This window comes from Caballeronia sp. INML3B (assembly GCF_023631305.1).
Taxonomy (GTDB): Bacteria; Pseudomonadota; Gammaproteobacteria; order Burkholderiales; family Burkholderiaceae; genus Caballeronia; species Caballeronia turbans.
The window spans coordinates 228512-343854 of the sequence record NZ_JALQDI010000001.1 but is presented as its reverse complement, the minus strand read 5'-3'; the positions used below and the strand labels follow the sequence as shown (position 1 = coordinate 343854).

General features: G+C 63.2%; 104 protein-coding genes, 2 tRNA genes, 5 pseudogenes, 1 CRISPR repeat array and 1 riboswitch (2 of these 113 running past the window's edge). Of the genes and pseudogenes, 62 read left to right on the top strand and 49 right to left on the bottom strand.

Annotated features, from left to right (window positions below; genetic code table 11):
* The 6 genes from fliD to NCS58_RS01545 form a co-directional block, all read left to right on the top strand.
* Positions 1-178, top strand: partial view of a flagellar filament capping protein FliD gene (fliD, locus tag NCS58_RS01570; RefSeq protein WP_250537713.1) — the end only. Its footprint begins 1385 nt before the window's first position; the window shows 178 of its 1563 coding nt (coding positions 1386-1563); the start codon falls outside the window, past its left edge; it ends in the stop codon at positions 176-178.
* Positions 179-196: 18 nt separating this feature from the next.
* Complete coding sequence (locus tag NCS58_RS01565) at positions 197-496, top strand: flagellar protein FliT (RefSeq protein ID WP_061116788.1); 300 nt, start codon at positions 197-199, stop codon at positions 494-496.
* Between the two features lie 262 nt (positions 497-758).
* Positions 759-3113, top strand: coding sequence for a tetratricopeptide repeat protein (locus tag NCS58_RS01560; protein WP_061116937.1), 2355 nt, complete (start codon positions 759-761; stop codon positions 3111-3113).
* A gap of 2 nt (positions 3114-3115) precedes the next feature.
* Positions 3116-4264, top strand: a complete 1149-nt coding sequence (gene vioA, locus NCS58_RS01555) for a dTDP-4-amino-4,6-dideoxy-D-glucose aminotransferase VioA (RefSeq protein WP_061116787.1) — start codon at positions 3116-3118, stop codon at positions 4262-4264.
* Between the two features lie 33 nt (positions 4265-4297).
* The gene (locus tag NCS58_RS01550; protein WP_250476172.1) at positions 4298-5419 is read left to right on the top strand and encodes a hypothetical protein; all 1122 of its coding nucleotides are present in this window, start codon (positions 4298-4300) and stop codon (positions 5417-5419) included.
* A complete protein-coding gene (locus NCS58_RS01545; RefSeq protein ID WP_250476171.1) occupies positions 5416-6267 on the top strand; it encodes a hypothetical protein in 852 nt (283 codons plus the stop codon). The genes NCS58_RS01550 and NCS58_RS01545 overlap by 4 nt, the downstream gene beginning before the upstream one ends.
* Before the next feature lie 310 nt (positions 6268-6577).
* A CRISPR array of direct repeats spans positions 6578-7460; the repeat unit is 29 nt; unit sequence GGGTCTATCTCCGCACACGCGGAGGAACC.
* A gap of 79 nt (positions 7461-7539) precedes the next feature.
* Here NCS58_RS01545 and NCS58_RS01540 read toward each other — a convergent pair.
* Entirely contained in the window at positions 7540-8550 is a 1011-nt protein-coding gene (locus NCS58_RS01540; protein WP_061116783.1) for a sodium:calcium antiporter, read from the bottom strand.
* Positions 8551-8638: 88 nt separating this feature from the next.
* Positions 8639-8814: riboswitch (yybP-ykoY riboswitch) on the bottom strand.
* A gap of 210 nt (positions 8815-9024) precedes the next feature.
* On the opposite strand from NCS58_RS01540, the gene NCS58_RS01535 reads away from it, so the two are divergent.
* Positions 9025-10620, top strand: a complete 1596-nt coding sequence (locus tag NCS58_RS01535) for an ABC transporter substrate-binding protein (protein WP_250537712.1) — start codon at positions 9025-9027, stop codon at positions 10618-10620.
* An 11-nt stretch (positions 10621-10631) separates the two neighbouring features.
* On the opposite strand, the gene NCS58_RS01530 is transcribed toward NCS58_RS01535, so the two are convergent.
* Positions 10632-11705 (bottom strand): MBL fold metallo-hydrolase, encoded by a 1074-nt coding sequence (locus tag NCS58_RS01530; protein WP_061116782.1) that lies wholly within the window; start codon positions 11703-11705, stop codon positions 10632-10634.
* Between the two features lie 105 nt (positions 11706-11810).
* Here NCS58_RS01530 and NCS58_RS01525 point away from each other — a divergent pair, with 105 nt between their 5' ends.
* The 4 genes from NCS58_RS01525 to NCS58_RS01510 are packed head-to-tail and all read left to right on the top strand — an operon-like array spanning position 11811 to position 16066.
* Positions 11811-12233, top strand: a complete 423-nt coding sequence (locus NCS58_RS01525; RefSeq protein ID WP_061116781.1) for a MerR family DNA-binding transcriptional regulator — start codon at positions 11811-11813, stop codon at positions 12231-12233.
* Positions 12234-12265: 32 nt separating this feature from the next.
* A complete protein-coding gene (aceK, locus tag NCS58_RS01520) occupies positions 12266-14068 on the top strand; it encodes a bifunctional isocitrate dehydrogenase kinase/phosphatase (RefSeq protein WP_250476169.1) in 1803 nt (600 codons plus the stop codon).
* Positions 14069-14097: 29 nt separating this feature from the next.
* Entirely contained in the window at positions 14098-14880 is a 783-nt protein-coding gene (can, locus tag NCS58_RS01515) for a carbonate dehydratase (RefSeq protein WP_061116779.1), read from the top strand.
* The gene (locus tag NCS58_RS01510) at positions 14873-16066 is read left to right on the top strand and encodes an acetyl-CoA C-acetyltransferase (protein ID WP_250537711.1); all 1194 of its coding nucleotides are present in this window, start codon (positions 14873-14875) and stop codon (positions 16064-16066) included. The genes can and NCS58_RS01510 overlap by 8 nt, the downstream gene beginning before the upstream one ends.
* Before the next feature lie 66 nt (positions 16067-16132).
* Here the strand turns inward: NCS58_RS01510 and NCS58_RS01505 are convergent, their stop codons facing one another.
* Both NCS58_RS01505 and ubiM read right to left on the bottom strand, forming a co-directional pair.
* The gene (locus NCS58_RS01505; protein WP_250537710.1) at positions 16133-16291 is read right to left on the bottom strand and encodes a hypothetical protein; all 159 of its coding nucleotides are present in this window, start codon (positions 16289-16291) and stop codon (positions 16133-16135) included.
* Between the two features lie 187 nt (positions 16292-16478).
* Entirely contained in the window at positions 16479-17681 is a 1203-nt protein-coding gene (gene ubiM / locus NCS58_RS01500; protein WP_250537709.1) for a 5-demethoxyubiquinol-8 5-hydroxylase UbiM, read from the bottom strand.
* 117 nt (positions 17682-17798) lie between these two features.
* Between ubiM and NCS58_RS01495 the strand changes: the two genes are divergently transcribed.
* From NCS58_RS01495 to NCS58_RS01435, 13 genes are all read left to right on the top strand, one after another.
* On the top strand, positions 17799-18476 hold the full coding sequence (locus tag NCS58_RS01495; RefSeq protein WP_250537708.1) for an SDR family oxidoreductase: 678 nt from the start codon (positions 17799-17801) through the stop codon (positions 18474-18476).
* Positions 18477-18489: 13 nt separating this feature from the next.
* Entirely contained in the window at positions 18490-19098 is a 609-nt protein-coding gene (locus tag NCS58_RS34320; protein WP_250476166.1) for a glutathione S-transferase family protein, read from the top strand.
* Entirely contained in the window at positions 19095-19514 is a 420-nt protein-coding gene (locus tag NCS58_RS01485) for a YchJ family protein (protein WP_250476165.1), read from the top strand. Before NCS58_RS34320 ends, NCS58_RS01485 begins: the two co-directional genes overlap by 4 nt.
* 325 nt (positions 19515-19839) lie before the next feature.
* Positions 19840-21096 (top strand): dienelactone hydrolase family protein, encoded by a 1257-nt coding sequence (locus NCS58_RS01480; RefSeq protein WP_250537707.1) that lies wholly within the window; start codon positions 19840-19842, stop codon positions 21094-21096.
* Positions 21097-21395: 299 nt separating this feature from the next.
* The gene (locus tag NCS58_RS01475; protein WP_061116771.1) at positions 21396-22703 is read left to right on the top strand and encodes an adenosylmethionine--8-amino-7-oxononanoate transaminase; all 1308 of its coding nucleotides are present in this window, start codon (positions 21396-21398) and stop codon (positions 22701-22703) included.
* Entirely contained in the window at positions 22700-23890 is a 1191-nt protein-coding gene (gene bioF / locus NCS58_RS01470; RefSeq protein WP_250537706.1) for an 8-amino-7-oxononanoate synthase, read from the top strand. Before NCS58_RS01475 ends, bioF begins: the two co-directional genes overlap by 4 nt.
* Entirely contained in the window at positions 23887-24588 is a 702-nt protein-coding gene (gene bioD, locus NCS58_RS01465) for a dethiobiotin synthase (RefSeq protein WP_250537705.1), read from the top strand. Before bioF ends, bioD begins: the two co-directional genes overlap by 4 nt.
* A gap of 4 nt (positions 24589-24592) precedes the next feature.
* Positions 24593-25633 (top strand): biotin synthase BioB, encoded by a 1041-nt coding sequence (bioB, locus tag NCS58_RS01460; protein WP_250476160.1) that lies wholly within the window; start codon positions 24593-24595, stop codon positions 25631-25633.
* Positions 25630-26571: a glyoxylate/hydroxypyruvate reductase A gene (locus tag NCS58_RS01455; RefSeq protein WP_250537704.1), complete on the top strand. Its 942-nt coding sequence runs from the start codon at positions 25630-25632 to the stop codon at positions 26569-26571. Before bioB ends, NCS58_RS01455 begins: the two co-directional genes overlap by 4 nt.
* A gap of 27 nt (positions 26572-26598) precedes the next feature.
* Positions 26599-27522 carry a hydroxymethylglutaryl-CoA lyase gene (locus tag NCS58_RS01450; protein WP_250537703.1) on the top strand — a complete coding sequence of 308 codons (924 nt, stop codon included), beginning with the start codon at positions 26599-26601 and terminating at the stop codon, positions 27520-27522.
* A 16-nt stretch (positions 27523-27538) separates the two neighbouring features.
* Complete coding sequence (locus NCS58_RS01445; protein WP_086960813.1) at positions 27539-28036, top strand: YbaK/EbsC family protein; 498 nt, start codon at positions 27539-27541, stop codon at positions 28034-28036.
* The gene (locus NCS58_RS01440) at positions 28033-28629 is read left to right on the top strand and encodes a DUF1289 domain-containing protein (protein ID WP_086960787.1); all 597 of its coding nucleotides are present in this window, start codon (positions 28033-28035) and stop codon (positions 28627-28629) included. The genes NCS58_RS01445 and NCS58_RS01440 overlap by 4 nt, the downstream gene beginning before the upstream one ends.
* The gene (locus NCS58_RS01435) at positions 28626-29537 is read left to right on the top strand and encodes an MBL fold metallo-hydrolase (RefSeq protein ID WP_250537702.1); all 912 of its coding nucleotides are present in this window, start codon (positions 28626-28628) and stop codon (positions 29535-29537) included. The genes NCS58_RS01440 and NCS58_RS01435 overlap by 4 nt, the downstream gene beginning before the upstream one ends.
* Positions 29538-29714: 177 nt before the next feature.
* On the opposite strand, the gene NCS58_RS01430 is transcribed toward NCS58_RS01435, so the two are convergent.
* Positions 29715-30605 (bottom strand): alpha/beta fold hydrolase, encoded by an 891-nt coding sequence (locus NCS58_RS01430; RefSeq protein WP_250537701.1) that lies wholly within the window; start codon positions 30603-30605, stop codon positions 29715-29717.
* A 245-nt stretch (positions 30606-30850) separates the two neighbouring features.
* Here NCS58_RS01430 and NCS58_RS01425 point away from each other — a divergent pair, with 245 nt between their 5' ends.
* Complete coding sequence (locus tag NCS58_RS01425) at positions 30851-31813, top strand: nitronate monooxygenase family protein (RefSeq protein ID WP_061116763.1); 963 nt, start codon at positions 30851-30853, stop codon at positions 31811-31813.
* 70 nt (positions 31814-31883) lie between these two features.
* Here the strand turns inward: NCS58_RS01425 and NCS58_RS01420 are convergent, their stop codons facing one another.
* The 3 genes from NCS58_RS01420 to NCS58_RS01410 form a co-directional block, all read right to left on the bottom strand.
* Positions 31884-32996 carry a porin gene (locus tag NCS58_RS01420; RefSeq protein ID WP_061116762.1) on the bottom strand — a complete coding sequence of 371 codons (1113 nt, stop codon included), beginning with the start codon at positions 32994-32996 and terminating at the stop codon, positions 31884-31886.
* Between the two features lie 505 nt (positions 32997-33501).
* Positions 33502-33870 (bottom strand): hypothetical protein, encoded by a 369-nt coding sequence (locus NCS58_RS01415; protein WP_061116761.1) that lies wholly within the window; start codon positions 33868-33870, stop codon positions 33502-33504.
* A 220-nt stretch (positions 33871-34090) separates the two neighbouring features.
* Positions 34091-34315: a hypothetical protein gene (locus NCS58_RS01410; protein WP_250537700.1), complete on the bottom strand. Its 225-nt coding sequence runs from the start codon at positions 34313-34315 to the stop codon at positions 34091-34093.
* A gap of 69 nt (positions 34316-34384) precedes the next feature.
* Here NCS58_RS01410 and NCS58_RS01405 point away from each other — a divergent pair, with 69 nt between their 5' ends.
* The 9 genes from NCS58_RS01405 (at position 34385) to NCS58_RS01365 (ending at position 42148) form a co-directional block, all read left to right on the top strand.
* Positions 34385-35404: a bile acid:sodium symporter family protein gene (locus tag NCS58_RS01405; RefSeq protein WP_250537699.1), complete on the top strand. Its 1020-nt coding sequence runs from the start codon at positions 34385-34387 to the stop codon at positions 35402-35404.
* A gap of 323 nt (positions 35405-35727) precedes the next feature.
* Positions 35728-36762, top strand: a complete 1035-nt coding sequence (locus NCS58_RS01400; protein ID WP_250537697.1) for an acyl-CoA dehydrogenase — start codon at positions 35728-35730, stop codon at positions 36760-36762.
* Positions 36750-37541 (top strand): PIG-L deacetylase family protein, encoded by a 792-nt coding sequence (locus NCS58_RS01395; protein WP_250537695.1) that lies wholly within the window; start codon positions 36750-36752, stop codon positions 37539-37541. Before NCS58_RS01400 ends, NCS58_RS01395 begins: the two co-directional genes overlap by 13 nt.
* Entirely contained in the window at positions 37538-38149 is a 612-nt protein-coding gene (locus NCS58_RS01390) for an SAM-dependent methyltransferase (RefSeq protein ID WP_250476153.1), read from the top strand. Before NCS58_RS01395 ends, NCS58_RS01390 begins: the two co-directional genes overlap by 4 nt.
* 204 nt (positions 38150-38353) lie before the next feature.
* On the top strand, positions 38354-39373 hold the full coding sequence (locus tag NCS58_RS01385; RefSeq protein ID WP_061116756.1) for a LacI family DNA-binding transcriptional regulator: 1020 nt from the start codon (positions 38354-38356) through the stop codon (positions 39371-39373).
* The gene (locus tag NCS58_RS01380; protein WP_250537693.1) at positions 39370-40623 is read left to right on the top strand and encodes an AGE family epimerase/isomerase; all 1254 of its coding nucleotides are present in this window, start codon (positions 39370-39372) and stop codon (positions 40621-40623) included. Before NCS58_RS01385 ends, NCS58_RS01380 begins: the two co-directional genes overlap by 4 nt.
* Before the next feature lie 5 nt (positions 40624-40628).
* Positions 40629-41540 (top strand): carbohydrate kinase, encoded by a 912-nt coding sequence (locus tag NCS58_RS01375; RefSeq protein WP_061116754.1) that lies wholly within the window; start codon positions 40629-40631, stop codon positions 41538-41540.
* 74 nt (positions 41541-41614) lie between these two features.
* The gene (locus tag NCS58_RS01370) at positions 41615-41836 is read left to right on the top strand and encodes a hypothetical protein (protein WP_061116753.1); all 222 of its coding nucleotides are present in this window, start codon (positions 41615-41617) and stop codon (positions 41834-41836) included.
* A 66-nt stretch (positions 41837-41902) separates the two neighbouring features.
* Complete coding sequence (locus tag NCS58_RS01365) at positions 41903-42148, top strand: hypothetical protein (RefSeq protein WP_250537692.1); 246 nt, start codon at positions 41903-41905, stop codon at positions 42146-42148.
* Here NCS58_RS01365 and NCS58_RS01360 read toward each other — a convergent pair.
* Complete coding sequence (locus tag NCS58_RS01360) at positions 42145-42795, bottom strand: glutathione S-transferase family protein (protein WP_061116752.1); 651 nt, start codon at positions 42793-42795, stop codon at positions 42145-42147. The two genes, NCS58_RS01365 and NCS58_RS01360, sit on opposite strands and share 4 nt — an antisense overlap.
* Before the next feature lie 247 nt (positions 42796-43042).
* Here NCS58_RS01360 and NCS58_RS01355 point away from each other — a divergent pair, with 247 nt between their 5' ends.
* Positions 43043-46609, top strand: coding sequence for an indolepyruvate ferredoxin oxidoreductase family protein (locus NCS58_RS01355; protein WP_250537690.1), 3567 nt, complete (start codon positions 43043-43045; stop codon positions 46607-46609).
* A gap of 9 nt (positions 46610-46618) precedes the next feature.
* On the opposite strand, the gene NCS58_RS01350 is transcribed toward NCS58_RS01355, so the two are convergent.
* Positions 46619-47938: an EAL domain-containing protein gene (locus NCS58_RS01350; RefSeq protein ID WP_061116932.1), complete on the bottom strand. Its 1320-nt coding sequence runs from the start codon at positions 47936-47938 to the stop codon at positions 46619-46621.
* Between the two features lie 386 nt (positions 47939-48324).
* Between NCS58_RS01350 and NCS58_RS01345 the strand changes: the two genes are divergently transcribed.
* On the top strand, positions 48325-49974 hold the full coding sequence (locus NCS58_RS01345; RefSeq protein WP_250537688.1) for a Na+/H+ antiporter: 1650 nt from the start codon (positions 48325-48327) through the stop codon (positions 49972-49974).
* 73 nt (positions 49975-50047) lie between these two features.
* Here NCS58_RS01345 and NCS58_RS01340 read toward each other — a convergent pair whose 3' ends face one another.
* The 5 genes from NCS58_RS01340 to NCS58_RS01320 all read right to left on the bottom strand — a co-directional run bounded on the left by NCS58_RS01340 (position 50048) and on the right by NCS58_RS01320 (position 55772).
* Complete coding sequence (locus NCS58_RS01340) at positions 50048-51349, bottom strand: solute carrier family 23 protein (protein ID WP_250476150.1); 1302 nt, start codon at positions 51347-51349, stop codon at positions 50048-50050.
* Between the two features lie 161 nt (positions 51350-51510).
* Complete coding sequence (locus tag NCS58_RS01335; RefSeq protein WP_250537686.1) at positions 51511-53070, bottom strand: methyl-accepting chemotaxis protein; 1560 nt, start codon at positions 53068-53070, stop codon at positions 51511-51513.
* Positions 53071-53534: 464 nt separating this feature from the next.
* Positions 53535-54077: a response regulator transcription factor gene (locus NCS58_RS01330; protein ID WP_061116749.1), complete on the bottom strand. Its 543-nt coding sequence runs from the start codon at positions 54075-54077 to the stop codon at positions 53535-53537.
* A 42-nt stretch (positions 54078-54119) separates the two neighbouring features.
* A complete protein-coding gene (locus tag NCS58_RS01325) occupies positions 54120-55424 on the bottom strand; it encodes an ATP-binding protein (protein WP_250537684.1) in 1305 nt (434 codons plus the stop codon).
* A 126-nt stretch (positions 55425-55550) separates the two neighbouring features.
* Entirely contained in the window at positions 55551-55772 is a 222-nt protein-coding gene (locus tag NCS58_RS01320; RefSeq protein ID WP_250537683.1) for a cysteine-rich CWC family protein, read from the bottom strand.
* 144 nt (positions 55773-55916) lie between these two features.
* On the opposite strand from NCS58_RS01320, the gene argB reads away from it, so the two are divergent.
* Complete coding sequence (gene argB / locus NCS58_RS01315) at positions 55917-56816, top strand: acetylglutamate kinase (protein WP_061116746.1); 900 nt, start codon at positions 55917-55919, stop codon at positions 56814-56816.
* Between the two features lie 63 nt (positions 56817-56879).
* The gene (locus NCS58_RS01310) at positions 56880-57626 is read left to right on the top strand and encodes a pyrimidine 5'-nucleotidase (protein WP_061116930.1); all 747 of its coding nucleotides are present in this window, start codon (positions 56880-56882) and stop codon (positions 57624-57626) included.
* A gap of 20 nt (positions 57627-57646) precedes the next feature.
* Here NCS58_RS01310 and NCS58_RS01305 read toward each other — a convergent pair whose 3' ends face one another.
* Positions 57647-57967: a type II toxin-antitoxin system RelE/ParE family toxin gene (locus NCS58_RS01305; protein ID WP_250537682.1), complete on the bottom strand. Its 321-nt coding sequence runs from the start codon at positions 57965-57967 to the stop codon at positions 57647-57649.
* Positions 57964-58113, bottom strand: coding sequence for a hypothetical protein (locus NCS58_RS34315; RefSeq protein ID WP_311766291.1), 150 nt, complete (start codon positions 58111-58113; stop codon positions 57964-57966). Before NCS58_RS34315 ends, NCS58_RS01305 begins: the two co-directional genes overlap by 4 nt.
* 406 nt (positions 58114-58519) lie before the next feature.
* Here NCS58_RS34315 and NCS58_RS01295 point away from each other — a divergent pair, with 406 nt between their 5' ends.
* Genes NCS58_RS01295 through NCS58_RS01280 form a run of 4 tightly spaced genes read left to right on the top strand, consistent with a single transcriptional unit; the run spans position 58520 to position 62513 of the window.
* Positions 58520-59665 (top strand): homoserine O-acetyltransferase, encoded by a 1146-nt coding sequence (locus NCS58_RS01295; RefSeq protein ID WP_061116743.1) that lies wholly within the window; start codon positions 58520-58522, stop codon positions 59663-59665.
* On the top strand, positions 59662-60270 hold the full coding sequence (gene metW, locus NCS58_RS01290) for a methionine biosynthesis protein MetW (protein ID WP_061116742.1): 609 nt from the start codon (positions 59662-59664) through the stop codon (positions 60268-60270). The genes NCS58_RS01295 and metW overlap by 4 nt, the downstream gene beginning before the upstream one ends.
* Positions 60271-60315: 45 nt before the next feature.
* Positions 60316-61602, top strand: coding sequence for an AmpG family muropeptide MFS transporter (locus NCS58_RS01285; RefSeq protein WP_061116741.1), 1287 nt, complete (start codon positions 60316-60318; stop codon positions 61600-61602).
* Positions 61599-62513 (top strand): M48 family metallopeptidase, encoded by a 915-nt coding sequence (locus tag NCS58_RS01280; RefSeq protein ID WP_250537681.1) that lies wholly within the window; start codon positions 61599-61601, stop codon positions 62511-62513. The genes NCS58_RS01285 and NCS58_RS01280 overlap by 4 nt, the downstream gene beginning before the upstream one ends.
* Here the strand turns inward: NCS58_RS01280 and NCS58_RS01275 are convergent, their stop codons facing one another.
* The 5 genes from NCS58_RS01275 to gatC form a co-directional block, all read right to left on the bottom strand.
* Entirely contained in the window at positions 62514-63299 is a 786-nt protein-coding gene (locus tag NCS58_RS01275; protein WP_250476143.1) for an exodeoxyribonuclease III, read from the bottom strand.
* A gap of 23 nt (positions 63300-63322) precedes the next feature.
* A complete protein-coding gene (locus NCS58_RS01270; RefSeq protein ID WP_250537679.1) occupies positions 63323-64162 on the bottom strand; it encodes a polyphosphate kinase 2 family protein in 840 nt (279 codons plus the stop codon).
* A gap of 90 nt (positions 64163-64252) precedes the next feature.
* Positions 64253-65722: an Asp-tRNA(Asn)/Glu-tRNA(Gln) amidotransferase subunit GatB gene (gatB, locus tag NCS58_RS01265; RefSeq protein WP_061116737.1), complete on the bottom strand. Its 1470-nt coding sequence runs from the start codon at positions 65720-65722 to the stop codon at positions 64253-64255.
* 2 nt (positions 65723-65724) lie between these two features.
* Positions 65725-67218, bottom strand: a complete 1494-nt coding sequence (gene gatA / locus NCS58_RS01260; protein WP_250537678.1) for an Asp-tRNA(Asn)/Glu-tRNA(Gln) amidotransferase subunit GatA — start codon at positions 67216-67218, stop codon at positions 65725-65727.
* A 68-nt stretch (positions 67219-67286) separates the two neighbouring features.
* Entirely contained in the window at positions 67287-67586 is a 300-nt protein-coding gene (gene gatC, locus NCS58_RS01255) for an Asp-tRNA(Asn)/Glu-tRNA(Gln) amidotransferase subunit GatC (RefSeq protein ID WP_061116735.1), read from the bottom strand.
* Between the two features lie 375 nt (positions 67587-67961).
* Here gatC and NCS58_RS01250 point away from each other — a divergent pair, with 375 nt between their 5' ends.
* The 5 genes from NCS58_RS01250 (at position 67962) to rodA (ending at position 74385) form a co-directional block, all read left to right on the top strand.
* Positions 67962-69005, top strand: a complete 1044-nt coding sequence (locus NCS58_RS01250; RefSeq protein ID WP_004189550.1) for a rod shape-determining protein — start codon at positions 67962-67964, stop codon at positions 69003-69005.
* Between the two features lie 200 nt (positions 69006-69205).
* Positions 69206-70339 (top strand): rod shape-determining protein MreC, encoded by a 1134-nt coding sequence (gene mreC, locus NCS58_RS01245; RefSeq protein ID WP_061116734.1) that lies wholly within the window; start codon positions 69206-69208, stop codon positions 70337-70339.
* Complete coding sequence (gene mreD, locus NCS58_RS01240) at positions 70336-70848, top strand: rod shape-determining protein MreD (protein WP_061116733.1); 513 nt, start codon at positions 70336-70338, stop codon at positions 70846-70848. Before mreC ends, mreD begins: the two co-directional genes overlap by 4 nt.
* 82 nt (positions 70849-70930) lie before the next feature.
* Complete coding sequence (mrdA, locus tag NCS58_RS01235; protein ID WP_061116732.1) at positions 70931-73213, top strand: penicillin-binding protein 2; 2283 nt, start codon at positions 70931-70933, stop codon at positions 73211-73213.
* Between the two features lie 23 nt (positions 73214-73236).
* Entirely contained in the window at positions 73237-74385 is a 1149-nt protein-coding gene (gene rodA / locus NCS58_RS01230; protein ID WP_061116929.1) for a rod shape-determining protein RodA, read from the top strand.
* Between the two features lie 15 nt (positions 74386-74400).
* Here the strand turns inward: rodA and NCS58_RS01225 are convergent, their stop codons facing one another.
* The 5 genes from NCS58_RS01225 to queC form a co-directional block, all read right to left on the bottom strand.
* On the bottom strand, positions 74401-75081 hold the full coding sequence (locus tag NCS58_RS01225) for a tetratricopeptide repeat protein (protein WP_250476139.1): 681 nt from the start codon (positions 75079-75081) through the stop codon (positions 74401-74403).
* The gene (locus NCS58_RS01220) at positions 75078-75860 is read right to left on the bottom strand and encodes an HpcH/HpaI aldolase/citrate lyase family protein (RefSeq protein ID WP_061116730.1); all 783 of its coding nucleotides are present in this window, start codon (positions 75858-75860) and stop codon (positions 75078-75080) included. Before NCS58_RS01220 ends, NCS58_RS01225 begins: the two co-directional genes overlap by 4 nt.
* 186 nt (positions 75861-76046) lie before the next feature.
* On the bottom strand, positions 76047-76493 hold the full coding sequence (gene queD, locus NCS58_RS01215) for a 6-carboxytetrahydropterin synthase QueD (protein ID WP_250476138.1): 447 nt from the start codon (positions 76491-76493) through the stop codon (positions 76047-76049).
* Positions 76494-76510: 17 nt separating this feature from the next.
* Positions 76511-77143 carry a 7-carboxy-7-deazaguanine synthase gene (gene queE / locus NCS58_RS01210; protein WP_061116728.1) on the bottom strand — a complete coding sequence of 211 codons (633 nt, stop codon included), beginning with the start codon at positions 77141-77143 and terminating at the stop codon, positions 76511-76513.
* A 37-nt stretch (positions 77144-77180) separates the two neighbouring features.
* On the bottom strand, positions 77181-77915 hold the full coding sequence (gene queC / locus NCS58_RS01205; protein WP_250537676.1) for a 7-cyano-7-deazaguanine synthase QueC: 735 nt from the start codon (positions 77913-77915) through the stop codon (positions 77181-77183).
* Between the two features lie 1175 nt (positions 77916-79090).
* Between queC and NCS58_RS01200 the strand changes: the two genes are divergently transcribed.
* A complete protein-coding gene (locus tag NCS58_RS01200; RefSeq protein WP_250537757.1) occupies positions 79091-80041 on the top strand; it encodes a lipopolysaccharide biosynthesis protein in 951 nt (316 codons plus the stop codon).
* A 112-nt stretch (positions 80042-80153) separates the two neighbouring features.
* On the opposite strand, the gene NCS58_RS01195 is transcribed toward NCS58_RS01200, so the two are convergent.
* The 9 genes from NCS58_RS01195 to def all read right to left on the bottom strand — a co-directional run bounded on the left by NCS58_RS01195 (position 80154) and on the right by def (position 88843).
* Positions 80154-80229: transfer RNA gene (locus NCS58_RS01195), tRNA-Phe, on the bottom strand.
* Between the two features lie 86 nt (positions 80230-80315).
* Positions 80316-81029 (bottom strand): response regulator transcription factor EsaR, encoded by a 714-nt coding sequence (gene esaR / locus NCS58_RS01190; protein WP_061116726.1) that lies wholly within the window; start codon positions 81027-81029, stop codon positions 80316-80318.
* Positions 81030-83459: a PAS domain-containing sensor histidine kinase gene (locus NCS58_RS01185; RefSeq protein WP_061116725.1), complete on the bottom strand. Its 2430-nt coding sequence runs from the start codon at positions 83457-83459 to the stop codon at positions 81030-81032. It lies immediately after the preceding gene.
* A 22-nt stretch (positions 83460-83481) separates the two neighbouring features.
* Complete coding sequence (locus NCS58_RS01180) at positions 83482-84078, bottom strand: DUF4390 domain-containing protein (protein WP_061116724.1); 597 nt, start codon at positions 84076-84078, stop codon at positions 83482-83484.
* Positions 84075-85493, bottom strand: coding sequence for a 16S rRNA (cytosine(967)-C(5))-methyltransferase RsmB (gene rsmB / locus NCS58_RS01175; RefSeq protein ID WP_250537674.1), 1419 nt, complete (start codon positions 85491-85493; stop codon positions 84075-84077). The genes NCS58_RS01180 and rsmB overlap by 4 nt, the downstream gene beginning before the upstream one ends.
* A gap of 154 nt (positions 85494-85647) precedes the next feature.
* Entirely contained in the window at positions 85648-86502 is an 855-nt protein-coding gene (htpX, locus tag NCS58_RS01170) for a zinc metalloprotease HtpX (protein WP_250537673.1), read from the bottom strand.
* Positions 86503-86634: 132 nt separating this feature from the next.
* A complete protein-coding gene (locus NCS58_RS01165) occupies positions 86635-87282 on the bottom strand; it encodes a LysE family translocator (protein ID WP_250476133.1) in 648 nt (215 codons plus the stop codon).
* Positions 87283-87346: 64 nt separating this feature from the next.
* Positions 87347-88336 (bottom strand): methionyl-tRNA formyltransferase, encoded by a 990-nt coding sequence (gene fmt, locus NCS58_RS01160; RefSeq protein ID WP_250476132.1) that lies wholly within the window; start codon positions 88334-88336, stop codon positions 87347-87349.
* Positions 88337-88339: 3 nt separating this feature from the next.
* Positions 88340-88843: a peptide deformylase gene (gene def / locus NCS58_RS01155; protein ID WP_061116719.1), complete on the bottom strand. Its 504-nt coding sequence runs from the start codon at positions 88841-88843 to the stop codon at positions 88340-88342.
* A 200-nt stretch (positions 88844-89043) separates the two neighbouring features.
* Here def and dprA point away from each other — a divergent pair.
* From dprA to NCS58_RS01140, 3 genes and pseudogenes are all read left to right on the top strand, one after another.
* Positions 89044-90261: pseudogene (gene dprA, locus NCS58_RS01150) on the top strand (DNA-processing protein DprA).
* Positions 90262-90337: 76 nt separating this feature from the next.
* The gene (locus NCS58_RS01145) at positions 90338-90715 is read left to right on the top strand and encodes a thioredoxin family protein (RefSeq protein WP_061116717.1); all 378 of its coding nucleotides are present in this window, start codon (positions 90338-90340) and stop codon (positions 90713-90715) included.
* A 170-nt stretch (positions 90716-90885) separates the two neighbouring features.
* Positions 90886-93531: a DNA topoisomerase III gene (locus NCS58_RS01140; protein WP_250537672.1), complete on the top strand. Its 2646-nt coding sequence runs from the start codon at positions 90886-90888 to the stop codon at positions 93529-93531.
* Between the two features lie 81 nt (positions 93532-93612).
* Here NCS58_RS01140 and NCS58_RS01135 read toward each other — a convergent pair whose 3' ends face one another.
* Together NCS58_RS01135 and NCS58_RS01130 are read right to left on the bottom strand one after the other, a co-directional pair.
* Positions 93613-94692, bottom strand: coding sequence for a LysR family transcriptional regulator (locus tag NCS58_RS01135; protein ID WP_061116715.1), 1080 nt, complete (start codon positions 94690-94692; stop codon positions 93613-93615).
* Positions 94693-95031: 339 nt separating this feature from the next.
* The gene (locus NCS58_RS01130) at positions 95032-96903 is read right to left on the bottom strand and encodes a phosphoenolpyruvate carboxykinase (GTP) (RefSeq protein WP_250537670.1); all 1872 of its coding nucleotides are present in this window, start codon (positions 96901-96903) and stop codon (positions 95032-95034) included.
* 489 nt (positions 96904-97392) lie between these two features.
* On the opposite strand from NCS58_RS01130, the gene NCS58_RS01125 reads away from it, so the two are divergent.
* Complete coding sequence (locus NCS58_RS01125) at positions 97393-98409, top strand: D-2-hydroxyacid dehydrogenase family protein (protein ID WP_061116714.1); 1017 nt, start codon at positions 97393-97395, stop codon at positions 98407-98409.
* 9 nt (positions 98410-98418) lie between these two features.
* On the opposite strand, the gene NCS58_RS01120 is transcribed toward NCS58_RS01125, so the two are convergent.
* The 3 genes from NCS58_RS01120 to NCS58_RS01110 are packed head-to-tail and all read right to left on the bottom strand — an operon-like array spanning position 98419 to position 100183.
* Positions 98419-98895, bottom strand: a complete 477-nt coding sequence (locus NCS58_RS01120; RefSeq protein ID WP_250537668.1) for an OsmC family protein — start codon at positions 98893-98895, stop codon at positions 98419-98421.
* A gap of 10 nt (positions 98896-98905) precedes the next feature.
* Positions 98906-99775 carry a patatin-like phospholipase family protein gene (locus NCS58_RS01115; RefSeq protein ID WP_250537666.1) on the bottom strand — a complete coding sequence of 290 codons (870 nt, stop codon included), beginning with the start codon at positions 99773-99775 and terminating at the stop codon, positions 98906-98908.
* Positions 99776-100183, bottom strand: a complete 408-nt coding sequence (locus tag NCS58_RS01110) for a PaaI family thioesterase (protein ID WP_061116711.1) — start codon at positions 100181-100183, stop codon at positions 99776-99778.
* A gap of 169 nt (positions 100184-100352) precedes the next feature.
* Between NCS58_RS01110 and NCS58_RS01105 the strand changes: the two genes are divergently transcribed.
* Positions 100353-100428 (top strand) — tRNA-Lys (locus tag NCS58_RS01105).
* A gap of 47 nt (positions 100429-100475) precedes the next feature.
* Here the strand turns inward: NCS58_RS01105 and NCS58_RS01100 are convergent.
* Positions 100476-100862, bottom strand: coding sequence for a DUF488 domain-containing protein (locus NCS58_RS01100; RefSeq protein WP_250476125.1), 387 nt, complete (start codon positions 100860-100862; stop codon positions 100476-100478).
* Positions 100863-101055: 193 nt separating this feature from the next.
* Here NCS58_RS01100 and NCS58_RS01095 point away from each other — a divergent pair, with 193 nt between their 5' ends.
* On the top strand, positions 101056-102429 hold the full coding sequence (locus tag NCS58_RS01095; protein WP_061116709.1) for an MFS transporter: 1374 nt from the start codon (positions 101056-101058) through the stop codon (positions 102427-102429).
* 6 nt (positions 102430-102435) lie between these two features.
* Here NCS58_RS01095 and dbpA read toward each other — a convergent pair whose 3' ends face one another.
* Together dbpA and NCS58_RS01085 are read right to left on the bottom strand one after the other, a co-directional pair.
* Positions 102436-103818 carry an ATP-dependent RNA helicase DbpA gene (dbpA, locus tag NCS58_RS01090; protein WP_250476124.1) on the bottom strand — a complete coding sequence of 461 codons (1383 nt, stop codon included), beginning with the start codon at positions 103816-103818 and terminating at the stop codon, positions 102436-102438.
* 4 nt (positions 103819-103822) lie between these two features.
* The gene (locus NCS58_RS01085) at positions 103823-104017 is read right to left on the bottom strand and encodes a hypothetical protein (RefSeq protein WP_250537664.1); all 195 of its coding nucleotides are present in this window, start codon (positions 104015-104017) and stop codon (positions 103823-103825) included.
* A 153-nt stretch (positions 104018-104170) separates the two neighbouring features.
* On the opposite strand from NCS58_RS01085, the gene NCS58_RS01080 reads away from it, so the two are divergent.
* On the top strand, positions 104171-105028 hold the full coding sequence (locus tag NCS58_RS01080) for a GyrI-like domain-containing protein (protein WP_250537662.1): 858 nt from the start codon (positions 104171-104173) through the stop codon (positions 105026-105028).
* Here the strand turns inward: NCS58_RS01080 and NCS58_RS01075 are convergent.
* On the bottom strand, positions 105025-105924 hold the full coding sequence (locus NCS58_RS01075) for a phosphorothioated DNA-binding restriction endonuclease (protein WP_250537661.1): 900 nt from the start codon (positions 105922-105924) through the stop codon (positions 105025-105027). The two genes, NCS58_RS01080 and NCS58_RS01075, sit on opposite strands and share 4 nt — an antisense overlap.
* Before the next feature lie 651 nt (positions 105925-106575).
* A complete protein-coding gene (locus NCS58_RS01070; protein WP_250537660.1) occupies positions 106576-106971 on the bottom strand; it encodes a helix-turn-helix domain-containing protein in 396 nt (131 codons plus the stop codon).
* 101 nt (positions 106972-107072) lie between these two features.
* Here NCS58_RS01070 and NCS58_RS01065 point away from each other — a divergent pair, with 101 nt between their 5' ends.
* The 4 genes and pseudogenes from NCS58_RS01065 to NCS58_RS34435 all read left to right on the top strand — a co-directional run.
* Entirely contained in the window at positions 107073-107318 is a 246-nt protein-coding gene (locus NCS58_RS01065) for a hypothetical protein (protein WP_250537658.1), read from the top strand.
* Between the two features lie 155 nt (positions 107319-107473).
* Complete coding sequence (locus tag NCS58_RS01060) at positions 107474-109039, top strand: recombinase family protein (RefSeq protein ID WP_250537656.1); 1566 nt, start codon at positions 107474-107476, stop codon at positions 109037-109039.
* Positions 109036-109725: pseudogene (locus NCS58_RS01055) on the top strand (ParB/RepB/Spo0J family partition protein); the annotation flags it as partial. The gene NCS58_RS01060 and the pseudogene NCS58_RS01055, both read left to right, overlap by 4 nt.
* Before the next feature lie 16 nt (positions 109726-109741).
* Positions 109742-109843: pseudogene (locus tag NCS58_RS34435) on the top strand (DUF4007 domain-containing protein); the annotation flags it as partial.
* A gap of 18 nt (positions 109844-109861) precedes the next feature.
* On the opposite strand, the pseudogene NCS58_RS01050 reads toward NCS58_RS34435, so the two are convergent.
* From NCS58_RS01050 to NCS58_RS01040, 3 genes and pseudogenes are all read right to left on the bottom strand, one after another.
* Positions 109862-110580: pseudogene (locus tag NCS58_RS01050) on the bottom strand (plasmid partitioning protein RepB C-terminal domain-containing protein); the annotation flags it as partial.
* Positions 110577-110789: pseudogene (locus tag NCS58_RS01045) on the bottom strand (chromosome partitioning protein ParB); the annotation flags it as partial. The pseudogenes NCS58_RS01050 and NCS58_RS01045, both read right to left, overlap by 4 nt.
* A complete protein-coding gene (locus tag NCS58_RS01040; protein WP_250537655.1) occupies positions 110759-110923 on the bottom strand; it encodes a DUF4007 family protein in 165 nt (54 codons plus the stop codon). The gene NCS58_RS01040 and the pseudogene NCS58_RS01045, both read right to left, overlap by 31 nt.
* 1798 nt (positions 110924-112721) lie before the next feature.
* Here NCS58_RS01040 and NCS58_RS01030 point away from each other — a divergent pair.
* The 3 genes in view from NCS58_RS01030 to NCS58_RS01020 are tightly spaced (at most 26 nt apart) and all read left to right on the top strand, a layout consistent with a single transcriptional unit that may run on beyond the window.
* Positions 112722-114287, top strand: coding sequence for a recombinase family protein (locus NCS58_RS01030; protein WP_152762797.1), 1566 nt, complete (start codon positions 112722-112724; stop codon positions 114285-114287).
* Between the two features lie 26 nt (positions 114288-114313).
* Positions 114314-115183: a ParB N-terminal domain-containing protein gene (locus tag NCS58_RS01025; RefSeq protein WP_250537756.1), complete on the top strand. Its 870-nt coding sequence runs from the start codon at positions 114314-114316 to the stop codon at positions 115181-115183.
* Positions 115180-115343 carry the beginning of a plasmid partitioning protein RepB C-terminal domain-containing protein gene (locus NCS58_RS01020; RefSeq protein WP_250537653.1) on the top strand. The gene runs 811 nt beyond the window's last position, so only the first 164 of its 975 coding nucleotides appear in the window; it begins with the start codon at positions 115180-115182; its stop codon lies beyond the right edge, outside the window. Before NCS58_RS01025 ends, NCS58_RS01020 begins: the two co-directional genes overlap by 4 nt.

Here is a 115343-nt window from a genome sequence, read left to right as displayed (position 1 = left end):
CATCTCGACGCAGCAGACGACGTTGACCAACTATGCGGCGCAACTCACGTCGGACTACAACGCGCAGTTCACGGCGCTCAATACGCTGATGGCGAACATGAACCAGAACACGCAGTACCTGACGGCGCTTTTCGGCGGCACGAACAGCGCGGGCGCCATGGCGACCAACAAGTCCTAAGACCCGGGAACCGACACGATGAACCAGGATGCACTCGTCGAACAACTGTTCGCACTGACGAAGGACATGGAGGCGGCGGCCACGCTCGCGGACTGGCCGCGCGCAGCGGAACTCGATGCCGCGCGCACGCCGCTCTTGCGTGCGCTGACGCGCGAGCAGGGCCCGCAGGCGCTCGCGAAGATCAGGGAGATTCAAGGCATCGACGCCGCCGTGCTCGCGCACGCGAGTGCAATCCGCACCGGACTCGCCACCGAATATCACGCGGCGATGACGCGCGTGAATGCGGCAAACCGTTATCAGCAAGGCGCACGGTTCTAGACGTCACCGCGCATCGTTTTGTTTCCGCCGTGCCCGCTTCATGCGGGCATTTTTACGCCCCGACGATGCACGCGGCTGCGGCCGTGACGGCGATTGCGCCGCCTCCTTCGGGACGACCTGCCCGTGCCCGCGCCGCGGCAGCGCCGTCAACGCCCCCGCCGACGATCCGCTGAATTACGGCGGCTTTCGGGTTCATCTCCGCGCTTCGGTTTGGCGACCTCGCTTGGATAATCAGTTCAATCGCAAGGAGCACGCCCAGACCATGAGCATTTCCACACAGCTTCCGGACGCCACGACGCTGACGCCGGAGCAACAGTTCGAGCAGGACATCGCGACCGTGCTGCAGTCGGCGCTGGAGCAGCATCACGCCGGCAATCATGCCGACGCCGAAGCGCTCTATCGCGCGATTCTCGACCACAAGCCGGATCACGCGGACGTGCTGTATAACCTCGCGGTCCTGCTCGTCCAGACGCAGCGCCCGGGCGACGCCGTGCCGCTGTTCGAGACGGTGCTCGGCCTGCGCCCGGACAACGGCCAATACTGGGTCTCGTATATCGACGCGCTCGCGCGCACTAATCAGAGTCAGGCTGCCTGGTTCGCCGTGGAAATGGCGCAGCAGCGCGGCGTGCGCGGTCCGGCGATGGACGGCCTGATCGAGCGCCTGTCGCATCCCTTGGGCTACGCGGCGGCCGTGCTCGCCGAGGCCGCGCATCTCGCGCGCCTCGCGCCCAAGACCGTCGATGACGCCGTAGGCGACGCAGCGCAAACGCCCGCCGGCAAGCGCGGCAATCCGACGCCGCAGGACATGAACCAGTTTGCGTCGCTTTACAACAAGGGCCGCCACGAAGAAGCGATCAAGCTGGCGCGCGGACTCGTCGAGCGTTATCCGCATCACGTCGCCGCGCAGCGCTCGCTCGCTCTGGCGCTCTACGCCAACGGCCGCTACGTCGAAGCCATCGAGCCGCTCACCCGCACCGTCGAACTGGAGGTGACGGACCAGCATTCGCGCATGCTGCTCGCGAGCGCGCTGCAGGTTCGCGGCGACAATGTCGGCGCCGAACGCGAGTGCCGCCTGGTGATCGCGCGCGACCCGAACCACGCCGAAGCGCATCGCGTGCTCGGCGTGTCCCTGTCGGCGATGCGCCGCCACGGCGAAGCCATCGAAGTGTGCGAGCGGGCGATCTCACTGGCCCCGAAGAACGCCGACATGCACAGCGCCCTCGGCGTCGTGCTGCTCGACGACGGTCAGATCGCACGTGCCGAAGACGGCTTCCGCAAGGCGCTCGAGTACAACCCGAACGACTTCATTTCGCACAGCAACCTGCTGTTCTGCCTCACGCACCGAACCGATCTGACGCCCGTCGAGCTCTTCGACGAACATCGCGAATTCGACCGCCGTCATGGCGATCCCGCGCGCCGCCTGTGGCGTCCGCATACGAACGCGAAGGATCCGCACAAGACGCTGCGCGTCGGCCTCGTGTCCGGCGACTTGTTCCGCCATGCCGTCGCCTCGTTCCTCGAACCGGTGCTGGCACTGCTCGCGAAAGACCCGAGCCTCGAGATTCACGTGTACAGCACTCATGCGCGCGAGGATTCGACGACCCAGCGTCTGCGTGGACATGCGCCGCGCTGGAACGTGATCTCGGGCGTCTCGGACGACGCGTTCGTGGAAAAAGTGCGCGCCGACGGCATCGATATCCTGATCGACCTGTCGGGGCATACCGGCCGTAACCGCCTGCGCGCCTTCGCGCGCAAGCCCGCACCGGTCCAGGCATCGTGGATCGGCTATCCGCAGACGACGGGCGTCGGCGCCATCGACTACTACTTCGCGAACCGCACGCCGCACTTCGCGCCGATCGACGACCAGTTCGTCGAGAAACTCGCCTTTCTGCCGGCGGCCGCGCCGTTTCTGCCCGACCCGAATTCGCCGCCCGTCAATCTGCTGCCCGCGCTCCACAAGGGCTTCGTCACCTTCGGCAGCTTCAACCGCGTGTCGAAGTTGCGCCGCGAGGTGATCGCGCTGTGGGCGCGCGTGCTGCATGCCGTGCCGGACTCGAAGATGCTGATGGGCGCAATGCCCGACGACAGCGCCGTCGCCGAACTGAGCAAGTGGTTTGCGGAGGAAGGCATCGGCGCGAACCGGCTGTCGCTGCACAAGCGCTCGAATGTGTCGGTGTATCTGCAGCAGCACCATCAGGTCGATCTGTGTCTCGACACGTTCCCGTACGCGGGCGGCACGACGACGCTGCATGCGCTGTGGATGGGCGTGCCGACCCTGACGCTGCTCGGCGACACGATGCCGGGCCGCGCGGGCGGCACCCTGATGAGCCAGGTCGGACTGGACGCGTTCATCGCACGCGACAAGGACGAATTCGTCGCGAAGAGCGTCGCATACGCGAGCGATGTCGATGCGCTCGCCGCCCTGCGCACCGGCATGCGCGAGCGCTGCTCGCAATCCGCGCGCTTTTGTCCGGACGTGATCGCGACGAGCATGAGCCATGCGCTTCGTCACATGTGGCAGCGCTGGTGCGCCGGCCTGCCCGCCGCATCCTTCGATACCGAACTTCTCGCCGCCGCGCCCGCTGCAGCGACTTCAGCAGCCACCACGCAAGGTTGATCATGAGCGCCATTCCTCTCTTTCGCGAGCAGCCCGCCGTCGATGAACGCATCTTCGTCACGCAGCCACACCTGCCGCCGCTCGAAGAATTCGTTCCGTACCTCGAGAAGATCTGGGAAAACAAGACGCTGACCAATGGCGGCCCGTTTCATCAGCAACTCGAAAAGGCGCTGTGCGAATACCTCGGCGTCCAGCACCTCGCGCTGTTTTCGAACGGCACGATGGGTCTCGTCACCGCGTTGCAGGCGCTGCGCATCACGGGCGAAGTGATCACGACGCCGTATTCTTTCGTCGCGACCGCGCATTCGCTGCTGTGGAACGGCATCAAGCCGGTGTTCGTCGACGTGGACCCGCTCACGCTGAATCTCGATCCGCGCCAGATCGAAGCCGCCATCACGCCGCAGACCACCGCGATCATGCCGGTGCACTGCTACGGCCAGCCGTGCGACGTCGAAGCGATCCAGGCCATCGCCGACAACTACAACCTGAAGGTGATCTACGACGCCGCGCACGCGTTCGGCGTGCGCAACGAGGCGGGCAGTATCCTGACGCACGGCGACCTGTCGGTGCTGAGCTTCCACGCGACAAAAGTCTTCAATACGTTCGAGGGCGGCGCGATCGTCTGTCCGGATGCGAAGGTCAAGCAGCGGATCGATCATCTGAAGAACTTCGGCTTCGTCAACGAGACGACCGTGGTCGCGGCCGGCATCAACGGCAAGATGAGCGAGATCAATGCCGCGTTCGGCCTGCTCCAGCTCCAGCACATCGACCGCGCGCTGGCGCGCCGTCAGGAGATCGACGCGCTGTATCGCACGTTGCTCGCCGATGTCGACGGTATCGTGCCGCTGCCCGGCCTGGCGGCCGGCACGACGAATCACTCGTATTTCCCCGTGCTTGTGGAAGGCGACTACAAGTTGACGCGCGATGCGTTGTACCAGCGCCTGCGCGATCACGACATCTTCGGTCGCCGCTACTTCTATCCGCTTATTTCGGATTTCCCGATGTATCGCGGCCTGCCCTCGGCTCAACCGAGCCGTCTGCCGCACGCACAGGAAGCATCGCGCAAGGTGTTGTGCCTGCCGATCTATCCGGCGCTCGCGGACCGTGATGTGGAGCGGGTCGTGGACGTGATCCGCAAGGGCAACGCGTAAGGCGCAATGGTTCGACGCATGCGGGATCGACCTATGCACGTCTTTCTTCTCTTCAGCGGCACCAACGAACGCGCCGTGCTCGCGCTGCTGCGCGCGATCGGCAAGCTCGGGCAACGGGCGGCGGTGGTCGCGCGTTCTGCCGCCGATCCCGTTCTTTCGAGCGCGTATCGCGAACTCGTGGTCGCCGTGCGTGAAAGCGATGCGCTCTCGGTGCCGCTTCTGAGCGGTTATATCGAGCAGGCGAAGGCCAGGCATCGCGCCGACCGGGTGACGCTCGTGCCGATCTCCGAATTTTTCAACACCTTCCTTCTGAATCACAAGGAAGCGCTGGAATCGATCGATGGCGTGCGCGTGCCGCTCGTCGATTCGTCGCTCTACGCGAAACTCACCAACAAGGCGAGCGCGACCGAATTCTTCGCGCGCGCCGGTGTCGCGTCACCGCCCGAGTATGCGGGCATCGACGATGCCGTGGTGCCGTTCGTCGCCAAGCCGAAATGCAATGTCGAGGGCCGGCGGGTGCTTTATCCGGTGCTCGTGAAGAGCGACGCGGACCTCGCCGCCTTCAAAGCGGCGGAGGATCCGTCGCACTACTTCTTCCAGCACTTCGTGACGGGACGCAGCTTCTATCTGCTCGCCTACTTCGCGCGCACGGGCGAGGTCTTCTGCTCATCGCAGGAGAACCTCGCGCAACAGCCGGGCGGCAAGTCGATCGTGCTCGCCCGTACCGCCGATTTTCACGAGAGCGCCGCCGGCGTCAGGCTTCGGCAAACGCTTTCGCAATGCGGCTATTTCGGCTTCGCGATGATCGAATGCATCGTCGGCGAGGACGGCGCGTACTTCATCGAAATGAATCCCCGTCCCTGGGGCCCGCTCGACCTGTGCCTGAACCACGACTGCGGCATCGTCGAAGCCTTCGTGGGCGACTGGGCGACAGAAGATGCAAGCGCTTATCAAAGCCGGCGCCTCTCGCGGGCACGCAACGCCACCTACCTCTGGACGGGCGGCATCGTGAACACGTGGCGCCGGCGCCGGACGATCGTACATCGCTATGGCAGCGAGATGCGCCTCGCGGGCGCTGCGCTGCGCGCTCTGGCGGGCGACGTCTATCTCGCGAGCGATAGCTGGCGAATCTTTTACAAGGAACTATGGAAATGACCTCTGGCACGATCGCAGTCAAGGAGCGGCTTGCTCGACTTTACGGCGAAGTCTCCAAGCACTCGGGGTATCAGACGATCCCCGACTTCGTCGCGAGCACGCTCGGCTATCAGGAGACCATCCAGAGCCAGTGGCGCGGCGACCGTAACCGTCTGGACTGGATCCTCGCGCATCGCGCGCCTCGGGCCGGCGAACGCTGGGCCGACTTCGGCGCGAACACCGGCTTCTTCACGTACACGATCGCGCATGCATATCCGGATGCGCGTGTGACGGCGATCGAAGCGAATGCCGAACATGCGAAGTTCCTGGGCGAACTCGGCGATGCCTTTTCGATCGGCAATGTCGATGTGCATCACGAGGCGCTTCCGTTCGACGGTCTCGACAAGCTGTCGGACATCGACGTGCTTCTGCACTTGAACGTGCTGCATCACGCGGGCGCGGACTTCGACCGGGAGCATGTGACTGGCGCGCATGACTTTCCTGCGTATGCGGTTGCTTATCTGAAGAAGCTTCGCAGCGCGGCGCGCTCGCTCGTGTTTCAGCTCGGTTGCAACTTGTGGGGTGACAAGTCGCATCCGCTGCAGCCGGGCGCGACGGATGCCGAGCGTCTCGCCTATGTATCGAAGCTGCTGACCGATGCCGGCTGGCGCATTCGCGATGTGGCTTATGCGAGAAAGACACCGGACGCGCCGATCGCTTATGCCGATCTCGGCAAGGACGTCATCGAGGCGCTCAACGGGGAGCATGGAGAACGCGAACTGCGACTCTTCGCCGACGCGCTCGCGCCGTACGCGCTGGATCAGCACATCGGCGAGTTTTATCGGCGCGCGATCTACATCGTCGACTGACGGACGGCAAGGTTTCGCTAAAGTTAGCGCCTCGCGTGCCGATAATCTGAACAAGAACAACAAGAAAGACGCGCTGATGTTTTGGCGCGCTGCTTCGCTCTTGGATGCCCGCTTCGGCGGGCATTTTGTTTTTTGGGGTCCGCAGGGGCCGGGGATGGTCCTTGACGGTGGTCCTGGCGAGTTCCTCGCCGGGTCTGTCTCCGCGTTCGCGGAGGAGCCTGCGGCAGATGCAGTCGCCGCGGCCGCGATTGGGTGTATCTCTGTGTATGCGGAGGAAGCCGTTCGAGATTTGCGGCAAATGAGCGTGATTAGGTCTATCTCCACGCACGCGGAGGAACTGCCATCGCGTCACTGTTTGCCGCCGGCGCGTAGGGTCTATCTCCGCACGCGCGGAGGAACGTCCTCGGTGCTGCGCTTCGTCGGGGCAAACCAGGGTCTATCTCCGCACACGCGGAGGAACCGGCCGGAGAGCAATCGTCGGCGCGCGGCCGCCGGGTCTATCTCCGCACACGCGGAGGAACCACATGGCGCACGATCTGCGGGCGATGCGTGATGGGTCTATCTCCGCACACGCGGAGGAACCGCGCGACGTCGAGCGCTTGCAGGATGCGCATCGGGTCCATCTCCGCACACGCGGAGGAACCCCTATTCGGGATCCGCTGGTCGTAGGCGCCGGCGGTCTATCTCCGCACACGCGGAGGAACCCGCGTCGGCTCGTTGCTCAGCAGCGCGCATGAGGGTCTATCTCCGCACACGCGGAGGAACCTCGAGCGCGATGATGAAATCCTCGTCGCTCAGGGGTCTATCTCCGCACACGCGGAGGAACCGCCACCGGCTTCGCCCCCGCTGTGTCGGCGATGGGTCTATCTCCGCACACGCGGAGGAACCGATGCGCGGAGGGTGCGGCAATGACGGCCGCTGGGTCTATCTCCGCACACGCGGAGGAACCGTGCCGGAGCGAGCGCTCCGCTATCAGCACACGGGTCTATCTCCGCACACGCGGAGGAACCGCATTGCTGCGGTCTGGTCATTCGCCGTCAAGGGGTCTATCTCCGCACACGCGGAGGAACCGCATAGATCAGGCTTTCCGGGCGCTTCTGGCGGGGTCTATCTCCACACACGCGGAGGAACCGTTACCAATATCGTGTCCGACAAGGACCCCAAGGGTCTATCTCCGCACACGCGGAGGAACCCCTCGATCATAACCGCATGACCCGAAAGGAAAAACCCGAAAACTCCCATCCGCGCGCGCATCGCCGAAAGACACGAACATCAGCGCCCAAGCGTCAGCACGAGATACGCCGCATACAGCACCCCATTGCCGAGCAACGCCCACAACACCACCCCATTCTCCTTCGCATTGAACCGCAGCCACGCCGCCGCCGCGAGCGTGATCAGCACGCCAGTCAGCACTTCGACCCGCGGCTCCCACGGCGTCAGCATGATGCCGATTCCCGGCAGCAACGTCCCTTGAAACACCATCGCCCCGGTGATGTTGCCGAACGCGAGCGTATCTTTCCCTCTGCGCGCCCAGAGAATGCTGTTCACCTTCTCGGGCAATTCCGTGGCAATCGGAATGATGATGAGCGACAGCAACAGCGGTGAAATCCCCAACGCATGCGACACGCCTTCAACGCCGTGAATGAACCCTTTCGCGCCGCCGACGAGCAACACGATACCGACGAGAAACTGCAGCATGATCGTGCCGAATGTCGTCTTCAGCCCGGCACGCGACACGAACAGCGCCTCAGGCGCTTCCGTCCCATGCCCGCCCTCGACGAGCTTCGCCGAAGCCCTGAACGTCGAAATCACATAAACGACGTATACCCCGACCAGACCCGCCGCAAACACCGCACGCACCTGCCACGCGTGATGCGGCACGAACATCGCGGCGCACGCAATCAGGAAGGCGAACAAAAAGAAGTTGAGATCGCGCGTGAACCCGCTGCGCTCCGGCGTGATCCGCCCGCGCAAGCCGCGCGACTTGAGAATCGCGACCGTCATCAGGCAAGTGGAAAGCGTCGCGAGCATGAGCGGTGCGCCGAGAATCGCGCCGACGCCGATCTCTTCATTGATCGCACGGCTCGGTGTGCCGCCGAGCAGCGCGATGATAGGCACCGTCGTTTCCGGCAACGCCGTGCCGACCGCCGCGAACAGCGACCCGGTCACGCCTTCGGATATACCGAGCCGTTCGCCCAGATGTTCGAGCGCGTTCGTGAATAGCTCTGACGCGATCAGAATGATCGCAAGCATCAACGCGAGTTCGAGGAAGAGCATCGTCATGCGGCACCTCGCATCGAACTATGCGAAAAGCGCGCAAGCGTGCGCGAAAGACAGGGATGTTGTAGTTGTAGGGACACGATAATTCCACGGCCGGACGTCGAGCGAACCACGATGCGCCACGCGCCGTCCGACCAAGAACGACATAGCGCATCGATGGTCTCGCCAAACCGTTCCGGTCGAACGCGCCACGGCAGCAGGGCCGAGGATGTTGACGCGTTCTCCTTCGCTCGCGAAGGAAGGCTACTCCCCAAAGACGGCGCAAGTTTAGCCCGATGCGCCCGATTTCGGCAAGCCGCGCATGCACGGGACAGAACCGTCATGAATATGCGTATGCCGATCGAATCGTTGTCGGCGCCGAGTGCATTCGGTAATCTGGCCGCGCCGGGCGCGACGCTTGCTGCGCGCGCCCAAGCGATCCTACAAGACTGCAACAAGAACCAAACGTTGTGTGACCGCAAGGTCACGGGAGATCTCATGCGCCTGAAACTTCTCGCCGCGGCAGCGGCCGTATCCATCCTCGCCGCGCCGACAATCGCGATGAGCAAGCCGCTCACCGTCTGCACCGAATCGAGCCCGGACGGCTTCGATGTCGTGCAATTCAATTCGCTCGTGACGACCAATGCGTCGGCGGATGTCGTCTTCAATACGCTCGTCTCTTACGACGAAGCCGCGAAGAAGGTCGCCCCTTCGCTCGCGGAAAAGTGGGACGTGAGCAGCGATGGCCTGACTTACACGTTCCATCTCCGTCCGAACGTGCAGTTCCAGACGACCGATTACTTCAAACCGACGCGCCCGCTCGGCGCCGACGATGTCGTCTTCACGTTCGAGCGCATGCTGTCGGACAGCAATCCGTGGCACAAAGTGGCGGGCGCGAGCGGCTTTCCGCACGCGCAGTCGATGGGCCTCGTAAAGCTCATCAAGGCCGTAACGAAAGTCGATGACCATACCGTGAAATTCGAGCTCAACGAGCCGAACGCGACCTTCGTGCCGATTCTCACGATGGGCTTCGCATCGATCTATTCATCCGAATACGCGGACAAGCTGCTGAAGGCGAACCAGCAAAACGATCTGAACAGCAAGCCCATCGGCACGGGCCCGTTCGTGCTGAAGAGCTACACGAAGGATTCGGTGATCCGCTACGACGTCAATCCGGCGTACTGGGGTCCGAAGCCGAAGGTCGATCGCCTGATCTACGCGATCACGCCGGATGCGTCCGTGCGCGCGCAGAAGATCAAGGCGGGCGAATGCCAGATCGCGCTGTCGCCGAAGCCGCAGGACGTGCTCGACGCGAAAAAGGACAAGTCGCTGAAAGTCAGCGAAGCGCCCGCGTTCATGACGGCGTTCGTCGCGCTCAATACGCAGAAGAAGCCGCTCGATAACCCGAAGGTGCGTCAGGCGATCAACATGGCTTTCGATCGCACGACGTACATGAAGACCGTGTTCGACAATACGGCCACGCCCGCCGTGAATCCGTATCCGCCCAACACGTGGAGCTACGACAAGACCATCGCGGCGTACAAGTATTCATCCGCCGATGCGAAGAAACTGCTCGCCGACGCAGGCTTCCCGAACGGTTTCGACACGACCATCTGGGTGCGCCCGAACGGCAGCGTGCTGAATCCGAATCCGAAAGCCGGCGCCGAATTGCTGCAGGCCGACCTCGCGAAGATCGGCGTGAAGGCGCAAGTCAAGGTGATCGAGTGGGGCGAACTGATCAAGGAGGCGAAGCAAGGTCAGCATGACATGCTGTTCATGGGCTGGGCCGGCGATAACGGCGACCCCGACAACTACATGTCGCCGCTCTTCAGTTGCAATGCGGTGAAGTCGGGCATCAACTTCGCGCGCTACTGCGACAGCCGGCTAGACAAGCTCATCGCCGACGGCAAGTCGACGCCCGATGTCGCGCAGCGCACCAAGGCCTATGTCGATGCGCAGAAGATCATCCACGACCAGGCGCTGTGGATTCCGCTCGTCTACCCGACGGCTGCGGCGCTCACGCGTGCGAACGTCAGCGGCTATAACGTGAGTCCGTTCGGGCGCGTGAACTTCGGCGGCGTTTCCGTGCAGTAACTACCGCAATGTCAAACCGGCGAAAAGCGGATCACGCCGTCATCGCCGGTTTCGCGCCTCAACGTGCCATCGAGCCAGAGCAGATTCAGATGCGCGAGTGCTTCGCCGAGCGCGAATGTCATCTGATGAATGTCGAGCTTTCGCTTGAACATGATCGGCACGATATCCGCGGCGCTGCACGGTTTCAGTGCGCACGCCTCGCGCACCTCTGCGAGCCGCGCGCGATGATGCTCGCGTAATTGCCCGATGCGCGTCTGCACGCCGCGAAACGGCTTGCCGTGCGATGGCAGCGCGAGCGTATCGGCGGGCATCGTCTCATAGCGGCCGAGCGATTCCAGATACAACGCGAGCGGATTGCCTTCCGGCTCGACCGCGAACACGGACACGTTCGTCGAGATGCGCGGCAGAACCATGTCGCCGGAAATGAGCAGCGTGTCGGCCGCGCAGAAGAGCGCGCTATGCTCCGGCGAATGCCCGTAGCCCGACACCACTTCCCAATTGCGCGTGCCGATACGGATGACATCGCCGTTGCGGATGCGCCGGTATTCGGCGGGCATCGACGGCACGAGCGTCGGGTAGTAGCTGTCGCGCTTGCGCAAGGCATCGAGCGAGGCTTCGTCGGTCAAGCCGTGCGCGGCAAAATGCGCCGCCGCGCGCTCGCCGCCGGCGTTGGAGCCGTCGCCGGCGGCCATCACGCGGCCCATTGCGTATTCGCCCAGCGAAATCCACAGGCGCACGTTCCAGCGCTTTTTGTCGCCGCCGTTGCAGATCCAGTCGGCAAGGCCCAGATGGTCCGGATGGCAATGCGTGACGATCACGCGCAGCACGGGCAGGCCATCGAGCACGGTGTCGAACACACGCTCCCAGTTCGCTCGGATCGTGTCGTTCGAAATGCCGCAGTCGATCACGGTCCAGCCCTTCACGCCGTCGATCTCGTCGCGCAGCAGCCAGAGATTGATGTGATCGAGCGCGAACGGCAACGGCATGCGCAGCCAGAAAACGCCCGGCGCCACTTCCTTGACACCGCCCGATTCGGGCAGCGCGTCGGCGAAAACATAATCGAGCTGGTGTTCGAGTGCGTTCATTCGGTCCGTGTCTCCGGGTTTGCGCCGCGTTGCAATTTAGCGAAGTTGACGATAACGTAAACATCCATTCTAACGTTGCGCGCGCATTTGCGCTGCCGGCCCGCGATGACTCAGCCGACGCATTACACGATCACCGAACTGTCGCGCGAATTCGACATCACACCGCGTGCGATTCGCTTCTACGAAGATCAGGGCCTGCTCGCGCCGAAGCGCGAAGGCTCGAACGGCCTGCGGCGCGTGTATTCGCCGCGCGACCGTACGCGCCTCAAGCTCACGCTGCGCGGCAAGCGGCTCGGCTTCACGCTGTCGGAAATCCGCACGCTGCTCGATCTCTATGACTCGCCGACCGGCTCGACCACGCAATTGCAAGCGTTCGTCGATACGATCGCGGCGCATCGCGAGGTGCTCGAACGTCAGCTCGAAGACCTGAACACGACGCTCACCGAGCTCGCCGCGTATGAGGAACAAGGCCGCGCGCTGATCGCAGCAGGAACGGAAAAGCGCGCGCGCAAACCCAAAGCGGCATGACGTGACTGCCCCACCCGAAGCGCAGGGTCGACATGAATCATTTCCCCAAGCTGCTCTCGTCGCAAATCGGCTTCGATGTCGCGCAGACGATACTCGAAGGCTTCGAGCATCACTACCGCGTGTTCCGGGACGCCGCGATCAAGGCGAAGGGCCTGTTCGAGCGCGGCGAATGGCTCGCGGTGCAGCAACTGGCGCGCGAGCGCATTGCATCGTATGACGATCGCGTCGCCGAATGCGTGACGCTGCTCGAAGACGAATACGACGCCGAGAACATCGACGACGACGTGTGGCAGCAGATCAAGCTGCACTACATCGGCTTGCTGACGACGCACCGCCAGCCCGAATGCGCGGAGACGTTCTTCAATTCCGTGTGCTGCAAGATCCTGCATCGCTCGTACTTCAACAACGATTTCATCTTCGTGCGGCCGGCAATCTCGACCGAATACATCGAAAACGATGAACCCGCCGCGAAGCCCACCTATCGCGCGTATTACCCGCAGAAGGACGGCCTCGCCGCGACGCTCGAGCGCATCGTCACGAATTTTCAGCTCGATCCGCCGTTCGAAGACTTGCAGCGCGACGTGCAATGCGTGATACAGGCGATGCGCGATGCTTTCGGCGATATCACGCCCGCGCCGAATTTTCAGATTCATGTGCTGTCGTCGCTGTTCTTCCGGAACAAGGCGGCGTATATCGTCGGGCGCGTCATCAACGGCGATGCGCTGCTGCCCTTCGCCATCGCCATCCGGCACACGTCGCCCGGGCTGCTCGCGCTCGACACCGTGCTGCTGTCGCGCGAGCAGGTGCTCATTATCTTCAGCTTCTCGCACTCGTATTTTCTGGTCGATATGGAAGTGCCATCGGCGTATGTGCAGTTCCTGAGCACGATCATGCCGCGCAAACCGAAGGCCGAAATCTATACGTCGCTCGGCTTGCAGAAGCAGGGCAAGAACGATTTCTATCGCGACTTGCTGCATCATCTGTCGCATTCGAGCGATAAGTTCATCGTCGCGCCCGGCATCAAAGGGCTCGTGATGATCGTCTTCACGCTGCCGTCGTTTCCTTATGTGTTCAAGCTCATCAAGGACGCGTTTCCGCCGCCGAAGGAAACCACGCGGCAGAAGATCCAGGACAAGTATCAGCTCGTGAAGCGTCACGATCGCCTGGGCCGCATGGCCGACACGCTCGAATATTCGAGCGTCGCGCTGCCCGTCGCGCGCCTCGACGACGCGCTCATCCGCGAACTGGAGAAGGAAGCGCCGTCGATGATCGAGTACGAAGGCGACAATCTCGTCATCCGGCACGTGTATATCGAGCGCCGCATGGTGCCGCTGAATCTCTTTCTGAAAGACGGAAGCGATGACGAAGTCGATCACGGCATCAAGGAATACGGCGATGCGATCAAGCAGCTGATCCAGGCCAACATCTTCCCCGGCGACATGCTGTACAAGAACTTCGGCGTGACGCGGCACGGTCGCGTGGTGTTCTACGACTACGACGAAATCGAGTATCTGACCGACTGCAACGTGCGCCGCGTGCCGCCGCCGCGCAATGAGGAAGACGAGCTGTCGGGCGAACCGTGGTATACCGTCGGGCCGCACGATATCTTTCCCGAAACGTACGGCACATTTCTGCTCGGCGATCCGCGCGTGCGCGAGGCGTTCATGCGCCATCACGCGGATTTTTTCGATCCCGCGCTCTGGCAGCGCTACAAGGAACAACTGCAGCGCGGCGAACTCGCCGATTTCTTTCCCTATGACCGGGACGTCCGATTCTGCATCCGTTATCCGGAGCGCTTCGACGAGTCCGGCCGACACGACGCGCGCGCCGCCTGACGCGCGCCGTCCCGCTTTGACTTTCGAACATGAACCCTACTTCCGACAACAACGAAACCTCGACTCCGCTTGCTCACCTGTTCGCCAACAATCAGGAATGGGTTCAGCGCAAGCTCGCCGAGGACGCCGACTTCTTCCAGCGTCTCGCGCATCAGCAGACGCCGGAATATCTGTGGATCGGTTGCGCAGACTCGCGCGTGCCCGCCAACGAAATCATCGGCCTGCCGCCGGGCGAAGTGTTCGTGCACAGAAACATCGCGAACGTGGTCGTGCACTCGGACCTCAACTGTCTTTCGGTCATCCAGTTCGCCGTCGATCTGCTGAAGGTGAAGCACATCATGGTCGTCGGCCATTACGGTTGCTCAGGCGTGGGCGCGGCGCTCGTCGGGCGGCGCGTCGGTCTCGCGGACAACTGGCTGCGCCATGTCGAAGACGTGCGCGAGAAGCACGCCGGGCTGCTCGACGAATGGCCGATGGGCGACGCGCGGCATCGCCGTCTCGTGGAGCTGAACACGATCGAGCAGACCATCAATGTATGCCGCACGACCGTCGTCAACGATGCATGGGCGCGCGGTCAGGAACTCACCGTGCACGGCTGGACCTACGGCGTGCACGATGGCCGCCTGCGCAACATGGGCATGATGATCGGCGCATCGGATGAGATCGATCCGGTGTATCAGTCGTGCATTGCCGCGATGAGCCGAAGCGGCGCGCATTCCGCGGAGAACGATGTACTCGCGTCCGATGCGGCGCGTCTGGGCGATATTCCCGCCGTTATTCAAGGCGTCATCAAGGAGTTGAAACATGAGTGAGACACAAACCGATCCCGTCGTCATCGTATCGGCGGCGCGCACGCCAATGGCGGCGTTTCAGGGCGATTTCGGGTCGCTGACCGCGGCAGGGCTCGGCGCTGCGGCGGTCAAGGCCGCAGTCGAGCGCGCGGGTGTGAAACCCGAGCAGATCGACGAGGCGATCATGGGTTGCGTGCTGCCCGCCGGCCAGGGCCAGGCGCCCGCGCGTCAGGCTGCACTCGGCGCGGGGCTGCCGCTGTCGACCGGCTGCACGACGATCAACAAGATGTGCGGCTCCGGCATGCGCGCCGCGATGTTCGCGCATGACATGCTGCTCGCCGGATCGGTCGATGCGATCGTCGCGGGCGGCATGGAAAGCATGACGAACGCGCCGTATCTTTTGCCGAAGGCACGCGGCGGCATGCGCATGGGCCACGGTCAGGTGCTGGATCACATGTTCCTCGACGGCCTCGAAGACGCGTACGAGAAGGGCCGCCTGATGGGAACGTTCGCGGAGCAATGCGCATCGTCGTATGCGTTCTCACGCGAGTCGCAGGATGCGTTCGCAGTCGAATCGCTGCGGCGCGCGCAACGGGCGAACGAAGACGGCTCGTTCAAGTGGGAGATCGCGGCGGTCACCGTGCCGGGCAAAAAAGGCGATACGGTCGTCGATCGCGACGAGCAGCCGTTCAAGGCCAACATCGACAAGATTCCGTCGCTCAAGCCCGCGTTTGCCAAGGACGGGACGGTGACGGCGGCCAATTCGTCGTCCATTTCGGATGGCGCGGCGGCGCTCGTGATGATGCGCGAGTCGACGGCGAAACGTCTCGGTGTGTATCCGATTGCGCGCGTCGTCGGGCACAGCACGTTTGCGCAGCAGCCCGCGTTGTTCACGACGGCGCCCGTCGGTGCGATCAACAGGCTCTTCGAGAAGAACGGCTGGCGCGCGAGCGATGTCGATCTGTATGAAATCAACGAAGCGTTCGCCGTCGTGACGATGGCCGCGATGCGCGAGCACGATCTGCCTCACGACAAGGTCAACGTGAATGGCGGCGCGTGTGCGCTCGGGCATCCTATCGGGGCTTCGGGGGCGCGGATTCTGGTGACGTTGCTCGGCGCGTTGAAGTCGCGCGGGCTGAAGCGTGGCGTCGCGAGTTTGTGTATTGGCGGCGGCGAAGCGACCGCGATGGGCGTGGAACTGGTTTGAGTGCCGCGAGCCGGTCCGGGTGCCGGGTGCCGGGGCCGGCGCGGTTGCTAGTTGATGACGTTCGTATCAGCCAGAAACATCGGAATCTCCGGTGCTGGCGTGACGATCGAAAATGGAATCGTCGCAGTCGATTTTCGGAAAACTCATGAGGGCTCTGATGAAGCCTGCGTTATCGTCATCGTCCGGCTCCCCCATCTGCCTTCGCACTTGCGCCTCGATCTTCATGCGTCGGGCGGTATACCGCCTGAAGCTCCCGAAGCTCGCTCTCGTCGATATTCGACGGTAAGGTTCCTTGAATGATTTTGAACATGGTCTGCTCCTCGTCTGAGCGTTGCGAGTAGCGAGACTGTACTCCGATTCAATAAGCATCCCTAGTCATCCAAACGATACAGGAATTTACTGCAACGACCCTTCATCGCCCCGCCAAAGACATCGCCACGGCGCGCTTGAACGGCGTCAATCTTTCGCCGATGCGCAACATCGTGTCACGCGCGACCCGCGCGGGCAACGAATCGCGCGTATAGATCTCCGTGATGAACCGCGTGATCAGATAAAGCGGCCGCGTCTCCTGCCGATGCTTCTGCTCATATCGCGCGAGCAGCGCATCGCCGGCGATATCGAGCCCCGCCGCGCGCGCATCGCCAATGCCGCGTGAAAGCATCTCGATGCCCGCCAGCCCGAAATTGAACCCATGTGCCGTGACCGGATGCATGCCGACCGCCGCATCGCCGACCGTCGCGAAACGCTTCGCCACGAAACGCTTCGGATAAACCGACACCAGCGGATAGACATGCCGCGTCGTGCGCAACGCCATCGTCCCGAGCCTTCGCTCGAAGCGTCGCTCGATTTCGCGATTGAACGCATCGGCATCGAGCGCGTTCAGTCGCTCTGTGTCACGCGCGTCGAGTGTCACCACGACCGACGACCGATGCGCGCCTGTTTCGGGATCAGGATTCATCGGCAGCAGCGCGAGCGTCTGCCGATGGCCGAAACATTCCCACGCGGCGTGATCGTGCGGCGCGTCGTGCGTCATGCAGCAAACCAGCATGGACTTGCCGAAATCGTGCATGTCGGCGGCGATGCCCAGCATGCGGCGCGTGGCGGAGAAACGGCTGTCCGCCGCGACGACGAGCTGCGCCTCGATCGTCTCGCCGCTTTCGAGCCGCACGCGCGCGCCGGAAGCATCGGTATCGATATCGATCACGCGCTCGGACGCGATGATGCGGATGTCCGCGCCCGACGCGCGACGATGCCCTACCGCATCGAACGCCGCGCGCCGGATCAGATGATTCGACACGAGCCAGCCGAGCTCGGCATGCCCCGAAAGCGCGTGACCGATCTTCAGCGCGAACGGCGACGACCCGTTGAAGATGCGCGCGTCCGCAAGCTGCGATTTCGCGTGCGCGTCGATACGTGCCCACACGCCGAGCGTCTTCAGAAACGTGACGGATTTCTGCGTCAACGCGATCTCGCGTCCGTCGAACGCGGGCTCGCGCAGCGCGTCGTCGCTCTGCTGCTCGACGAGCACGATCGACAAACCCGCGCCGCTCAACGCATTCGCCAGACACAAACCCGCCGGCCCCGCGCCGACGATCACGATATCGGTATGCCTCATCTTTCCGTCTTGCTTTTCTGAAAGCGCACAACGATAGCCGAAAGGCCGGCGAACGATCCGCGACGCCGAGTCGCGCGCTATAGTCGCAAGGTCGTCCAAACAAGGAACGTATCGGTCATGAAAACGGTATTGATCGTCGGCGCGTCGCGCGGCCTCGGCCACGAATTCGCGCGCGAATATTGTCGCGATGGCTGGCGCGTGCTCGCCACGGCCCGCGACAAGGCCTCGCTCTCCGCGCTCGACGCGATGGGCGCGCAAACCTTCCCGCTCGACGTCACGCAGCCCGAGCAGATCGCCGCGCTCGCGTGGCAACTGGACGAGGAAAAGCTGGACGTGGCGATCGTGGTTGCGGGCGTGTACGGTCCGCGCACCGAAGGCGTCGAAACCATCGGCGCCGACGATTTCGATCAGGTCATGCACACGAACGTCCGCGGCCCGATGCAACTGCTTCCCGTGCTTCTGCCGCTCACCGATGCCGCGAACGGCGTGCTCGCGGTCGTGTCGAGCAAGATGGGCAGCATCGGCGGGGCGAGCGGCACGACCGGCTGGCTGTATCGGGCGAGCAAGGCAGCGCTCAATTCGGCGCTGAAAGTGGCGTCGCTGGAATCGCGTCATTCGGCGTGCGTCGCGCTGCATCCGGGCTGGGTGCGCACGGAAATGGGCGGACCGTCGGCGGCGATCGACGTCGCGCACAGCGTGTCGGGCATGCGCGCGGTGATCGCCGAAGCGGGCGCGATGCGCGACGCGTTCAACGGGACCTTCGTGCAATACGACGGCACGAAGCTCGAATGGTGAAACTGGAGGGAATGTGACCTATCAAGTACACGGCGTTTCCGCATCGGGCAACTGCTACAAGGTTCGCCTCATCCTCGAACAGCTCGGCCTGCCTTACGCGTGGCATGAAGTCGACATGATGCACGGGGCGACCCGCACCGACGAATTCAAACGGCTCAATCCGAACGGCAAGGTGCCGGTGCTCGTCATCGACGAACACACGACGCTATCCGAATCCGACGCGATCCTCTGCTATCTCGCCGACGGCACTCCCCTCATGCCGACCGATCGCCTCGAGCGCGCGCAAGCGCTGCAATGGATGTTCTTCGAGCAGTACAGTCATGAGCCGTATGTGGCCGTGGCGCGCTTCATCTTACAGTTTCAGAAGAATCCCGGCGATGCCCGCCTGCCCGAGAAGATCGCCGGTTCCTATCGCGCGCTCGACGTGATGGAGCAGCATCTCGCCACCCGCACGTATTTCGTCGGCGAGCGGTACAGCGTCGCCGATATCGCGCTCTATGCGTACACGCACGTCGCCGGTGAAGCGAATATCGACCTGTCGCGCTACCCGGCGATCCGCGCGTGGCTCGAACGCGTGCGCAGCCAGCCGCGGCATGTCGAGATGCCGGGCGTCGATCAATGAAGCCGGTGGACTGTCCCTGCGGCGGCGCCGCGCCCGATCAGCGCCCCAATGCACGCGCGCCGCGTTACGAAGCGTGCTGCGGGCGGTTCATCGAGGGCAGCGAAAAGCCCGCCAGCGCGATGGAACTGATGCGTTCGCGCTACACCGCCTACGTGCTCGGCGACACGGCCTATCTTCGTGCGACATGGGCCGAATCCACGTGCCCGCCCGACCTCGACGCAGCCGACGCCGGCACGCGCTGGCTCGGCCTGCAGATCATGCGCCACACACGAATCGATGCCGATCACGAGGAAGTGGAGTTCGTTGCGCGCTACAAGACAGGCGGGCGCGCGCATCGGTTGCACGAGGCGAGCCGCTTCACGCGCAACATCGATGGAAACTGGATTTACGTCGATGGACAGATAAAAGAAAAGTAAATATGTCTTTAAGAAATATGCAGTGGCGTACGGTATTAATTTCCTAAGAATTTCCTTTCAGATTAAACAGTTACGGGGTACCACTTATTGTGCAGTGCAATTTTGAACGGTTAATCTGTGTTCGTCAGGGCGCAGTCATCTCCGTGCCCGGACGCTCGCAGCGAAGCCCCGTTTTGAAGCCAATTGTCATGCCTTTTTCGGGCATGACTCCCGGAACCCGCAGCCGATACTGCTCTTCACGAGCAGCGCGATAGGTTTGTGACTTCAAAAAGCGTTGGGCCGCGCCGGATCAACGCCTTATTGGAAGCGCAGTCGGAGTTCACGGATGGCGATCAGAACCTGGTTGGTCGGATGCAGCATGGTGTGCGCGCTCGCGACGTCACTCGTCACGTCCGCCGTGCGCGCCGAACCGATCGGCGGCGTGCGTCAATCCGAAGGTCTCCAGGCGCCCGCATTCGGCCAGCCGCTTTCCCGCATTCCCGATTCGCTCGATGCCGGCCTGCCCGCCGTCTCGAATGGGCTGAACGAAGCCGTCATCGAAATTCCCGAAGCGGACATCGCGCTCGAAACCACGGTATTCAAGCCGGACGGCGCCGGCCCGTTCCCGATGATCGTCTTCAACCACGGCAAGCTTCCCGGCGACTCGCACGCGCAGCCGCGCAATCGGCCGGTCGCGCTCGCGCGTGAATTCGTGCGCCACGGCTATGTCGTGGTCGTGCCGAATCGCCGTGGTTTCGCGGGCTCGGGCGGCGATTATGCCGGCCACGGCTGCGACGTCGAGGCGAACGGCTTCGCCCAGGCACAGGATGTCGCGGCGACCGTCGCGTACATGAGCGAGCAGGCGTATGTCGACAAGACACATATCGTCGTCGCGGGCACGTCGCACGGCGGCCTGACGACGATCGCCTACGGCGCGCGCGATGCCGTCGCGGCGCCCGGCGTGCGAGGCCTCATCAACTTCTCGGGCGGCCTGCGTCAGGACGAATGCACGGGCTGGCAGAAAAACCTCGTCAGCGCGTTCGGCGATTACGGCCAGAACGTGCGCCTGCCGTCGTTGTGGCTCTACGGCGACAACGACTCGGTCTGGCAGGGCGATCTTTCCACGCAGATGTTCACCGCCTTCACGTCGCACGGTGCGCGCGCGAACATGGTCGATTTCGGCACCTACAAGAACGATGCGCATCGGCTCGTCGGCGATCGCGACGGCGTGCAGATCTGGTGGCCGCGCGTGAAGTCCTTCCTCGCGCAGATCGGCATGCCGACCGCCGTGCAGTACCAGGTTTCCGAGCCGAACATGCCGAACGCGACCCACTTCGCGGATCTCGATTCGGTGCAGGCCGTTCCGTACGTCGATGAAAACGGCCGCGCCGGCTATCGCAACTTCCTCTCGCAGTATTCGAGCCGCGCGTTCGCCGTGTCGGATTCCGGCGCGTGGTCGTGGGCCGAAGGCGGCGACGATCCGATGGCCGTCGCCATTGCGAGCTGCCAGAAGCAGAGCGCCGATCCTTGCAGGCTCTACGCGGTGAACAATCGCGTCGTCTGGAACGATCAGGCGGCCGAGACGCAGACCGCATCGCGCTGACCGCGCCCTTTCCCGATTCCTCCGAACGCCGGTCTTCGCACCGGCGTTCGCCTTTATCGAACACGCATCTTCCGCGCCAATCCGCCGACAACGCTTCGAATTGAACGAAGTTGCGTGCGATAGCGCGTTTTCGCATTTCCGTTGGGCACGCGCGCATGCCCAAAAAAACCTTCCGAATACGGAAGCCTGCGCATCTTTTAGGGATAATTGACTCGCGCAGTTTTCCCCGCAACGCAGGCGTCCAGGCGCCTGCCCGACGTATCCGGCCCGCACCGCGCGCGCGGGCCTGGGAGCCGTTTTTGAACACAGAAGCCAATCAGGACTGGGTTGCCCGCTCGCTCGCGGCCGTGTGGCATCCGTGCACCCAGATGAAACATCACGAGCGCGTGCCGCTCGTGCCGATCGCGCGCGGCAAGGGCGCGTGGCTCTACGATCCGCAAGGCAACCGCTATCTCGATGCGATCAGCTCGTGGTGGGTGAATCTCTTCGGCCACGCGAACGACGACATCAACCGCGCGCTGAAAGATCAGCTCGACACGCTCGAACACGCGATGCTCGCCGGCTGCACGCACGCACCGGCGGTCGAACTGGCCGAGCGTCTTTGTGCGCTGACCGGCCGCACGCTCGGACATGCCTTTTTTGCGTCGGACGGCGCCTCGGCGGTCGAGATCGCGCTGAAGATGAGCTTTCACTTCTGGCGCAATCGCGGACGGGGCGGGAAGCGCGAGTTCGCGTGCCTCGCGAACAGCTATCACGGCGAAACGATCGGCGCGCTCGGCGTCACCGATGTCGCCATTTTCAAGGACGCTTACGATCCGCTGATTCGTCATGCGCATGTGGTCGCGTCGCCGGCCGCGGTGGGCGTCGATGAAGCCATCGGCGCAATGCGCGCGCTGTTCGAGCAACGCGCGTCGGCACTCGCGGCGGTCATCGTCGAGCCGCTCGTGCAATGCGCGGCTGGCATGGCCATGTACGACGCGTCGTATCTCACGCAGTTGCGCGCACTTTGCGACGAATTCGGCGTGCATCTGATCGCCGATGAAATCGCGGTCGGCTGCGGGCGCACCGGTACGTTTTTCGCGTGCGAGCAGGCCGGAATCTGGCCGGATTTCATTTGCCTGTCGAAGGGCATCAGCGGCGGCTACCTGCCGCTTTCGATTGTCCTCACGCGTGACGATATCTACGCCGCCTTTTACGACGACGACATCACCCGCGCCTTTCTGCATTCGCATTCGTACACGGGCAACCCGCTCGCGTGCCGCGCCGCGCTGGCGACGCTCGATCTCTTCGAGCGCGCGAACGTGCTCGCGGAGAACCGGCGCAAGTCCGCGTTGCTGCACGAAGCGTTGCAGCCGCTGCTCGAACATGAGCGCGTGCGCAATCTGCGCCAGCGCGGCACGATCTTCGCGTTCGATGTCGATATCGACGACAAGACTTTCTCGCGCCGCTTTTTCGCCAACGCGTTGCAGCGCGAACTGCTGATGCGTCCGATCGGCACGACGGTCTATCTGATGCCGCCGTACATCCTCTCCGACGACGAACTCCTGCTCCTCGCGCAACGCACGCGCGACACGCTCGACGCGACGCTTGGCGGAGACGCAGCATGACGAACAGTTCGCAAGCGCTGTATGAAACGCTGAAGCAAGGCCTCGCCGATATCGACGCGCGCGGCCTGCGACGCCGCCGCAAGACGATCGACAGCGCGTGCTCCGCGCACATGACGGTCGATGGCCGCGAGATGGTCGGCTTCGCGAGCAACGATTATCTCGGCCTCGCCGCGCACGAAGCGATCCGCGCGGCGCTCGGGCAGGGCGCGTCGCTGTTCGGCGCCGGCAGCGGCGGCTCGCATCTGCTCGGCGGCCATTCGCGCGCCCACGCGCAACTCGAAGACGATCTCGCCGCGTTCTCGGGCGGTTTCGTCGACAACCCGCGCGCGCTCTTCTTCAGCACCGGCTACATGGCGAACCTCGCCGTGGTGACCGCGCTCGCCGGGCGCGGCACGCTCGTGTTCTCCGATGCACTGAACCACGCGTCGCTCATCGACGGCGTGCGCCTGTCGCGCGCGGAAACGCAGATCTACCCGCACGCCGACATGGACGCCCTCGACGCGATGCTCGACGCCTCAGGTGACTGCGCCGCGACGAAGCTCATCGTCACCGATACGGTGTTCAGCATGGACGGCGACATCGCGCCGCTCCCGCGTCTCGTCGAACTCGCGGAGAAATACGGCGCGTGGCTCGTCGTCGACGATGCGCACGGTTTCGGCGTGCTCGGCCCGCAAGGACGCGGCGCGTTGGCGCATTACGCGCTGCGCTCGCCGCATCTCGTCTATGTGGGCACGCTCGGCAAGGCGGCGGGCGTCGCGGGCGCGTTCGTCGCGGCGGATGAAACCGTCGCCGAATGGCTCGTGCAGCGGGCGCGTCCGTATATCTTCACGACGGCGTCGCCGCCCGCTGTCGCGCATGCGGTGTCGGCGAGCGTGAGGATCATCGGCAGCGACGAGGGCGATCAGCGGCGCGCGCATCTCGCATCGCTCATCGAGACGACCCGCGCGATGCTGAAACGCACGCGCTGGATGCCCGTCGATTCGCATACCGCCGTGCAGCCGCTCGTGATCGGCGGCAACGACGAAACGCTGGAAATCGCCGCCGCGCTCGACAAGCACGGCCTCTGGGTGCCCGCGATTCGCCCGCCGACGGTTCCCGCCGGCACCTCGCGGCTGCGCATTTCGCTTTCCGCCGCGCACAGCGAGGACGATCTCGCGCGCCTCGATCACGCTTTGAACACGCTATGACCGCCTTATCGCTATTCGTCGCCGGAACCGATACGGAAATCGGCAAGACCTTCGTCTCCGCGGCGCTGCTGCACGGCTTCGCGCGCGCCGGCCTGCGCGCCGCCGCGATGAAGCCGATCGCGTCGGGCGCCAGCGAGCGCGACGGCGTGCTGCACAACGAAGACGCCGATCAGCTCGACGCCGCCGCGAGCGTCGCACTGCCCAACGACATCCGCACGCCGTTCATGATGCGCGAGCCGATCGCGCCGCACATCGCCGCCGCGCGTGAAGGCATCGCGCTCGATATCGGGCGCATCGTCGACGCGCATCGCCATGCCGCGACGAAAGCGGATATCGTCGTGGTGGAAGGCGTCGGCGGGTTTCGCGTGCCGCTCGACGATACCCACGACACCGCCGATCTCGCCGTCGCGCTGAATCTGCCGGTGGTGCTCGTGGTCGGCATGCGGCTCGGCTGCATCAGCCACGCGCTCTTGACCGCGGAAGCCATCGCCTCGCGCGGACTGACGCTCGCGGGCTGGGTCGCGAATCGCGTCGACCCGAACATGCTGTATCCGGACGAAAATATCGCAACGCTCAAGCAACGCATCGAAGCGCCGCTCATCGGCGTGATCCCGCATCTCGCGCCGAACGACGCACGGCGCGCCGCCGATTCGCTCGACATCGGCCTTCTGACAGACCAGCTTCATCGAAAGGATTGACCCCATGACACAGCAAACCGCCGCAGAGACCACTTCCACGACCACGCCGCAGCCGATGCAGCGCTGGCGCGTCGCCGATGTCGTCGCGCTGTACGACTTGCCGTTCAACGATCTGCTCTATCGCGCGCAGACCGTGCATCGCGAAAATTTCGATCCGAACGCGGTGCAGCTTTCCACGCTGCTCTCGATCAAGACGGGCGGCTGCGAGGAAGACTGCGCGTACTGTCCGCAATCGGTGCATCACGACACCGGCCTCAAGGCCGACAAGCTGATGGACGTCGACGAAGTGCTGAAGGCGGCCGAAGTCGCGAAGTCCAACGGCGCGACGCGCTTTTGCATGGGCGCGGCGTGGCGCAATCCGAAGGATCGTCATCTGGAGCCGATCAAGGACATGATCCGCGGCGTCAAGGCGATGGGCCTCGAAACCTGCGTGACGCTCGGCATGCTCGAAGCGCATCAGGCGCAGGGGCTGCGCGAAGCCGGTCTCGATTACTACAACCACAATCTCGATACGTCGCCGGAGTTTTACGGTCAGATCATCTCGACGCGCACGTATCAGGATCGTCTCGACACGCTGGAGCACGTGCGCGACGCGGGCATCAATGTCTGCTGCGGCGGGATCGTCGGCATGGGCGAATCGCGGCGCGAGCGCGCGGGGCTGATCTCGCAGCTCGCAAACATGGAGCCGTATCCCGAATCGGTGCCGATCAACAATCTCGTGCAGGTCCCGGGCACGCCGCTCACGGGCGTCGACGCACTCGATCCGTTCGAGTTCGTGCGCACGATCGCGGTCGCGCGCATCACGATGCCGAAGGCGATGGTGCGTCTCTCCGCCGGTCGCGAGCAGATGGACGAAGCGCTGCAGGCGCTGTGCTTCGCCGCCGGCGCGAATTCGATTTTCTACGGCGACCAGCTTCTGACGACGAGCAACCCGCAAGCCGAAGCGGACCGCAAGCTGATCGAGCGTCTCGGCATGCGCGCGGAGTCTGCGCAGAACGTCGGCGTCGAAAGCACCGGGCGCTCGTGCGGACACGGCCACGCATGAAAATCATCTTCTACGAAAAGGGCGCCGATCTCGACGCGTGGCTCGGCGGCCTGAGACGCGAGTTGCCGGATGCGGACCTGCGCGTGTGGGAACCGGGGGACACCGCGCCCGCCGATTACGCGATCGTCTGGCGGGCGCCGCGCGAGCTCTTCGCGAATCGTCCGGATCTGAAGGCCGTGTTCAATCTCGGCGCGGGCGTCGACGCCATTCTCGATGTCGAGCGCAAGGAACCCGGCACGTTGCCGCCGAACGCGAAGCTCGTGCGTCTCGAAGATACCGGCATGGCCCGGCAGATGGTCGAATACGCGACCTGCTGCGTGCTGCGCTATCTGCGCCGTTTCGACGAATACGACGCGCTGCAACGCGAACGCCGCTGGGAAAAGCTGCCGCAGCACGCGCGCGAGTCGTTCACCGTCGGCGTGCTCGGGCTCGGCGTGCTGGGCGCTGAAGTCGCAAAGGGACTGCTGAAGCTCGGCGTGCCGGTGCGGGGCTACAGCCGGTCGCCGAAGATGATCGAAGGCGTGCAGGTTCACGCAGGCCCCGATCAGTTCGATGCTTTTCTCGACGGCGTGAAGGTGCTCATCAACCTGTTGCCGCATACGCCCGACACCGAAGGCATTCTGAACGCGCGCGCGTTCGGCAGGCTCGCGCGCGGCGCGTATCTCGTGAACGTCGCGCGCGGCCCGCATCTCGTCGACGCCGATCTGCTCGCCGCGCTCGACAGCGGCCAGATCGCCGCCGCCACGCTCGATGTCTTCCACACGGAACCGCTGCCGCAGGATCATCCGTTCTGGACGCACCCGCGCGTGTCGGTCACGCCGCACATTTCGGCGGAAACGCTGCGCGAAGAAAGCATCGTGCAGATCGCCGGCAAGATCAAAGCGCTCGCGCGCGGCGAACGGATCAGCGGCATCGTCGATTTCAAGCGCGGGTACTGAACGCATCGCATATAAAAGGAGACAGCCATGATTCCGGCCAAGGTGAAAATCGTCGAAGTCGGGCCGCGCGACGGCCTGCAGAACGAAAAGGAGTTCGTGCCCACGCAAACCAAGATCGAGCTCGTGAACCGGCTCGCGCGCGCGGGCATCGTCAATGTGGAATCGACGTCGTTCGTGTCGCCCAAATGGGTGCCGCAGATGGCCGACGCCGCCGCCCTGATGGCTGGCATCGAGCGCCGTCCGGGCACGATCTACTCCGTGCTGACGCCGAACATGCGCGGCTTCGAAGGCGCGCTCGAATCGAAGGCCGATGAGATCGTGATCTTCGGCGCGGCGAGCGAGGCGTTCTCGCAGAAGAACATCAACTGCAGCATCGCGGAGAGCATCGCGCGTTTCGAACCGGTCGCGAAAGCCGCGAAGGACGCGGGCATGCGCCTGCGCGGCAGCATCTCGTGCGCGCTCGGCTGCCCGTATCAGGGCGAAGTGAGCATCGAGTCGGTCGTGGATGTCGTCGAGCGCATGAAGGCGCTCGGCTGCGATGAAATCGACATCGCCGATACGATCGGCGTCGGCACGCCCAAGCGCACCCGCGAAGTGCTCGCGGCGGCGCAGAAGGTGTTTCCGCGCGAGGGGCTCTCCGGGCACTTTCACGACACGTACGGACAGGCCATTGGCAACATCTATGCGGCGCTGCTCGAAGGCATCGAGATTTTCCACGCATCGGTCGCGGGGCTCGGCGGCTGTCCGTATGCCAAGGGCGCGACCGGGAATGTCGCGACGGAAGACGTCGTCTATCTGATGAACGGGCTCGGCATCGAGACGGGCGTCGATCTGGATCAGCTCGTCGATATCGGCGATTTCATTTCGCGCGCTATCGCCAAGCCCAGTTCGTCGCGCGCCGGCCGTGCGCTCTTCACGAAAAAGCGCGATGGCGTCGCAGCCTGCGCCTGAACGACAAAGGACCACGATGATCGATCAATTACCCGATTCCGCGCGCCGCGTCGCGCTCTTGCTGAAGGAACGCGGCCATCCGCACGACGTCGTGATGCTGCCGGAAACCGGAAAGACTTCCGCCGAGGCCGCCGCCGGCCTGGGCTGCGCGGTCGCGCAGATCGCCAAGTCGATTCTCTTTCGGCGCCGCGAGGACGATGCGCCCGTGCTCGTGATCGCGAGCGGCGCGAATCGCGTGGACGAGGCGAAGGTCGCGGCGCGCGTCGGCGCACTGGCGCGCGCGGATGCGAAGTTCGTGCGCGAGAAGACCGGCTATGCGATCGGCGGTGTGTGCCCCATCGGCCACGCGGTCGAGCCGGTCACGCTGATCGACGAAGACCTGCTCGCGCTCGACAGTCTCTGGGCCGCGGCGGGGCATCCGCATGCGGTGTTCAATCTGTCGCCGCAAGAGTTGATCGAGTTGACGGGCGCGCCGGTCGTCGATGTCGCCTTGCGCGAGACGGCCGAGTCATGACCGGCCTGGCGTCGCCGTGCGTCGACGTCTGCCGCATGAACCCGGAGACCGGCTTCTGCGACGGCTGCCTTCGCACCATCGGCGAAATCGCGGCCTGGGCATCCAGCGACGATCATGAAAAGCGCGCGGTGCTCGCGCGCGTCGAGAGCCGCCGCCATGGCGCGCGCGTCGTGACGATCGGCGAATCGTTCGAAGCGACGCTCGCGCTGCCGCCCGATTCGATCAAACATTTCGCGACGCTCGTCAACGATCTCAACCCGCTGCATCACGACGACGCCTACGCGCGCGCGAGCCGCTTCGGTTCGCTGATCGCCTCCGGCACGCAGCCGACCGCGCATCTGATGGCGATGCTCGCCGCGCATTTCTCGCGCGACGCGCAGCCGCTCGGCCTCGAGTTCGGGATCAAGCTGACGCGCGCCGCGAAGGCAAACGACGTGCTCACGATGTTCTGGCGCGTCACCGAAGCGAAGTGGAAAGCGAGCCTCGGCGGCGACCTCGTGAAGCTCGAAGGCGGCGCGCGCAATCAGCACGGCGAGACGGTGATGAAGGGGACGGCCACCATCCTCGTGATGCCGAAGGAGCCGCGCGCGTGAAGGCGCTTCCGGAATCCATGACGGTGTTCGAGCGCGGCTGGCTGTCCTCGAACAATGTGCTGTTCGCGAGCGATGAAGGCACCGCGATCGTCGATACCGGCTATGCGTCCCACGCGCCGCAGACGCTCGCGCTCGTGAAGCAGAAGCTCGGCGCGCGCACGCTCGATCTGATCGTCAACACGCATCTGCATTCGGATCATTGCGGCGGCAACGCGCTGCTTCAGGAAAACCATGCGTGCCGCACGCTGATTCCCGCGAGCGAGGCGCACGCCGTGCGCACGTGGGATGAAGAAGCGCTCACGTTTCGCGCAACCGGCCAGCGCTGCGAACGCTTCGACTTCACGGGAACGATCGAACACGGCACGACGCTCGCGCTCGGCGGCTTCGAATGGAACGTGCTCGGCGCGCCGGGCCACGATCCGCATTCCTTGATGCTGCATTGTCCGCAGATGCGCGTACTGATCAGCGCCGACGCGTTATGGGAAAACGGCTTCGGCGTGATCTTTCCCGAGTTGGAAGGCGACAGCGGTTTCGCGGAAGAGCGCGCGGTGCTCGAACTGATCTCGACGCTCGACCTCGATCTCGTGATTCCCGGGCACGGCGCGCCATTCACCGATGTCGCGCGCGCGCTCGATGTGGCTGCATCGCGGCTCGACTATCTGCAAGCCGATCCCACACGCAACGCGAAGAACGCGCTCAAGGTGCTGATCGTGTTCAAGCTGATGGAAGTGCGCGCGATGTCCTTCGACGCCTTGCTCGCAATGACCGGGCAAGCCCGCGCGATGCGCGCCGCCGCCGATGCGCTCGCGCGGCCGGGCGAGCGTCGGAGGCTCATCGAGACGATCGTCGGGGAATTGGCGCGCGGCGGCTCGGTGAACGTGAGCGGCGCGATGGTGTCGGCGGCCTGATCAAACCGGACGCCCAAAAGAAAGCCGCTTGTCAGCTACGGCAAGCGGCAGAATCATAGGGACGTGATCAACGTCCAGCGTATCGTAGCGCGACGCTGTTTCACGTGCATCGGTGCTTTCCCTACAAAACTTTAACGATCACCTGAATCGGCGTAAGACCCAATGCCGGCGCGGGTTTCAGGGCGCATCGGCCTCGAAGAAGGCGAGCATTTCCGCGAGCAGCATGTCGGGCTGTTCCTCGGGAATGTAGTGCCCGCACGGCAGCGCGCGGCCGCTCACGTCGCGTGCGACGCGCCGCCATTCATCGAGCGCATCGAAGCATCGCTCGATCACGCCTTCTTCTCCCCATAGCACGCGCAGCGGACACGCGACCTTCAGGCCGCGTTCGAGATCGGCGCGATCGTGGTCCAGATCGATGCTCGCCGATGCGCGGTAGTCCTCGCACATCGCGAAGATCGCGCCGGGCGATGCGAGCGCGTCGCGATACGCCTGCAACGCGTGCGGCGCGAACGGCGCGAGTCCCGCGTGCCGATTGCCCATCACGCGATCGATATAGGCGTTCGGATTGCCGCCGATCAGCAACTCGGGCAACGGCGACGGTTGAATCAGCAGGAACCAGTGGAAGTATGCGGTCGCGAAGGCGCGGTCGGTCGCCTCGTACATCGCGAGCGTCGGCGCGATATCGAGCAGCATCAGACGATCGACGGCATCCGGAAAGTCCATCGCCATGCGATGCGCGACACGCGCGCCGCGATCATGCGCGCAGACGAGAAAGCGTTCGAAGCCGAAGTGACGCATCACCGCGACCTGATCGGCGGCCATCGCGCGCTTCGAATACGGCGTGTGACGCGCGTCGCTTTTCGGCTTCCCCGACGCGCCGTAGCCGCGCAGATCCGTGGCGATCACGGTGAAGTGCTTGGCAAGCTCGCCGGCGCACTTGTGCCAGATTTCGTGCGTTTGCGGATGACCGTGCATGAGGAGCAGCGGCGGCCCGTCACCGCCTTTCATCCCGACGATTTCGACGTCCCCCGCATCGACGCGAAACGGCTCGTAGTCTCCGAAAGACATGGTGTTTTCTTGTTCGTGGCATTGCGGGTCATTGTAGGCGCGGGTGCGCCATTGCTCACGCGCCGGAGGGCGTGCGAACGCGGAAACCGAAGACTTCCTCGGGAAATGGCGGATGTTTCGCCGACGATGCCGTGCTTATAATCGAACGATCGTTCGCTATCCGGGCGCGCACGCTTTCCCGAAAACGAGCGCCAGTTCGTAGAATGGTTTCAATGCTGCCCGGACACATTCAGGAGATTCGTGCCATGGCCCTGCCCGCCATCTTGCAGCACCTCACATTGCCCGTCGTCGGCTCGCCGATGTTCATCGTCAGTTATCCGGAACTCGTGCTTGCGCAATGCAAGGCGGGGATCGTCGGCTCGTTTCCGGCGCTGAACGCTCGCCCCGCCGAATTGCTCGACGAATGGCTCACCCAGATTCAGGCCGCGCTCGCGGAGCACAGGGCGGCGAATCCTGAAGCGGTCATCGGACCGATCGCGGTGAACCAGATCGTTCATCAGTCGAATGCGCGGCTCGAGCAGGATGTGCGCGTGTGCGTCGAGCACAAGGTGCCGATCTTCATCACGAGCCTGCGTGCGCCGGTCAGGGAAATGATCGACGCCGTTCACTCGTATGGCGGCATCGTGCTGCACGATGTCATCAATCTGAGACACGCGCAGAAAGCGCTCGAAGCGGGCGTCGATGGCCTCATTCTCGTCGCGGCGGGCGCGGGCGGCCATGCGGGCACGACGTCACCGTTCGCGCTCGTCGGCGAAGTGCGGCGCATCTTCGACGGTCCGATCGTGCTGTCGGGCGCAATCGCCAACGGCGGCTCGATTCTCGCCGCGCAGGCGATGGGCGCGGACCTCGCCTACATGGGCACGCGCTTCATCGCGACGAAAGAAGCGCACGCGCTGGAGGCCTACAAGCGCGCAATCGTCGATGCGAAAGCCGCCGACATCATCTACACGAACCTCTTCACCGGCGTGCACGGCAACTACATCCGCGAGAGCATCGTCAAAGCGGGGCTCGATCCAGACGCTTTGCCGGAGTCCAACAAGGAAGCGATGAACTTCGCCGAAGGCACGAGCAAGGCGAAGGCATGGAAGGAGATCTGGGGCGCGGGGCAAGGCGTCGGGCTGATGGAGGACGTGCCGAGCGTGGCCGAGTTGGTCCAGCGCCTGAAGCGCGAGTACGACGACGCGAAGACGCGCCTCGCGATCGGCTGATCCTTTTCCGATAGCCGCAAAAAAACACCGCGCATGAAGCGCGGTGTTTTCGTTTGGGCGTGTGCGCTGCTTAGAACTTCGCGCGGATGCCGACGCCGAACGTATCGCCCGACGACATGCTCGTGTACTTGTCGTTCAGGTACGCCGCGTAGACGTCGGTGCGCTTCGACAGCGGGTAGTCGTAGCCGACCGCCCAGCTCTTGTGCGTCTGGTCGAGGCCGCCATTGCTGCGCGAGTACGCGTACGACGCCATCACCGTGCCCGGACCGACCGGCACGGTCACGCCGCCCTGTCCGGTGTTGACGTGGAACGTGCCGGGGCCGTCGAAGTCGTTCTTCGTGTACATGTACTGCGCGAAGAATTTCACGTACTTCATGTCGAACGACGCACCCAGTTGCCCGACGCTCTGGCTCTTGTAGCCGGGCGTCGCGAAGCCGTCGATCGTCGTCAGGTCGCCGGGTACGTTGTTGAAGTTCACGTACTGATAGACGCCCGTGGCCGCGAACGGGCCGTGGAAGTACAGGAACTGCGCGCTGTACTTCTTCGAGCGGCCGTCGCCGGCGGTGTTGCCGAAGCTGTACATCACGCTGCCGGACAGACCGTTGAAGTCAGGCGACGTGTACTGCACCGAGTTGTTCCAGCCCGAATCGCCGACCACGCCCTGATCCGTCCGATACGTCGGGAACGTGCCTGCGCCGAGGAACACGTGATAGACCATCGGCGAGAAGACGTACGAATCGACGAACGGGTTGAAGAGAATCGTCGAGACGAAGAGTTGCGTCGTCAGGCGGCCTGCGGTGAACGTGCCGATCGGACCTTGTATGCCGACGTACGAGTTGCGCGCGAAGAAGGTGTCGCCTTGGAAGCGCCCGTACTGGCCATTCTGTGCGCGGAAGAAGCTTTCCAGCGTGAAGATGGCCTTGTAGCCGCCGCCCAGATCCTCGGCGCCCTTCAAGCCCCAGTACGACGTCGACATGCCGCCGCCGCTGACGTTCCACGCGCGATCGCCGCCCGGGAATTTTGTAGCGCCGACCCATTCGTCGACCTGCCCGTACAGCGAAACGCTCGATTGCGCGTGTGCCGCGCCCGCGGCAAAGAGGCCGAGCATCGCTGCGGCGACCGCGGTGGCCTTGACCGTTGCTTTCACCGTAGTCTTCGGCGCACGGTTGACGGTTGACTTCATGAACTCTCCTGTCTTTTGTCGAAAATTAAAAGCTTGGCGGGCGAGGAGCGTTGCCTCGCCTTGTTTGACCGGTTGACGGTTCATGTGGGCGAGAGTGGCATCGCGTGTGGAGCGGCACCATCTTTACGGACCATTTTTCCGGTCAAAAATGTTTTTGGTTATTGCGGGTATAGCGGTTCGGATAATGCCGATCGACTGCGCATCCCGCGAAGCGAATCGAGTCGAACGCGCGCGCAGGATTCCATGTGGCTCAATGCTTTGCGAAGCGAGCAGCGGCGCGCCTGTCGAAGCGCCGAAAGCCATTCGAAATATTGGAAATACGACATTTCTCCGCGCAGGGCGCATTGTCCGTGCGCGGAAAAAAGAGCGGAACGTCTTAAAGAAAATCGCTGCGTAACTGTGGCGAGATTACGTCATCGCGGCAGCGGAACTAGACGTGCCAATAGTTTTTCGTTCTGCACGGTAAACGCACGGAACGACAGCTATTGCCGACGGGAAGGGAGAATCAGTTGCGGTAATTCGCGTTGGCCGGCGCGCGGCCATCGTCCGCCGGACGCCCGGGTGGGCGCGGCAGGCTGCGCTCTTCGTTGTAGCGCGTGATGTCGGCGCGAATGGAACCCGCGCCGCGGATGGGCACCGCCTGATCGGCGCGCGGACCGGGGCGCACTTCGGCGCTCACGGGCGTCAAACCGTCTTTGGCGGCGACCGGCGTGAAGTGCAGCGATTGCCTGCTCGGGGCGGAATCGCTGAACACCGCCGAGGACAGCCACTCGACGCGCGGCCCCGCGAGCGCGAGCGAACCCGCCACCGCCAGCGCGCCGAGCGCAGCGGATGCGAAAAGCCGGGTAGTCTTGCGAAAGCCAGTGAGCGTCATGTCGAAACTGCCTTGCGTCCGACCGATATTCCCGTCCGTGGGTCGAAAACGCGAGCTTTCGATCAGGCGGACAACCGGCTGTAGTCGGAGGTTTCAGGCGCCTGCATCGAGACGATGCAAAAACCCGCCAACCGGTGTATCCAACAATTTATTTGGACCGGTCGCGGCAGTCGAGCCAAAAAGTGTTAGGCCTGCTCGATGGTTGTAACACCATGTTACGTCAGAGTTTTTTCGCGTTGGCCGACCGTTTCGGATGCCCAAAGATGTGACGAAAATCATGCTGACCAGACGATTGAAAAGCCGTGAAATTGACCCACTCGCGGCCCGAATGTTGCTGTAGAGCACTTTCGGCCCGCGCACAATTTTTACCGTTTTCATGCGCATTGGTAATCAATCGATCCAGTAAATGAATTTGCCAATTTAATCGCGCGCGAGCGAAAATCATGGTTTTTCCTGACTTGACGATGGCTACGCGCGGCAGCGCGCCCGGCGTTCCCAGGTACGAGAATCTCTGATGGCACGGCCCAAACTTCTTCCGGACAATTTCACGCTGGCGCTCGTCGGCACTGTCATCATCGCCAGCTTCCTGCCTTGTCGGGGCAGCGCTGCGGTCGCGTTCAACTGGATCACCGATGTCGCCATCGGCTTGTTGTTCTTCCTGCACGGCGCAAAGCTTTCTCGCGAGGCGATCATTGCGGGCGCGACGCACTGGCGGCTGCATCTCGTCGTGCTGCTCAGCACCTTCGCGCTCTTTCCGCTGCTCGGCCTCGTGCTCAAGCCGGTGCTCACACCGCTCGTCACGCCCGCGCTCTACACGGGCATCCTCTTTCTTTGTACGCTGCCGTCCACGGTGCAATCGTCGATTGCCTTCACTTCGATGGCGAAGGGCAACGTGCCGGCGGCTGTGTGCAGTGCATCCGCGTCGAGCCTGCTCGGCATTTTCATCACGCCGGCGCTCGTCGGACTCGTCGTGAGCAATCACGGCGCGACGACCGGGTCACCGTGGCATACCGTCGGCAACATCACGCTGCAGCTGCTCGTGCCGTTCGTCGCCGGGCAATTGCTGCGGCCGGCCATCGGCAAATGGATCGACAGGCACCGCGCGATGCTCAAGTTCGTGGACCAAGGCTCGATCCTGCTCGTCGTCTACGTGGCGTTCAGCGAGGCCGTGAACGAAGGCATCTGGCATTCGATCTCGCTGTCGACGCTCGCGGGCCTGCTCGCCGTCAACATCCTGCTGCTGGCGGCCGCGCTCCTCATCACGGCGTTCACGGCGAAGCGCCTCGGCTTTTCCCGCGCCGATCAGATCACGATCATCTTCTGCGGCTCGAAGAAAAGCCTCGCCTCCGGCATTCCGATGGCGAAGGTGATTTTCGCGTCGCACGCGGTTGGCGCGGTGGTGCTGCCGCTCATGCTCTTCCATCAGATCCAGCTCATGGTGTGCGCGGTGCTCGCGCAGCGCTGGGGAGCGCGCAAGACGGCGCCCGAGCCGGTGCGCGAGAACAAGGCCGTCGCCGCGCCAGCGCGTCGCTGATTCACGCCCGACCACAGGCGGCGTCGTTCCCCTCACCATCGTTCCTCCTTCTTTCACATAGGCCGCCTCGTGCGGCCTTTGCGTCATTTGAGCCCGCCCGCGCGCCGAAGTCGATTCGGCCGGATGGCATAGGCCGAAAAGACTGACCTTCCGCATCGAGTTGCGAATCTGCGTTGCCCGGTGTCCGACGATTCGGCCTATGCCTTTCGGCTGAATGGCGCCCGGGCATGTGCCTTGCCACACTCTTGCTTAACACCGTGCAGAAACGGATACGAGACAAGCATGTGCACACCACGCATCATGCATCCACCGCGGAAGGAACGATGAACCACGTCGAACATCACACGGCGTCCGCCTTGCGCGCCTTTCTCGACGAAATGCCATTTCAGCGCGGCAGCGCGGAAGACGCAGGCCGTGCACTGCGTGCGTTGATCGGGGCCGGTCTGGATCGCCTGCCTTTGCCGGGCCACGGCAATACGCTCGAACGCTGGCGCGCGCTCGGCGCGGTCGCCGCGTTCGACCTGTCGCTGGTCAAGCTGTACGAAGGCCATACCGACGCGCTCGCGATCCTCGCTGAACTGGGGGCGGCGCAACCGGACGCGGGCAGCGCGTGGGCGGTATGGGCGGCCGAGCCGCCGAGCGCGCGGCTATCGGCGCTGGGCGACCCGGATGCGCAGACGGTGCTCCTGCAGGGCACGAAGTCCTGGTGTTCCGGGGCGGCGGCGGTCACCCATGCGCTCGTGACGGCCTGGAATGAAAGAGACGAACCCGTGCTCGCCACGGTCGACCTGCGACACGACGGCGTGCGGATCACCGGAGCCGGCTGGCAAGCGGTAGGCATGCAGGCGAGCGCGAGTGTTGACGTGTGCTTCGAGCGGGTGCCCGCGCTTCGCGTCGGCTCCCCGCGTGCGTATGTCGAGCGTCCCGGCTTCTGGCACGGCGGCGCAGGAATCGCCGCGTGCTGGTTCGGCGCGGCGGCCGGCATCGCCTCATTCGTGGCGCGCGACGCGCAGCATCGCGCGGGGCCACACAAGCTCGCGCATCTCGGCGTCATCGATACGACGCTGTGCGCCACCGCCGCGCTGCTGCGCGAGACGGCCGCCCTCATCGACCGCGCCCCGCACGCCGACGCGATGGCGCCTGCGATGCGCGCACGCATCGCCGCTGAATCCGCGGCGGCGCGCGTCGCGGCACGCGCCGGCCGTGCGTTGGGCGCCGCCCCGCTGTGCCGCGACGCGCACTTCGCGCAACTCATGGCCGATCTACCGGTATTCATTCGACAAAGCCACGCCGAGCGGGACGAAGCATCGCTCGCCGAGCGTGTCATAGAAGAGGAATGGACTTCATGGCAACTGTGACCCCGCGAGCGCCGACAGACGAAAATCCCGCCGACCGAGCGATATCCGGCGAAGGCACGCCTGAGGCAACATGGCAGGGATGGACGCGTCTGAATGCGCTGCCCGAAGTCCAGCCCGCCGAACTGGTGCCGTTCGGCGGCCGGGCTGTCGTAGTTGCGCCACACCCCGACGACGAAGTGCTCGGCACCGGCGGACTGCTCGCTCGTCTCTCGGAAATAAGCCGGCAGATACTCATTGTCGCCGTCACGGACGGCACCGCAAGTCACCCGGATTCCGCCGAATGGCCGCCGGAACGCCTTGCGCGTGTACGTCCGCAGGAAACGAGAGCCGCGCTCCAGCGGCTGCATCTGCGTCAGGTTCAGGTGGTCAGGCTCGGGCTTCAGGACGGCGCGCCTGCCCGCATAGAAGCCAGTTTGTCAGGAGCCCTATCCGAACTTCTTCAACCCGGCGATATCGTTTTCACCACTTGGCGCTATGATGGTCACCCCGACCACGAGGCAGCCGGGCGCGCCGTTCATTCCGCGGCACAAGCGCTCGACCTGCCCTGCGTGGAAGTGCCGCTCTGGACCTGGCACTGGGCGTCGCCGGACGATACGCGCGTGCCATGGAGCCGTGCTCGCCGCATCGTTCTGGACGGCGCCACGCATGCCCGGAAGCTTCGGGCCGTGCAGGCTTTTCGGAGCCAGCTCGATCCCGATGCCACAACCGGTCAGGCGCCAGTGCTGCCCGAGCATGTGCTGGCCCGGCTCACCCGGCCTTTCGAAGTCGTACTCATATGAACAACATCAACGACAATACTAAGCAGTACTTCGATAACCTGTATCGACAGAATGACGATCCCTGGAAGATCAGGCATCGCTGGTATGAGCGGCGTAAACGGGCACTCATGCTCGCCTCGCTTCCCCATGAGCGGTACGCCCGCGCATTCGAGCCCGGCTGCGGCAACGGCGAGCTGACCGCACTGCTCGCGCCGCGCTGCGACGAGCTGATCGCAACGGACATCGCCGAGGATGCCGTCGCGCTCACGCGGGAACGCGTCGCGCAGTGTCACAACGTAACAGTCCAGCAGATGCTTTTGCCCGATGCCTGGCCGAGCGGCCCGCTCGATCTCGTCGTGATCAGCGAGATCGGTTATTACCTTGACGAGCCGCAGCTATGGCATATCGTCGAGCACATACACCAGACGCTGTCGCGAGATGGCGCCGTGGTCGCATGTCACTGGCGCCGGCCGATCGAAGGCTGGGCGCAGAACGGCGATGAAGTGCACGCGAAGTTGCGCGGCCGTATGAGTCTTCCGCTGCTGAGCCACTATTGGGACGACGATCTGGTTCTCGACGTCTGGACGCCTGACAAGCGCTCAGTTCACGACCGGGAAGCGTCGGCGTAGTGTTTTCTGGTTTTTACTAAACAAACAAACCGCGAGGAAAGTCATATACAACAAGGGTCTACTGGTTTTCTCCTATCTCGTTTGCGCGATTTTCCCGGCTTTTTTACTATACAATCGCCGTGAAACACGCGCATCGGCCAGAAGCGGTAACCATAGCGCCGACCGAACACCAGCCGCAAACAGGCGGAGACAGAGAACACCACGATGGCCACCACCATTCGCGATGTCGCGCGTGCGGCAAGCGTCTCGATCGGGACAGTGTCGCGCGCGCTCAAGAATCAACCGGGTTTATCCGAAGCGACGCGCGTGCGCGTCGTCGAAGTAGCGCAGCAACTCGGCTATGACTCGGCACAGTTGCGCACGCGCATTCGTCGCGTGACGTTCCTGCTGCATCGGCAGCACAACAATTTCGCCGTCAGCCCTTTTTTCTCGCACGTCCTGAACGGCTTCGAGGAAGCGTGTCGCGAGCGGCGGCTCGTGCCGTCCGTGCTGACCGCCGGTCCGACGCATGACCTGGCGCAGCAGATGCGCCTGCATGCGCCCGACGCCATCGCGGTGGCGGGCTTCGTCGAGCCGGAACTGCTCGCGCATCTGCATTCGCTCGCGCGGCCTACCGTGCTCATCGACCTGCGCGCGCCGGGCTTTCGTTCCGTCAACATCGACAACGTGAAAGGCGCATCGCTCGCGATGCAGCATCTGTTCGCGCAAGGTCGGCGGCGCATCGTGTTCATCGGCGGATCGCTTGCGCATTACAGCATCGCGCAGCGCGCGCTCGGCTATCGCAAGGCATATTTCGACGCCGGCCAGCTTTTCGATCCGACGCTCGAAATCGTGACACAGCCGGGCCTGCCCGCCGACCTCGCCGCCGCCGACGCGATGGAGCGCCTGATCGCCGACGCCCGCGCGCAATCCAGTCCCCTCCCCGACGCGGTTTTCGCCTATAACGATGCAGCGGCCCTCGCCGCGATGCGCGTCTGCCTCGCGCACGGGTTGCGCGTGCCGGATGACGTCGCGTTTGTCGGTTTCGACGACATTCCGGCCGCCGCGCAAAGCACGCCGCCGCTCTCGACCGTGACCGTCGACAAGGAAGCGCTCGGGCGCCGCGGCGTCGAGTTGCTGCTGGAAGATCAATCGAGCCCGCCGAGCCAGGCCGACACGCTCGTCGCCGTCAATTTCGTTCCTCGCGCGAGTTCGGGCATGAAACAGGACATCAGCACGCCATGAACATGACTGCCTCACCTGCCATCGCGGAAAGCGCGCCAGCCGAACGCGCGATCGACTTCCGCAGCCGCGACTTCCTGCTCTCCCACGTGCGCGACACGCTCGCGTTCTATGCGCCGAACGCACGCGACCCGTCCGGCGGCTTCTTTCATTTCTTCAAGGACGACGGCAGCGTCTACGATCGCACGACGCGCCATCTCGTCAGCAGCACGCGCTTCGTCTTCAACTACGCGATGGCGTACCGCCATTTCGGCGACGCGCGTTTTCAAGACGACGCGCGTCACGCTTTCACATTCCTGCGCGACGCCCACTGGGACGCCGTCAACGAAGGCTACGACTGGGAAATCGAGTGGCGCGACGGGCACAAACGCACGCTCGACGGCACGCGTCATTGCTACGGCATGGCGTTCGTGCTGCTCGCCTGCGCGCACGCCGCGATGGCGGGCATCGACGAAGCAAAGCCGATGATCGACGAAACCTTCGCGCTCATGGAGCAGCGTTTCTGGGACGCCGACGCCGGCCTCTACGCCGACGAAGCCACGCCTGACTGGCAGCTTTCGGACTATCGCGGGCAGAACGCGAACATGCACGCAACCGAGGCGCTGCTCGCGGCATACGAGGCAACGGGCCACGTCATCTATCTGGATCGCGCGGAAAAGATCGCGGGCAATATCACGCTGCGGCAGGCGCGACTGTCGCATGGGCTCGTGTGGGAGCACTTTCACCGCGACTGGTCCGTGGATTGGCACTACAACGAATCGGACAGCTCGAACATCTTCCGTCCGTGGGGCTTCCAGCCGGGTCATCAGACCGAGTGGGCCAAGCTGTTGCTGATTCTCGAGCGGCATCGCGCGCTGCCGTGGCTCGCACCGCGCGCCATCGAGCTGTTCGATGGCGGATTCAACCGCGCGTGGGACAGCCGTCACGGCGGCCTCTACTACGGCTTCGGCCCGGACGACACCATCTGCGACCACGACAAGTACTTCTGGGTGCAGGCGGAAAGCTTCGCGGCGGCGGCGCTGCTCGGCGCGCGCACGGGCCGCGAGCGTTTCTGGGACTGCTACGACGAACTGTGGCGCTACAGTTGGGCGCATTTCGTCGATCACGAATACGGCGCGTGGTATCGCATTCTCACGTGCGACAACCGCAAGTACGGCGACGAGAAAAGTCCCGCCGGCAAGACCGACTATCACACCATGGGCGCGTGTTACGAAGTGCTGAACGCGCTCGGCCCGACCTCGACTCAACGGTGACAAGCATGGCTAGCGAGCAAACCACCTTCCCCCAATTCGTCTCGGCGGGCGACATCCTCACCGACATGATCCGCACCGACGTGTCGAGCTGGCTTTCGCGTCCCGGCGGCGCGGGCTGGAACGTCGCGCGTGCGGTCGCGCGGCTCGGGCTGCCGACGGCCTGCGCGGGCTCGCTCGGCACCGACAATTTCTCCGACGACCTGTGGGAAGCGAGCGTCTCATCGGGGCTCGACATGCGCTTCATGCAGCGCGTCGAGCGTCCGCCGCTGCTCGCGATCGTCCACAAGACGCAGCCGCCGACCTACTACTTCATGGGCGAGAACGGCGCGGATCTGGCGTTCGACCCGTCGCGGCTGCCGCAAGGATGGATGGAGCGCGTGAAGTGGGCGCATTTCGGCTGCATCAGCCTCGTGCGCCAGCCGCTCGGCGCGACGCTCGCCGCGCTCGCGCGGCAATTGCGCGACCACGGCGTGAAGATCAGCTTCGACCCGAACTATCGCAATCTGATGGAGCACGGCTACGAGCCGATCCTGCGCAACATGGCAAGCCTCGCCGATCTCATCAAGGTGTCGGACGAGGATTTGCACATGCTCTTCAAAGGCATGCCCGAAGCGGACGCGCTCGCGAAAATCCGCTCGATGAATCCGCAAGCCACCGTGCTCGTCACGCGCGGCTCGGGCCAAGCGACGCTCTATGCCGGCGATCAGCAATACAGCGCGCGTCCGCCGAGCGTCGAAGTGGCGGACACGGTCGGCGCGGGCGATGCGTCCATCGGCGGATTGCTCTACAGCCTCATGGCGCGCCACGGCGACTGGCCCGATCATCTGAAGTTCGCGCTCGCAGCGGGCGCGGCGGCGTGCCGTCATTCGGGCGCGCACTCGCCTTCGCTGGAAGAGGTCGAAGACCTGTTGAAATGATCTGAAAGCGCGTCGCACGCGTTACATATCAGCGTGCTAGCATGGGTTCGTCCTTGCCTGGAGGCGAATCCATCATGGAAGACACCACCTACACGAAAGGCATCTATACCGCGACGATCGGCGTGCGCGCCATCGACGGCGGCAAGTTCCAGGGCCTCGTCTCGCTCGCCCGCGACGACGGCGAGGATAACGATGCGACGCTCTACGAAGTGGAAGCCGTATCGGGTAACGAAGAAGAAGCGCTCGACGAAGCGCGCGCGCTCGCGCACCGCATCCTTGGGGAAATCGAGCTGTAGCCAGGCGGCCAGGGCGGCGCGGGGCGCTCGGCTTCGCGGCGCCTCCCGGGCTGCATCGGAGGACATATGCCGGAGCAGATCTTCCTATACGGCGTCTACGCCATTCACGTCAGGGCGGTCGAGTTGCAGGGCTCGCGCTGGGACGCGGAATACGAGATCCGTCATCACGACAAGGCCGTTCAGCCGTGGACGACCGTCGGCGGCGATGACGGTCTAGCCGACAAGGCCGAAGCCATCGAGCTTGCGCATCAGCGCGCGGTGTCGGATATCGAAGCCGGCGCGGGCATTCCGAAGCCACGCGCATTTCCCTAATTCTCGTCCGGCGGCTGCGCGAGACCCACGTGCGCATTCAGCGCGAGCCGCCCGGCCTCGCGCCGGTCGATCGCTGATGCGCGTTCGTAGCCTTCGCGCGCGAGCGAACGCTCGACGTAATCGAAAAGCACACCTTGCGGCTCGATCAGCTTCGCGATGAATCCGATCTGCAGCGTGCTCGCCGCAAGGATATCGGCGGCGGTGAACTGGTCGCCCAGGAGCCACGGCCCTTCTTCCAGCGCGTTCTCGATCGCGTGCTCGACGCGCCCAAGATCGCCCCAGCCGAAACTCACACTGTTGCTCTGCGCGCCGGTTACGCGCTCGGCCATCGCGGGTTCGAGACACGAGCCGGTGAAGAACATCCATTGCAGAAAACGGCCGCGCGAAGGATCGTGCAACGGCACGCCGAGCGCGGTTTCGGGATACCGATCCGCAAGATAAAGCAGCACCGCGCCCGATTCGGCCACGCGCACGCTGCCGTCTTCCAGCGCGGGCAGCTTCGACATCGGATTGACGCGGCAGAAGTTCGGGTCGTGCTGCGCACCCGCGCGGATGTTCACGAACTCGAGCTGATACGGCACGCGCATTTCTTCGAGCATCCACAGCGCGCGGAAGGCGCGCGTTTTCGGCCAGTAGAAGAGCTTCATCGGCGTCTTTTTCGTCGTCTGTCGATGCGTTCAGGGTAGTCCCAAATCCAGGCGAATCGCGCGCCCGACGGCATCGGGTTTACGCCTACGCGCGCCGGATCGGGAAAATTCCTCCCGCTCATCTCAAAAATAAGGTCGATGTCTCTCCATGCGCGCGGAATCGGGGCGAGTGCGCAAAAACATTTCGCATTTGTCGGCAAAGAATGTCGCATTGCCCCGCATCTCAAAAAAAGCCTCCGGAGATTTCATGAACGCGCGTGTCCCAGCCGATGCATTTGTTCCTCCCGCACTGTCGGACTATCAACTCAGCGACAACCTGAGCGCCACCAAGGGCCGAATTTTCCTCACCGGCACGCAGGCGCTCGTGCGCCTCGTCCTGATGCAGCGCGAACTCGATCGCGCCGCGAATCTGAACACCGCCGGTTTCGTCAGCGGCTATCGCGGCTCGCCGCTCGGCATGGTCGATCAGCAGTTGTGGAAGGCGAAGAAACTGCTCGCGTCGCACGACGTGCGCTTTCTTCCGGCGATCAATGAGGAACTCGGCGGCACCGCCGTGCTCGGCACGCAGCGCGTGGAATCGGACGCGGAACGCACGGTGGATGGCGTGTTCGCGATGTGGTACGGCAAAGGCCCGGGCGTCGATCGCGCGGGCGACGCGCTCAAGCACGGCAACGCGTACGGCTCGTCGCCGCACGGTGGCGTGCTGGTCGTGGCGGGCGATGACCACGGCTGCGTGTCGTCGTCGATGCCGCATCAGAGCGACCAGACGATGATCTCGTGGCACATGCCGGTGGTGAATCCGTCGAACGTCGCGGACATGCTGGAATTCGGCCTCTACGGCTGGGCGTTGTCGCGGTTCTCGGGCGCGTGGATCGGCTTCAAGGCAATTTCGGAGACGGTCGAATCCGGCTCGACCGTCGATCTCGACGCGATCCGCACCGACTGGAAAACGCCCGACGATTTCACGCCGCCGCCGGGCGGCCTGCACAACCGCTGGCCCGATCTGCCGAGCCTGACGATCGAAGCGCGCTTGTCCGCCAAGATCGACGCCGTGCGCCACTTCGCGCGAGCGAACAGCATCGACAAGTGGATCGCGCCGAGCCCGCGCGCAAACGTCGGCATCGTGACATGCGGCAAGGCGCATCTCGATCTGATGGAAGCGCTGCGCCGCCTCGACCTGACCATCGACGATCTCGACGCCGCCGGCGTGCGCATCTACAAGGTCGGGCTGTCGTACCCGCTCGAAACGACGCGGCTGGAGACGTTCGTCGAAGGTTTGAGCGAAGTGCTCGTGATCGAGGAGAAAGGGCCGGTCATCGAGCAGCAGATCAAGGATCATCTGTACAACCGTGCCGAAGGCGCCCGGCCGATCGTGATCGGCAAGAACGCGCGCGACGGCGCGCAACTTCTTTCCGCGCTCGGCGAATTGCGCCCGTCGCGCGTCCTGCCGGTGTTTGCCGAATGGCTCGCGCGTCACAAGCCCGCGCTCGATCGCCGCGACAAGGTCGTCGATCTCGTCGCGCCGCAGATCCTTTCGAACGTCGCCGATTCCGTCAAGCGCACGCCGTACTTCTGCTCGGGCTGCCCGCACAACACGTCGACGAAAGTGCCGGAAGGATCGGTCGCGCAGGCGGGCATCGGCTGTCACTTCATGGCCTCGTGGATGGAGCGCGACACCACCGGTCTGATCCAGATGGGCGGCGAAGGCGTCGACTGGGCGTCGCATTCGATGTTCACGAAAACGCCGCACGTCTTCCAGAACCTCGGCGACGGCACCTATTTCCATTCGGGCATCCTCGCGATTCGCCAGGCCGTGGCCGCGAAGACGAACATCACGTACAAGATTCTTTATAACGACGCCGTCGCGATGACGGGCGGCCAGCCGGTCGACGGCAGCATTTCGGTGCCGCAGATCGCGCGGCAAGTGGAAGCGGAAGGCATCGCGCTGCTGGTCGTCGTGAGCGACGAGCCGGAGAAATACCAAGGTCACGAAGATCAGTTTCCGCGCGGCACGACGTTCCATCACCGTGGCGAACTGGACGACGTGCAGCGCCGCCTGCGCGACACGCCGGGCGTCACCGTGCTCATCTACGATCAAACCTGCGCCGCCGAAAAGCGCCGCCGCCGCAAGAAGGGCGAGTTTCCCGATCCGGACAAGCGCCTCTTCATCAACGAAGCCGTGTGCGAAGGCTGCGGCGATTGCGGCGTGCAGTCGAATTGCCTGTCCGTCGAGCCGGTCGAAACGGAGCTGGGACGCAAGCGCCGCATCGATCAGTCGTCGTGCAACAAGGACTATTCGTGCGTGAACGGCTTCTGCCCGAGCTTCGTCACCGTCGAGGGCGCGAAGTTGAAGAAGGCCGAAGGCCACGCGTTCGACCCGGCCGAACTCGCGCGCCGCGTCGATGCGCTGCCGCAACCGCCCGCCCATCTCGACCGCGCGCCCTACGACATTCTCGTGACGGGCGTCGGCGGCACGGGCGTGGTGACGGTGGGCGCGCTCATCAGCATGGCGGCGCATCTGGAAGGCAAGAGCGCGTCGGTGCTCGATTTCATGGGCTTCGCGCAAAAAGGCGGCTCGGTGCTCTCGTTCGTGCGCTTCGCCGCGACGGACGCGCTGCTGAACCAGGTTCGCATCGACACGCAGCAGGCGGACTTGCTGCTCGCCTGCGACATGGTCGTCGGCGCGAGCCCGGAAGCATTGCAGACGGTGCGGCACGATCGCACGAAAATCGTCGTGAACACGCACGCGATTCCCAACGCGACCTTCGTGCAGAACCCCGAAGCGAATCTTCACGCGGATGCGCTGCTCGACAAGATGCGTCACGCCGCGGGTCCCGGCGCGCACGACGCGATGCGCAGCTGCGATGCGCAGGCGCTCGCGCAACGTTTTCTCGGCGATACGATCGGCGCGAACATTCTGATGCTCGGCTTCGCGTGGCAGCTCGGGCTCGTGCCGCTGTCGCTCGTGGCGCTGATGCGCGCGATCGAGCTGAACAATGTCGCGGTCGCGGCGAACAAGCTGGCGTTCTCGATCGGCCGTCTCGCGGCGGCGGACATGGCCGCGCTCGAAGCGCTGACCGCGCAAGTGCTGGCCAGGCGCGTCGTGATGGATCAAATGTCGTTGCCCGAGCTGATCCGCGATCGCGAGGAACGTCTGCTGGCTTACGGCGGTTCGAAGTATGTCGAGCGTTATCGCAATCTGGTGAACAAGGCGGCGGGCAATGAAGCCATCGCGCGCGCCATCGCGATCTCGTTCTACAAGCTGCTCGCGGTGAAGGACGAGTACGAGGTCGCGCGCCTGCATGCGGACCCGGCGTTCCGCGCCGCGCTCGGCGCGCAATTCGAAGGCACGGCGGGTGAGAGCTATACCGTGAAGTTCAATCTCGCGCCGCCGGCGCTAACGCATGGTGCGCCGAAGAAGAAAGTGTTCGGCCAATGGATGTGGCCCGTGTTCGGCGGACTCGCGAAAATGCGCGCGCTGCGCGGCACGGCATTCGATGTCTTCGGCAGGACGCTCGAACGCCGCATGGAACGCCAGCTCGCCGACGACTTCGAAATCACGATGACGCGCGCCCTTGACAAACTCGACGCCGCCAGCGCGGGCGACATCGAAGCGCTCGCCGCCCTTTTCGAGCGCGTGCGCGGCTACGGTCACGTGAAGCTCGCGAACGTCGCGACGGTCAAGCGCGGCGAACGCGGCATCGCGGCGCGCATCGGCATCGAAGCGGCGACGGGCGATGCCGTGCGCGCCGCCATCGACACGATGAAAGGCGTGGCATCGCTCAAAGGCATTCCGGTCGTGGTCGCGAAGTAAGACGAAGGATCATTCGACGTCGTCGTCGGGCAACCAGTCGATGTCGCCGCACAACACGCAGCGCTTGCCTTGCGAGCGCGTCTCCACCGACAGCGTGACGCACGGCATCGCCTCGTTGATCGACAGATACGGCTTGGTCACATGCACGCGCTCGGGATCGCCGAGCGCCGCCCGGAAGTACGGGCGGCGCAACCAGTTCGCGCCCTGCGCGTCGCTGAGCGGCAGGAAGCGCGCCTCGTGCGCGGCGCGGTCCGCGCGCAGCACGACGTTGCGGCCCGCCTGCCGGCCGTTCTGGTCGAGCAGGAAGCAGCGCGCGGCGTTGTCGAGCGCGAGGAAGTTCCAGCACACTTCTTCGAGCGGCTCGCCCGCCGCGAGCCGCTCGGCGGCGCGCTCGAACGCGCGGATATACGGCTGAAGCCGCGTCGCGACGCGCCGCTCGCGCGCTTCGGTCTGCAAGCGGTAGCGCTCGGTCAGCTCACCGATGACCGTCTGCGCATGCGCGCTGTCCGCGAGCCCGGGATGCGGCCGCGCGAAGAAGAACCCCTGCACGAAGTCCGCGCCGCTCGCGAGCGCGAGTTGCGCTTCGTGCTCGGTCTCGACGCCTTCGATCAGCACGAGCTTGCCGGCTTCATGCAGCAGCGACACGATGCCCGACAAAACCGCCTCCATGTTCCGCCGCTGCTTGAGCGAGCGCGCCGATAGCGGCGCATGCACGTTGTGGCCGGCGTGCGAGAGCATCACGCGATCGAGCTTGACGATGTCCGGATCGAGCTGCCAGATTCGCTCGATGTTGGTGTGCCCCGCGCCGAAGTCGTCGAGCGCGATGAGAAAGCCGTGATCGCGGAACTGCTGCACCGCGAGCGCGAGCCGCTCGATATCCTCCGCACTGTGCTCGAGCACTTCGAGCACGACGCGGCGCGGTTCGATATTGAGGCGCTTGAGATTCGCGAGCAGCGCCGCCGCGTGATACGGCTCGGTCAGCGCGCCGGGATGCACGTTGAGAAAGAGCCATTCGGTCTGTGCGCCGAGCATCTTGAAGTTCTCGAGATGCAGCGCCTGCGCGAGCCGGTCGATGAGCAATGCTTCGCCGACGCGCGATGCCTGCCCGAACACGTCGAGCGGCGACACCGGCCGGTCGAGCGCATCGTGCGCGCGCAACAAGCCCTCGTACCCGACCGCGCGCATGTGCGACAGGCTGAACACCGGCTGAAAGACGCTCGATAACGTCAACTCGCCGTGCTCGACCGAATAGCGGTCGAAGCCCGAAGTCACGCCGAGCTCGAAGCTGCGCGCGGAAACCGTCGCTTTCTCGGGGTTTGCGATCACCATGCCGATACCCTCGCCTCCATGTTCCGGCGATGCGCGATCGACCTGCGCCTGCCTTGCGTCATCCGTGCCAGCGGACCCGCGCCGGATCCGTCCCATACCGTTTTCATAAGAACCGCCCTCGATGATCTCGTCGGGAGTCTGTGTGTCCCGTGGCTTTCGTTAAAGCAAGCTCCATGCGCACGGCGCGGCGCGATTCGTCGATCGTTTGCCAGCTTCGTGCACCGCCAGCAGGCGGTTCGACGTGCACGCGCACCTTCACGGTGCGAAAACCGAAAAGCCGCCGCCGCTGCCCGCAGCGCGTGCAAGGGCTAAACTTTCGGCTCATCAAGTCAATGCTAGACGCCGCGTGCGCCGGCCGCTCGCACGCGTCGTGCAGTAGCGCACACATGGAAATCGTTTTTACCGTCCTCATTCTTCTGCTGGTCGTGGCCCTATCGGGGTTCGGCCTGAGCCTGCTTCCGGTCAAGCTGCCGCTGCCGCTCATCCAGATCGCGATCGGCGCGTGCCTTGCGTGGCCGGGCTTCGCGCTGCACGTCACGTTCGATCCCGATCTCTTCATGCTGCTCTTCATTCCGCCGCTGCTGTTCGCGGACGGCTGGCGCATTCCGAAGCGCGAGCTCTACATGCAGCGGCGCGCGATCCTGATGCTCGCGCTCGGACTCGTGTTCATCACCGTGGGCGCGCTCGGCTACTTCCTGCACGCGATGATTCCGACGATGCCGCTGCCCGTCGCGTTCGCGCTCGCCGCCGTGCTCTCGCCGACCGATGCCGTCGCGCTGACGGGCATCGCCGGACGCAACCGCATTCCGGCGAACCTCATGCATATCCTCGAAGGCGAGGCGCTGATGAACGACGCGTCGGGCCTCGTCGCGCTGAAGTTCGCGATCGCGGCCGCGCTGACGGGCGTGTTTTCGCTGCGTGACGCGACGATCAGCTTTTTCATCATCGCGGCGGGCGGGATCGTGATCGGCGCGGCGATCAGCTGGGCGCTCACCGAGATTCCGTCGCGTCTGCTGAAATTCTCCGAGGACGACGACCCGGCCGCGGGCGTGATCCTTACGATCCTGATTCCATTCGCGTCGTACGTCATGGCCGAGCATGTGGGCTGCTCGGGCATTCTGGCGGCGGTGTCGGCCGGCATGGTCATGAACATCCAGAGCCTGCGCGAAGGCATTCCGAGCGCGGTGCGCGTGCGCATGACGAGCACCTGGACGATGATCGAATTCGTGTTCAACGGCATGGTGTTCATCCTGCTCGGGCTGCAGTTTCCGCACATTCTCGGGCAGGCGCTGATCGAGGCGCATCACGATAGCGACGCGCAAGTGGGCCTGCTGATCGGCTATGTGCTCGCGACGCTGGTCGCGCTTTACTCGCTGCGCTTCGTCTGGGTGTATTCGCTGCGTTGGGTCGCGGCGCGCAAGACGGCGAAGCGTGGCATCGACAGCGCCGCGCCCGGTTTTCGCACGCTCGCGCTAACGACGATCGGCGGCGTGCGCGGCGCCGTGACGCTCGCGGGCGTGCTGTCGCTGCCGGTCACGCTCGAGGGGCGCGATCTGGCGATCTTCATCGCATCGGCGGTGATTCTGGTGTCGCTGCTCATCGCTGTCGTGGGCTTGCCGCTGATGCTGCGCGGCATCGAGCGCGAGAAGAATCCGCACGCGGTGGAGGAACGCATGGCGCGCCGCCGCGCGGCGCAGGCGGCGATCCGCGCGATCGACGACACGCACGACGAGCTCATCGAGCAGATGGACGAAACCGCGTCCGCGCGCTGCGCCGATTCGACCGCCCGCGTCATGAGCATGTATCGCAGGCGGCTGGAATCGCTCGGCGATGAAGAAGCGCCGCGCGTGGCGGCGAGGAAGAGCGAGCAGGTGGAGACGCGGCTGAAGATGGCGGCGCTGAGGGCCGAGCGGGCGGAGTTGTTGCGGCTGCGGTCGCTGCAGCACATCAACGATGAAACGCTGAACAAGCTGATGCGGGAGGTCGATTTGTCGGAGACGGCGATCGTCAACCGCAAGCGGGGGACTGCGGGGTGAGGTGGATGGGCGGTTCGCTTGTGCTTTCGCCTTAAGCGAGCAGCTCCACCCGACTAACCCAGGGAAAAAGCAATCAAACCACGCCCGAGCCGCGCCGCCGCAACAGCGCATAGAAAATAATCGCACCGAAGGTCGCCGTCCCGATGCCGCCAAGCGCGAACCCGCCGAGCTTCAGCGTGAAGTCCCCCGTGCCGAGCACGAGCGTGACAGCCGCGACGATCAGATTGCGGTTATCCGAGAAATTGACCTTGTTGACGACCCAGATGCGCGCGCCGGTCACCGCGATCAACCCGAACACGACAATGGACACGCCGCCCAGAACCGGTCCCGGAATCGTCGCAATCAGCGCGCCGAACTTCGGCGAGAACCCGAGCACGATGGCGAACAGCGCCGCAATCACGAACACGAGCGTCGAATAAATCTTCGTGACGGCCATCACGCCGATATTCTCCGCGTAAGTCGTCACGCCGGTGCCGCCGGCGAAACCGGAGGCGATCGTCGCCAGCCCGTCGCCGATGAACGCGCGACCGATGTACTTGTCGAGGCTCTTGCCCGTCATCGCGCCGACAGCCTTGATGTGCCCGAGATTCTCCGCGACGAGGATGATCGCAACCGGCGCGATCAGCGTCATCGCCGGGGCTTCGAACACGGGCGCCGTGAAGTGCGGCATGCCGAACCACGCGGCGTTCGCGACGATCGAAAAGTCGATCGGCTTGCCCATGCTCATGCCGTTGGTCAGCACGGCATAGATGAGGTATGCGATCGCCAGGCCGATCAGGATCAGCAGGCGCTGCGCCATGCCGCGCGCGAACACCGCGACGCCGCCCACGCACAGCACGGTGACGAGCGCCATCCACGATTCGAAGCTGCTGCCCATCACGCCTTTCACGGCGATCGGCGCGAGATTCAGCCCGATCACGCAGACGATCGCGCCCGTGACGACCGGCGGCATCAGCGTTTCGATCCACTTCGTGCCGATCGCCGCGACGATCAGACCGATGATCGTGTAAGCCACGCCGCACGCGATGATCCCGCCGAGCGCGACCGGAATGTTCATGTTCGGGCCGTGACCGCCGTAGCCCGTCACCGCGATCACCAGCCCGATGAACGCGAAGCTCGAACCTAGATAACTCGGCACGCGACCGCCGACCAGCACGAAGAACAGCAGCGTGCCGATGCCCGACATGAAGATGCACAGATTGGGATCGAAGCCCATCAGGAGCGGCGCGAGCACGGTCGAGCCGAACATCGCGACGACGTGCTGAATGCCCATCGCGATCATCTGCGGCCAGGCGAGGCGCTCGTCGGGCGCGACGATGCGCCCCTCCTGAGCATCCGGCTGGAGCGGCCAGCGCGGGAAATATGAATCGGACATCGGCGGGGCTCCTTCTCGGCGGTGAGGCGCCGTCCGTGCGGCGCGCTTGGTCTTGAAAAACAGGCGCGAGTGTACGGAGCGGGCTCTCGGGTGGCAAGCGAGCCGATATTACGACCGTTTGGCCGTCGCTTGCCCGCGACGTGCCGCGCTCGTTTCGCGGGTCAGGCGCCGCGCTCCAGTTCGAAAACCGCGACCGCGCTCTTCAGTTGCTCCGCCTGATCGGCCATCGCGCCCGCGGCGGCGGCGGCCTGCTCGACGAGCGCCGCGTTCTGCTGCGTCACCTGATCCATCTGCGCGACGGCGCGGTTCACCTGCTCGATGCCCGCGCTCTGCTCGTGCGAGGCCGACGAAATCTGCGCCATGATGTCCGTCACGCGCTGCACGGCCTGCGTGACTTCGGCCATCGTCGCGCCGGCGCGCTCGGCCAGCGCCGCGCCGCTGTCCACGCGCGCCGTCGACGCCTCGATCAGCTCCTTGATTTCCTTCGCCGACGTCGCGCTGCGCTGCGCGAGCGAGCGCACTTCGCCCGCGACCACCGCGAAGCCGCGCCCTTCCTCGCCGGCGCGCGCCGCTTCCACCGCGGCGTTCAGCGCGAGGATATTCGTCTGGAAGGCGATGCCCTCGATCACCGCGATGATGTCCGTCATCCGCTTGGAGCCCGACGCCAGTTCGCGCATGTTATCGACGACCTCGCCGACGAGCTCGCTGCCCCGCGCGGACACGTCCGACGCGCCGCGCGCGATGCCGCTCGCCGCGTCCGCGTTGCTCGCGTTCTGGCGCACGGTCTGCGTGAGCTGTTCCATGCTCGACGCGGTTTCCTCCAGCGAAGCCGCCTGCTCCTCGGTGCGCTGCGACAGATCGGTGTTGCCCTGCGCGATCTCGCGCGATGCGTACAGGATCGAATCGCTCGAATGGCGAATCCCGCCGACGATATCCGCGAGCTTCGTGCTCATGTTGCCGAGGCTCGCGAGCATGCTGGTGTCGTCGCCGGGGCGCGTGGCGACGCGCGTGGTCAGGTCGCCGCGCGCGATGCGGTCGGCGATATCCGCCGCGTATGCCGGCTCGCCGCCGAGCTGCGCGGAAAGACGCCGTCCGATCAGCACCGCGAGCAGCGCGCCCGCGACCATCGCGCCGAACACGAGCGCGAGCATGACGACGCGCATCGTTGCGTATTCCGATGCCGCGTCGCGGCGCGCGTCGGTCGCGCGCTTGCGCTTGAAGTCGGCGAGACGCTCCAGCGAAGCGCGCGCCTTTTCGCTCGCCGCGATCGCGCGCGCGATGAGGCCCATCTGGTCGACGTCGATCGGCATCGGCTTTTTGCCCATCTGCATCAGGACGATGTCTTCCCACGCGGCGACGGACTTGCTCGCCGCGTCGTAGAGCGCGATGCCGTCGGCGGAGTGCATCGTCGGGCGCATGAGTTCGAACGCGCGGTGCATGCTGTCGAGCGAAGCCGACATGCCTTCCTTCAGCTTTGCCTTGCCGGCATCGTCGGCGAACGTGAGGTTGGCGGCGGCGAGATCCGTGTTGAGCTTGTGCTTGTTGACTTCCTCGACCCAATAGAGGCCGTCCATGTGACGCTCGCCGATTTCCTCGATCAGGCCGTTCATCTTTGCGAGCGAAACCACGCCGGTGACGCCCACGCACGCGCAGAACAGGATCACGACCGCGAAAGACAGCAAGAGCTTGCTGAGCACGGACAGGCGGTCAAACCATTTCATCGATGTCTCCTCTTTCACGCCCCGCGGACGACGCCCGCGGACGGCGCGGCGCAAATCCCGGTTTGCGCACAGAGTGGCTTTACGGCGCTCGTTTCGATTTTCTTGAGCGCGCATGAAGGGGATAACGGCCTGAGAATGAGCGCCGGAAACATCGACGAAGACCCGAAGAAGGGCGATTGAAAGAAATTCGCTATTTGCTGCGTAAAAGCAGACAAATTAAGCGAATTCTTAATTCGGAGTTATCTTATTCAAGGGTACAGCGCCGCAACGTACACTTTCTGCATGCGTGTTCCATGTACATGCATGTCGTTGCAACTCTCCGATTACCGCCCTTGGCACCCGGCTTGGGCGGTTCTTTTTTTGCGCGGTCGCTTTTATCGCGATGCGTGTCTGAACGCATCGCGCATCGCCATTTCCGGCCGATATTCAATTGCCGCCCGAGTTTTGCCCGGGCGTCGTCTCGCTTATTGCCGCACCGGCTTCTTCGCCAGCTTGCGTTGCAGCGTGCGTCGATGCATGTTGAGCGCGCGTGCCGTCGCCGAGATATTGCCGTTGTTCTCGGCGAGGGCGCGCTGGATATGCTCCCATTCGAGCCGCGCGACGGAAAGCAGCGTCGGATTCTCGATCGCTTCCTCGGCCGTCTGCTCGCTCGCCTGCTCGTGGAGCGCGGAAAGAATGGACTCGACGTTCGCCGGCTTGGCGAGATAGTTGTCCGCGCCGTCCTTCACCGCCTGCACGGCCGTCGCGATGCTCGCGTAGCCGGTCAGCACGAGAATGCGCGCATCCGGCTGCAGATCGCGCAGCGGCGCGACGAGCCGCAGCCCGGAATCGCTGCCCAGATGGAGATCGACCGTGATCTGCCCGAACTTGTGCTGGTTGGCGAGCTTCAGCGCTTCGTCGGCGTCGTGGGCCTGATGCGGCGTGAAACCACGCCGCGTGAGGCCGCGGGCGAGAATGCCGGAAAAGACTTCGTCGTCGTCGATGATCAGAAAGTTGGTATCGCTCATATTTTTCTCCGTAATGCCCCTCGGGCGCGCCTGGGTTCGAGTTCAGGCCGCGCCGCTTCGTTCAGTTCCTGCCGCCTGCGCCGGCGCCGGCGCCGCGACCGCGCCGCGATTGGGCAGGCGCAACACCGCGCACGTGCCGCGCGGCTTGCCGTCGATCAGTTCGATCGATCCAGAGAGCCGCGCCGCCGCCGCGAACGCCAGATAAAGCCCGACGCCGTGCCCGCCCTGGGTACTGTCGACCGGGCCCGCGCCGAGCGTGCCGCGCAGCGCGGGCGGAATGCCCGGGCCGCGATCGCACACGTCGAAGCGCACGTAGTCCATGTCGTCTACCGTTTCGACCGACGCCTGCAGCGTCACCGATTCGCTGCTCGCGCGCGCGGCGTTATCGAGCAGGATCGTGAGGATCTGGCCGACGGCTACCGCGTCGTCGATAGACGCATCCACGGGAGTCCGGCCGATCTGCGCGAATTTCACCTGCGGATGCCGCAAACGCCATTGCTCGATGAAGCTCGATAGCCATTCGTCCAGCCCCTGGCGGCTCGACGGCCCCGTCGCGCGGCTGCGCAGGCGTGCGAGCGCGGACGTGCAGAGCGCCATCTGCTGCTCGAGCAGTTCGAAATCCGCCGCGTAGGGTGCGAGGTTCCTGTCGTGCGCGGCGGAGTCGCGCAGTTCCTCGGCCAGCATCGCGATGGTCGAAAGCGGCGTGCCCATTTCGTGCGCCACGGTCGCGGCCTGCACGCCGAGCGCGACCGCGCGCTCATCGCGAAGATGACGTTGCTGGGCTTCGGCGAGCGCGGCGTCGCGCACGCGCAGCGCCCGCGACATGCGCGCGACGAACCAACCGATCAACCCGACGCTCACCATGAAGTTGACCCACAGGCCGGTGCGGAAATAATCGAAGAGATTGGCCGGATTCTCGATGTTGAGCGGCACGTAGTTGTAGCTGAGCAGCGCGTAACAGGCGACGGCGAAGAGCGCGAGGCAAGCCATCATTGTCCACGGCAGCACGGCGGCGGCTATCGCGAGCGATGGCAGATAAAGCGTGACGAACGGATTGGTCGCGCCGCCGGAGAGAAACAGGAGCGCCGAGAGCGCGCCGAGATCAACCAGCATCTGGCCGAACAGTTCGAGATTCGTCTCCGGCCGCGCCCGCGCGACGCGCAGCCACGTGAGGCCGTTGAAGATCATCTCCAGCGCGACGACGAGCAGCATCGCGGGCAGCGGGAGCTTCGCGCCGAAGAAGATCTGCACGACGGCGATGGTCGTCAGCTGGCCGATGATCGCGAGCGAGCGAAGCCAGAAGAGGTGTCCGAGATTGACGCGGCCGGTATTGGTTATGCGATGCATCTGCTTGAGTGCTTGACAGCGTGGTTACGCTTCCCGCGACATTATCCCGCTTGCGTCGGGCCCGCAGCCGCATCTGGCGCGATTTGTCGCACCTTGCCGCGGGAGGCAGCCACGGCGCTCGATCTGCTAGTCCAGCGGTGCGGCACGATCGATTTGCGCCGCGAGACACGCCGGACACAGGCAGCTCATGCCCGGCCGCAGACGGTCGAGCGGCAACGCGGCGAGGGACGCGCACCAGCAGGCCGGATCGCCCGCGCGCATGCCGCAGCGAAACGACGTGCCGCAGCGGGCGCAAACCAGCGCGCCCGGCGCTGGCCGCCCGTTCGTTTCAGGGGATTCGTTCATCATCTTGTCATCAATCCGTTCGAACGATGATCGCACGCCGGCCCGTCCGCCGGAAAACGTCGCGCCGGCGCGGCAATTCGTCCTGCCGCAATGCGTCGGTCCTGTACAATTCGGCGTGTTTAAACGCTCCTCGCCTCATCTGCCGCCATGTCCGAGCAACCCGACCTCACGCAAATCGCGCCTACCCTGAAGGCTGAAATTCTGGCCGAGGCGCTGCCCTATATCCGTCAGTATCACGGCAAGACGGTCGTGATCAAATACGGCGGCAATGCCATGACCGAAGAGCGCCTGAAGCAAGGCTTCGCGCGCGACGTCATTTTGCTGAAGCTCGTCGGCATCAATCCGGTGATCGTGCACGGCGGCGGCCCGCAGATCGACCAGGCGCTGAAAAAGATCGGCAAGCAAGGCACCTTCATCCAGGGCATGCGCGTCACCGACGAAGAAACCATGGAAGTCGTCGAATGGGTGCTCGGCGGCGAGGTGCAACAGGACATCGTCACGCTGATCAATCACTTCGGCGGACAGGCGGTCGGTCTGACGGGAAAGGACGGCGGCCTGATCCACGCGCGCAAGCTGCTGATGCCGGACCGCGATAATCCGGGCCAGTTCATCGACATCGGCCAGGTCGGCGAAGTCGAGGCGATCAACCCGGCGGTCGTGAAGGCGCTGCAGGACGACGCGTTCATTCCGGTCATTTCGCCCATCGGCTTCGGCGAGGACGGCCTCTCGTACAACATCAACGCGGATCTCGTCGCGGGCAAGCTCGCCGTCGTGCTGAATGCGGAAAAGCTCGTCATGATGACGAACATTCCCGGCGTGATGGACAAGGAAGGCAATCTGCTGACCGACCTGTCCGCGCGCGAGATCGACGCCCTCTTCGCGGACGGCACCATCTCCGGCGGCATGTTGCCGAAAATTTCCTCCGCGCTGGATGCGGCGAAGAGCGGCGTGCGCTCGGTGCACATCATCGATGGCCGCATCGAGCATTCGGTGCTGCTCGAAATTCTGACCGAGCAGCCATTCGGCACGATGATCCGCTCGCATTGAGCATCGTCATTTCGCTTTCCACGCCCGCCAATGCGCGGGCGTTTCTTTTGGTGCAACGCTGATATGAGTCCGCATCGCCCGTCCCGCCGACGCCGCGTGAAAACGCGCGGTCCCGTCTGGCTCTTCGATCTCGACAACACGCTGCATCACGCATCGCATGAAATTTTCCCGGCGATCAATCGCGGGATGACGCAATACATCATGGATCGCCTGAACGTCGACGTCGACGAGGCGAACCGCCTGCGCGTCGGTTATACGGTGCGTTACGGCGCGACGCTGCTCGGGCTCGTCAGGCATCACGACGTCGATCCGGCCGATTTCCTGCGCGAGGTTCACACCTTCCCCGATCTGCCGTCGATGCTGCGCGCCGAGCGCGGCCTCACGCGGATACTGCGTGCGCTGCCCGGACGCAAGATCGTGCTTACCAACGCACCGACGCTCTACGCGCGCACCGTGCTGGCGGAACTCGGCATCGCGAAGCTGTTCGAGCGCGTGATCGCGATCGAGGACATGCGCGAAGGTCAGCACTGGCGCGCGAAGCCTGACGCGCCGATGCTGCGCCGTGCGATGCGCCGCGCGCACGTGCGTCTCGAAGACGCGATTCTCGTCGAGGATACGCGCGGGCATCTGAAGCGCTATCGGCGGCTGGGCATTCGCACGGTGTGGATCGTCGGGCATCTGCCGGTTGCGAAGACGTCGAGCGGCGGAATGTCAGTACGCCTGCCGGGCGCGGGCAGGCCGCATTATGTGGATCGCACGGTGCGGTCGTTGCGCGCCCTCACCCTCGGCATGCGCGGCCGCGCGCTCTGATCCGATCGCGTCCATTGCAGCTACATCCGAAACAGCCGCCGCGCGAGAATGTCTTCGAGGTCCGAGCGCGCGTCGACGACGAGATGCACGTAGATGGTGTCGCCATCGACCTTGTAGATGATGCGGTTCGTGCCGCTCGCGACTTCGTAGTACCCCGACATGGGAAAGTCGACGAGCTCCGGCGGCGTCGAGCCGTTGCACGGCGCGGCTTCGATTTCGGCGATGGTATCGGCGATCTTGTTGCGCGTTGCGGACCACGCGGTGCCGCCGAACTTGTTGATGACGTAGCGCCGGAAGTCCTGCAAATCCTGGCGCACGGGATCGAGAAAGACGGTCTTCACTTGACGCCTTCTTCGCGGTCGAGGCGCTCGATCTCGGCGAACACATCGCCCGCGCTCATGCACTGGCCGGCTTCAATGGTCTTCTGCCCCATCGCCAGAATCTTCAGCAAGGCAAGCGTCTGATGCAGATCCTCGTATGACTGCACGTCCTGCACGACCGCGTGATGAGCATCGGCTCGCGGCTCTCGACGATATTGCGGATCAACTCGGCCGCGCGGCTCTTCAGGTGACTCAGCGGTCTGACCCGGCCCGGTTTCATTTCCGTTTCCTGGCAAGACGAGACGATTAGACAATATAGACGGAAACGCGGGCCCCATCCAAGACGGAGCAAATGGCGGCTTAATAACGTTTTCCGCTATACTCCATCGCTAACGAGATCTTCTCGAACATCAACGACGCGCCGATTTGCTGACTCGATTGCGGGCGCGCGAACCTCAGTGATGATTCACGGGCGTTCACTATAAATGCGGCTAAAGAGGTCGTCAGCCGCGCCATCACTGTTTTTCCGCGCTTCGCCGACACCGTTTAGCCGCTTGGTCAAAGGCGGAATGAATGGAATCGATCGGCATCGTCACGCCCCAAACACTGCGCTTCACCGAGCCGCTCAAGATGCAGAACGGCTCGATGCTGGGCGACTACGAACTCGTCGTCGAAACGTACGGCGAGCTCAACGCCGCGCGCTCGAATGCCGTGCTCGTGTGCCACGCGTTGAACGCGTCGCATCATGTCGCGGGCATCCACGCGGATAATCCGAAGGACGTCGGCTGGTGGGACAACATGGTCGGTCCCGGCAAGCCGCTCGACACGAACCGCTTCTTCGTGATCGGCGTGAACAATCTCGGCTCGTGCTTCGGTTCCACTGGACCGATGAGCATCGACCGCACGACGGCAAAGCCGTACGGCGCGAGCTTTCCCGTCGTCACGGTGGAAGACTGGGTGAACGCGCAGGCGCGTCTCGCGGACCGCTTCGGCATCGAGCGCTTCGCGGCCGTGATGGGCGGCAGCCTCGGCGGCATGCAGGCGCTCGCGTGGAGCATGATGTATCCGGAGCGGCTCGCGCATTGCATCGTCGTGGCATCGACGCCGAAGCTTTCCGCGCAGAACATCGCGTTCAATGAAACCGCGCGTTCCGCGATTCTCTCCGATCCCGATTTCCACGGCGGCGACTATTACGCGCACGGCGTGAAGCCGCGTCGCGGCTTGCGCGTCGCGCGCATGATCGGCCACATCACGTATCTGTCGGACGACGACATGGCCGTGAAATTCGGCCGCGCGCTGCGCCGTGCCGAGGGAGCGCTCGATGCGTACAACTTCAACTTCGATGTCGAATTCGAAGTCGAGTCGTATCTGCGCTATCAGGCCGACAAGTTCGCCGAATACTTCGACGCGAACACGTATCTGCTGATCACGCGCGCGCTCGATTATTTCGATCCCGCCAAAGCCTTCGACGGCGATCTCACGAAAGCGCTCGGCAATACCAGCGCGAAATATCTCATTACCAGCTTCACGACGGACTGGCGTTTCGCGCCCGCGCGCTCACGCGAAATCGTGAAAGCGCTGCTCGACAACAAGCGCACCGTGAGCTACGCGGAAATCGATGCGCCGCACGGCCACGACGCCTTCCTGCTCGACGACGCGCGTTATCACAACCTGATGCGCGCCTATTACGAACGCATTGCCACGGAGATCGGCGCATGAACCAGCACACCCTCGATTCGCTCGCGCTGCGCTCCGATTTTCGGGCGATCGCCCGCTGGGTCGAACCGCGCTCGACGGTGCTCGATCTCGGCTGCGGCGACGGGTCGCTGCTATCGCTGCTCGGCGAAGAACTCGAAGTGAAGGGCTACGGCATCGAGATCAACGATGCCGGCGTGCTCGCGTGCGCGCAAAAAGGCGTGAACGTGATTCAGCAGAATCTCGAAGACGGTTTGCGTCTCTTCGAGGACGACAGCTTCGATTTCGCGGTCCTTTCGCAGACGCTGCAGACGATTCATCAGACCGCCGCGATCCTGCGCGAGACGGTGCGCGTCGGGCGCCAGTGCATCGTGTCGTTTCCGAATTTCGGATACTGGCAACATCGGCTGTCGGTGATTCAGGGGCGCATGCCCGTGTCGAAGTCGCTGCCCTATCAGTGGCACAACACGCCGAACGTGCGTGTGCTCACGATCAAGGACTTCGAGGCGCTCGCGCCGGAGGTGGGCATCGAAATTCTCGACCGCGTGGTGCTGCACGACGGCCAGCCGGTCCGTTGGGGGGCGAACTGGCGTGGTAGTCTTGCGGTCTATCGCGTGAAGCGCCGGTAACGATGACCGGCGCCGTCGCGCATCGACAACTGCCCGCTATACGACATGCCCGATACGCCACACGAGGCGCCCGCTCTAACTGCTCACGAAGAACATCCCGGATGGCGCACGTTTCTCAACAAGCGCATCCTCATTTGCGTCTTTCTCGGCTTCACGTCCGGATTGCCGCTCTTCACGCTCTACAGCCTGCTGCAGGCGTGGCTGACGACCGCGCACATCAACGTCAAGGAGATCGGCCTGTTCGCGCTGATCGGACTGCCATACACGTGGAAGTTCGTCTGGTCGCCGCTGATGGACCGTTACATCCCGCGCTTTCCGGGCTGGAGTCCCGGCAGACGGCGCGGCTGGATGTTCGTCACGCAAGTGCTCGTGATGGTGGCGATCGGCTCGTTCGGATTCTTCTCACCTGAACGAAGTCTATGGGCCGTCGCGGCGGTTGCCGCGCTCGTCGCGTTCTTCAGCGCGAGTCAGGATATCGTCATCGATGCATACCGCCGCGAATTGCTCGCCGACACCGAGCAAGGACTCGGCAATGCGGTTCACGTCAATGCGTACAAGGTCGCGGGGCTCGTGCCGGGCTCGCTGTCGCTGATTCTCGCCACGGTCTTCCCGTGGAAGACCGTGTTTCTGATCACCGCCGCGTTCATGCTGCCGGGTCTCATCACGACGCTCGTCGTCAGGGAGCCGGAGATTCACGGCGCGCCGCCGAAGAATCTGCGCGAGGCGATTGTCGAGCCGTTTCACGAGTTCGTCACGCGCGACGGCTGGCGCGCGGCGCTGCTCGTGCTGAGCTTCATCTTCCTCTACAAGCTCGGCGACACGATGGCGACGGCACTCGCCACAAAGTTCTTCATCGACGTGGGTTTCTCACTCGCGCAGATCGGCGTAATCGCGAAAGCGGTCGCATTCTGGGCGAGCATCGCGGGCGGATTGCTCGGCGGGATCGCGCTGGTGAAGATCGGCATCGCGCGCGGGCTGTGGATTTTCGGCGCGCTGCAGATCGTCGCGACGTTAGGCTTCGCCTGGCTCGCGAAGATCGGGCCGTCGCCCGCGGCGCTCGCCGTGCTCTACGGCTTCGAAACCTTCGCGACGGGTCTCACGCTCGCCACCTTCACCGCGTACATCGCGAGCACGACGGACCCGCGCTACACCGCGACGCAGTTCGCGCTCTTCACGAGCCTCGCGGCGGTGCCGCGCACGTTCGCCGCGGCGGGCAGCGGCTTCATCGTGAATGAAACCGGATGGTTTCCGTACTTCATGATCTGCGTCGCGTTGTCCATTCCGGGCATGTTACTGTTGCCCAAGATCGCGCCCTGGAGAACTCGACGATGACGGTTTCTTTCAAGCTTCGCGCCTTGGTTTGCGCATTGGCATCGGCGTCGCTCGCGCCCTTGTCCGCGCACGCTCAGGACGAACAGAAGACGCCGCCGCCCTACACCGCACCGAACAACCAGATCCGCTTCGGCGATACGGCGCTCTTTCGCAACCTGATCCCGCCCGCAACGCTCGAAGCGCAGTCCGCCGAGGAATACGCGCAAGTCATCCTCGATGCCGGTCGCGCGAAGACATTGCTTCCCGATAGCAACCCGCTCGTGAAGCGCGTGCGCGAGATCGCGAATCACGAGATTCCGTTCGCGCTCAAGTGGAACGATCGCGCGAAGAACTGGAAGTGGGAGGTCAACGTCATCAAGTCGCCCGAAGAGCGCATGGTGTGCCTGCCGGGCGGGAAAATCGTCGTGTATAGCGGTCTCATCGAGAAGCTGCGTCTGAACGATAACGAGATCGGCATGATGATCGGCCATGAGATCGCGCACGCGTTGCGCGAGCATGCGCGCGAGCGGCTCGGCCGGCAGCAGGCGGCGCAACTCTCCGCCGGCGCGCCGCCCCAGTTGTTCGGCTTCTCGAACTATCCGCCGCAACAGCCCGATTTCGGCGATGAATTACTGACCATGCGCTATTCCCCCGCCGATGAGACCGAAGCCGATGTGATCGGCAGCGAGATCGCCTCGCGCGCGGGCTACGATCCGCGCGCGGCGGTCACGTTGTGGAACAAGATCGATTCGGGAACACGGCGCGCGGATGTCGGCTTCATCTGGATGCATCCGTATGGCCCGGATCGCAGGCAGGACCTGCTCAAGCGCATGCCGGACATGATGCCGCTCTATGCAAAGGCGCTCGGCAAGACCATCGACCAGTTGCCGAATTACGCGGGCATGGGGCGGTTCAAGAAGAGCGGGCGCTAGTCAATTCTTCTTGCCGAGCTTCCAGTCGTAGTCGATCGTCAGCGGCGCATGGTCGCTGAACTTGATGTCCCTGAAAATCGACGTCTTCTTCGCGGTCGCGGCGACTTCCTTCGTCGCGATCTGATAGTCGATACGCCACCCCACGTTCTTCGCATACGCCTGGCCGCGATTGCTCCACCACGTGTACTGCTCGGGGCGCTGATCCAGCGTGCGGAATACATCGACATAACCCACGTCGTCGAAGAGCTTCGTGAGCCACGCGCGCTCTTCCGGCAGACAGCCGGAGTTCTTCTGGTTGCTCTTCCAGTTCTTTATGTCGATTTCCTTGTGCACGATGTTCACATCGCCGCACAGAATCACTTCGCGCTCTTTCGACAGCGCGTCGAGATGCGGCATGAACTCGTCCATGAAGCGGTATTTGGCCTGCTGGCGCTCGTCGCCGCTCGACCCGGACGGCACGTACACCGATACCACCGAGAGCTTGCCGAAACGCGCTTCCACGTAGCGCCCTTCCGGATCGAACTCTTCCGAGCCGAAACCGATGATCACGTCATCCGGTTCGTGACGCGTATAGAGGCCCGCGCCGCTGTAGCCCTTCTTCACGGCATGCTGGAAATAGCCCTGAAAACCGTGCGGCGCGAGGAATTCCGGCGTCAGGTCGTCTTGCGAGCACTTGATTTCCTGCACGCACACGACGTCGGATTTCTGCTCGCCGAACCAGTCGAAGAATCCTTTCTTGGCGGCCGAACGGATGCCGTTCAGATTGGCGGTAATCACGCGAAACATACGCTTCCTTTTTGAGTTCGTTTTTATTCGACCTTCACGCCCTTGAGCGATTCCTTCGCCGGCGGAAATTCGAGTTTCATGTCCTGCAGCGTGCGCAACAGCAGTTCGGCGACCATCACGTTGCGATGCGTCTTCGAATTGCCCGGAATGATGTACCACGGCGCATAGTCGGTCGACGTCGCGCCGAGCAGGTCCGCATACGCCGCCTGATAGTCGTCCCACTCCTTGCGCGCGTCGAGATCGGAGACGTCGAACTTCCAGTGTTTCGTCGGATCGTCGATGCGCGCCTGCAGGCGCTCGCGCTGCTCATCCTTCGAGATATGCAGGAAACATTTGACGATGGTCGTGCCGCTATCCGCGAGCAGCGACTCGAAGTTGCGAATATGGCGAAAGCGCCGCTCGCATTCGTCGGCGTCGATCTGCTTCAGCACGCGCGGCACGAGCACGTCTTCATAGTGGCTGCGATTGAAGATCGCGAACTCGCCGGCCTGCGGCGCCTGCGCGTGCACGCGCCACAGGAAGTCGTGCGCGACCTCGCGCTCCGACGGCGCGCGAAACGGCACGATGCGCAGGCCGAGCGGATCGACATCGTGAAACACCGCGCGCACGGTGCCGTCCTTGCCGCTCGTGTCCATGCCTTGCAGCACCAGCAGCACGCGCTGGCGGCGCTGCGCGTGGAGTTTCTCCTGAAGGTCGTCGAGTTGCACGCCGATCGCCGTGAGGCGTTCGCGATCTTCATCTTTCGAGCCGCTGGAAAACGGCTTCGCGGACGGATCGATCGCGCTCAGGTCGAACGCCTTCAGCTTTTTGCCAGCGTCGAAGAAAGGCACGCGAAAGTCGTCGAGTCCGGGTTTCTTTGCCATGTCTCTTTGGTTCTTGGTTCGCCAATGAAAAACGGGCTGCTGCCGGGCTCGACCGGCAGCAGCCCATTCATCCCGTGCGGGACTGAGCGATCAGGATAACTTTTTCTTCAGCAGTTCGTTGACCTGCTGCGGATTCGCCTTGCCTTTGGTCGCCTTCATCGCCTGGCCGATCAGCGCGTTGAACGCCTTCTCCTTGCCCGCGCGGAATTCTTCGACCGATTTCTGGTTCGCCGCGAGCACTTCGTCGATGATTGCTTCGAGCGCGCCGGTGTCGGAAATCTGCTTCAGGCCCTTCGCCTCGATGATGCGATCCGCTGCCGCGTCGTCCGTCGCCTTCTCGTCCCAGATCGTCTGGAAGATGTCCTTCGCGATCTTGTTGGAGATGGTGCCGTCGGCGATGCGTTGAAGAATCAGCGCGAGTTGCGCGCTCGAAACCGGCGATTCGCTGATGTCGAGCGATTCGCGGTTCAGTTGCGCGGAGACGTCGCCCATCATCCAGTTCGCGGCGATCTTCGCTTGTGCCGAACCCGCTTTCTGCACGAGCGCCTCGAAGTACGACGCCATCGCTTTTGACGACGTCAGCACGCCCGCGTCATACGGCGTGAGGCCGTAGGTATCGACGAAACGCTTCTGCATGTCCGCCGGAAGCTCCGGCATTTCGCCCTTCACGCGCTCGATCCACGACGATTCGATCACGAGCGGCATCAGGTCCGGATCCGGGAAATAGCGGTAATCGTGCGCGTCTTCCTTGCTGCGCATCGAACGCGTTTCGCGTTTGTCCGGATCGTAGAGACGCGTTTCCTGGACCACCGTGCCGCCGTCTTCGATCAGCTCGATCTGACGACGCACTTCGTACTGGATCGCTTCTTCGAGAAAACGGAACGAGTTCAGGTTCTTGATCTCCGCGCGCGTGCCGAATTCCTTCTGGCCGACCGGCCGCACCGAAACGTTCGCGTCGCAACGGAACGAGCCTTCCTGCATGTTGCCGTCACAAATGCCGAGCCACACGACGAGGCCATGCAGCGCCTTCGCATACGCAACGGCTTCTGCCGCGCTGCGCATTTCCGGCTCCGTGACGATCTCGAGCAGCGGCGTGCCCGCGCGGTTCAGGTCGATGCCCGTCATGCCCGCGAAGTCTTCGTGCAGCGACTTGCCCGCGTCCTCTTCGAGGTGCGCGCGCGTCAGGTTGATGGTCTTCGAATACGCTTCCTTGCCCGCCTTCTCGTTGGCCGGAACCTGGATCGTGATCTGACCGCCCTGCACGACCGGAATCTCGTACTGGCTGATCTGATAGCCCTTCGGAAGATCCGGATAGAAGTAGTTCTTGCGCGCGAAGATGCTGCGCGGTGCGATGTGCGCGCCGATCGACAGGCCGAAGCGGATCGCGCGCTCCACGGCGCCCTTGTTCATCACGGGCAGCACGCCGGGCAGCGCGAGATCGACAGGACTCGCCTGCGAGTTCGGGCTCGCGCCGAATTGCGTCGGCGCGCCCGAGAAAATCTTGGAGACGGTGGAAAGCTGCGCGTGCGTTTCCAGACCGATGACGACTTCCCACTGCATGTTCACACTCCCGATGCCGATGGTGCCTTGCGGTGCCAGTCGGTCGCACGCTGGAACGCGTCGGCGACCTGGAGCATCCGGGCTTCGTTGAAATAGTTGCCGATGATCTGCAGACCGACCGGGCGATCCGCGTTCGCGCCCGCGCCGAAGCCGCACGGCACGCTCATGCCGGGCAGACCCGCGAGGCTCACGGAAAGCGTGTAGATATCCGCGAGATACATCTGCACGGGATCGTCGGCCTTCTCGCCCAGATTCCACGCGACGGACGGCGCGACCGGCCCCATGATGACGTCGCACTGTTTGAACGCTTCCTGAAAGTCCCGCGCGATGATGCGGCGGATCTTCTGCGCCTGCAGGTAGTACGCGTCGTAATACCCGTGCGACAGCACATACGTCCCGACGAGAATCCGGCGCTTCACTTCCGGCCCGAAGCCTTCCGCGCGCGACTTCTTGTACATGTCGAGCAGATCCTTGTACTGCGCCGCACGATGTCCGTAGCGCACGCCGTCGAAACGCGACAGGTTCGACGAAGCCTCCGCCGGCGCGATGATGTAGTACACGGGAATCGAGAGCTCGGTCTGCGGCAGCGACACTTCGACGAGCGTCGCGCCGAGCGCTTCGTATTGCTTCAATGCCGCGTCGATGGCGGCGCGGACGTCCTCGGCTAGCCCGGCGCCGAAGTACTCCTTCGGCATGCCGATGCGCAGGCCGGCGAGCGGCTTGGCCGCGTCCCCGCCGTTCCACGTCTTGCCGAGATAGCGCGTGTAGTCTTCGTTCTCACGCTGCAGGCTGGTCGAGTCGCGCTCGTCGAAGCCGCCCATCGCGTTGAGCAGCAGCGCGCAGTCGTGCGCGGTTTGCGCCATCGGGCCGCCCTGATCCAGCGACGATGCGAACGCGATCATCCCGTAACGCGACACGCGGCCGTAGGTCGGCTTGATGCCCGTGATGCCGGTGAACGACGCGGGCTGGCGGATCGAGCCGCCGGTGTCGGTGCCGGTCGCGGCGGGCGCGAGACGCGCGGCCACGGCCGCGGCCGAGCCACCCGACGAGCCGCCCGGCACCGCCTTCGGATCCCACGGATTCTTCGCCGCGCCGAAGTACGAATTCTCGTTGGACGAGCCCATCGCGAACTCGTCCATGTTGGTCTTGCCGAGGCACACCATGCCGGCGTGCTTCAGGCGATCGACGACGGTCGCATCGAACGGGCTCGCGTAGTTTTCGAGCATATGCGAGCCGGCCGTCGAGGCCCAGCCGCGCGTGACGAACACGTCCTTGTGCGCGATCGGCAGGCCCGTGAGCGCGCCGGCATTGCCTTGGGCGATGAGCGCGTCGGCGGCTTTCGCCTGCTCGAGCGTGAGCTCGGGATCGACACCGATGAACGCGTTCAGCGCCTTCGCGCCCTCGATGCGTTGCAGATACGACTGCGCCAGTTCGACCGCGGAGACTTCCTTCGAGTCGAGCGCCGCGCGCAGTTCGGTCAAGCTTTTTTGATGCATTGCAGTTCCCTGATGAGCGCGGGCATTCGATCCGCGCGCAATGTCACTTGGTGGGCGCACGAAGCGCCTTATTCGATCACCTTCGGCACGAGATAGAGCCCGTCCTGCACGGCAGGCGCGCAACGCTGGAACTCTTCGCGCTCGACACGCTCTGAGACAGCGTCGTCACGCAGACGCAGCGCGACTTCCTCGATCTGCTCGATCGGATGCGCGAGCGGTTCGATGCCGGTCGTATCGACGGCCTGCATCTGCTCGACAAGGCCGAAAAAATCGTTGAGACGCGCGAGCGTGGGTTCGGCTTCGTGGTCGGGCAATTCGAGCCGCGCGAGGTGCGCGATGCGTTTTACGTCGGTCAGGGTCAAAGACATGGAATCACCGGAGAAAGCGTGGGCAGCCTCAATTCGAAAACCTGCGCTGCGACAGCCAGTTACGATATTGAAAGGAGCCCTCGGAAGCAGGCCTGGCGATGGCAAAAAGTGCCATCCTTTTCCTATAGATACCCGCAAATTATAAGGTATCATTACACGTTCGACTCACCCCTGGATCGGCTTGTCAGCGGCTTTCTCCCTGAATCATTGAATTGTGAGAAACGTTTGCGTACGGCGTTCCATTCTGCGGTAGATTTCTTCCCGGATTTGCACTTCGCGGCGAGCGTTCGCCGTCCGGGCAAACCGTTATTTTTTCCGCTGCCGTCCCCGGCGCTCCTCGCGACGAACGGCCACCCAGCGAGACAGGATTTTTGAATGTTCGGTTTTTTGCGCAGCTATTTCTCCAACGACCTGGCGATTGACCTCGGCACCGCCAACACGCTGATCTACATGCGCGGCAAAGGCATCGTCCTCGACGAGCCTTCGGTCGTTTCGATTCGCCAGGAAGGCGGCCCCAACGGCAAGAAGACCATTCAGGCGGTCGGCAAGGAAGCCAAGCAGATGCTCGGCAAAGTGCCGGGCAACATCGAGGCCATCCGCCCGATGAAGGACGGCGTGATCGCCGACTTCACCGTCACCGAGCAGATGATCAAGCAGTTCATCAAGACCGCTCACGAATCCCGCATGTTCTCGCCGTCGCCGCGCATCATCATTTGCGTCCCGTGCGGCTCCACGCAGGTCGAGCGCCGCGCGATCAAGGAAGCGGCACACGGCGCGGGCGCGTCGCAGGTCTATCTGATCGAAGAGCCCATGGCCGCTGCAATCGGCGCCGGCCTGCCGGTCTCGGAAGCGACGGGCTCGATGGTCGTCGACATCGGCGGCGGCACGACGGAAGTCGGCGTCATCTCGCTGGGCGGCATCGTGTACAAGGGCTCGGTACGTGTGGGCGGCGACAAGTTCGACGAGGCCATCGTCAACTACATCCGCCGCAATTACGGCATGCTGATCGGCGAGCAAACCGCCGAGGCCATCAAGAAGGAAATCGGTTCAGCGTTCCCGGGCTCCGAAGTGAAGGAAATGGAAGTCAAGGGCCGCAATCTGTCCGAAGGCATTCCGCGCAGCTTCACCATTTCGAGCAACGAAATTCTTGAAGCACTGACGGACCCGCTGAATCAGATCGTGTCGTCGGTGAAGATCGCGCTGGAACAGACGCCGCCGGAACTCGGCGCGGACATCGCCGAGCGCGGCATGATGCTGACGGGCGGTGGCGCGCTCCTGCGCGACCTCGACCGCCTGCTCGCCGAAGAAACCGGCCTCCCGGTGCTCGTCGCCGAAGATCCGCTGACTTGCGTGGTGCGTGGCTCGGGCATGGCGCTCGAGCGCATGGACAAGCTCGGCAGCATCTTCTCGTACGAGTGATCTCCCTGCTGAAGGCTATCGCTCTTCTTCCCTTGAGGCTGAATGGTCTTCGACGCGACAGCTAAACGCACCCGCATAACGCGGCGGGCGCACGGCCCGGCATCTGTCCGGGCCGTTGTCGAAACTGCGTAGGGCAGGCTTCGCCATCGGCGAAAAAACCTGCAGCATCGATCCATCCGTTCACGCCCTCGGCGCCGACCATGGAATACAGTCCGCCGCCCCTTTTCAAGCAAGGCCCCTCCGCGCTCGCGCGCCTGATTTTCTTCGTGGTGCTCGCGATCGCCCTGCTCATTTCGGATGCTCGCTACAGCACGCTGGAAATCGTTCGCGGAATGCTCGGCGCGGGGCTCTATCCGTTGCAGCGCGCAGCGCTGGTGCCGCGCGACATCTTCATGGGCGCGGCCGATCTCGCCGTGACGAGCGCGACGCTGCGCAGCGAAAACGCGAAGCTCGCCAACAAGAATCTGGAACTGTCCGTGAAGGCCGGCGATGCGGCGCAGCTCGCCATCGAAAACGCGCATCTGCGCGCGCTGCTCAATCTCCAATCGCGCGCCACCACCGACGAAACGCCCGCCGAAATTCAGTACGACACGCGCGATCCGTTTACGCAGAAAGTCGTGATCGGCAAAGGTTCGCAGCAAAATATCCAGGACGGCGCGCCGGTCGTCACCGAAGACGGTGTGATCGGCCAGGTGACGCGCGTGTTTCCGCTGCAATCGGAAGTCACGCTGCTCACCGACAAGGATCAGGCCGTGCCCGTTCAGATCGCGCGCACCGGCTTGCGCAGCGTGATCTACGGGACGCCCAAGGGCGACACGCTCGATCTGCGCTTCGTGCCGATCAGCGCCGACGTGCAAGCCGGCGATGAACTCGTCACGAGCGGTCTCGACGGCATCTATCCGCCGGGACTGCCGGTCGCGAAGGTGCTACGCGTCGACAAGCAGGCCGACACGGCGTTCGCGCGCGTCGTGTGCGTGCCGATCGCGGCAGTGCGTGGCGCGCGTCAGTTACTCGTGCTGCATTACAACGTCAACGTGCCGCCGAATCCGATCGAAGTCGAAGCGGCCGCGGCTGCGAAGGAAGCGAAGGAAAACAAGGGCAAGAAGAAGGCCGCGCCGAAGGCTGCGGCGGCAGCGGGCGCGAGCGGCGCTTCGGCCGCGGCAGGCGCGTCCGCTCCGGCGCCGGGCTCCGCGGCTGCGGCGGCTGCACCCGCAAAGCCCGCTGAGGCTGCGCCGGCGAAAGCGGCCTCGCCCAAGGCGGCATCGGGCGCGGCGGCGAAGCCGTCGAAGAAGGCGCATGCGCCGAAACCCGCATCCTCGGGAGCCGCGCGATGAACCGCCCGCAATACATCCTCCAGCCAGTCAATCCGTACTTCATCACGTTCAGTCTGGCTGCTGCGTTTCTGCTGAACCTGATGCCGTGGGGACGGCTCATCGGCGTGCCGGATTTCGTGGCGCTCGTACTGCTGTTCTGGAATGTGCATCAGCCGCGCAAGGTCGGCATGGGCATCGCGTTCATGCTCGGCATTCTGATGGATGTGCACAACGCGAATCTGCTCGGCGAACACGCGCTGGCTTACACGCTTCTTTCGTACGGCGCGATCACCATTCACCGCCGCGTGTTGTGGATGACGCTGCCCGTGCAGATGTTCGTCGTCGCGCCGCTCCTCGTCGGCGCGCATCTCGTGCCCTTCATCATCCGCCTGATGACGGGCGCGGCGTTCCCCGGCTGGAGTTATCCGGTCAACGGATTCGTCGAGGCGCTGCTCTGGCCGATCGCGAGCTTTCTCTTGCTGATGCCGCAGCGCCGCGCCGCCGACCCGGACGACACGCGTCCAATCTGAGTCTTGCCGCGCGGCGCCGGGTCATCGAATAAACCGCCGCGCGCGAACTACACTTGAATCGCGAGTACACCGCGAAAGCTGCATGACCGAAATAAAGAACACCGAGCAACAGTTGTCGAAGTTCCGCCTGCGCGTCGCGGCGGCGGGACTGTTCGTGTTCGTCTGCTTCGGTCTGATCGGGCTGCGCTTTCTCTATCTGCAGGTCTGGCATTTCAGCAAATACTCGTTGCAGGCGAACGAGAACCGCATTTCCGTTGCGCCGATCGTGCCGAACCGCGGCATCATCACCGACCGCAACGGCGTCGTGCTGGCGAAGAACTACTCCGCGTACACGCTGGAAATCACGCGTTCGAAGATCAACGGCACGCTCGACGAAACCATCGACGAGCTCTCGCAAGTCATTCCGATCGACGCACGCGACCGTCGCCGTTTCAAGAAGCTGCTCGAAGACTCGAAGAATTTCGAAAGCCTGCCGATCCGCACGCGTCTCACCGACGAGGAAGTCGCGAAGTTCACCGCGCAGCGCTATCGCTTCCCGGGCGTCGAGGTGCGCGCGCGACTGTTCCGCCAATATCCGCTGGGCACGACTGCCGCGCACGTGATCGGGTATATCGGACGGATTTCGCAGCGCGATCAGGAGCGCATCGACGACGCGAGCGACGCCAACGACCAAAGCTCGGATCATTACGATCCGCGCGTCGACGCCAACAACTACAAGGGCACCGACTACGTCGGCAAGATCGGGGTCGAGCAGAGTTACGAAACCGAGTTGCACGGACTGACGGGTTTCGAGGAAGTGGAAGTCACGGCGGGCGGGCGCCCGGTGCGCACCATGTCGCGCACGCAGGCGACGCCGGGCAACAACCTTCAACTCTCGCTGGATATCGGCTTGCAGCAGGTCGCCGAGCAGGCGTTCGCGGGCAAGCGCGGCGCGCTCGTCGCGATCGAGCCTTCCACCGGCGACGTGCTCGCGTTCGTGTCCGCGCCGAGCTTCGATCCGAATTCGTTCGTCGACGGCATCGATCAGCAGACGTGGGACGCGCTCAACAATTCGTCGGACCACCCGCTGCTGAATCGTCCGCTGCACGGCACGTATCCGCCCGGCTCGACCTACAAGCCGTTCATGGCGCTCGCCGCGCTGACGCTGCACAAGCGCACGCCGGGCTGGGGCTTCCAGGATCCGGGCTACTTCACGTTCGGCGGCCACACGTTCCGCAACGACGTGCGCTCGGGCCAGGGCTGGGTGGACATGAACCGCGCGATCGTCGTATCGAACGACACGTACTTCTACATGCTCGCGCGCGATCTCGGCGTGAACGCGATGGCCGGCTTCATGAAGCCGTGGGGTTTCGGGCAGATCACCGGCATCGATATCGCGGGCGAGGCGCGCGGCATCCTGCCGTCGACGGAATGGAAGCGCAAGGCGTACCGCAAGCCCGAGCAGCAGCGCTGGTACGAAGGCGAAACGATCAGCCTGGGCATCGGCCAGGGCTATAACTCGTTCACGATCCTGCAACTCGCGCACGCTACCGCGACGCTCGCGAACAACGGCGTCGTGATGAAGCCGCACCTCGTGCGCGATATCGAAAATCCGATCTCGAAGGCGACGCGCGCCGTCGTACGCGATCCGAGCGACAAGATCGCCGTGCAGCAGAAGGACGTGGATTTCATCAAGCGGGCGATGGAAGGCGTCGTCACCAGCGGCACGGCGGCGAAGGTGTTCGCGGGCGCGCCGTACCAGGCGGCGGGCAAGACCGGCACGGCGCAGGTCTATTCGCTGCAGGGGTCGAACTACAAAGGACACGCGCTCGCGGAGCATCTGCGCGATCACGCGCTGTTCATCGCGTTCGCGCCGGCGGAACAGCCGAAGATCGCACTTGCGCTGATCGTCGAGAACGGCGGCTGGGGCGCTGAATCCGCAGGACCGATCGCGCGCAAGGTGCTCGACTATTATCTGATCGATCGTCTGAAGCCAGGCGCGGAGGCGGCCGCTGTCGCGGCGGCGGCCTCGGCGACGACAGACGCCGGCCTGCCGACGATCGGCGGCACGCAACCGCCCGCCGCCATCGCGTTGCCTGCGTCCGTCGCGAATTCGTCGCCGGCGTTTTCGCCTCAGGCTGCGTCGAATCCCGCAGTCGCGAAAGCGGCTTCCGCGCCGGCGCTTCCTGCTTCCACACCGAAAGCGTCGGCGCCGCGCGCCGCATCGGCGACGCCCGCAGCGCCTGCTGCGGCACTGCCCGCCTCCACGCCTGGCCGCACGCCCGCGCCGAAAAAGCGCCCGACGGAGCCGACGCCTTCGATGGTGCGCGGCAATGAAAACGACGGCGTGCGCGTTCTCGCGCCGTCCGGCGGCATCGACGAGTAAAGGAAACCGCCATGCAACTGCACATGCAATTCGACAAGCGGGAGCTGCTGGACCGCGCCAAGCGCATGTTCGCGGGCTTCGACAAGCCGCTCGCGCTCATCGTGTTCCTGCTGCTCGGCGTCGGCATCGTGACGCTGTACAGCGCGAGCCTCGACATGCCCGGGCGTGTCGAGGACCAGCTGCGCAACATCATGCTGACCTTCGGTCTGATGTGGGTGCTCGCCAACATCCCGCCGCAGATGCTGATGCGCTTCGCCGTGCCGCTCTACACCGTCGGCGTCGCGTTGCTGGTCGCGGTCGCCGCGTTCGGGCTGACGCGCAAGGGCGCGAAACGCTGGCTCAATGTCGGCGTGGTGATCCAGCCATCCGAAATCATGAAGATCGCGATGCCGCTGATGCTCGCCTGGTACTACCAGAAGCGCGAAAGCAATGTCCGCTGGTGGGATTACATCGTCGGCTTTGTCATTCTGTTGCTGCCGGTCGGGCTGATCGCGAAGCAGCCGGATCTGGGCACCGCGGTGCTCGTGTTCGCGGCGGGCATGTTCGTCATCTATTTCGCCGGGCTGAGTTTCAAGCTCATCCTGCCCGTGCTGATCGCAGCCGTCATTGCGGTCGCGAGCATCGCGGTGTTTCAGGACAAGATCTGCCAGCCGGATGTGGTCTGGCCGATGATGCACGACTATCAAAAGCACCGCATCTGCACGCTGCTCGACCCGACTTCCGATCCGCTCGGCAAAGGCTTCCACACGATTCAGGCGGTGATCGCGATCGGTTCGGGCGGCACGTTCGGGAAAGGCTGGTTGAAGGGCACGCAGGCGCACCTCGAATTCATCCCCGAAAAGCACACCGACTTCATTTTCGCCGTCTTCTCCGAGGAGTTCGGGCTCGCGGGCGGGCTCGTGCTGCTCTTCCTTTATATGGCGCTCATCGCGCGCGGGCTCTTCATCGCGGCGAACGGCGCCACTTTCTTCGGGCGATTATTGGCCGGATCGCTCACGCTCGCGTTCTTTACTTACGCGTTCGTCAATATCGGCATGGTGAGCGGCATTCTGCCCGTGGTCGGCGTGCCGCTTCCGTTCATGAGTTACGGCGGGACCGCGTTGACGACGCTCGGCGTCGCGGTTGGGCTGATCATGAGTGTCGCTCGTCAAAAGCGGTTGATGCAGAGTTAGCGCGCGCCGTCCTCGTCACTGCGGCTTTTGCTGCTCCAGTTCTGCGCTCAACTGCAGATATTTCAGCTTGGCGGCCGGATCGCCCTGCGCCGCCGCCGCAGCGTAATAGGCGCGCGCAACGTTCAGGTTGCGCTCGACGCCATCACCGCCGCGCTCATAGAACGAACCCGCGACGTATTGCGCCGTCATGTCGCCGCCTTGCGCGGCCTTCTTGTACCAGGTGAACGCCTGCGTGTTATCGCGCGTGGTGCCGCGTCCATCGAGAAACTGATTGGCGAGCGCGAGTTCGGCCTGCACGTGTCCCTGATTCGCCGCGCGCAGGAACCAGCGATGCGCCTCCGCCGGGTCTTTCTCGACGAACTGTCCATCGTCGTACATCTTGCCGTACACATATTGCGCGTGGGTCATGTTGGCATCGGCTGCGCGGCGCAACCATTTCTTGCCTTCCGGCACGTCCACCGGGCCGCCCTCGCCGTTGAGCAGCATCATCGCGTAATTGAATTGGGCAAGGCGGCTGCCCTTCTGCGCGGCGCGCCGGAACTCGGAGCGCGCCGCGACGAGATTGCCCGCGTTGTAGTCGGCGACGGCGTTTTGCGTGGCGATATCGGCCGACTTCGGCGCGTTGTCGGCGTGCGCCGCGCCGATCGATATCGACAGAATCACCGCGGCGACCACCGACGCCACGACGGTTTTCATGTTCGCGCCTCCTGCAACGCCTGACGCGTCGCCTTCAACAGCCACATCACATCCGCGCCGATCGCGACGAGCTTGATGCCCGCCTGCGCGTATTGCTTCGCGCTCGCCGCATCGAGCGCGAAGATGCCGCTCGCGATGCCCGCGCGATTCGCGGCGTCGACGATCTTCGTGATCGCCGCCTGCACATCCGGATGCTTGCCGTCGCCGAGATGACCGAGGCTCGCCGCCAGATCCGCCGGCCCGATGAACAGACAATCGACGCCCGGCGTCGCGGCGATCTCATCGACCGCTTCGAGCGCCGCCACCGATTCGATCTGCACGATCGTCGCAATCTGCGCATTCGCGCTCGCCATGTAGTCGCGCCGCATGCCGTATGCCGCCGCGCGCACCGCGCCCGCGACGCCGCGCAAGCCGTGCAGCGCCGCTTCGGTCGGATACTGCGTGAGCCGCACGATGCGCGCCGCCTCTTCGGCCGATTGCACGTTCGGGAACATCAGCGTGCGCGCGCCCGCATCGAGCGCGCGTTTGACGAGCCAGCCCTCGTTGGCCGGCACACGCACGATCGGCTCGCTCGGCAGATGCGCGGCGGCGATCGCCCGCAGTTGAGCGACGACGTCGGCGCTATCGTTCGGCGAATGCTCCATGTCGATGCACAGCCAGTCGAAGCCCGCGTGCGCGAGCGCTTCGGCGGCATCGGCGCTGCCGAGCGACAGCCACAGTCCGAAGAGGGTGCCCGATTCTGAAAAGCGCTGCTTGAGGGGATTGGTGAACGTGCTCATCGCGCGGCTCCTTCGAGAGATCGAAGGACGGCCGCGCGCGGCCGCAGCGATGAAAACGATGGCAGAAGTGACGGCATGCGTGCGCTCCGTGTCTCGTCGCCTCGGAGGTGGGCGACTCATCGGACGATCATACCGTGACGCACGCGCGCGCGCCGGGCGTGCTCCGGGCCTGGCGCGCGCCGAAGATTAGCCGCGCTCGACGTCGGCCCAGCAGTTCGGCGTTTCGAAAAGACGCACGCGCTTCAGCTTGAGGTTGACGCCGTAATGTGCATCGTAGACTGCGGCGAGGATGTTGAACGCAACCGCCGCCAGGTTCTCGACGGTCGGAATGCGATCCAGCACGACGGTCTTGTGATCCGCCAGCGTGTGCAGGAATTCGCGCACTTTGACATCGCCTTCATAGACGATGAACGCATGATCCCACTTGTTGACGAGATGCTCCATCGCGAGCGCTTTCACGTCGGCGAAGTCCATCACCATGCCGCGGTCGGGCGCGCCTTCCACGTCGACGAGATCGCCTTGCAGCGTGATCTCGAGCACATAGCGATGCCCGTGCAGATTGCGGCACTGGCTGCGGTGATCGGGGATGCGGTGGCCCGCATCGAATTCGAGTTTTCGGGTAATCGTCTGCACGTCGGCTGACCGTCTTATCAGGGGATGTTCAAATATTTGTGCGTCTGCATCGACAGGCGCCACTTCGGATGGCGCTTGCACCAGTCGATCGCCAGCTTCGTGTTGATGTCGCGCGACGGGCCGTCCATCGGCTGTACGAGAAAGTAGTCGAAGTCGAGCTTCTCGTATTGCGCCAGTCGCTGGTTGTCCTGCGGGACGACAACCTTCAGTTCGTTGCCCTTCGTGACGACGAGCGGCGCATCGGCTTTCGGGCTCACGCAAATCCAGTCGATGCTCTCGAGCACGGGCAGCGAGCCGTTCGTCTCGATCGCCATTTCGAAGCCGGCTTCATGCAGCGCGTCGACGAAAGGCTGATCGATCTGCAGCATCGGCTCGCCGCCCGTACACACGACGAATCTGTGCGCCGCGCCTTCCGGCCACAACGATGCGATCTTCGCGACGAGTTCCGCCGGCGTCTTGTACTTGCCGCCGTTCTCGCCGTCCGTGCCGACGAAATCGGTGTCGCAAAACTGGCAGACGGCGTCCGCGCGATCTTCCTCGCGCCCCGACCACAGATTGCAGCCCGCGAAACGGCAGAACACGGCCGGGCGCCCGGCATTGGCGCCCTCGCCCTGCAACGTGTAGAAAATTTCCTTTACCGCGTACGTCATGACTGCTCTGCCTGCCTCGTAAAACGTGTCGTAAAAATCAAACCGGCGCGGTGGTGACCTGCTCGCCCGCGCGATACGCCTCGTAGCCGCGCTTGCGCAGCTTGCATGCCGGGCACTGACCGCAGCCGAAGCCCCAGTCGTGCAGTTCGGCGCGCTCGCCGACATAACACGTGTGCGTTTCGACGCGGATCAGTTCGACGAGCGGTTCGCCGCCGAGCGTTTCCGCGAGCCGCCAGGTGTCGGCCTTGTCGAGCCACATCAGCGGCGTTTCCAGCGCGTAGCGCGTTTCCATCCCGAGATTGAGCGCGACTTGGAGCGCCTTCATCGTGTCGTCGCGGCAATCCGGATAGCCGGAAAAGTCCGTTTCGCACATGCCGCCAACCAGCACCTTCAGCCCGCGCCGGTACGCCACCGCCGCGGCGATCGTCATGAACAGCAAATTGCGGCCCGGCACGAACGTATTGGGCAAGCCGCTCGCGTTCGCCTGGATCTCGATCTCACGCGTCATTGCGGTATCGCTGATCGCGCCGAGCACGGACAGATCGATCATGTGATCTTCGCCCAGGCGCTCCGTCCACAGCGGAAACTCGCGCGCGATCGCGGCACGAAAGCCGTCGCGGCATTCGAGTTCCACGCGATGACGCTGTCCATAGTCGAACCCGAGCGTCTCTACCGTCTTGTAGCGATCAAGCGCCCAGGCAAGGCACGTGGCCGAGTCCTGGCCGCCGGAAAACAGCACGAGCGCGCTGTCTTTAGCGTCTATCCGAGTCACCGTGAAAACTCCGTACTCCGTGAATGAGATTGGCGTCGCACGCCGCACTGGCTGTCGGAATGACCGGACTTCGCCATGAGCGGCACGGGCGCGACGCCCGCGAGTCCAGTATAGGCCGGCGACCTTCGCCCGGACGCGCACGCCCTTTATTCCGCCGATAGCGGAGTACGAGACGGATGAACGAGCGCCGGGTGAAGGATTCCGGCGCGTCACACGAGCGATTCGGAGCGTCGAAAAGAAAAGGACTTGCGGGTCCGAGGACGAGGCAAGTCCTTAATTCGGCGGGAATTTTAGCACGGAGCACGGGTGTTCGCCGAGTTCGGCGCGCGTCGTCGCGGCCAGCACTTTCAATCTTGCCGCAACACCCTGCAAACGGAACAAATTGCCGCAAACAACACGGTCGGATCGGCAATTTCTGGAAATCTCCCTCAACCCAACGGACAACCGGTCGTTATACAGACAATTGAATCGTCTGAACTAATAACGAGACCAGCAATTCGTCCGGTTGCATAGCTAGCTCATCCATAGCGCGATTTCGGACCACGCGCCGCTTTTCGTACGCGCCGCCCGGGACATTCACGCGGCCAATTGATTCGCATAACGAAGATTGATTTTCAAACCCTCCCGCAGGGTTACGCGGGGCCGCAGGTCCGTCTCCGATCCGCCCTTCTCGCGGCGCTCCGGCGATCGCACCCATTTTGTTGACGCCAACTACCCGATTAGCACTACGAACAATGAAAAATTACATTCAGACCAACATTCATGCCGACTGCACTGTCGGCGCCCTTTCCGTCCCAAGAGCGAGCCTGTTCGCCGTTGCAGTCGCGGCCAGCTTGCTGCTCGGCGCCTGCGGCGGCGGTAGTAGCGACGCCTTCGATACCGCCTCCACCGCAGCAGCCGCCGCAGCGAACCGCAATACAACCGCTTTCGCCGTCACCTCGCCAACAGTGAACGCCGCCGTTTCCGGCACCGCGACGGTGAAAGGGACGGCGGGCACGACTTGGACGAAAGTCTCCGTCGTCGACATGACCACCGGCAACAAGGTCGCGCCTGATGCAACGCCCTCGAACGGGGCGTTCTCGACGACCGTCAACACGACGAGTCAGACCAACGGTACGCACACATGGCAAATCACGGCCACCGACGCCAAAGGCGCCACACGCACGGTGCAGAACGTGAACGTCGTCGTGAAGAATGCGACGTCGGCCACCTCGATCTTTTACGGCGCGAATGGGCACAACAATGAGGGCGGCGCCTACGACCTCTCCAGCCCGGCTTTGCAACTCTCACAGCTGCAGGATCTCGGCGTGAAGCTGTATCGAAACGAGGTGTACAGCCAGGGGACTGCGAACAAGCTCGCGGGCATCGCGAAAACAATGGCGGCAGGCGGCGTAACCGTGTATCCGGTGATGTTGATGAGCCTCGCCTTCTCCAGCGAGACCGATGCCTACAACGCGGGTTATCAACTCGGCGTCTGGACGGCGACCTCGTACCAGTACCCGTACTACGAAGTGACGAACGAACTCGACGCCAGCGCGATCAGCAGCAACGTCGACGGCGTTTATGGGCAGCAATTCGACAACACCAAATTCCAGATCGCGCGCGGCGTGATTCGCGGGATGATCGCTGGCGTGAAGTCAGTCGATCCGAACGGCAAGATCATCATGGGCGGCGGCACGTGGATGCATTACGGCCTCGATCAGATGCTCGCCAACGGCACGCAGCCCGACGGCACGACGGGTCATCCGGTCGTGAACTGGGACATCACCGCGTGGCACTGGTACTCGGATATGGGCGACATCACGAACGCATGTGGCGGCACGGGTTGTCACGACGTGCTCGCGGCGCTGCAGCAGATGGGCAAGCCGATCTGGATCAACGAATTCGGCGTGCGTCCGTGGCTCGGCAGCGAACAGCAGATCGCGGCCTACCTCGTCGGCAACAAGATGATGGCGGAGTTCGTCGCGGTGGCGTCGAAGTACAACATCCAGGCGATCCAGACGTACGAGCTGTACGACGATCCCGCGGGCGGCGAAGGCGCATATGGCCTTCTGAAGAACGACGGCAAGACGCAGAAAGCGGCCTACGCGGCGTTCAAGAAATTCGTCGCGGCGAATCCAAGGTGACGATCGTATAGTGGAAAAAAGCGGGCACGTTCGCTCAATCGAACGTGCCCGCTTTTGCATATGGAAATTGAAAAAGCCCGAGAGCGATGACACTCTCGGGCTTCTTGCATTCTGGTGGCCTGGGGCGGAATCGAACCACCGACACGCGGATTTTCAATCCGCTGCTCTACCAACTGAGCTACCGGGCCAACGAAGAGGTGAAACTATAGCAGACTCATTTTCGCCCCTCAAGCCCCTCCACACATTTTTTCTGAAAATGTTCGGAGCATTTTGCTCAGACCTCGTTCTTGTTCTTTCCAAGATCGACGCCCAGTTGCTTGAGCTTGCGATAGAGATGCGTGCGCTCGAGCCCCGTCTTCTCGGCGACGCGCGTCATGCTGCCGTTCTCGCGCGCCAGGTGATACTCGAAGTACGCGCGCTCGAACGCATCGCGTGCATCGCGCAACGGGATATCGAACGAGATGGATGCCGTCTGCCCCGCCTGATTCTGCGTCGCGCCGCCCGCTCCCGCTTCGCCCGATGCGTTCAACGCCGACGCCGTCGGCAGCGCGGCCGCCACAGGCACCCCCGATGCCATCGCGCTCGCCGGAGGCTTGGCTAGCGTCGTCACGGGCGCCGCTGCGGTGCCGTGCGCGAGCCCCTGCTCGACGGCCTTCAGGAGCTTCTGTAGCGCGATCGGCTTCTCGAGGAAGTTGAGCGCGCCGATCTTCGTCGCTTCGACAGCCGTGTCGATGGTCGCGTGACCCGACATCATGATGACCGGCATCGTGAGCTTGCCCTGCGCGGCCCACTCCTTGAGCAGGGTCACGCCGTCGGTATCGGGCATCCAGATGTCGAGCAAAACGAGGTCGGGCGTTTGCTGCAGGCGATAGTCGCGCGCATGCTGCGCGTTTTCCGCTACATCAACAACGTGGCCTTCGTCGCTCAGGATCTCGGAGAGCAGTTCCCGGATCCCCATTTCATCGTCTACCACCAGGATGGTTGCCATTTACGCTGCCCTTGTCTGCACTGTTGCTTTTGTCGTTCCGTGATTCGCCGCCGCACCGGCCGCCGGAGGCGTTGCGCCGGGCGCCGCGGTATCGTCCGCGAGTTGTAGAAACAGAATCGATATCTGCGCGCCTTCGATCACATCCGCTGTCTTCGAGCGGTTGCGTATGTCGATGCGCGCGCCGTGCTCGTCGACGATCTTCTTCACCGTTGCAAGTCCCAGGCCCGTGCCCTTCGCCTTGGTCGTCACGTAAGGCTCGAAAGCACGCGAAAGGATTCGCGCCGGAAAACCCGAGCCGTTATCCGAGACAGTGAGGCGAACCGCGACACGCGCATGACCCGATGCATCGGGCTCGCCATATTCTACTGTCCTCGTTTCGAGCAGCACGCGTGGCTCCGCGACATCCGCCACCGCGTCCTGCGCGTTCTGCAACAGGTTGTGGATCACCTGGCGGATCTGCGTCGCGTCACCGCGAATCACGGGCAGCTTCGCGAGATCCACCTTGATCGGCGTCTTGCCATCTTCGATGCCGTACAACGTCAGCACTTCCGCGACGAGATCGTTCAGTTGCAGATTGCCGAGCACCGCGGGCGGCGTGCGCGCGTATTCGCGGAAGTCGTCGACCATCTGCTTCATCGCCTGCACCTGATTGACGATGGTCGTCGACGCTCGCTTGAGCACCTCCGCGTCGGGCGGCGCGAGCTTGTCCGCGAGCTTCATCTGCAAGCGTTCGGCGGAAAGCTGAATCGGCGTGAGCGGATTCTTGATCTCGTGCGCGAGACGCCGCGCGACTTCGCCCCACGCGACCGAGCGCTGCGCGGAGATCACGTCCGAGATGTCATCGAACACGACGACGTAGCCGGTCGTTTCGGCATCGTCGGCATCGCTTTCGGTCACGCTCAGCAACTGCGTGCCGCGCACGAGGAGCGTGAGCGGCTCGTTCTCGCCGGGCACCGACACGGCGACCTGCTGCTGCCAGTGGCCTCGATCGCCGAGCGGATGTCCGCTGCCGACCTCGGCCGCATCGCGTTCGGCGAAGGCCTTCTTCACCATCGCGCCGAGTTCGGCGAGCACGCCGATCTGATCGAGCGGCTGATTGAGCAACGCGTTGAACGGCTGGCGGAAGATGCGCTCCGCGCCGCGATTCGCGGTGGTCAAGCGGAACTGCCGGTCGAACACGAACACGCCCGCCGTCAGATTCGCAAGGATGCTTTCGAGATACGCCTTCGAATGCTCCAGCGCGACGCGATTGTTCTCGACCGCCGCGCGCGCCTCGGAAAGCTGGCGCGTCATCGCGTTGAAGGACTGCGTGAGAAAGCCCAGTTCGTCGCGCGAATTGATCTCTCGCTTGGGCGTGTAGTCGCCTTCGGCCACTTCTTTCGTGCCTTGCGCGAGCAGGAACAGCGGCCGCGCGAGCTGATTGCCGAGCGCGAGCGCGAGCATCATCGCGATGAAGGTCGCGAGGAAGAGCGCGAGCGTCAGCGTGCCGATATACATCTTGCGCAAGCCCGTGCGCCCGAGCCGCTTTTCCTGATACTCGCGATACGCGCGCTGCACGGCGTCGGCATTGCGCGCGAGCTCCTGACTCACGGGCTGCTCGATCTGCAGAAAGCGATCGACATGCTGGAATTCGGTCGTGGTCGTGGGATCCGGAATCTTCGTGACCACGCGCAGACGCAGCGCGCCCTTCGGTCCATTCGATTTCGGATCGCCGTCTATCTCGCCTTCGATCGCGCCATACGGATGATCCTGCGCCTCCCTCAGCATCGCGCTGGTCGGCTCGTTGGTCGGCAGCAGGGCGTAGTAATTGCCCGACGCCTGCGCGACCGTGCGAAGCCCCGGCACGCGCAGCGAACTGTTGTTCGACGCGAGATCCTCGCGGTTGTACTGATCGCGCGGGCGCTCGAACACGACTGCGTCCTGCACGCCGTATTGATCGCGCAGGCGCAAGAGCGACAGAGTGAGACTCGATGGATCGGCGCTCGCGAGCTGATCGCTCATCTGCCGGCCGCGTCCCTTGAAATCGGCGAGCGAGGTTTCGAGCATGCCGCGGCCGAGCGTCAGGCCCGATGACAGCGCCGTCTCGACGTTCACGTCGAACCACGATTCGATACTGCGCGACACGAACTGGTAGGACACCACGTAGATGATCACGCCCGGCACGACGCCGACGAGCGCGAAGATCAACGCGAGCTTCGCGAGCAATCGCGTGCCGAAGCGCCCTTGCCTGACCCGCGACACGATGATGATGAACAGGGCGATGACGATCAGCATGAAGACGACCGCCACCGCAACGTTCGCGGCATAGAGCCAGCCGTAGTAGCGGTCGAAGAATTCCGTGTTCGCACTCGCGAGCGCGAGCATCACGAGCAGCAGAACCGCCGTGAGCGCCACCGTGGAGACCAGCAAGCGGACGATGAGACTCTTCATGTCCGTGCGGCCGCGTCGAAATCTATTTCGCACGTTCTGCCGCCGTAAAAGTAAAACGCTTCCAGTCCGAGGAAAGGTTCCAGTCGCGGTTATTCACCGCGTCGATCTGGAACGGCTTGGGCATGAGTGCGATGTCGAGCTGCATGCGCACCGATGCGGTATAGGTTTCGCCGCCACGCACCTGGTTCCGGTCGATCACGTGCCACGAGGTCACGTGCCTGATGACCGCGAGCGCCTCGTTGAGCGATGCGAAACGCAATTGCAGCCCGCCCGTCGATACACGATATTCGTTCGTGAGCGGCTGATACGAAAGGCGGATGCTCTGCGACACGTTGACCGGCTCTTCGTCGAACCAGTACCAGCGCGGCCTCGACAGATTGAAATCGATCGTGAAATAAAGCGGCACGCTGCGGTTCACGGCATCTTCGAGGCTGTTGTTCAGGTCGAAGTCGAAATGTGCGTCGAGACTCCAGCCGGCGTTGTCCGCTTGCAGCGACGCGCGTTGCACGGCGATCGTCTCGGCAAACGCGGGGTCGGCTGCGGCGAATGCCAGCCAGAGCGTCAGCGCAGTCCAGATGACGGCCGCGAGCCGAAGCGGAAAGAAGCGTTTGATCGTCACCGTTTCTGAAAGCGCGCGTAGAAGAATCCGTCGTGGTCCGCTAAGGTCTCGGCGTCCCGATCCGGGTTCGCGAGATTTGTACCGTCTGGTGAGGCCTGCACCGCGCCCGCGCTCGTGCGCGCCGCTGTCGGTAACAATTGCCCCGGCGCGTCCAATCGTACCGCATCTTCATGCGCGGCTCCAAACCAGCGGGCCTGTTGTTCGCCTTCCTCGGGAAAGATGGAGCATGTCACGTAAAGCAATTCGCCGCCCTTCGCGACGAGCGGCCACAGCGCGCTCACGATGCGCCGCTGCTCGGCGACGAGCGCATCGATGTCCGATGGGCGCCGCAGCCACCGGATGTCCGGATGACGGCGCACGATGCCCGATGCCGAGCACGGCACATCGGCGAGAATGCGATCGAACGGCGCGCCGTCGAACCATTGCGCGGGATCGCCCGCGTCACCCACTTTGATTTGCGCCTCGAGCTTCAGGCGCTTCAGATTCTGCTCGATGCGGCCCGAGCGCTCGGCATCGCTTTCGAGCGCGATGAGATCGACGGTCGCGAGTTCGAGGATATGCCCGGTCTTGCCGCCCGGCGCGGCGCACGCGTCGAGCACGCGCATGCCGTCTTTCACGTCGAGTAGTTGCGCCGCGCGTTGCGCGCCCGCGTCCTGCACCGACACGACGCCTTCGTCGAAGCCCGGAATGCGATCGACGGGCATCGGCGTCTTCAGGCGCACCGCGTGGAGGCCCGCGGCTTCGGCTTCGATATGCGCGTCTTTCAGGCGCGCGAGATATTGATCGACAGTGGCGTGACGCGCATTCACGCGCAACGTAAGCGGCCCTTGCGCGTTGCCCGCTTCGAGAATGCGCTCCCAGGCATCGGGTTGTCCGCGCTTTACGGCGTCGAGCCACCATTGCGGATAATTCCAGCGCGCGACGGGATCCCGGCGCGCTTCGTCGATGAGCGCTTCGCGCTCGCGCAGGAAGTTGCGCAACACCGCGTTGACCAGCCCCTTCGCGAACGCGAACTCGCGCCGCGCCGCGATCGCGCTCACCGCCTGATCGACGACGGTGAACGGCGCATACGCCGCGTGCGCTTCGTCGTCGGTCAACAGCGTGAACGCGCAGACCAGCATATTCGCCACATGCGGCGGCGGCGCCTTCTTCACGAGCTTGTGCAGGAGCGAATCGGCAAGGGCGAGACGGCGCATCGCGCGATACGCGATGTCCTGCACCGCCCCGCGCGCCTCCGCATGCTTCGCCGACGCGATGACCGTCTGCAGCGCGGCCGGCAACGCCGAGCCTGCGCGCACCGCGCCCACGGCCTGCGCCGCGCAATCGAGCGCGAACGCGAGCGAATCGGGCGCGAGACGGAGGGCGCTCAGGCGGGTATGCGCGGCGGCGTGCCGCCGGGGAGGCTTGTCGGTCATGGCGAAAACGGGAACGGTCGAGCGGCAAGCGGACGGCTTGCGCGAACGAGGATTGTAACGTGCGGGGATTGCGCGCCCGGACGGGCTGCCGAGGACCAGCAAAAAGGCCGTTCCGGCGCAACCCGGAACGGCCTTCGCCTCGACTTCGTTAGCGTCAGATGCGGCCCGTGCGCGCCATTTCCATCAGACGTGCGACGCGCTCTTCCGTCGCCGGGTGCGTCGAGAACAGATTCGCGATGCCGCCGCCCGAGAGCGGATTCATGATCATCATCTGCGCGGTCGCCGGGTGCGCTTCCGCTGTCGGGAACGGCACGCCGGTTGCGTAAGCGTGAATCTTTTCCAGCGCGCTCGCGAGCGCTTGCGGGTCCCCTGAAATCTCGGCGCCGCCGCGATCGGCTTCGAACTCGCGCGCACGGGAAATCGCCATCTGGATCAACGCGCCCGCGATCGGCGCGAGAATCGCCACCAGAATGCTCGCGATCGGATTCGACGGACGGCCTTCGTCGTCGCGGCCGCCGAAGAACATTGCGAAGTTCGCGAGTGCCGAGATCGCGCCGGCCATCGTCGCGGAGATCGTCGAGATCAGGATATCGCGGTGCTTCACGTGCGCCAGTTCGTGCGCCATCACGCCTCGCATTTCGCGCTCCGACAGCACGCGCAGAATGCCCGTGGTCGCCGCGACCGCCGCGTGCTCCGGGTTGCGGCCCGTGGCGAACGCGTTCGGCGCGTCTTCGTTGATCAGGTAGACGCGCGGCATCGGCAATTGAGCGCGCGCGGCGAGCTCGCGCACCATGCGATAGAACTGCGGCGCAGTGGTCTCGTCGACTTCCTGCGCGTTGTACATGCGCAGGACCATCTTGTCCGAGAACCAGTACGAAAAGAAATTCATGCCGAGCGCGATGATCAGCGCGAGCATCATGCCCTTCGATCCGCCGATCACACCGCCGATCACGACAAAGAGGGCCGTGATCGCAGCCATCAGCATCGCGGTTTTGACCCAGTTGAACATTGCTGGAACTCCTCTCCCAGAATACGCTGCGCGAAGTGCGCGGTTGTCCCGGCCGACATGACCGGAACGACGATTGTAAGCAAAATGTTAGATAGCGGCGCCCGTCAATAATTCAATCCGCCATTGCGCGATTTATCGATGCGAAGTCGCGAGCTTGATGCCGAGGCCGACGAACGCGCTGCCGACGCCGCGGTCCAGCCACTTCTTCACGCCTGATTTGCCCGCGAAGCGCTCCGTGACGCTGCCCGCGATCCATGCGACGAAGCTGTTCCAGACCGTGCTCATGGCGATGAAAACGATGCCGAGCGCGAGAAACGCGAGCGTCTTGTGCTGGCTTTCCGCAGCGACGAATTGCGGAAAGAACGACACGAAGAACAACACGACCTTCGGATTGAGCACATTCGTGACGAATCCTTGCGCGAAAAGCTGAAGCAGCGATTTCGGCGTGGCTTTCTCGCTGGCGTGCGCCTGACGCGCGGCGGTGGCATCGTCATGCTTCGCGAGAATGAGGCGCACGCCGAGGTAAATCAGATAGATCGCGCCGGCGATCTTGATGACCGTGAACGCAGTCGCCGATGCGGCGAGGATCGCCGTCAAACCGAACGCGCACGCGAGCGTATGGACGATGCAGCCGGCCGAAATACCGAGCGCCGACACGATGCCCGCGCCACGCCCTTGCGCGACGCTGCGCCCGACGATATACGCGGTGTCGGGACCGGGCGTGACGTTGAGAAGAAATACGGCGATGACGAAGAAGGTAAAACCGGTGATGCCGAGCATCGAACACTCCAGACAGAACGCGCGGAAAGCGCTTTATTTTAGCGCTGCGCCCGTCGCGGCGTCCTTACTGTCGAGCGGCTTCCGGAAACGCGAAACGCTGACCTTTCGCGAGCGACGCGCCCGCGAGGAATTCGCGCACCGGCAGGCGTTTGCCGCCGGGTTTTTGCAATTGCGTGAGCTTGAGCGCGCCGCCGCCGCAAATCACGACGATACCGTCCGACGAAACCTCGGCGATGGTGCCGGGCTCCGCGCGTGACGACACATCGACGGGATGCGCGGCCCAGATCTTGATCGCAGCGTTCTCGAGCGTGCCGAACGCGCCGGGAAACGGATCGAACGCGCGAATCTGGCGCGCCAGTTCTTCTGCGGGACGCCGCCAGTCGAGCGCGGCCTCGTTCTTGGCGATCTTTTCGGCGTAAGTCGTGCCGTCTTCCGGCTGTGGCGTGGACGGGAGCGAGCCGTCACGCTCGAGATCACGCAGCCCCGCGACGATCAACTCCGCGCCGATTCGCGCGAGCCGGTCGTGCAGGGTGGCCGTGGTGTCGTCGGCGAGAATTGGCGTGCGCGCTTCGCGGATCATGGCGCCGGTGTCGAGGCCGGCGTCCATCTGCATGAGCGTGATGCCGGTTTCGGCGTCGCCCGCTTCGATCGCGCGATGGATCGGCGCAGCGCCACGCCAGCGCGGCAACAGCGACGCGTGGATGTTGATGGCGCCGCGCGGCGGAATATCGAGCACTTCTTGCGGCAGGATCAGCCCGTAAGCGGCGACGACCATGACGTCGTGCGGCGTTGCCCGCAGAAGGTCGATGGCCTCCGCCGCCTCTTGCGGATATTTGCCCGCGCGCCGCAGCGAAGTGGGCTGTGCGACCTTCAGGCCATGCTCGACCGCGAAGCGCTTGACCGGGCTCGCGGTCAACTTCATGCCGCGTCCGGCCGGCCGGTCGGGCTGCGTAAGCACGAGCGGCACGGAAAATCCCGCCGCGTGAATGGCCGCAAGCGCGGCCGCAGCGAATTCCGGCGTACCGGCGAAAACCACGCGCAACGACTGAGTCATCAGTTACAGCGCCTTTTCCAGCTTCTTCATCTTGCCGCGGATGCGCGTCTGCTTGAGCTGCGACAGATATTCGACGAACACATGCCCTGCCAGGTGATCCATCTCGTGCTGAATACAGACCGCGAGCAGGCCGTCGCAATCGAGCTCGAAGGTTTCGCCCTTCTCGTTCAACGCCTTCACGCGCACTTTATCCGGGCGCTCGACGAAATCGTAGATGCCGGGGACCGAGAGGCAACCCTCTTCCCACTCCTTCTTCTGGTCGCTCGTCCAGACGAGCTCAGGGTTGATGAACACCATGAGCTGGTCGTGCGCGTCGGAGACATCGATCACGATCACGCGCTCATGCACGTCCACCTGCGTCGCGGCGAGGCCGACGCCGGGCGCGGCGTACATCGTCTCGGCCATGTCGGCGACGAGCTTGCGGATGCGGTCGTCGACCACGGCGACGGGCTTCGCCACCTTGTTCAGCCGCTTGTCCGGGTAGTTGAGTATCTTGAGCAGAGCCATGATTCGGATTGTCTACGCGCGCCGCGGCGCGTGTAAATCGGCCATTCGGCCAGGTTGCGGGTGAGTGGCGGCCTGCCGAAGATATGCGGGCGAATCCAGTGGATTCAACGCCGCCGGCAAGCGGCCAATGGGCGTCGCGTCGGGCTTTGGACCACGCCTGAGCGACCTTTCTTTATCTGTTCCGGATCAAAAATCTTAACATGACGACCGCCGACCTGCCGACCGGGGACACCGCCCCGATACTCGACGCCGACGAACTGCGCGCGTGGCTGCGGCTCGCGCATGCGAAGGGGCTGCGGCCGCTCGCGCTGCGCACGCTGCTCGGTGCGTTCGGCGGTCCGCGCGAAGTTTTGTCGGAGAGTTTCGCGTCGCTCGCCGAAACCGCCGATGGCCGCGCCGCCGAAGCCGTGCTCGCGCCGCCGGAGGATATCGAAGGCGTTCAGTTCGATGACTATATTGAAGCGGTTCTGGCGTGGGCGTCCGAACCGGGTAATCACATTCTGACGCTCGCCGACGCGACCTATCCGCGGGCGCTTCTCACGATGCCGGATCCGCCGCCGCTGCTCTACGCGAAAGGCCGGCTCGATCTGCTTTAGGTGCGCGCGGTGGCCATTGTCGGGAGCCGGCATGCCACGCCGCAAGGACTCGAAGACGCGCGCCGCTTCGCCCGCGCGCTGTCGGATGCGGGACTATCCGTGGTGTCCGGTCTCGCGCTCGGCATCGACGCATCCGCGCATCGCGGCGCGCTGGGGGGCGCCACGGGCACGGTCTCGGTGATCGGCACGGGCGCCGATCTGGTGTACCCGGCGGCGCATCACACGCTCGCGCATGAGATCGCCCGCGACGGCGCGATCCTCTCCGAATGGCCGCTCGGCACGCCGGCGCGTTCCGCCAATTTTCCGCAAAGAAACAGGCTGATCGCGGGAATGTCGAGCGGCGTGCTGATCGTCGAGGCCGCGATGCGTTCCGGCTCGCTCATCACCGCCCGGCTCGCCAACGAAATGGGGCGCGATGTCTTCGCGATTCCCGGCTCGATTCACGCACCGCTTTCGCAAGGTTGTCATCGGCTGATCAAGCAGGGCGCGAAGCTCGTCGAAACGCCGGAAGAAGTGCTCGAGGAGTTCGGTTTCCCGCCGGCGACAGCGCGCGCGGCTACCGCAGCGGCGAAACGCGCAAAGCCGCGTCCGGTCAGCGCGTCGTGGGCATCGGCGAGTTCGGCAGACGTCGAATGCCCGATCAGCGGCGATGCCGGGCGCGTTCTCGGCGCACTCGGCCACGCACCCGCGACGCTTGAAATTCTCGCGATGCGCACCGATCTTGACGGCGCGGCACTTCAGGGCGCGCTCCTGCAACTCGAACTGTCGGGCCATGTGGCCGCGCTCGGAGGCGGCCGCTACGCGGCGGTGGAGCGCTCGTGACGCCGCGTCGTGCTACATTCGCGGAAAAATAAGCCCTCCCCTGCAGCCGATACCAATAAAGGATTTCGCACCCGCCATGTCTGCGCTGAATCTCGATACCGATGCCGACCGCATCGCGGAGCGCATCGCCGTGCCCGGCACGCTGTTCGTCGCCTGCCTGTGCGCGGAATGGTGCGGAACCTGCCGCGAATATCGCGAAGGGTTCGACAGGCTGGCGGCCGCGCATCCGGAAATCTGCTTCGCCTGGATCGATATCGAGAACCACGCCGATCGCTTCGACGACCTCGACGTCGAAAATTTTCCTACCATCCTGATCGAGGACGCCGTCACGACGCGGTTTTTCGGCACCGTGCTGCCGCAAGTGTCGATCGTCGAGCGGATGCTGACCGATCTGACCGCGCTGCCGGGCATGGTCGGCGCGCCGAAACTGCGCCCGGCGCTTGCTGCGGCCTGAATACGACGCACGCGAAACGCGCGTTTTGCGCCTCTCGCTGTGCGCTTTTCGAGCCAGATATTGAAACGCCCCGATTCCAGCTTCGACGCCTGCCGCGCAAAGCGTGTGCTATAAAGCGGTCGTTAAAGCAGTCCAAACCGGGCCGCTGCCAGTTACCAACCTTTTGAGTCATGTCCAAAGCCCTGATCATCGCTGAGAAGCCCTCCGTCGCGAACGACATCGCGCGTGCGCTGGGCGGCTTCACCAAGCATGACGAGTACTACGAGAGCGACGACTACGTGCTCTCGTCCGCGGTCGGCCACCTGCTAGAGATTGCCGCGCCGGAAGAGTACGACGTCAAGCGCGGCAAATGGAGCTTCGCCAATCTGCCGGTGATTCCGCCGCATTTCGACCTGAATCCGATCGCGAAGAGCGAGTCGCGCCTGAAGGTGCTGACGAAACTGATGAAGCGCAAGGATGTCGACCGCCTCATCAACGCATGTGACGCGGGGCGCGAAGGTGAGCTGATCTTCCGCCTGATCGCGCAGCACGCGAAGGCGAAGCAGCCGGTGCAACGCCTGTGGCTGCAATCCATGACGCCCGCCGCGATCCGAGAAGGCTTCGCGAACCTGCGCAGCGACGCCGACATGCAGCCGCTCGCCGATGCGGCGCGCTGCCGTTCGGAAGCGGACTGGCTCGTGGGCATCAACGGCACGCGCGCGATGACCGCGTTCAACAGCAAGGGCGGCGGCTTTTTTCTGACGACCGTCGGTCGAGTTCAGACGCCTACGTTGTCGATCGTCGTCGAACGTGAAGAGAAAATTCGCCGCTTCGTTCCTCGCGATTACTGGGAAGTGCGCGCGGAGTTCATCGCCGCGAAGGGCCTTTATGAAGGCCGCTGGTTCGACCCGAAGTTCAAGCGCGTCGAAAACGACCCCGAGCAGCGCGATTCGCGCCTGTGGAGTCTCGCGGCCGCGGAAACGGTGGTCGCTGCGTGCCGCGGCAAGACCGGCGTCGTGACCGAGGAATCGAAGCCGTCGACGCAGATGTCGCCGCTGCTCTTCGATCTGACCAGCTTGCAGCGCGAAGCCAATGGCCGCTTCGGCTTTTCGGCGAAGAACACGCTCGGACTCGCGCAGGCGCTGTATGAGAAGCACAAGGTCCTGACCTATCCGCGTACCGATGCACGCGCGCTGCCCGAGGACTACCTGAACACGGTCAAGGACACCCTGACCATGCTCAAGGAGAGCAACAACTATCTGCCGTTCGCGAAGCAGGTGCTCGACAAGGGCTGGGTGAAACCGAACAAGCGCATTTTCGATAATTCGAAAATCAGCGATCACTTCGCGATCATCCCGACGCTGCAGGCGCCGAAGTCGCTGTCGGAACCCGAGCAGAAGCTGTACGACCTCGTCGTCAAGCGTTTCCTGTCGGTGTTCTTCCCGGCGGCGGAATATCTCGTGACCACGCGCATCACCGAAGTGTCGGGGCATCACTTCAAGACGGAAGGCAAGGTGCTCGTCGAGCCGGGCTGGCTGCAGGTCTACGGCCGCGAAGCTGCGGGCGAAGAAGGCAATCTCGTGCCGGTGCAGAAGAACGAAAAGGTCGATGTCGAGAAGGTTCAGGCGCACGGTCTCGTGACCAAGCCGCCCGCGCGCTACAACGAAGCGTCGCTGCTTTCGGCGATGGAAGGCGCGGGCAAGCTCGTCGAAGACGAAGAGTTGCGCGACGCGATGGCCGCGAAGGGCCTCGGCACGCCGGCCACGCGCGCGGCGATCATCGAAGGGCTGCTCGGCGAGAAATATATGGTGCGCGAAGGCCGCGAGCTCATTCCGACAGCCAAGGCGTTCCAGTTGATGACGTTGCTCCGGGGCCTGGGCGTCGAGGAGCTGACCGCGCCCGAATTGACCGGCCAGTGGGAACACAAGCTTTCGCAGATGGAGCGCGGCAACCTGCACCGCGATGCGTTCATGCAGGAAATCGCGCGCATGACGCAGACCATCGTCAAACGCGCGAAGGAATACGACTCCGACACGATTCCCGGCGATTACGCGACGCTCGAAACGCCGTGCCCGAACTGCGGCGCGCAGGTTAAGGAAAACTATCGCCGCTTTGCGTGCACGAAGTGCGAGTTCTCGATCTCGAAGATTCCAGGCGGCCGACAATTCGAAATCCCGGAAGTCGAGGAGTTGCTGCGCGAGAAAACCATCGGACCGCTGTCGGGATTCCGCAGCAAAATGGGCCGGCCGTTCTCCGCCATTCTCAAACTTTCATTCGACGACGAGATCAAGAACTACAAGCTCGAATTCGACTTCGGGCAGGATTCCGGCGGCGAAGACGGCGAACCGCCTGATTTCTCCGAGCAAACGCCGGTCGGCGCGTGTCCCAAGTGCCAATCGCGCGTATTCGAGCACGGCATGAGCTATGTGTGCGAAAACTCGGTGTCGAATCCGAAAACGTGCGACTTCCGCTCAGGCAAGGTGATTCTTCAACAGGAAATCAGCCGCGAGCAGATGGAAAAGCTGCTCAATGAAGGCCGCACGGATCTGCTGACGAACTTCAAGTCGTCGCGCACCGGGCGCAACTTCAAGGCGTTTCTCGTGAAGCAGCCGGACGGCAAGATCGGCTTCGAGTTCGAGAAGAAGGAAGGCAAGCCGGCAGCGAAGGCGGCGGGTAAGCGCGGCGCGGCCACCGAAGCGCCAGCCGATAGCGGCGACGAAAGCGGCGACAGCGATGTCGCGGTGGCCGCCAAGACCACGTCGGCGAAGACCGCAGCGAAGAAAGCGCCCGCGAAAAAGGCCCCAGCGAAAAAGACCGCGGCGAAGAAGGCGAGCTGATCGCCCGTTTTGCCGGCTAAAGAGAAAAACCCCCGCGAATCGCTTCGCGGGGGTTTTTCATTTGCGCCTGGCGCGAGCCCTTCAGAAGGGAGAAGCCGCCGGCAGGCGCCCTCGCGGTCGCGAAGGCTTCGACAGCTTCGGGGCCAGTTCACCGTCGATCGGCCGTGAGCGCGGCGCGGCAATCGCGGCTTCCTCGGCTTGCTCATAGTGGGGATGCGAACCCGGCCTGCCGCGGCCATCGCGAATCCACTGCTCGCCGAGCTGATGATTCGGCGTCTGGCTGAAATGCTCGACGAGATGATCGATAAACGTGCGCACTTTCGCCGGCAAATGACGGCGGCTCGGATACGCGACGTTGATCTCGACCTGCGGCAATTGATAGTCGCCAAGCAGGCGCACGAGCTGGCCGCGTGTCGTGTCGTTGCCGATCAGATAGCTCGGCAGAATCGCGATGCCCATGCCGAGCAGCGCGAACTGCCGCAGCATCTCGGTGTTGTTCGCGATGATCACGTTCTGCGGCCGCACACGCACTTCACCATCCGGCCCTGTGAACACACGCTCGTCGCCCCAGTATTCGGCGGGCAGGCTCAGACACGGATGCTCGAGCAGATGCTCGGGACGCGTCGGCGTGCCGTGCGTTTCCAGATACGCGGGCGTCGCGCAGACGGTCATGCAACCGGTCGTCAGGCGTCGCGTGACGACGCTCGCGCTCTTCACCTGCCGCGCGATAACGATGCCGACATCGAAACCTTCCTCGACCAGATCGACCTGACGGTCCACCAAAGTCACGTCCGGCACGACCTTCGGATAGCGCTGCGCGTACGTCTGCAAGACAGGCGCGAGATTATGCAGACCGAACACCACAGGGGCGACGATCCTCAACGAACCGAGCGGTTCATGATTGCGCGCAACCACCATCTGTTCGACGTCTTCCAGTTCGTCGAGAATCTGCCGCGCCCGTTCCAGATACACCTGACCGGACTCGGTGAGCGAGAGGCTGCGCGTCGTGCGGTTGAGCAAGCGCGTGCCGAGGCGGCCTTCCAGGTCCGCGACGTGGCGCGTAGCTACCGCGTTGGAGATGTCCATCGCGCTGGCGGCCCGGGCGAAACTCCCGAGATCCGCGACGCGGACGAACACTCTCATCGACTGCAAATGATCCATAAGACAACTCCTGCCGCTAGACGGCTCGAATTCTGCTGCAAAGCAATTCAGGATTATCCTAGGACCGGCGCTTTCGTGCAGAAGTTGCCGGGAAGGGGTAGAAAGTCGAAAAAAATCTGGCAGTTAGACGTCTTACGCGGATGAAAGATCACCGACTGTTGTCATTCGCACAACACTCGGTTAAGCAAACTCCGATGGACGAAATACTGAAATTACTGGCCGCGTCAATTTTGACGGTGTAGGTAACAAAGAAACGGGCCCGCAGATGCGAGCCCGAAATATGGGGATTGATTCAGTTTATGAGACGACCCCGGCGCATACACGCGCCGGCCGATTCATTCACGCGGCGAGACGCTTCTCCATTCCGGCCTTGGCCTCGGTCAGCGCTTGCGGCAAACCGTGCTGCAACTTGGTGAACAGTTCGTCGTGCAGCGCGAGTTCGTCGCGCCAGGCGGCGTCGTTGACCGATATGACCTGCTCGAACTGCTCGCGCGTGAAGCCGAGCGCGCCCCAGTCGATGTCCTCATAGCCCGGCGAAATGCCGAACGCGTGCTCTTCGCCCTTCGCTGTGCCCTCGACGCGACCGATCATCCAGTTCAGCACGCGCATGTTCTCGCCGAAGCCCGGCCACACGAACTTGCCATCGTCGCCTTTGCGGAACCAGTTGACGCAGAAGAACTTCGGCGCCTTCGCGTGCATCGCTTCGAGGCGCTCGCCCATCTTCAGCCAGTGGCCGAAGTAGTCGGCCATGTTGTAGCCGCAGAACGGCAGCATCGCGAACGGATCGCGGCGCACGACACCCTGCTGGCCCGCGGCGGCGGCAGTGGTTTCGGAGCCCATCGTGGCGGCCATATAGACGCCTTCCTTCCAGTCGCGCGCCTCGGTGACGAGCGGCACCGTGTTCGAGCGGCGACCGCCGAAGATGAACGCGTCGATCGGCACGCCGGCCGGATTCTCCCAGTCCGGGTCGATCGACGGACATTGCGAGGCCGGCGCCGTGAAACGCGCGTTCGGATGCGCGGCCTTGGCTCCCGTTGCCTTCGCGATTTCCGGCGTCCAGTCGCGGCCCTGCCAGTCGATCAGATGCGCGGGCGGCGTGTCGGTCATGCCTTCCCACCAGACGTCGCCGTCATCGGTCAGCGCGACGTTCGTGAAAATCACGTTTTCCTTCAGCGTCGCCATCGCGTTGAAGTTGGTCTTTTCGCTCGTGCCGGGCGCGACGCCGAAATAGCCCGCTTCCGGATTGATCGCGTAGAGCCGGCCGTCCCGACCCGGCTTGATCCACGCGATATCGTCGCCGATTGTCGTCACTTTCCAGCCGTTGAGATCGCTCGGCGGGATCAGCATCGCGAAATTGGTCTTGCCGCACGCCGACGGGAACGCCGCCGCGACGTGATACTTGCGCCCTTGCGGCGATGTCACGCCGAGAATCAGCATGTGCTCGGCGAGCCAGCCTTCATCGCGACCCATCGTCGATGCGATGCGCAGCGCGAAGCACTTCTTGCCAAGCAGCGCGTTGCCGCCATAGCCCGAGCCGAAGCTCCAGATTTCACGCGATTCGGGAAAATGGACGATGTATTTCGTGTCGTTGCACGGCCAGGGCACGTCCTTGCGGCCGTGCGCGAGCGGCGCGCCGACCGAATGCACGCACGGCACGAACTCGCCGTCCGCGTCCAGCACGTCATACACGGCGCGGCCCATGCGCGTCATGATGCGCATGTTCGTAACGACATACGGGCTATCCGACAACTCGACGCCGATGTGCGCGATCGGCGAGCCGAGCGGGCCCATCGAGAACGGCACGACGTACATCGTGCGGCCGCGCATCGAGCCGTCGAACAGGCCGTCGAGCGTGACGCGCATGTCTTGCGGATCGATCCAGTTGTTCGTCGGGCCGGCATCCTCACGGCGCTCTGAGCAGATGAACGTGCGGTCTTCGACCCGCGCCACGTCCGACGGATCGGAACACGCGAGGAACGAATTCGGGCGCTTCTCGGGGTTGAGCTTCTTCATCGTGCCGGCTTCGACCATCTGCTGGCAGAGCCGGTCGTATTCTTCCTGCGAACCGTCGCACCATTCGACGCGGTCCGGTTTGGTCAGGGCCGCGATTTGCTGCACCCATTCGATGAGTCTTCGGTGCCGGACATAGGCCGGCGCTTTGATATCGACGGCATTTTTATTGGTGTCTTCGACTACTGCGGGCTGGTTCATCGAGCTGTCTCCGTTCTTCTGCAATGAAAACCAATCGCCCAACTGACGCTGCATGCGAGAGGCGTTGCGACTCGAACCGCCGGGCGCATCCGTGCACTTCTGTTACGCGCTTTCATCGCACGAAATGCGGTTCGCGAGCCAATGCGGCGTCACGGGCCTGAATTCTTTACACAGCAACCGTAATCCTTCGCGGCTTGCGTCGCAAAGGAACAAACTGTTAAAAAGAGATACTAAGTGGCCTGTCTCTTCGCGGATCATCGTGTTTTCCGCAAGTTGCGCGGATTATCTTTCCGTCATCGCGCCGCCGTATGACGCTCCCGGAAAAAAGGGGAGTCAAGCATAACACCGCGGCGCGCGAACTCTGTGATGCAGCGCAATAAAGCGCAAAAGAGCGCAATTTATCGGTATTTACCCGAATTTAAGTAGTCCATTCTCGCCCTCCATAAAAAAGCAGCACGTTTGATGCCCAACAAAAGCCAATCAAAGCCCATGAAAATCGCCATTCTCGACGACTACCAGGATGCCGTCCGGAAGCTCGATTGCTTCCATCTGCTCGATGACCATGAGGTGAAGGTCTTCAATAACACGGTGCGTGGTCTCGGGCAGTTGGCGAGCCGTCTATCTGAAGTGGATGCGCTCGTGCTCATTCGCGAACGCACGCGCATCAGCTCTCAATTGCTCGACAAGTGCCCCAAGCTGCGCATGATCAGCCAGACGGGACGCGCGGGCGGCGGTCATATCGACATCGATGCCTGTACGGAACGCGGCATCGCGGTGCTGGAAGGCACGGGCTCGCCGGTGGCGCCCGCCGAGCTGACGTGGGCGCTCATCATGTCGGCGCAGCGGCGCATTCCGCAATACGTCGCGAACCTGAAGCAAGGCGCGTGGCAGCAGTCCGGGCTGAAGACGTCCGCGCTGCCGCCGAACTTCGGCCTCGGTCAGGTGCTGCGCGGGCAAACGCTCGGCATCTGGGGATACGGCAAAATCGGCAAGCTGGTGGCGGGGTACGGGAAAGCGTTCGGGATGAACGTGCTCGTCTACGGGCGCGAGCATTCGCAGAGCGCGGCACGCGAAGATGGCTTCGCGGTCGTTGAAAGCCGCGAGGCGCTTTTCGAACAGAGCGACGTGCTGACGCTGCATCTGCGCCTGACCGATGAGACGGCGGGCATCGTCAAGCAAGACGACCTGATGCGCATGAAGCCCACGGCGCTCTTCGTCAACACGAGCCGCGCCGAGCTGCTCGAAGAGAACGCGCTGCTCAACTCGCTGCATCACAACCGGCCGGGCATGGTTGCCGTCGACGTTTTCGAGAGCGAGCCGATTCTGCAAGGTTACGGATTGCTGCGACTCGAGAACGTGATCTGCACGCCGCACATCGGATATGTGGAGCGCGAAAGTTACGAACTGTATTTCGGCGCGGCGTTCAGAAACATCCTCGCCTTCGATGCGGGCGATACGTCGAGCGTCTTCAACAAGGAAGCGCTTCAGCACGCGCGCCGCCGCTGAGTGTCGGATTCAGACGGTCGACATCTCGATCGACGGCTCGCATCGCACGGGAAAATTCACCGAGTTCGCGATGAAACAGAAGCGATGCGCCTCCTCGTGCAGGCGCGCCGCGAGATCGACATTGCCCCCCGCGCCGATGGTCACGCGCGGACGCAACAGCACATCGACGAAGCGCCCTTCGCCCTTTGACTCCTCCTGCATCGTGCCGATGGCTTCATCGACATAACCCGTGACGACGATCTTGTTCGTCGCGCACAAGTGCAGATACCAGAGCATGTGGCACGACGACAAAGACGCCACGAACAGCTCCTCGGGATTGTGGCGGGCGGGGTCGCCGCGAAACGCCGGATCGCTCGACGCCTCGATCGCCGCCTTCGTGCCGACGCGCACCAGATGATCCCGCGAATACGCGCCGTAAGCCGATGTGCCGGAACCGAGATTGCCGGTCCAGTCGACGGTCAGTTCGTACGTATGCTTCTTCGTCACGGTCTGCTCCTCAAGCGGGATGCGAAGCGGTTTCCATCAGACGCGGCAAGCGCTCGAGAAAATCCTCGCCGTCCCCGCGGCCCAGGTCATAAGCATGTTGCATCTGGGACGGGCTCGTATAGTCCCAGCTCGAAATCGGCACCTTGCGCGATGGCTGGATGTAGATGCGCTTCTGCTCGCCGTGCGGCACGACGAACATGCGCTCGCGCGGATACAGGCGCGTGACCATCACGAGAACGACACCCGGCGACGCATCGAGCGCGGCGACCGGGACGTTGTCGACCATGCCGCCGTCGAGGACGGGACGGCCGTCGCGTCGCAGGATCGGCGTGAACGGCGGCGTGCTCGACGATTGCAGGATGAGATCGGCGAGATCTTCGATCGTCGCGCACTCCTGCGCTTTCACGAATTCGGGATGAAAACCGAGCGCCTGACCGAGCGTCGGGTGAAGCGTCTTGCGGACATATTTCTCGATGTTGTATGCGATCAGCCCCGCCGCGACTGCGCTGCGCGCGCCGAGCCAGCGCGGCAGATGCGACACGCCGATGCGAATCTCGGGCGCGTTCGCGAGCTCATGGAAACGGTCCGCGAAGATGTCGAGCAGCGCCTGTCGATAGATGCGGTAATGCGGAAACACGGATTGCCGGCGCAGCAGGTTGCCCCAGTAGGCGTTGCGCGTGTTGTCGCGCAGCGCGTGGGCGTAGTAGTCCATGACCCAGCGCGACTCGTTCGTGTAGAGCATGCAGGCGGTGGCCGCACCCGCCGAAATACCGGCGATGATGCGCGGTTTGAGATCCAGTTCCGGCCGGATCACGTCCCAGAAACCGGCTTGCCACCAGCAGCGGTTTCCCCCGCCGGCGAATACGACTTGGTCGAACATTTACTTGTTGATGAGCGCGTAGGTGGTGGTCGCGTGAGCGGCGAGTTCGCCCTCGTCATCGTGGATGTCGATTTCTCCGAAGACGAGGTTGCGCCCGCGACGCTGGATGTGGGCGGTGATCAGCACGTCGCCGGCTTTCACCGGTCGCATGAAGGTCGTGTTGAGGGACACGGTGGTCATCGGGACGAAGCCGCCCATGACGTGCGAGACGGCGACGACCATCGCGGTATCCGCCGCGGCCATGAAGACCTGTCCGCAGATGACGCCGCCCGCGTGGCGCAAGTGGTCCGAATACGGCAAGCGCAATGTGACGGCGTTCTCGGCGACTGATTCGGGCACGAGCCGAAGTTCCCTGACCCACGGGGCCAGGATACTGTCGAGCAGCGCGCTGATGGCGGTTTCGTCCATGGTTCCTTTTTGATTTGCAGGCTTCATGGTTTTTAAGGATGCGTCATGATACCGGGCCGTGCCGTGCGTGCGGATGCGCCTCTCGGAGGGATTCGTCGGAAAGTTAAGAATTTTTGGGGCCGGGGGCTTGCGCTTCTGCAAAAGCTGCCGCTATAATTTCGTTTCTGTTGGGGCGTTAGCTCAGTTGGTAGAGCAGCGGACTCTTAATCCGTAGGTCGAGTGTTCGAGTCACTCACGCCCCACCACCAGATTCGAAGGGCTGCGCAACGCGCAGCCCTTTTTCATTTCCGCGTCAAATCACATCCGCCCCACGCGCTGTCAACAACTCGCGCAACACCGAGCGATGACACCTCGCCTCATCCTCGCAATAACATCCAACCGACATATTCGTCCGATGCGACAGCGCCGCGAGCAGATCGAGCGTCTTGCTGGCATCCGGCTCCGCCATCTGCGCCTTGAACTTCTTCACGAACGCGCGCCACGCCTTTTCGTCTTCGGCGTGAAGCGCTTCCGTGACGAGTTCCTGCGTCGGCGACAGCACCGGATACCACACATCATAAAAATCACGCTTCGCAAATTCGGCCTTCGGCACCCCGCGCGGCGGCCGGCGCACCGTGCCGATGCGCAACCCTTCATCCTCCGCGCGCGGCGTCCCCAATCTGACTATTCGAATGGTCATCCCTGGTCTCCTTCGATACTCGTGCGCAAAGCATAACCGCTGACACCGCTTTGAAAGCTCCCGCGCATCGGCGCAGCAAAACCGGCCATCTTCCCGTATCGTTTCGGATTATTCTCCGTTCGCTTACATCCGGAATCCCGCCGTGCCCACCGAAGAACGCCCCCAAACTCTGCCGCACGATCCCGACGCCCCGATGACCCCGCTCGAGCGCCGCGGCATGGCCGCGATCCTGCTCTCGGTCGCGCTCGCGACGCTCGACACCGCGATCGCCAATACCGCGCTACCCGCCATCGCCGCCGATTTGCATACGACGCCCGCCGCGTCGGTCTGGATCATCAACGCGTATCAACTCGCGATGGTCGCGACCCTGCTTCCCCTCGCGGCGCTCGGCGGCATCCTCGGCCATCGGCGCGTCTATCTCGGCGGGCTCGTCCTGTTTCTCATCGCCTCGGCGATATGCGCTTTCTCCTGGTCGCTGCCGACGCTCGTCGCCGCGCGCCTGCTGCAAGGCCTCGGCGCGAGCGCGATCATGAGCGTCAACGCGGCGCTCATCAGCGCGATCTTCCCGCCGCATCGGCTGGGGCGCGGCGTCGGGCTGAATGCGCTCGTCGTCGGCATCGCGTTCGCGGTCGGGCCGACGGTCGCGTCGATCGTGCTCTCGCTCGGCACCTGGCCGTGGCTCTTCGCGGTCAACCTGCCCGTCGGCGTGTTCGCGCTGATGATCGCGTGGCCGTCGCTGCCGCAGACCAAACGGGCCGAGCACGGCTTCGATCGCGTCGCGGCCCTGCTCAACGTCGTCACGTTTGCGTCGCTGATTTTCGCGCTCGGCGAAGCGTCCCAGCGCGCGCCGGCTCATACGGTGCTGACGGCTTTCGGCGTCGCGCTGCTCGCGGGCGTTCTTCTGCTGCGACGCGAACGCGGCCATCCCGCGCCGATGTTGCCCGTCGATCTCTTTCGCCGCCCGATGTTCGCGCTCTCGACGATGACCGCCATCTGCTCGTTCGCGGCGCAAGGGCTCGCGTTCGTGTCACTGCCGTTCTTTTTCGAAAGCGTGCTGGGCCGCAGCCAGGTCGAAACGGGATTTCTGATGACGCCGTGGTCCGCGCTCGTCGCGCTGATGGCGCCCATCGCGGGACGCCTCTCCGATCGCCACGCGCCCGGCTTGCTCGGCGGCGTCGGATTGGCCATTCTGTGCGTCGGGATGGTGTCGCTCGCGATGCTGCCGGCCCAGCCGCACGCGCTGGAGATCTGCATCCGAATGGCGATCTGCGGCGCGGGCTTCGGGTTCTTTCAGTCGCCGAATCTGAAGGCGTTCATGTCGAGCGCGCCGCGTGAACGCAGCGGCGGTGCCAGCGGCACGATCGCCACATCGCGTCTCATCGGGCAGGCGACCGGCGCGGCGCTCGTCGCGCTGTGCTTCAGCATCGCCGGAAAGCATGGCCCGGCGCTCGCGCTGTCGCTCGGTGCGGCGTTCGCGGGCGCGGGCAGTATTGCAAGCGGTCTGCGGCTGGTGACGCGCCATCCGTCGTCTGAACGAATCGTCGGAGAGCCGTCGCGCGAGACCTGAGCGCGCTCACATTCTCCGCACTTTCACCTTGCGGCCCTTGAGCTTGCCCGCGCCCAGCTTGCGCACCGCTTCGTCCGCGACGTTTCGCTCGACGGCCACGTACGTCACCATATCCATCACGTTGATCTTGCCGATCTGCTTGCCGTCGAAGCCCGCTTCGCCGGTGAGCGCGCCGAGCACGTCACCCGGGCGGATCTTGTCCTTGCGGCCGCCGAGGATTTGCAGCGTCGCCATTGGCGGCTTCAGGTGACCCGGTTCCGCCGATGTCAGCTCGTCGAGCGGATGCCATTCCACTTCCGCGCGCTGCGCCTGTTCGATCGAGCCGACGCGTCCCATCTCGTCCATGCTCGCGAGCGACAGCGCCCAGCCCTCTTCGTCCCCGCGTCCCGTGCGGCCGATTCGATGCACGTGCACTTCCGGATCCGGCGTCACATCGACGTTGATCACTGCTTCGAGTTGCGAGATGTCGAGGCCGCGCGCGGCGACATCGGTTGCGACGAGCACCGAGCAACTGCGATTCGCGAACTGCACGAGCACCTGATCGCGTTCGCGTTGCTCCAGCTCGCCGTGCAGCGTCAGCGCTTCGAAGCCTTGCGCGCGCAGCACGTCGAGCAGGTCGCGGCACTGCTGCTTCGTGTTGCAGAACGCGAGCGTGCTCACCGGACGATAGTGATCGAGGAGCAGGCCGACCGCGTGCAGGCGCTCGTGATCCTCGACCTGATAGAAGCGCTGCTTGATTTTCGCGTTGCTGTGCTGTTCGGTGAGCTTGATCTCGCGCGGATTGCGCAGGAATTGCTGGCTCAGTTTCGCGATGCCCTCGGGATACGTCGCCGAGAACAGCAAGGTCTGGCGATCCTTCGGGCATTTCCGCGCAACTGACGCGATATCGTCGAAAAAGCCCATGTCGAGCATGCGGTCGGCTTCGTCGAGGACGAGCGTGCGCACGGCGTCGAGCGCGAGCGTGCCCCGGTCGAGGTGATCCATGATGCGGCCAGGCGTCCCCACGATGATGTGCGCGCCGTGCTCCAGGCTCGCGATCTGCGGGCGCATCGGCGTGCCGCCGCACAGCGTCAGCACTTTCACGTTCTCTTCCGCGCGCGCGAGGCGGCGGATTTCCTGCGTGACCTGATCGGCGAGTTCGCGTGTCGGGCATAAGACGAGCGCTTGCACGTCGAACTGGCTCGCGTCGAGCCTGGAGAGCAGCGGCAGGGTAAAGGCCGCCGTCTTGCCGCTGCCCGTTTTGGCCTGCGCGATGAGATCCTGGCCCGCGAGCGCCGGCGGCAGGCTTGCCGCCTGGATCGGCGTCATCGACAGATAGCCGAGTTGCTGCAGGTTCGACTGCATCGCCGGTGAGAGCGGCAGACTGCTGAAGGAGGTTTCGGTCGTCATGATTTCAGCGTGTTCCGCGCGGCGGGATTTCAGTGACCTGCTCGTACGTGGCGGTGCCGTCGTCGGCATCGTTGCGCGTCACGTAGTTGCGCGCGCCGCACATCGGGCAGCGGAACAGCAGGCCTTGGCCCTGGTTCTTGATAACGACATCCGACAGCGCCCACTCGGCGCCGCAGGACTGGTTTCGACAGGTGAACATATGCGAATTTCTCTGGTTCGTGGCGCGTTCGTGCGCCCAAAGGCGAAAGTGTACGCGTCTCTCGCGCCGGCGCGGTCCGCGCAAGTCCGCAAGAAATGCTAAAGCCGGTCGTGCTACTTTGCTTTGCATCGAGTCTACTTTCCGGAGCGAACCATGAGCAGCAGGCTCTACGAGGCGCGGCTCGCGCGCGTGGTCGCGTATATCCACGACCATCTCGATGATGAGCTCGATCTCAATCGGCTCGCGGAGGTGGCCTGTTTGTCGCCTTATCACTGGCATCGGATCTATCACGCGTTTTATCGGGAGACTGCGGCTGCAACCGTGCGGCGGTTGCGGTTGCATCGCGCGGCGCATGAGCTCGTGCACGGCGGCGTGCCCATCGATTCCATCGCCGAGCGAGCCGGGTATGGCAGCGTGCAGGCGTTTTCGCGGGCGTTTCAGGCGAGCTACCGGATGGCGCCTGGGCAATTTCGCAACGAAGGCGGCGCTTCGATGTTTGTTCCTTTCGATGAAGCCCGATCAGGAGATACCGCGATGCATCAGGTCGATATTCGTACCCAGAAGGGTTTCGCCGTCGCCGCGATGGCACATCGCGGGTCGTATATGAACATCGGGCGGGCGTTTGAACTGCTGTTTCATTGGCTCGCGATGCGCGGGTTGATCGATCCTCGCGCGCGTTCGCTCGGCATTTATTTCGATGATCCGGCGGCCGTGGCTGATGATGAACTTCGGTCGATGGCGTGTTGTGAACTGTTCGAGCCGGACTCCGTGAGATTCGAAGCGCCGGTGTCGCGCGTGGAAGTCACGGGCGGAGAGTTTGCGGTGCTCACGCATGTCGGGCCGTATGCGCAGCTTTGCTTCGCGTATCAGTGGCTTTATGGCGAATGGCTGCCAAAATCGGGACGAGAAACCGGCGACGCGCCCGTGTTCGAGGTGTATGTCAGCGATCCGAGGGAGACGGCGCCGGCGGATTTGGTGACGGAGATCTGGTTGCCGTTGAAGGCGGCCTAGATCGGCCTCGCGCGTCCCTTGAACACCTGCGCGCGATGCCAGACGATGAAGTCGCCCGAAGGATGATCTTCCGCGTGAACCGGGGCGTTCATCTGACGCCCGTGGTGCCGCAGCAGGATTTCATCGAATTGGCGCGAAGATCCGTAAGCTGCGTCCGATACGAGAACGCGTCGATCGTCGCCCAGGGTGAAGGCGCCAAGGTCGAAAAGCTTGTGATGCATGCAGCACAACGCGACGCCGTTAGCGACGACGTCGGGTCCGTGCGCCTGATGCCATTTGATATGCGCGGCCTCGAGACCGACCGACATATTGCCGATGCGCACGTCGAGATCGCACAGCGCGCAGCGATATTGATAGGCGGTCAGAACCTGGCCGCGGAACATCGGATCACGCCTTTGCGTGGCGGGCACGGAAACGTCGAGCGAAAGTCCGGTCGCGTCCAGTATGTCGCGATGGACGCTCTCTGGAAAATGCCTGTCGAGCAGAAGTCGCGCGACCGTCGCGATGCGGCGGGGATCTTCGTCGAAGCATTGCTGAACGTCGTCCGGAAATCGCCCGGTCGCATTCAGTTCGCGTAGTTGCGTCTTCGTCAAATGGACGCGCAGAACGAGTTCGTCGCGTGTGCCGTGAATCGCCACCTGCCAGACGTGGTCGCTACGGAGATGCAGAAATGGAAGCTCGGGGTAGTACGTTTGCCGTTGCGGACCGAACTCGCGTAGCAAGTCGGTCAGCGAACTGCCATATTCGACGAACGGAATGACGCGGATATCCCGAACGAACAAGCCGAGTGCGAGAAGCACGAGCAACGGCTTATGCGGCGCGCGAACATCGCCGCGCCGCCAGACGTTCAAGTTCTCGAAGCGCTGGAGAATCTCAGCGGAAGTCGCGGGAGCCATTACTGCGTGTTGTTTTTATTCTCGACGCGCCGTAATCGCCGGTTCGAAATGCGGCGATTACGGTTTAGGACATTGCTGCGCTTTTGTGTAGACGGTCGCATATCCCGAGAAACTGGCCCTTGCCAGAGAAGGCTCCCGAGCCGACGCGGATGAATAACCTGAGAAAAACGGACCCATAAGCCGAGAAATTCCGAGTAAGGCCACGTCAAATGCGATGTGGTTGAAGACCGAGAAATGAACTCTCCCGTCAGCGAACGGCCATCCGGCGCACGCCCGGTTTTCGAAAAACCGCGCGTGAATTAAGCAAATTCTAGCGATTTTCGCGGGTGATGGGAATCTGCTAGATGTGCGTCAAGGACCCTCCTCGATGCCCTCTCTGGCCAGCGATTTCGCCTGGTGGGTCGAGGACGGCCGCAGGCGCGGTCTCGACCCGACATGGAGCGGCTCCACGAAATCGACCCCACTTTTCGTTGCGTGCGCGACGCGTTCGTACCGCTGCTGCCTGTTCAACTCAGCGATATTGCTCGTCGGTGGCGCCAGTGGCCCGCCGCAACCGACTCTGGGACGAAAGCGGCTGTCGGCTCAACCATGTAGGCGAATTTTTTGATGCGATGCCGGGCGCAAAGTGCGTCGTAGCACGCGACGGCCATGTCACTCCCCTTCGGACGTCGATGCGTTATAGGCCTCAATTGCGGCCTCGTGCGCTGCCCGATACTTAAGCACCGATGCCTTCGCGACAAATCGGTCGCTCCCCTCTTCATGATGAAGCTCCAGCTCCCCTTGCGCCAGCAGCTTCGAGATGTGCCGGCGGGACACGAATAGCAGGGTCGCCGCCTCGGCGATGGACATGAAGTCGTCGGTCTCATGCCGCCACGCGGGATACCGGTTCAGAACGTCAACGAGTATCGCTTCCACGCCAGCGGAGAGCTCGCGCTGAACGTCGGGAGGAAGACTGGCCCCAATACGCCTAAGCATCTCGTCCATACGGAAGCGCGCCAGTTGCACGGCGTCGGCAATTGACGGCGGAATTTTCCCGTCTATCGACATCTTGGCTCCCGGGCGGAGGTTAGAAGTTGAGTGTAGCCCCCTTTGCCACGACACGGAAACGCCCTCGGCTACGCTCGTCGCAACAGGAACTGGAGGGACCTATGAAATCGACCCGCTTTTGCCTTGCGCATCCGGCGTATTGCGAGCGCAACCGCAGTATGCAGCGATTGCGCAATGCGCGGCGGGCCTCCAGCGCAATTGCAAATATGGACGTCATCAAGCTTCCCCGGCCGCTGGACTCTGGCTTCTACCTGCTGTCTCGCGCGGCTGACGCCGGCGTTGCAAAAATGGACGCGTGGACCGTTCACATCGCCGTACTGTCTGAGCCGACCGCGCCGCCGACGTGATTGCAAATAGATGACTTGATACGCATCGGTTTCGAGCCTGCTACCTTTGCCTTGTCGCCGCTCGCTTTCAACCGCGACCATTCGATGGTTCGCATTGGGCGTCCATTTGCGTCCGATGCGTGCGGCCTGTCGGTGTCCGAGTTGCGGGGTGGAGCATGTCATTCAATAGCGCGGATGCGCCGGTCGACGCCAGTTCTTCTGCCGGGCGCGCAGCGGAATACGTACGCATGTCGACCGAACACCAGCAGTATTCCACCGAGAATCAGCGCGACCGGATTCGAGACTACGCTGCCCGTCGCGGATTCCAAATTGTCCGTACGTATGCCGATGAGGGTAAGAGCGGGCTACGGATTGACGGCCGTCAGGCGCTTCAAAATCTCATCGCTGATGTCGTCAATGGCAATGCTGACTTTTGCGTCATCCTCGTTTACGACGTGAGTCGATGGGGGCGATTCCAGGATGCTGACGAGAGCGCGTACTACGAGTACATCTGCCGCCGCGCCGGCATTCAGGTCGCGTACTGCGCCGAGCAGTTTGAGAACGACGGCTCACCGGTCTCGACTATCGTCAAAGGCGTCAAGCGGGCCATGGCTGGCGAATACAGCCGGGAACTGTCGGCTAAGGTGTTCGCAGGCCAGTGCCGCTTGATTGAAATGGGGTTCCGGCAAGGAGGGCCGGCAGGCTATGGATTGCGGCGCGTGTTGGTCGATGACCATGGCCTTATGAAAGCAGAATTGCACCGCGGCGAACATAAAAGCCTCCAGACGGACCGGGTGATTCTCATGCCGGGGCCGGAAAGCGAGGTGCGAACGGTCAACCTCATCTACGACTGGTTTATCGATGAGTCGCTCGACGAATACGAAATCGCCGCGCGTCTGAACGGTATGCGCGTTCGGACTGACCTCGAGCGGGAATGGACACGAGCCATGGTACGCGAGGTGTTGACCAATGAGAAATACATCGGCAATAACGTGTACAACCGTGTGTCGTTCAAGCTGAAGAATATGCGTGTGACCAACACACCTGATATGTGGATTCGAAAAGAAGGTGCATTCCAGGCAATCGTTCCGAGCGAGACGTTCTACACGGCTCAAGGCATCATGAGAGCCCGTGCGCGTCGCTATTCAAACGAGGAATTAATCGAGAGGCTGCGCGGCCTGTACCGGAGTCGAGGATTTCTTTCTGGTGTCGTGATTGATGAAACCGATGGCATGCCATCCACGTCAGTCTACGTTTACCGTTTCGGCAGTCTGATTCGCGCATACCAGACCGTGGGTTTCACACCCGGCCGGGATTACCGTTACATCGAAACCAACCGCTTCCTGCGGCAACTCCATCCGCAAATCGTCTCGCAAACGGAAACGAAAATCGCGGATTTGGGTGGCACAGTGACACGCGACTCCGCAACCGACCTGCTGACGGTCAACGAGGAGTTCACAGCCTGCATCGTACTCGCCCGTTGTCAGGCACATGACAATGGTCGCAATCACTGGAAGGTGCGCTTCGATACCAGTCTTCTGCCGGACATCACGGTTGCCGTGCGCCTCGACCAGACCAACGAATCGACGCTGGACTACTACCTGTTGCCACATCTGGATTTTTGTCAGCCTCGCATTCATCTGGCGGACCAAAATCCCATCGAGTTTGAGAGCTATCGCTTCGATACACTGGATTACTTGTATGGCATGGCCGAACGCGCCCGTCTCAGGAGAGTAGCGTGAATTCGCGGCAGCAGCCCAGAGAAATTCGGATGGTCCCCGTCGCCCAGATTGAAGTCATCAATCCGCGAGAACGGAATGGTCGGGTTTTCAAAGAAATCGTCGATAACATCAAGACCATTGGCCTCAAAAAGCCCATCGTGGTGACGCCGCGAGCGACGACCAGCGGCATAGAGAAATATCTTCTTGTGTGCGGCGAAGGCCGATTGGAGGCATTCCGCTCGCTTGGAGAGGCGACCATCCCCGCGCTCGTTGTCAGCGTCAGCGACGAGGACGCGTTCGTCATGAGTCTGACTGAAAACATCGCGCGCAGACAGTGTCGCCCTCTCGAACGGCTCGCTGGCATTCGGCAATTGCAGGAACAGGGATATGCGCCAAAGGTCATCGCCGAAAAGACAGGGCTCACCGCGACCTACGTTCACGGCATCCTTACGCTGCTGCATCAGGGTGAAGAAAGACTTGTTGTTGCGGTGGAGAAAGGCCTCGTTCCCCTGAATGCCGCCCTCATCATCGTCGGAGCCGGCGACGACGATACCCAGATACAGGCCGCGCTCCAGGAGGCGTACGAATCGGGAAAATTGCGGGGCAAGCAACTGATGAGCGCCCGTCGTGTCATTGAGCGAAGAAAGGCACTCGGACGAAGCACCGCACACAATATGACCAGCAAGTCTGCCGCCGTCACGACATCTAGGTGTCGGCCGCAACATGGTTAGGTCACTACAGTTCTGGGGGGAAGCGACAGGCGTTATTCAAGTAGCGCGTGGGGACGGCAAAGGCCATGTTGCTGGGCCAACGGGTCGACTCCTCTTCAATGATGGAGGATGGGACCAACTTGTATTGACCTTGGAGATTGCTCATTTCCCGCTCCATTTTCGCCATCTGCTCCGGACTGACACCGGTCAGTTTTGTGGCTTCTTACCCTCCACCAGAAGCGCTGCTGGCGTAGCAACCAGCAATGCCTCGGCGTAGGCAACGGACACATTGTTCGCGGCGACCATCAGCTCGACGCATTCAACTTGCCGCGTCGGCTTCATTTTGCGGATAGCGCGAACAAGTTCCGCCGAAAACTGCCGGTCGCCGAGAAGCTCAGCCGCTTCCGGGCACACGCCATCGAGGAGCGACATCTTCTTTAAGATTTGGGATACGTCGACGGAAAGAGCTTTCGCCAACCGCTCGGGCGATACGCCTCTCTCAATTACGCGCCGTATCATGTAGTGCTCCTGGATTGTCGACAGGCGATTGACACGGTTGTTATAGGTGTAGCTTTCGTCGTCGGTCGCGACAAGGCAGGCGGCACGCTCATGCTTCAGGTCCTGGATGGCGAGTAAGCGCAGATGGCCATCGAGAAGAACATGCTGCCCGGAAGACTGGTCCGCAGCCATTACAGAGAGCGGTTCAATCAGTCCCACCTCCTCAATGGAGGTTCTTATCTGCTTGAATTTACGCGACTCTACGACGGGTGCTGCAATCCTGCGCGATGGCAAGATACTGGAAACAAGCACCAACAATGGCTCGGGAATAAATCCAAGAGTGACGCCAGTCATGTAGCACTCCCGCTTGGCCAAACACGCTCGGCAAGGTACTTCGGCAGGCTGGCCAGTCCCTCCGCGCGTAAGAGGTTGATGAAGTTCTCATCAGAAAACAGCTGCCTCAATGCACCGACGACAAACAACAACCGCTGTTGTGCGAATTCAGCCTTTCTGACCATGGATTTCTGACGTTCTACTTCTCGCTCGTACGTTCGCACGAGGCTAACCGCTCCGTAGCTTCAGCGTCCTTCTTTAATATCTCAGGCGAGGCGTTGACGGCATCGAAAACCTTACGCAACCAGCCGTAGCGGCAGACAAACGATTCATGACCCGAAAATCGTTCCGCAGTAAATTCCATATGCTTTTCGAATGATTGTGTGACGCATGTCGCGCAAGTGCTCACTTACGCACCTCTTCCGGATACCAGCGCCGAGAGCGCGCAGTTCCGCACTTTATGGGACCGAATCTTACCGTTTTTCCTGCGAATCAGCTTCGTTATCGGTGAAAATCACCGATTTCTCCGCCTCACCTTCGGTTGAAAAAGATGCCGCGACAGTTCGTCCGACCGAACGTGAAGGACTCTCTGTTCCTGTTTTGTATCGCAGATATATTGTTGCTCGCATCGTAAAATTTTGAGAATTTAATGCGTAACAATCGAACGAATTTGCTGGAAAGATGATGATGCGGGACTCTGTATCAAATCTGCGCTCGTGTTGGCGGCGTTGGCCGATGACTTTCCGTACGTTATTAGTAGCGTGACCCGACCAGGCGTCTGTCCTAATTAAAGGATGATGCCGTGCGGCTGTTTCGGATTCACCGTCGTATGGAAAATGGGCCGACACGAGCCGTGTCTTAGCGTCTGTCACTATCAGCGACTTTGCGGATTCTGCGATTTGAGGACTATGGCGTGGAAAGCATTGTGTCTCACACAGGTAATTCGCTCTATAGGCGCAGGCTACTAACAAAATAAACCCATAAGTTTCTCAACTTATGGGTTTGTTTTTCTCAGGTTATGCGTCTATCTACCGTAGGGCGCCATAGTTGATGATACGGCGCATACAAAGAATCAAAGACTTGCACTAGGCCGCGCCACAGTTGTCTTGTCGGGTGTGTCGGAGTTGGCGCGACTGACCTACGTTCGCGCCAAAGTAGTAGCGTTTTGGTACGACCCCAGTTGTACGTCGCGAAAAATGCAAGTTTCAGCAAGAGAGGGAAAGTAGGCGAGGGTTTAGCGGAGCCGATCAGGTTTTCGGCGCCTAGCCGCTTTGCGCGAACGGGCACTCGCGCGATATTGGCGCGGAGTCCTGCCATGAAGACTGACGTCACCGGCGCCGTGACGTCCGGAGGCGGATGGCTTGCTGTTCAAGCGGATCTGTCCGGATTTGTGAGGCGAATTCGTTAGACTGGCTTGCTCGCCTCCGTCACACCGGCTTCTGATCGACGTCCAGGATTCTCGCGGCGGGTTGGATGCCCGGCCGATCCAAACTTCCCGTTCTGACCGCGCTCCAGTTATAGCCAACGCATGGAGCGCATGATGAATCTCGCGCGTCGCTGTCTTGCCTGCGGAATTCTCTTCCAGCCTCGTCCGCAAATTCCAAGCCAACAGTACTGTTGCAATCCGACATGCCAACGCGAGCGCCGACGTCGCTGGCAGCGTGAGCATGTTCGCAACGACCCGGACTACCGGGAAAACCAGGCGCGGGCGCAGGCGGGGTGGAGAGCCCGCAATCCAGACTACTGGCGCCGGTACCGCGCCGCTCACCCAGCATATGTCGAACGCAATCGTTCCGCGCAGCGAGCGCGCAACGTCTACAGACGCGCTGCCCCGGTTGCAAAAATGGACGCGTCAAACGCGTCGAACCCAATCGTCACGGGGTTCTATGTATTACGGCGAGCGCTTAGCACCGGTGTTGCAAAGATGAACGCCTGCCTAGTCCACATCGCTGTCCTGTCGTGCCCCGACGAGGAGCGATATCCGATTGCAAAGAGATGACCTGATCGACATCGAGCACGCGCCTGCTACCTTGTTTCTATATCCCTCTCGTCGACCGTTAGCACCGCACGCCGCTGTGTGATTCTTTCATGAGATTCACCGAAGCCGTTCACCGGTCCAGCGTGTCTCGCGAGACATCGATGATTCTGCCTGGAGCAGGACCATGCCACCCGACAATGCAACTACTGATGGTATTGCGCAGGGCGCCGCAATGCGTGCGGTGGAATACGTGCGTATGTCCACTGAACATCAGCAGTATTCGACAGAAAACCAGCGCGAGAAAATACGCGAGTATGCGCGTCGGCACAATATCGAGGTCGTTGGCACGTATGCCGACGAAGGTAAAAGCGGTCTGCGTATCGATGGTCGCGAAGCGTTACAGCGATTGATCCGCGACGTCGAAAGCGGAGCCGCCGAGTTTCAAGTCATCCTCGTGTATGACGTCAGCCGTTGGGGACGGTTTCAGGACGCTGACGAGAGCGCCTACTATGAGTATGTCTGCCGACGCGCCGGCATTCACGTTGCGTATTGTGCGGAGCAGTTTGAGAACGACGGTTCACCGGTCTCGACAATCGTAAAGGGCGTAAAGCGCGCAATGGCAGGCGAGTACAGCCGGGAACTCTCTGCCAAGGTGTTCGCAGGTCAGTGTCGCCTGATCGAACTCGGGTTTCGACAAGGCGGCCCGGCCGGCTATGGCCTTCGCCGCGTCCTGATCGACCAGCACGGGTTGATGAAAGGTGAACTGGCTCGCGGTGAACATAAGAGCCTGCAGACGGACCGGGTGATTCTGATACCCGGCCCGGATAGCGAAGTCCGTATCGTCAATCTCATCTACAACTGGTTCATTGACGAATCGCTTAACGAGTACGAGATTGCCGGTCGCCTCAACGGTATGAATGTACGAACCGACCTCGGACGCGAATGGAGCAGAGCAACCGTGCGAGAGGTGCTGACCAACGAAAAATATATCGGCAACAACATCTACAATCGAGTTTCGTTCAAACTCAAGAAGGCACGTGTAACTAACTCGCCGGATATGTGGATCCGGAAAGATGGCGCGTTCCAACCAATCGTCCCTGCAGAGGCGTTCTATACGGCACAGGGCATCATGCGGGCGCGTGCCCGTCGCTACTCGAATGAGGAGTTGATTGAGCGCCTACGAAACCTGTACCGGGATCGCGGGTTCCTTTCTGGCGTCGTAATTGACGAAACGGAGGGTATGCCGTCGACGTCAGTTTACGTCTACCATTTCGGTAGCCTCATCCGTGCGTATCAAACCGTCGGCTTCACCCCGGGGCGCGACTATCGCTACATCGAAACGAACCGCTTCCTCCGCCGGCTACATCCGGAAATTATCGAACAAACCGAGCGGCGTATTGCGGATCTCGGTGGAGCAGTCGTGCGAGACACCGCGACCGACATGCTAACGGTGAACAGCGAATTCACGGTTTGCCTCGTGCTGGCCAGATGCCAGACGTACGATTCGAGTCATAGTCATTGGAAAATCAGGTTTGACACGAGTCTGCTGCCCGACATCACCGTCGCCGTACGACTCAATCACGCCAACTCCGGAACGCTCGACTACTACCTGCTGCCGCGACTCGACTTTGCGCAAGCGCGCATCCATCTTGCCGAGAGAAACTCCATCGAGTTTGAGAGCTATCGGTTCGATACCCTCGAATATCTCTACGGAATGGCCGAACGGGCACGGTTGAGGAGAGCAGCGTGAACCATCGAAACGCTGGTTGTGTCCAGATGATCCCGCTCGAGCAAATCGAGGTCATCAATCCGCGGGAGCGCGACGCGAAGGTGTTTGCCGAGATCGTCAACAACATCCAGCTTATCGGCCTGAAGAAGCCGATCAAGGTTACGCCTCGGCTTACCGCTGATGGCGTGCAGAAGTATCTACTCGTCTGTGGAGAGGGCCGATTGAAGGCCTACCAGATGCTTGGTGAAACAACGATTCCCGCCCTCGTTGTGGACGTCACTGATGAAGATGCATTCATCATGAGCCTCGCTGAGAATGTTGCGCGACGTTGCTATCGTCCGCTCGAATTGCTGGAAGGCATCCGGCAGCTTCAGGTTCGAGGGTATGGCGCAAAGCTCATCGCAGGAAAAACAGGCCTTAAACAGGAGTACGTGTACGGAATTCTGAAGCTGCTCAACGAAGGTGAGGAACGGCTGGTAATTGCAGTCGAATCCGGTCGCATCCCGCTCACTGCGGCGCTTATGATCGCGGGGGCCGGCGACAGCGACTCCGCAGTTCAGGCCGTGCTGCAGGAAGCATATGAATCAGGGAAATTGCGTGGCAAGAACTTGATGACCGCTCGGCGGATCATTGAACGAAGAAAAACTCTTGGAAGATCATCCAACCGGATCATGTCCAAGAAGGCGACGGACATCACGACCTCCAGTCTCGTTCGCGCCTACCAAACCGAAGTTGCCCGTCAAAAGGCTATGGTTAGAAAATCAGAGTTCGCGCAACAACGTTTAATGCTTGTAATAGGTGCGCTTAGACAACTGTTCGTAGATGAAAACTTCGTTAATCTCCTTCGAGCGGAAGGCCTCGCCACCTTGCCGAAATATCTATCTGAGCGCGTATGGCCTGGTGGGAGTACCGTATGACTGGTGTCACGCTGGGGTTCATTCCCGAACCGCTCTTGGTGGGCATTGACGACATACTCCCCTCCCGGAAGCTGCCAGCGACTGTCCTAGGATCAGCGAAATTCAAGCAGATAAAGGCGTCTATCGAAGAGATCGGCGTTATCGAACCATTGTCAGTAAC

Bases quoted from the DNA above. Each gene is read 5' to 3' on its own strand.
- NCS58_RS01425 (WP_061116763.1), top strand. From the start codon at position 30,851: ATGGCCCTGCCCGCCATCTTGCAGCACCTCACATTGCCCGTCGTCGGC.
- NCS58_RS01390 (WP_250476153.1), top strand. From the start codon at position 37,538: ATGAACAACATCAACGACAATACTAAGCAGTACTTCGATAACCTGTAT.
- NCS58_RS01545 (WP_250476171.1), top strand. From the start codon at position 5,416: ATGACCTCTGGCACGATCGCAGTCAAGGAGCGGCTTGCTCGACTTTAC.
- NCS58_RS01095 (WP_061116709.1), top strand. From the start codon at position 101,056: ATGACCCCGCTCGAGCGCCGCGGCATGGCCGCGATCCTGCTCTCGGTC.
- argB (WP_061116746.1), top strand. From the start codon at position 55,917: ATGTCCGAGCAACCCGACCTCACGCAAATCGCGCCTACCCTGAAGGCT.
- NCS58_RS01415 (WP_061116761.1), bottom strand. From the start codon at position 33,870: ATGACGCTCACTGGCTTTCGCAAGACTACCCGGCTTTTCGCATCCGCT.
- fmt (WP_250476132.1), bottom strand. From the start codon at position 88,336: ATGACTCAGTCGTTGCGCGTGGTTTTCGCCGGTACGCCGGAATTCGCT.
- gatB (WP_061116737.1), bottom strand. From the start codon at position 65,722: ATGCAGTGGGAAGTCGTCATCGGTCTGGAAACGCACGCGCAGCTTTCC.
- NCS58_RS01065 (WP_250537658.1), top strand. From the start codon at position 107,073: ATGAAATCGACCCGCTTTTGCCTTGCGCATCCGGCGTATTGCGAGCGC.
- NCS58_RS01525 (WP_061116781.1), top strand. From the start codon at position 11,811: ATGACTCAGCCGACGCATTACACGATCACCGAACTGTCGCGCGAATTC.
- NCS58_RS01325 (WP_250537684.1), bottom strand. From the start codon at position 55,424: ATGCATCGCATAACCAATACCGGCCGCGTCAATCTCGGACACCTCTTC.
- metW (WP_061116742.1), top strand. From the start codon at position 59,662: ATGAACCAGCACACCCTCGATTCGCTCGCGCTGCGCTCCGATTTTCGG.
- NCS58_RS01405 (WP_250537699.1), top strand. From the start codon at position 34,385: ATGGCACGGCCCAAACTTCTTCCGGACAATTTCACGCTGGCGCTCGTC.
- ubiM (WP_250537709.1), bottom strand. From the start codon at position 17,681: ATGAGGCATACCGATATCGTGATCGTCGGCGCGGGGCCGGCGGGTTTG.
- bioD (WP_250537705.1), top strand. From the start codon at position 23,887: ATGACCGCCTTATCGCTATTCGTCGCCGGAACCGATACGGAAATCGGC.
- NCS58_RS01400 (WP_250537697.1), top strand. From the start codon at position 35,728: ATGAACCACGTCGAACATCACACGGCGTCCGCCTTGCGCGCCTTTCTC.
- NCS58_RS01220 (WP_061116730.1), bottom strand. From the start codon at position 75,860: ATGAGCACGTTCACCAATCCCCTCAAGCAGCGCTTTTCAGAATCGGGC.
- esaR (WP_061116726.1), bottom strand. From the start codon at position 81,029: ATGGCAACCATCCTGGTGGTAGACGATGAAATGGGGATCCGGGAACTG.
- NCS58_RS01145 (WP_061116717.1), top strand. From the start codon at position 90,338: ATGTCTGCGCTGAATCTCGATACCGATGCCGACCGCATCGCGGAGCGC.
- NCS58_RS01530 (WP_061116782.1), bottom strand. From the start codon at position 11,705: ATGAACGCACTCGAACACCAGCTCGATTATGTTTTCGCCGACGCGCTG.
- NCS58_RS01495 (WP_250537708.1), top strand. From the start codon at position 17,799: ATGAAAACGGTATTGATCGTCGGCGCGTCGCGCGGCCTCGGCCACGAA.
- NCS58_RS01510 (WP_250537711.1), top strand. From the start codon at position 14,873: ATGAGTGAGACACAAACCGATCCCGTCGTCATCGTATCGGCGGCGCGC.
- NCS58_RS01550 (WP_250476172.1), top strand. From the start codon at position 4,298: ATGCACGTCTTTCTTCTCTTCAGCGGCACCAACGAACGCGCCGTGCTC.
- NCS58_RS01280 (WP_250537681.1), top strand. From the start codon at position 61,599: ATGACGGTTTCTTTCAAGCTTCGCGCCTTGGTTTGCGCATTGGCATCG.
- NCS58_RS01505 (WP_250537710.1), bottom strand. From the start codon at position 16,291: ATGAAGATCGAGGCGCAAGTGCGAAGGCAGATGGGGGAGCCGGACGAT.
- NCS58_RS01395 (WP_250537695.1), top strand. From the start codon at position 36,750: ATGGCAACTGTGACCCCGCGAGCGCCGACAGACGAAAATCCCGCCGAC.
- NCS58_RS01430 (WP_250537701.1), bottom strand. From the start codon at position 30,605: ATGTCTTTCGGAGACTACGAGCCGTTTCGCGTCGATGCGGGGGACGTC.
- NCS58_RS01350 (WP_061116932.1), bottom strand. From the start codon at position 47,938: ATGGTGATCGCAAACCCCGAGAAAGCGACGGTTTCCGCGCGCAGCTTC.
- NCS58_RS01480 (WP_250537707.1), top strand. From the start codon at position 19,840: ATGGCGATCAGAACCTGGTTGGTCGGATGCAGCATGGTGTGCGCGCTC.
- NCS58_RS01115 (WP_250537666.1), bottom strand. From the start codon at position 99,775: ATGTTCGACCAAGTCGTATTCGCCGGCGGGGGAAACCGCTGCTGGTGG.
- NCS58_RS01410 (WP_250537700.1), bottom strand. From the start codon at position 34,315: ATGATTTTCGCTCGCGCGCGATTAAATTGGCAAATTCATTTACTGGAT.
- NCS58_RS01565 (WP_061116788.1), top strand. From the start codon at position 197: ATGAACCAGGATGCACTCGTCGAACAACTGTTCGCACTGACGAAGGAC.
- bioF (WP_250537706.1), top strand. From the start codon at position 22,700: ATGACGAACAGTTCGCAAGCGCTGTATGAAACGCTGAAGCAAGGCCTC.
- NCS58_RS01445 (WP_086960813.1), top strand. From the start codon at position 27,539: ATGATCGATCAATTACCCGATTCCGCGCGCCGCGTCGCGCTCTTGCTG.
- NCS58_RS01360 (WP_061116752.1), bottom strand. From the start codon at position 42,795: ATGAAGCTCTTCTACTGGCCGAAAACGCGCGCCTTCCGCGCGCTGTGG.
- NCS58_RS01025 (WP_250537756.1), top strand. From the start codon at position 114,314: ATGATCCCGCTCGAGCAAATCGAGGTCATCAATCCGCGGGAGCGCGAC.
- NCS58_RS01335 (WP_250537686.1), bottom strand. From the start codon at position 53,070: ATGAAATGGTTTGACCGCCTGTCCGTGCTCAGCAAGCTCTTGCTGTCT.
- queE (WP_061116728.1), bottom strand. From the start codon at position 77,143: ATGACGTACGCGGTAAAGGAAATTTTCTACACGTTGCAGGGCGAGGGC.
- NCS58_RS01355 (WP_250537690.1), top strand. From the start codon at position 43,043: ATGAACGCGCGTGTCCCAGCCGATGCATTTGTTCCTCCCGCACTGTCG.
- NCS58_RS01070 (WP_250537660.1), bottom strand. From the start codon at position 106,971: ATGTCGATAGACGGGAAAATTCCGCCGTCAATTGCCGACGCCGTGCAA.
- NCS58_RS01270 (WP_250537679.1), bottom strand. From the start codon at position 64,162: ATGGCAAAGAAACCCGGACTCGACGACTTTCGCGTGCCTTTCTTCGAC.
- rodA (WP_061116929.1), top strand. From the start codon at position 73,237: ATGCAATTCGACAAGCGGGAGCTGCTGGACCGCGCCAAGCGCATGTTC.
- NCS58_RS01250 (WP_004189550.1), top strand. From the start codon at position 67,962: ATGTTCGGTTTTTTGCGCAGCTATTTCTCCAACGACCTGGCGATTGAC.
- NCS58_RS01345 (WP_250537688.1), top strand. From the start codon at position 48,325: ATGGAAATCGTTTTTACCGTCCTCATTCTTCTGCTGGTCGTGGCCCTA.
- rsmB (WP_250537674.1), bottom strand. From the start codon at position 85,493: ATGACCGACAAGCCTCCCCGGCGGCACGCCGCCGCGCATACCCGCCTG.
- NCS58_RS01370 (WP_061116753.1), top strand. From the start codon at position 41,615: ATGGAAGACACCACCTACACGAAAGGCATCTATACCGCGACGATCGGC.
- NCS58_RS01375 (WP_061116754.1), top strand. From the start codon at position 40,629: ATGGCTAGCGAGCAAACCACCTTCCCCCAATTCGTCTCGGCGGGCGAC.
- def (WP_061116719.1), bottom strand. From the start codon at position 88,843: ATGGCTCTGCTCAAGATACTCAACTACCCGGACAAGCGGCTGAACAAG.
- NCS58_RS01225 (WP_250476139.1), bottom strand. From the start codon at position 75,081: ATGAAAACCGTCGTGGCGTCGGTGGTCGCCGCGGTGATTCTGTCGATA.
- NCS58_RS01320 (WP_250537683.1), bottom strand. From the start codon at position 55,772: ATGATGAACGAATCCCCTGAAACGAACGGGCGGCCAGCGCCGGGCGCG.
- NCS58_RS01135 (WP_061116715.1), bottom strand. From the start codon at position 94,692: ATGGATCATTTGCAGTCGATGAGAGTGTTCGTCCGCGTCGCGGATCTC.
- NCS58_RS01450 (WP_250537703.1), top strand. From the start codon at position 26,599: ATGATTCCGGCCAAGGTGAAAATCGTCGAAGTCGGGCCGCGCGACGGC.
- NCS58_RS01540 (WP_061116783.1), bottom strand. From the start codon at position 8,550: ATGACGATGCTCTTCCTCGAACTCGCGTTGATGCTTGCGATCATTCTG.
- NCS58_RS01385 (WP_061116756.1), top strand. From the start codon at position 38,354: ATGGCCACCACCATTCGCGATGTCGCGCGTGCGGCAAGCGTCTCGATC.
- bioB (WP_250476160.1), top strand. From the start codon at position 24,593: ATGACACAGCAAACCGCCGCAGAGACCACTTCCACGACCACGCCGCAG.
- can (WP_061116779.1), top strand. From the start codon at position 14,098: ATGAACCCTACTTCCGACAACAACGAAACCTCGACTCCGCTTGCTCAC.
- gatA (WP_250537678.1), bottom strand. From the start codon at position 67,218: ATGCATCAAAAAAGCTTGACCGAACTGCGCGCGGCGCTCGACTCGAAG.
- NCS58_RS01110 (WP_061116711.1), bottom strand. From the start codon at position 100,183: ATGGACGAAACCGCCATCAGCGCGCTGCTCGACAGTATCCTGGCCCCG.
- NCS58_RS01185 (WP_061116725.1), bottom strand. From the start codon at position 83,459: ATGAAGAGTCTCATCGTCCGCTTGCTGGTCTCCACGGTGGCGCTCACG.
- mreD (WP_061116733.1), top strand. From the start codon at position 70,336: ATGAACCGCCCGCAATACATCCTCCAGCCAGTCAATCCGTACTTCATC.
- NCS58_RS01340 (WP_250476150.1), bottom strand. From the start codon at position 51,349: ATGTCCGATTCATATTTCCCGCGCTGGCCGCTCCAGCCGGATGCTCAG.
- mrdA (WP_061116732.1), top strand. From the start codon at position 70,931: ATGACCGAAATAAAGAACACCGAGCAACAGTTGTCGAAGTTCCGCCTG.
- NCS58_RS01330 (WP_061116749.1), bottom strand. From the start codon at position 54,077: ATGAGCGATACCAACTTTCTGATCATCGACGACGACGAAGTCTTTTCC.
- aceK (WP_250476169.1), top strand. From the start codon at position 12,266: ATGAATCATTTCCCCAAGCTGCTCTCGTCGCAAATCGGCTTCGATGTC.
- gatC (WP_061116735.1), bottom strand. From the start codon at position 67,586: ATGTCTTTGACCCTGACCGACGTAAAACGCATCGCGCACCTCGCGCGG.
- NCS58_RS01455 (WP_250537704.1), top strand. From the start codon at position 25,630: ATGAAAATCATCTTCTACGAAAAGGGCGCCGATCTCGACGCGTGGCTC.
- vioA (WP_061116787.1), top strand. From the start codon at position 3,116: ATGAGCGCCATTCCTCTCTTTCGCGAGCAGCCCGCCGTCGATGAACGC.
- NCS58_RS01440 (WP_086960787.1), top strand. From the start codon at position 28,033: ATGACCGGCCTGGCGTCGCCGTGCGTCGACGTCTGCCGCATGAACCCG.
- NCS58_RS01535 (WP_250537712.1), top strand. From the start codon at position 9,025: ATGCGCCTGAAACTTCTCGCCGCGGCAGCGGCCGTATCCATCCTCGCC.
- NCS58_RS01295 (WP_061116743.1), top strand. From the start codon at position 58,520: ATGGAATCGATCGGCATCGTCACGCCCCAAACACTGCGCTTCACCGAG.
- NCS58_RS01140 (WP_250537672.1), top strand. From the start codon at position 90,886: ATGTCCAAAGCCCTGATCATCGCTGAGAAGCCCTCCGTCGCGAACGAC.
- NCS58_RS01310 (WP_061116930.1), top strand. From the start codon at position 56,880: ATGAGTCCGCATCGCCCGTCCCGCCGACGCCGCGTGAAAACGCGCGGT.
- NCS58_RS01420 (WP_061116762.1), bottom strand. From the start codon at position 32,996: ATGAAGTCAACCGTCAACCGTGCGCCGAAGACTACGGTGAAAGCAACG.
- NCS58_RS01080 (WP_250537662.1), top strand. From the start codon at position 104,171: ATGAGCAGCAGGCTCTACGAGGCGCGGCTCGCGCGCGTGGTCGCGTAT.
- NCS58_RS01060 (WP_250537656.1), top strand. From the start codon at position 107,474: ATGTCATTCAATAGCGCGGATGCGCCGGTCGACGCCAGTTCTTCTGCC.
- NCS58_RS01285 (WP_061116741.1), top strand. From the start codon at position 60,316: ATGCCCGATACGCCACACGAGGCGCCCGCTCTAACTGCTCACGAAGAA.
- dbpA (WP_250476124.1), bottom strand. From the start codon at position 103,818: ATGACGACCGAAACCTCCTTCAGCAGTCTGCCGCTCTCACCGGCGATG.
- NCS58_RS01130 (WP_250537670.1), bottom strand. From the start codon at position 96,903: ATGAACCAGCCCGCAGTAGTCGAAGACACCAATAAAAATGCCGTCGAT.
- NCS58_RS01125 (WP_061116714.1), top strand. From the start codon at position 97,393: ATGAAAATCGCCATTCTCGACGACTACCAGGATGCCGTCCGGAAGCTC.
- NCS58_RS01100 (WP_250476125.1), bottom strand. From the start codon at position 100,862: ATGACCATTCGAATAGTCAGATTGGGGACGCCGCGCGCGGAGGATGAA.
- htpX (WP_250537673.1), bottom strand. From the start codon at position 86,502: ATGTTCAACTGGGTCAAAACCGCGATGCTGATGGCTGCGATCACGGCC.
- NCS58_RS01165 (WP_250476133.1), bottom strand. From the start codon at position 87,282: ATGCTCGGCATCACCGGTTTTACCTTCTTCGTCATCGCCGTATTTCTT.
- NCS58_RS01085 (WP_250537664.1), bottom strand. From the start codon at position 104,017: ATGTTCACCTGTCGAAACCAGTCCTGCGGCGCCGAGTGGGCGCTGTCG.
- NCS58_RS01560 (WP_061116937.1), top strand. From the start codon at position 759: ATGAGCATTTCCACACAGCTTCCGGACGCCACGACGCTGACGCCGGAG.
- NCS58_RS01485 (WP_250476165.1), top strand. From the start codon at position 19,095: ATGAAGCCGGTGGACTGTCCCTGCGGCGGCGCCGCGCCCGATCAGCGC.
- NCS58_RS01040 (WP_250537655.1), bottom strand. From the start codon at position 110,923: ATGGAATTTACTGCGGAACGATTTTCGGGTCATGAATCGTTTGTCTGC.
- NCS58_RS01365 (WP_250537692.1), top strand. From the start codon at position 41,903: ATGCCGGAGCAGATCTTCCTATACGGCGTCTACGCCATTCACGTCAGG.
- NCS58_RS01380 (WP_250537693.1), top strand. From the start codon at position 39,370: ATGAACATGACTGCCTCACCTGCCATCGCGGAAAGCGCGCCAGCCGAA.
- NCS58_RS01075 (WP_250537661.1), bottom strand. From the start codon at position 105,924: ATGGCTCCCGCGACTTCCGCTGAGATTCTCCAGCGCTTCGAGAACTTG.
- mreC (WP_061116734.1), top strand. From the start codon at position 69,206: ATGGAATACAGTCCGCCGCCCCTTTTCAAGCAAGGCCCCTCCGCGCTC.
- NCS58_RS01275 (WP_250476143.1), bottom strand. From the start codon at position 63,299: ATGTTTCGCGTGATTACCGCCAATCTGAACGGCATCCGTTCGGCCGCC.
- NCS58_RS01030 (WP_152762797.1), top strand. From the start codon at position 112,722: ATGCCACCCGACAATGCAACTACTGATGGTATTGCGCAGGGCGCCGCA.